This is a genomic window from Mesotoga infera, from assembly GCF_900157305.1.
GTDB classification, from domain to species: Bacteria; Thermotogota; Thermotogae; order Petrotogales; family Kosmotogaceae; genus Mesotoga; species Mesotoga infera.
The window spans coordinates 2,302,709-2,418,051 of sequence record NZ_LS974202.1; the positions used below are offsets into that span (position 1 = coordinate 2,302,709).

Annotated in this window: 110 protein-coding genes and 6 tRNA genes (2 of these 116 running past the window's edge); 48 read left to right on the plus strand and 68 right to left on the minus strand. The window is 45.6% G+C overall.

All coding sequences use genetic code 11. The features are described 5' to 3' along the window. The 5 genes from MESINF_RS10455 to MESINF_RS10475 form a co-directional block, all read right to left on the minus strand. Positions 1-537 carry the 5' end (the start) of an ABC transporter substrate-binding protein gene (locus MESINF_RS10455; RefSeq protein ID WP_169699763.1) on the minus strand. 732 nt of this gene lie to the left of the window's left edge, so the window shows 537 of its 1,269 coding nt (coding positions 1-537); the start codon lies at positions 535-537; its stop codon lies off the left edge, out of view. Positions 538-675: 138 nt separating this feature from the next. Next, entirely contained in the window at positions 676-1,545 is an 870-nt protein-coding gene (locus MESINF_RS10460; protein ID WP_169699764.1) for a carbohydrate ABC transporter permease, read from the minus strand. Then, positions 1,542-2,618, minus strand: a complete 1,077-nt coding sequence (locus MESINF_RS10465) for a carbohydrate ABC transporter permease (protein ID WP_169699765.1) — start codon at positions 2,616-2,618, stop codon at positions 1,542-1,544. Before MESINF_RS10465 ends, MESINF_RS10460 begins: the two co-directional genes overlap by 4 nt. A gap of 27 nt (positions 2,619-2,645) precedes the next feature. Further along, the gene (locus MESINF_RS10470) at positions 2,646-3,635 is read right to left on the minus strand and encodes a LacI family DNA-binding transcriptional regulator (protein WP_169699766.1); all 990 of its coding nucleotides are present in this window, start codon (positions 3,633-3,635) and stop codon (positions 2,646-2,648) included. 307 nt (positions 3,636-3,942) lie between these two features. After that, the gene (locus MESINF_RS10475; RefSeq protein ID WP_169699767.1) at positions 3,943-4,803 is read right to left on the minus strand and encodes a DegV family protein; all 861 of its coding nucleotides are present in this window, start codon (positions 4,801-4,803) and stop codon (positions 3,943-3,945) included. Positions 4,804-5,165: 362 nt separating this feature from the next. Here MESINF_RS10475 and MESINF_RS10480 point away from each other — a divergent pair, with 362 nt between their 5' ends. The 3 genes from MESINF_RS10480 to MESINF_RS10490 are packed head-to-tail and all read left to right on the plus strand — an operon-like array spanning position 5,166 to position 9,499. Next, positions 5,166-8,264 (plus strand): efflux RND transporter permease subunit, encoded by a 3,099-nt coding sequence (locus MESINF_RS10480; protein ID WP_169699768.1) that lies wholly within the window; start codon positions 5,166-5,168, stop codon positions 8,262-8,264. A 10-nt stretch (positions 8,265-8,274) separates the two neighbouring features. Next, positions 8,275-8,664 carry a DUF3783 domain-containing protein gene (locus MESINF_RS10485; RefSeq protein WP_197712665.1) on the plus strand — a complete coding sequence of 130 codons (390 nt, stop codon included), beginning with the start codon at positions 8,275-8,277 and terminating at the stop codon, positions 8,662-8,664. Beyond that, positions 8,657-9,499 (plus strand): GNAT family N-acetyltransferase, encoded by an 843-nt coding sequence (locus tag MESINF_RS10490; protein WP_169699769.1) that lies wholly within the window; start codon positions 8,657-8,659, stop codon positions 9,497-9,499. Before MESINF_RS10485 ends, MESINF_RS10490 begins: the two co-directional genes overlap by 8 nt. Before the next feature lie 9 nt (positions 9,500-9,508). Here MESINF_RS10490 and MESINF_RS10495 read toward each other — a convergent pair whose 3' ends face one another. The 11 genes from MESINF_RS10495 to rpmB all read right to left on the minus strand — a co-directional run bounded on the left by MESINF_RS10495 (position 9,509) and on the right by rpmB (position 21,423). Further along, a complete protein-coding gene (locus MESINF_RS10495) occupies positions 9,509-10,498 on the minus strand; it encodes a cyclic nucleotide-binding domain-containing protein (protein WP_169699770.1) in 990 nt (329 codons plus the stop codon). Positions 10,499-10,607: 109 nt separating this feature from the next. Then, the gene (locus MESINF_RS10500; protein WP_169699771.1) at positions 10,608-11,837 is read right to left on the minus strand and encodes an acetate kinase; all 1,230 of its coding nucleotides are present in this window, start codon (positions 11,835-11,837) and stop codon (positions 10,608-10,610) included. A 14-nt stretch (positions 11,838-11,851) separates the two neighbouring features. Then, positions 11,852-12,796 carry a class II fructose-1,6-bisphosphate aldolase gene (fba, locus tag MESINF_RS10505; RefSeq protein WP_169699772.1) on the minus strand — a complete coding sequence of 315 codons (945 nt, stop codon included), beginning with the start codon at positions 12,794-12,796 and terminating at the stop codon, positions 11,852-11,854. A gap of 79 nt (positions 12,797-12,875) precedes the next feature. Then, positions 12,876-13,778, minus strand: a complete 903-nt coding sequence (gene dprA, locus MESINF_RS10510) for a DNA-processing protein DprA (RefSeq protein WP_231936730.1) — start codon at positions 13,776-13,778, stop codon at positions 12,876-12,878. Positions 13,779-13,910: 132 nt separating this feature from the next. Beyond that, a complete protein-coding gene (hslU, locus tag MESINF_RS10515; RefSeq protein ID WP_169699774.1) occupies positions 13,911-15,299 on the minus strand; it encodes an ATP-dependent protease ATPase subunit HslU in 1,389 nt (462 codons plus the stop codon). Beyond that, on the minus strand, positions 15,296-15,841 hold the full coding sequence (hslV, locus tag MESINF_RS10520; protein WP_408631277.1) for an ATP-dependent protease subunit HslV: 546 nt from the start codon (positions 15,839-15,841) through the stop codon (positions 15,296-15,298). Before hslV ends, hslU begins: the two co-directional genes overlap by 4 nt. A gap of 8 nt (positions 15,842-15,849) precedes the next feature. Beyond that, complete coding sequence (locus MESINF_RS10525; protein ID WP_169699776.1) at positions 15,850-16,764, minus strand: D-alanine--D-alanine ligase family protein; 915 nt, start codon at positions 16,762-16,764, stop codon at positions 15,850-15,852. A gap of 6 nt (positions 16,765-16,770) precedes the next feature. Further along, positions 16,771-18,987 carry a type I DNA topoisomerase gene (gene topA / locus MESINF_RS10530; protein WP_169699777.1) on the minus strand — a complete coding sequence of 739 codons (2,217 nt, stop codon included), beginning with the start codon at positions 18,985-18,987 and terminating at the stop codon, positions 16,771-16,773. A 22-nt stretch (positions 18,988-19,009) separates the two neighbouring features. Further along, entirely contained in the window at positions 19,010-20,062 is a 1,053-nt protein-coding gene (locus MESINF_RS10535; RefSeq protein ID WP_169699778.1) for a 3'-5' exoribonuclease YhaM family protein, read from the minus strand. Beyond that, positions 20,059-21,183: an alanine racemase gene (gene alr, locus MESINF_RS10540; protein ID WP_169699779.1), complete on the minus strand. Its 1,125-nt coding sequence runs from the start codon at positions 21,181-21,183 to the stop codon at positions 20,059-20,061. The genes MESINF_RS10535 and alr overlap by 4 nt, the downstream gene beginning before the upstream one ends. A gap of 48 nt (positions 21,184-21,231) precedes the next feature. Continuing rightward, positions 21,232-21,423 (minus strand): 50S ribosomal protein L28, encoded by a 192-nt coding sequence (rpmB, locus tag MESINF_RS10545; protein WP_169699780.1) that lies wholly within the window; start codon positions 21,421-21,423, stop codon positions 21,232-21,234. A gap of 88 nt (positions 21,424-21,511) precedes the next feature. Between rpmB and MESINF_RS10550 the strand changes: the two genes are divergently transcribed. The 9 genes from MESINF_RS10550 (at position 21,512) to MESINF_RS10590 (ending at position 29,980) form a co-directional block, all read left to right on the plus strand. Beyond that, the gene (locus MESINF_RS10550; RefSeq protein WP_169699781.1) at positions 21,512-21,916 is read left to right on the plus strand and encodes a VanZ family protein; all 405 of its coding nucleotides are present in this window, start codon (positions 21,512-21,514) and stop codon (positions 21,914-21,916) included. Positions 21,917-22,009: 93 nt separating this feature from the next. Further along, complete coding sequence (locus tag MESINF_RS10555) at positions 22,010-22,966, plus strand: hypothetical protein (protein WP_169699782.1); 957 nt, start codon at positions 22,010-22,012, stop codon at positions 22,964-22,966. A gap of 61 nt (positions 22,967-23,027) precedes the next feature. Next, positions 23,028-25,532, plus strand: coding sequence for a type I pullulanase (gene pulA / locus MESINF_RS10560; RefSeq protein WP_408631278.1), 2,505 nt, complete (start codon positions 23,028-23,030; stop codon positions 25,530-25,532). A 15-nt stretch (positions 25,533-25,547) separates the two neighbouring features. After that, positions 25,548-26,036: a MogA/MoaB family molybdenum cofactor biosynthesis protein gene (locus MESINF_RS10565; protein ID WP_169699784.1), complete on the plus strand. Its 489-nt coding sequence runs from the start codon at positions 25,548-25,550 to the stop codon at positions 26,034-26,036. Positions 26,037-26,155: 119 nt separating this feature from the next. Continuing rightward, a complete protein-coding gene (locus tag MESINF_RS10570; RefSeq protein WP_169699785.1) occupies positions 26,156-26,770 on the plus strand; it encodes a deoxynucleoside kinase in 615 nt (204 codons plus the stop codon). After that, positions 26,767-27,411 carry a deoxynucleoside kinase gene (locus MESINF_RS10575; protein WP_169699786.1) on the plus strand — a complete coding sequence of 215 codons (645 nt, stop codon included), beginning with the start codon at positions 26,767-26,769 and terminating at the stop codon, positions 27,409-27,411. The genes MESINF_RS10570 and MESINF_RS10575 overlap by 4 nt, the downstream gene beginning before the upstream one ends. Positions 27,412-27,475: 64 nt before the next feature. Next, on the plus strand, positions 27,476-28,825 hold the full coding sequence (locus MESINF_RS10580) for a transglutaminase-like domain-containing protein (protein WP_169699787.1): 1,350 nt from the start codon (positions 27,476-27,478) through the stop codon (positions 28,823-28,825). Positions 28,826-28,850: 25 nt separating this feature from the next. Then, positions 28,851-29,210: a chorismate mutase gene (gene aroH / locus MESINF_RS10585; protein WP_169699788.1), complete on the plus strand. Its 360-nt coding sequence runs from the start codon at positions 28,851-28,853 to the stop codon at positions 29,208-29,210. Next, entirely contained in the window at positions 29,207-29,980 is a 774-nt protein-coding gene (locus MESINF_RS10590; RefSeq protein WP_169699789.1) for a prephenate dehydrogenase, read from the plus strand. Before aroH ends, MESINF_RS10590 begins: the two co-directional genes overlap by 4 nt. Before the next feature lie 104 nt (positions 29,981-30,084). Here MESINF_RS10590 and MESINF_RS10595 read toward each other — a convergent pair whose 3' ends face one another. Beyond that, positions 30,085-30,945, minus strand: coding sequence for a formate/nitrite transporter family protein (locus MESINF_RS10595; RefSeq protein WP_169699790.1), 861 nt, complete (start codon positions 30,943-30,945; stop codon positions 30,085-30,087). 289 nt (positions 30,946-31,234) lie between these two features. Then, complete coding sequence (locus MESINF_RS10600) at positions 31,235-31,603, minus strand: helix-turn-helix domain-containing protein (RefSeq protein WP_169699791.1); 369 nt, start codon at positions 31,601-31,603, stop codon at positions 31,235-31,237. 205 nt (positions 31,604-31,808) lie between these two features. Between MESINF_RS10600 and MESINF_RS10605 the strand changes: the two genes are divergently transcribed. Together MESINF_RS10605 and MESINF_RS10610 are read left to right on the plus strand one after the other, a co-directional pair. Next, positions 31,809-32,594 (plus strand): hypothetical protein, encoded by a 786-nt coding sequence (locus MESINF_RS10605; RefSeq protein WP_231936731.1) that lies wholly within the window; start codon positions 31,809-31,811, stop codon positions 32,592-32,594. 44 nt (positions 32,595-32,638) lie between these two features. Then, positions 32,639-33,445 (plus strand): alpha/beta fold hydrolase, encoded by an 807-nt coding sequence (locus MESINF_RS10610; protein WP_231936919.1) that lies wholly within the window; start codon positions 32,639-32,641, stop codon positions 33,443-33,445. 18 nt (positions 33,446-33,463) lie between these two features. On the opposite strand, the gene MESINF_RS10615 is transcribed toward MESINF_RS10610, so the two are convergent. Continuing rightward, positions 33,464-34,159: a YjjG family noncanonical pyrimidine nucleotidase gene (locus MESINF_RS10615; protein ID WP_231936732.1), complete on the minus strand. Its 696-nt coding sequence runs from the start codon at positions 34,157-34,159 to the stop codon at positions 33,464-33,466. After that, positions 34,152-35,345, minus strand: coding sequence for a trans-sulfuration enzyme family protein (locus tag MESINF_RS10620; RefSeq protein ID WP_169699793.1), 1,194 nt, complete (start codon positions 35,343-35,345; stop codon positions 34,152-34,154). Before MESINF_RS10620 ends, MESINF_RS10615 begins: the two co-directional genes overlap by 8 nt. 619 nt (positions 35,346-35,964) lie before the next feature. Here MESINF_RS10620 and MESINF_RS10625 point away from each other — a divergent pair. The 4 genes from MESINF_RS10625 to MESINF_RS10640 all read left to right on the plus strand — a co-directional run bounded on the left by MESINF_RS10625 (position 35,965) and on the right by MESINF_RS10640 (position 42,415). Continuing rightward, positions 35,965-37,470: a S8 family peptidase gene (locus MESINF_RS10625; protein ID WP_169699794.1), complete on the plus strand. Its 1,506-nt coding sequence runs from the start codon at positions 35,965-35,967 to the stop codon at positions 37,468-37,470. An 879-nt stretch (positions 37,471-38,349) separates the two neighbouring features. Next, positions 38,350-39,597 (plus strand): polysaccharide pyruvyl transferase family protein, encoded by a 1,248-nt coding sequence (locus MESINF_RS10630; protein ID WP_169699795.1) that lies wholly within the window; start codon positions 38,350-38,352, stop codon positions 39,595-39,597. Further along, positions 39,594-40,793 carry a lipopolysaccharide biosynthesis protein gene (locus MESINF_RS10635; protein WP_169699796.1) on the plus strand — a complete coding sequence of 400 codons (1,200 nt, stop codon included), beginning with the start codon at positions 39,594-39,596 and terminating at the stop codon, positions 40,791-40,793. Before MESINF_RS10630 ends, MESINF_RS10635 begins: the two co-directional genes overlap by 4 nt. A gap of 194 nt (positions 40,794-40,987) precedes the next feature. After that, positions 40,988-42,415, plus strand: coding sequence for a Coenzyme F420 hydrogenase/dehydrogenase, beta subunit C-terminal domain (locus MESINF_RS10640; protein ID WP_169699797.1), 1,428 nt, complete (start codon positions 40,988-40,990; stop codon positions 42,413-42,415). Positions 42,416-42,455: 40 nt separating this feature from the next. Here the strand turns inward: MESINF_RS10640 and MESINF_RS10645 are convergent, their stop codons facing one another. The 13 genes from MESINF_RS10645 to MESINF_RS10705 form a co-directional block, all read right to left on the minus strand. After that, entirely contained in the window at positions 42,456-43,508 is a 1,053-nt protein-coding gene (locus MESINF_RS10645; RefSeq protein ID WP_169699798.1) for a glycosyltransferase family 2 protein, read from the minus strand. After that, the gene (locus tag MESINF_RS10650) at positions 43,501-44,721 is read right to left on the minus strand and encodes a glycosyltransferase (protein ID WP_169699799.1); all 1,221 of its coding nucleotides are present in this window, start codon (positions 44,719-44,721) and stop codon (positions 43,501-43,503) included. The genes MESINF_RS10645 and MESINF_RS10650 overlap by 8 nt, the downstream gene beginning before the upstream one ends. 45 nt (positions 44,722-44,766) lie before the next feature. Further along, on the minus strand, positions 44,767-45,918 hold the full coding sequence (locus MESINF_RS10655) for an ATP-grasp domain-containing protein (protein ID WP_169699800.1): 1,152 nt from the start codon (positions 45,916-45,918) through the stop codon (positions 44,767-44,769). A gap of 64 nt (positions 45,919-45,982) precedes the next feature. Continuing rightward, a complete protein-coding gene (locus MESINF_RS10660) occupies positions 45,983-47,062 on the minus strand; it encodes a glycosyltransferase (RefSeq protein ID WP_169699801.1) in 1,080 nt (359 codons plus the stop codon). 37 nt (positions 47,063-47,099) lie between these two features. Continuing rightward, positions 47,100-48,200: a glycosyltransferase family 4 protein gene (locus MESINF_RS10665; RefSeq protein WP_169699802.1), complete on the minus strand. Its 1,101-nt coding sequence runs from the start codon at positions 48,198-48,200 to the stop codon at positions 47,100-47,102. Beyond that, on the minus strand, positions 48,197-49,213 hold the full coding sequence (locus MESINF_RS10670; RefSeq protein WP_169699803.1) for a glycosyltransferase family 2 protein: 1,017 nt from the start codon (positions 49,211-49,213) through the stop codon (positions 48,197-48,199). Before MESINF_RS10670 ends, MESINF_RS10665 begins: the two co-directional genes overlap by 4 nt. Before the next feature lie 70 nt (positions 49,214-49,283). Further along, on the minus strand, positions 49,284-50,423 hold the full coding sequence (locus MESINF_RS10675; protein WP_169699804.1) for a Gfo/Idh/MocA family protein: 1,140 nt from the start codon (positions 50,421-50,423) through the stop codon (positions 49,284-49,286). Positions 50,424-50,499: 76 nt separating this feature from the next. Next, the gene (locus MESINF_RS10680) at positions 50,500-50,862 is read right to left on the minus strand and encodes a four helix bundle protein (protein WP_169699805.1); all 363 of its coding nucleotides are present in this window, start codon (positions 50,860-50,862) and stop codon (positions 50,500-50,502) included. Positions 50,863-50,961: 99 nt separating this feature from the next. After that, the gene (locus MESINF_RS10685) at positions 50,962-52,266 is read right to left on the minus strand and encodes a nucleotide sugar dehydrogenase (protein ID WP_169699806.1); all 1,305 of its coding nucleotides are present in this window, start codon (positions 52,264-52,266) and stop codon (positions 50,962-50,964) included. Between the two features lie 147 nt (positions 52,267-52,413). Continuing rightward, positions 52,414-53,145, minus strand: a complete 732-nt coding sequence (locus tag MESINF_RS10690; RefSeq protein WP_169699807.1) for an N-acetyltransferase — start codon at positions 53,143-53,145, stop codon at positions 52,414-52,416. A 367-nt stretch (positions 53,146-53,512) separates the two neighbouring features. Then, positions 53,513-54,736, minus strand: a complete 1,224-nt coding sequence (locus tag MESINF_RS10695) for a DegT/DnrJ/EryC1/StrS family aminotransferase (protein WP_169699808.1) — start codon at positions 54,734-54,736, stop codon at positions 53,513-53,515. 135 nt (positions 54,737-54,871) lie between these two features. Next, the gene (locus tag MESINF_RS10700; RefSeq protein WP_169699809.1) at positions 54,872-55,519 is read right to left on the minus strand and encodes a winged helix-turn-helix transcriptional regulator; all 648 of its coding nucleotides are present in this window, start codon (positions 55,517-55,519) and stop codon (positions 54,872-54,874) included. Positions 55,520-55,731: 212 nt separating this feature from the next. Further along, positions 55,732-56,895 carry an amidohydrolase gene (locus MESINF_RS10705; protein WP_169699810.1) on the minus strand — a complete coding sequence of 388 codons (1,164 nt, stop codon included), beginning with the start codon at positions 56,893-56,895 and terminating at the stop codon, positions 55,732-55,734. 96 nt (positions 56,896-56,991) lie between these two features. Between MESINF_RS10705 and MESINF_RS10710 the strand changes: the two genes are divergently transcribed. From MESINF_RS10710 to MESINF_RS10785, 16 genes are all read left to right on the plus strand, one after another. Then, positions 56,992-57,420 carry a C-GCAxxG-C-C family protein gene (locus MESINF_RS10710; protein ID WP_169699811.1) on the plus strand — a complete coding sequence of 143 codons (429 nt, stop codon included), beginning with the start codon at positions 56,992-56,994 and terminating at the stop codon, positions 57,418-57,420. Positions 57,421-57,714: 294 nt separating this feature from the next. Next, positions 57,715-58,794, plus strand: a complete 1,080-nt coding sequence (gene ychF / locus MESINF_RS10715) for a redox-regulated ATPase YchF (protein ID WP_169699812.1) — start codon at positions 57,715-57,717, stop codon at positions 58,792-58,794. Then, entirely contained in the window at positions 58,775-59,572 is a 798-nt protein-coding gene (locus MESINF_RS10720) for a TatD family hydrolase (RefSeq protein WP_169699813.1), read from the plus strand. The genes ychF and MESINF_RS10720 overlap by 20 nt, the downstream gene beginning before the upstream one ends. Before the next feature lie 52 nt (positions 59,573-59,624). Continuing rightward, positions 59,625-59,936, plus strand: a complete 312-nt coding sequence (locus MESINF_RS10725; RefSeq protein ID WP_169701031.1) for a carboxymuconolactone decarboxylase family protein — start codon at positions 59,625-59,627, stop codon at positions 59,934-59,936. Continuing rightward, positions 59,936-62,626 carry a DNA polymerase I gene (gene polA / locus MESINF_RS10730; protein ID WP_169699814.1) on the plus strand — a complete coding sequence of 897 codons (2,691 nt, stop codon included), beginning with the start codon at positions 59,936-59,938 and terminating at the stop codon, positions 62,624-62,626. The genes MESINF_RS10725 and polA overlap by 1 nt, the downstream gene beginning before the upstream one ends. Positions 62,627-62,657: 31 nt before the next feature. Beyond that, positions 62,658-62,936, plus strand: coding sequence for an AtpZ/AtpI family protein (locus MESINF_RS10735; RefSeq protein WP_169699815.1), 279 nt, complete (start codon positions 62,658-62,660; stop codon positions 62,934-62,936). Then, the gene (locus tag MESINF_RS10740) at positions 62,872-63,222 is read left to right on the plus strand and encodes a hypothetical protein (RefSeq protein WP_169699816.1); all 351 of its coding nucleotides are present in this window, start codon (positions 62,872-62,874) and stop codon (positions 63,220-63,222) included. Before MESINF_RS10735 ends, MESINF_RS10740 begins: the two co-directional genes overlap by 65 nt. Beyond that, positions 63,212-64,051, plus strand: coding sequence for a F0F1 ATP synthase subunit A (gene atpB, locus MESINF_RS10745; protein WP_169699817.1), 840 nt, complete (start codon positions 63,212-63,214; stop codon positions 64,049-64,051). Before MESINF_RS10740 ends, atpB begins: the two co-directional genes overlap by 11 nt. A gap of 41 nt (positions 64,052-64,092) precedes the next feature. Then, on the plus strand, positions 64,093-64,317 hold the full coding sequence (locus tag MESINF_RS10750; protein WP_408631279.1) for a F0F1 ATP synthase subunit C: 225 nt from the start codon (positions 64,093-64,095) through the stop codon (positions 64,315-64,317). Between the two features lie 31 nt (positions 64,318-64,348). Then, complete coding sequence (gene atpF, locus MESINF_RS10755) at positions 64,349-64,834, plus strand: F0F1 ATP synthase subunit B (protein ID WP_169699819.1); 486 nt, start codon at positions 64,349-64,351, stop codon at positions 64,832-64,834. Continuing rightward, positions 64,831-65,382, plus strand: a complete 552-nt coding sequence (gene atpH, locus MESINF_RS10760; RefSeq protein WP_169699820.1) for an ATP synthase F1 subunit delta — start codon at positions 64,831-64,833, stop codon at positions 65,380-65,382. Before atpF ends, atpH begins: the two co-directional genes overlap by 4 nt. Next, entirely contained in the window at positions 65,382-66,890 is a 1,509-nt protein-coding gene (gene atpA / locus MESINF_RS10765) for a F0F1 ATP synthase subunit alpha (RefSeq protein ID WP_169699821.1), read from the plus strand. The genes atpH and atpA overlap by 1 nt, the downstream gene beginning before the upstream one ends. Positions 66,891-66,902: 12 nt before the next feature. Continuing rightward, a complete protein-coding gene (atpG, locus tag MESINF_RS10770; protein ID WP_169699822.1) occupies positions 66,903-67,736 on the plus strand; it encodes an ATP synthase F1 subunit gamma in 834 nt (277 codons plus the stop codon). A gap of 15 nt (positions 67,737-67,751) precedes the next feature. Beyond that, positions 67,752-69,173, plus strand: coding sequence for a F0F1 ATP synthase subunit beta (gene atpD, locus MESINF_RS10775; RefSeq protein WP_169699823.1), 1,422 nt, complete (start codon positions 67,752-67,754; stop codon positions 69,171-69,173). A 1-nt stretch (position 69,174) separates the two neighbouring features. Beyond that, the gene (atpC, locus tag MESINF_RS10780) at positions 69,175-69,579 is read left to right on the plus strand and encodes an ATP synthase F1 subunit epsilon (RefSeq protein ID WP_169699824.1); all 405 of its coding nucleotides are present in this window, start codon (positions 69,175-69,177) and stop codon (positions 69,577-69,579) included. Positions 69,580-69,750: 171 nt separating this feature from the next. Next, a complete protein-coding gene (locus tag MESINF_RS10785; RefSeq protein ID WP_169699825.1) occupies positions 69,751-70,629 on the plus strand; it encodes a GGDEF domain-containing protein in 879 nt (292 codons plus the stop codon). A 4-nt stretch (positions 70,630-70,633) separates the two neighbouring features. Here MESINF_RS10785 and MESINF_RS10790 read toward each other — a convergent pair whose 3' ends face one another. The 3 genes from MESINF_RS10790 to MESINF_RS13570 all read right to left on the minus strand — a co-directional run bounded on the left by MESINF_RS10790 (position 70,634) and on the right by MESINF_RS13570 (position 75,313). Continuing rightward, positions 70,634-72,772: a fibronectin type III domain-containing protein gene (locus MESINF_RS10790; protein WP_169699826.1), complete on the minus strand. Its 2,139-nt coding sequence runs from the start codon at positions 72,770-72,772 to the stop codon at positions 70,634-70,636. Between the two features lie 4 nt (positions 72,773-72,776). After that, complete coding sequence (locus MESINF_RS10795) at positions 72,777-75,029, minus strand: WD40 repeat domain-containing protein (RefSeq protein WP_169699827.1); 2,253 nt, start codon at positions 75,027-75,029, stop codon at positions 72,777-72,779. Between the two features lie 68 nt (positions 75,030-75,097). Next, positions 75,098-75,313 (minus strand): VOC family protein, encoded by a 216-nt coding sequence (locus MESINF_RS13570; RefSeq protein ID WP_197712667.1) that lies wholly within the window; start codon positions 75,311-75,313, stop codon positions 75,098-75,100. Between the two features lie 706 nt (positions 75,314-76,019). Here MESINF_RS13570 and MESINF_RS10805 point away from each other — a divergent pair. The 7 genes from MESINF_RS10805 to MESINF_RS10835 all read left to right on the plus strand — a co-directional run bounded on the left by MESINF_RS10805 (position 76,020) and on the right by MESINF_RS10835 (position 82,472). Continuing rightward, a complete protein-coding gene (locus MESINF_RS10805) occupies positions 76,020-77,669 on the plus strand; it encodes an ABC transporter substrate-binding protein (protein ID WP_169699829.1) in 1,650 nt (549 codons plus the stop codon). A gap of 110 nt (positions 77,670-77,779) precedes the next feature. After that, a complete protein-coding gene (locus MESINF_RS10810) occupies positions 77,780-78,760 on the plus strand; it encodes an ABC transporter permease (protein WP_169699830.1) in 981 nt (326 codons plus the stop codon). After that, positions 78,760-79,737 carry an ABC transporter permease gene (locus tag MESINF_RS10815; protein WP_169699831.1) on the plus strand — a complete coding sequence of 326 codons (978 nt, stop codon included), beginning with the start codon at positions 78,760-78,762 and terminating at the stop codon, positions 79,735-79,737. The genes MESINF_RS10810 and MESINF_RS10815 overlap by 1 nt, the downstream gene beginning before the upstream one ends. A 5-nt stretch (positions 79,738-79,742) precedes the next feature. Then, a complete protein-coding gene (locus MESINF_RS10820) occupies positions 79,743-80,729 on the plus strand; it encodes an ABC transporter ATP-binding protein (protein WP_169699832.1) in 987 nt (328 codons plus the stop codon). Beyond that, the gene (locus MESINF_RS10825) at positions 80,726-81,697 is read left to right on the plus strand and encodes an oligopeptide/dipeptide ABC transporter ATP-binding protein (RefSeq protein WP_169699833.1); all 972 of its coding nucleotides are present in this window, start codon (positions 80,726-80,728) and stop codon (positions 81,695-81,697) included. Before MESINF_RS10820 ends, MESINF_RS10825 begins: the two co-directional genes overlap by 4 nt. 57 nt (positions 81,698-81,754) lie before the next feature. Continuing rightward, entirely contained in the window at positions 81,755-81,919 is a 165-nt protein-coding gene (locus tag MESINF_RS10830) for a hypothetical protein (RefSeq protein ID WP_169699834.1), read from the plus strand. Between the two features lie 202 nt (positions 81,920-82,121). Beyond that, the gene (locus MESINF_RS10835; protein ID WP_169699835.1) at positions 82,122-82,472 is read left to right on the plus strand and encodes a hypothetical protein; all 351 of its coding nucleotides are present in this window, start codon (positions 82,122-82,124) and stop codon (positions 82,470-82,472) included. A 75-nt stretch (positions 82,473-82,547) separates the two neighbouring features. Here MESINF_RS10835 and MESINF_RS10840 read toward each other — a convergent pair whose 3' ends face one another. The 24 genes from MESINF_RS10840 to rplU form a co-directional block, all read right to left on the minus strand. After that, the gene (locus MESINF_RS10840; protein ID WP_169699836.1) at positions 82,548-83,336 is read right to left on the minus strand and encodes an IS3 family transposase; all 789 of its coding nucleotides are present in this window, start codon (positions 83,334-83,336) and stop codon (positions 82,548-82,550) included. 11 nt (positions 83,337-83,347) lie between these two features. Next, positions 83,348-83,614 (minus strand): transposase, encoded by a 267-nt coding sequence (locus MESINF_RS10845; protein WP_169697945.1) that lies wholly within the window; start codon positions 83,612-83,614, stop codon positions 83,348-83,350. A 699-nt stretch (positions 83,615-84,313) separates the two neighbouring features. Further along, positions 84,314-86,521 (minus strand): D-ornithine 4,5-aminomutase subunit OraE, encoded by a 2,208-nt coding sequence (oraE, locus tag MESINF_RS10850; protein ID WP_169699837.1) that lies wholly within the window; start codon positions 86,519-86,521, stop codon positions 84,314-84,316. After that, positions 86,505-86,891 (minus strand): ornithine aminomutase subunit alpha, encoded by a 387-nt coding sequence (locus MESINF_RS10855; protein ID WP_169699838.1) that lies wholly within the window; start codon positions 86,889-86,891, stop codon positions 86,505-86,507. The genes oraE and MESINF_RS10855 overlap by 17 nt, the downstream gene beginning before the upstream one ends. After that, entirely contained in the window at positions 86,891-88,300 is a 1,410-nt protein-coding gene (ortB, locus tag MESINF_RS10860; RefSeq protein ID WP_169699839.1) for a 2-amino-4-oxopentanoate thiolase subunit OrtB, read from the minus strand. Before ortB ends, MESINF_RS10855 begins: the two co-directional genes overlap by 1 nt. Next, entirely contained in the window at positions 88,278-88,598 is a 321-nt protein-coding gene (gene ortA, locus MESINF_RS10865) for a 2-amino-4-oxopentanoate thiolase subunit OrtA (protein WP_169699840.1), read from the minus strand. Before ortA ends, ortB begins: the two co-directional genes overlap by 23 nt. 2 nt (positions 88,599-88,600) lie before the next feature. Further along, complete coding sequence (gene ord / locus MESINF_RS10870; protein WP_169699841.1) at positions 88,601-89,626, minus strand: 2,4-diaminopentanoate dehydrogenase; 1,026 nt, start codon at positions 89,624-89,626, stop codon at positions 88,601-88,603. Positions 89,627-89,791: 165 nt separating this feature from the next. After that, positions 89,792-91,456, minus strand: a complete 1,665-nt coding sequence (locus MESINF_RS10875) for a GspE/PulE family protein (RefSeq protein WP_169701034.1) — start codon at positions 91,454-91,456, stop codon at positions 89,792-89,794. A 30-nt stretch (positions 91,457-91,486) separates the two neighbouring features. After that, the gene (gene ftsZ, locus MESINF_RS10880; protein ID WP_197712668.1) at positions 91,487-92,539 is read right to left on the minus strand and encodes a cell division protein FtsZ; all 1,053 of its coding nucleotides are present in this window, start codon (positions 92,537-92,539) and stop codon (positions 91,487-91,489) included. After that, on the minus strand, positions 92,526-93,818 hold the full coding sequence (gene ftsA, locus MESINF_RS10885; RefSeq protein ID WP_169699842.1) for a cell division protein FtsA: 1,293 nt from the start codon (positions 93,816-93,818) through the stop codon (positions 92,526-92,528). The genes ftsZ and ftsA overlap by 14 nt, the downstream gene beginning before the upstream one ends. A gap of 6 nt (positions 93,819-93,824) precedes the next feature. After that, positions 93,825-94,433: a DUF4894 domain-containing protein gene (locus tag MESINF_RS10890; protein WP_231936735.1), complete on the minus strand. Its 609-nt coding sequence runs from the start codon at positions 94,431-94,433 to the stop codon at positions 93,825-93,827. A 26-nt stretch (positions 94,434-94,459) separates the two neighbouring features. Continuing rightward, positions 94,460-96,355 carry a DNA topoisomerase (ATP-hydrolyzing) subunit B gene (gyrB, locus tag MESINF_RS10895; RefSeq protein WP_169699844.1) on the minus strand — a complete coding sequence of 632 codons (1,896 nt, stop codon included), beginning with the start codon at positions 96,353-96,355 and terminating at the stop codon, positions 94,460-94,462. Between the two features lie 16 nt (positions 96,356-96,371). After that, positions 96,372-96,665, minus strand: a complete 294-nt coding sequence (locus MESINF_RS10900; protein ID WP_169699845.1) for a DUF721 domain-containing protein — start codon at positions 96,663-96,665, stop codon at positions 96,372-96,374. Next, positions 96,628-97,512, minus strand: a complete 885-nt coding sequence (locus MESINF_RS10905; RefSeq protein ID WP_169699846.1) for an aminotransferase class IV — start codon at positions 97,510-97,512, stop codon at positions 96,628-96,630. Before MESINF_RS10905 ends, MESINF_RS10900 begins: the two co-directional genes overlap by 38 nt. Then, positions 97,478-98,764, minus strand: coding sequence for a tRNA (N(6)-L-threonylcarbamoyladenosine(37)-C(2))-methylthiotransferase MtaB (mtaB, locus tag MESINF_RS10910; protein WP_169699847.1), 1,287 nt, complete (start codon positions 98,762-98,764; stop codon positions 97,478-97,480). Before mtaB ends, MESINF_RS10905 begins: the two co-directional genes overlap by 35 nt. Continuing rightward, positions 98,761-99,213 (minus strand): CBS domain-containing protein, encoded by a 453-nt coding sequence (locus MESINF_RS10915; protein WP_169699848.1) that lies wholly within the window; start codon positions 99,211-99,213, stop codon positions 98,761-98,763. The genes mtaB and MESINF_RS10915 overlap by 4 nt, the downstream gene beginning before the upstream one ends. A 6-nt stretch (positions 99,214-99,219) precedes the next feature. Then, complete coding sequence (locus MESINF_RS10920; RefSeq protein ID WP_169699849.1) at positions 99,220-100,179, minus strand: 1-phosphofructokinase family hexose kinase; 960 nt, start codon at positions 100,177-100,179, stop codon at positions 99,220-99,222. Between the two features lie 24 nt (positions 100,180-100,203). Then, positions 100,204-100,920: an ATP-binding cassette domain-containing protein gene (locus tag MESINF_RS10925; protein WP_169699850.1), complete on the minus strand. Its 717-nt coding sequence runs from the start codon at positions 100,918-100,920 to the stop codon at positions 100,204-100,206. A gap of 253 nt (positions 100,921-101,173) precedes the next feature. After that, entirely contained in the window at positions 101,174-102,460 is a 1,287-nt protein-coding gene (rpoD, locus tag MESINF_RS10930; protein ID WP_169699851.1) for an RNA polymerase sigma factor RpoD, read from the minus strand. A 1-nt stretch (position 102,461) separates the two neighbouring features. After that, on the minus strand, positions 102,462-104,174 hold the full coding sequence (dnaG, locus tag MESINF_RS10935; protein ID WP_169699852.1) for a DNA primase: 1,713 nt from the start codon (positions 104,172-104,174) through the stop codon (positions 102,462-102,464). Between the two features lie 67 nt (positions 104,175-104,241). Continuing rightward, complete coding sequence (gene rpsI / locus MESINF_RS10940; protein ID WP_169699853.1) at positions 104,242-104,646, minus strand: 30S ribosomal protein S9; 405 nt, start codon at positions 104,644-104,646, stop codon at positions 104,242-104,244. 12 nt (positions 104,647-104,658) lie between these two features. Then, a complete protein-coding gene (gene rplM / locus MESINF_RS10945; RefSeq protein ID WP_231936736.1) occupies positions 104,659-105,183 on the minus strand; it encodes a 50S ribosomal protein L13 in 525 nt (174 codons plus the stop codon). A gap of 28 nt (positions 105,184-105,211) precedes the next feature. After that, entirely contained in the window at positions 105,212-105,457 is a 246-nt protein-coding gene (rpmA, locus tag MESINF_RS10950; RefSeq protein WP_169699854.1) for a 50S ribosomal protein L27, read from the minus strand. Position 105,458: 1 nt separating this feature from the next. Beyond that, positions 105,459-105,782, minus strand: coding sequence for a 50S ribosomal protein L21 (gene rplU, locus MESINF_RS10955; RefSeq protein ID WP_169699855.1), 324 nt, complete (start codon positions 105,780-105,782; stop codon positions 105,459-105,461). Positions 105,783-106,030: 248 nt separating this feature from the next. On the opposite strand from rplU, the gene MESINF_RS10960 reads away from it, so the two are divergent. Both MESINF_RS10960 and MESINF_RS10965 read left to right on the plus strand, forming a co-directional pair. Further along, a tRNA-Ser gene (locus MESINF_RS10960) sits at positions 106,031-106,119 on the plus strand. Between the two features lie 269 nt (positions 106,120-106,388). Next, entirely contained in the window at positions 106,389-108,389 is a 2,001-nt protein-coding gene (locus MESINF_RS10965) for an alpha-amylase family glycosyl hydrolase (RefSeq protein WP_231936737.1), read from the plus strand. Positions 108,390-108,427: 38 nt separating this feature from the next. Here MESINF_RS10965 and MESINF_RS10970 read toward each other — a convergent pair whose 3' ends face one another. The 6 genes from MESINF_RS10970 to MESINF_RS10995 all read right to left on the minus strand — a co-directional run bounded on the left by MESINF_RS10970 (position 108,428) and on the right by MESINF_RS10995 (position 109,169). After that, positions 108,428-108,691, minus strand: a complete 264-nt coding sequence (locus tag MESINF_RS10970; protein WP_169699857.1) for a stage V sporulation protein S — start codon at positions 108,689-108,691, stop codon at positions 108,428-108,430. A 47-nt stretch (positions 108,692-108,738) separates the two neighbouring features. After that, positions 108,739-108,814: transfer RNA gene (locus MESINF_RS10975), tRNA-Arg, on the minus strand. Between the two features lie 22 nt (positions 108,815-108,836). Continuing rightward, a tRNA-His gene (locus MESINF_RS10980) sits at positions 108,837-108,912 on the minus strand. 19 nt (positions 108,913-108,931) lie between these two features. Then, positions 108,932-109,007, minus strand: a tRNA-Arg gene (locus tag MESINF_RS10985). Beyond that, a tRNA-Gly gene (locus MESINF_RS10990) sits at positions 109,008-109,083 on the minus strand. Positions 109,084-109,093: 10 nt separating this feature from the next. Next, positions 109,094-109,169 (minus strand) — tRNA-Pro (locus MESINF_RS10995). Between the two features lie 227 nt (positions 109,170-109,396). Here MESINF_RS10995 and MESINF_RS11000 point away from each other — a divergent pair. Continuing rightward, positions 109,397-110,356 (plus strand): ABC transporter ATP-binding protein, encoded by a 960-nt coding sequence (locus tag MESINF_RS11000; RefSeq protein ID WP_169699858.1) that lies wholly within the window; start codon positions 109,397-109,399, stop codon positions 110,354-110,356. A 28-nt stretch (positions 110,357-110,384) separates the two neighbouring features. Further along, positions 110,385-110,597 carry a transcriptional coactivator p15/PC4 family protein gene (locus MESINF_RS11005; protein ID WP_169699859.1) on the plus strand — a complete coding sequence of 71 codons (213 nt, stop codon included), beginning with the start codon at positions 110,385-110,387 and terminating at the stop codon, positions 110,595-110,597. A gap of 165 nt (positions 110,598-110,762) precedes the next feature. On the opposite strand, the gene MESINF_RS11010 is transcribed toward MESINF_RS11005, so the two are convergent. Beyond that, positions 110,763-111,956, minus strand: coding sequence for an MFS transporter (locus tag MESINF_RS11010; RefSeq protein ID WP_169699860.1), 1,194 nt, complete (start codon positions 111,954-111,956; stop codon positions 110,763-110,765). 67 nt (positions 111,957-112,023) lie between these two features. Beyond that, the gene (locus MESINF_RS11015; RefSeq protein WP_169699861.1) at positions 112,024-112,620 is read right to left on the minus strand and encodes a GGDEF domain-containing protein; all 597 of its coding nucleotides are present in this window, start codon (positions 112,618-112,620) and stop codon (positions 112,024-112,026) included. A gap of 138 nt (positions 112,621-112,758) precedes the next feature. On the opposite strand from MESINF_RS11015, the gene MESINF_RS11020 reads away from it, so the two are divergent. The 3 genes from MESINF_RS11020 to MESINF_RS11030 all read left to right on the plus strand — a co-directional run. Further along, positions 112,759-113,670 (plus strand): glycerophosphodiester phosphodiesterase family protein, encoded by a 912-nt coding sequence (locus MESINF_RS11020; protein WP_408631258.1) that lies wholly within the window; start codon positions 112,759-112,761, stop codon positions 113,668-113,670. A 204-nt stretch (positions 113,671-113,874) separates the two neighbouring features. Next, on the plus strand, positions 113,875-114,798 hold the full coding sequence (locus tag MESINF_RS11025; protein WP_169699862.1) for a helix-turn-helix domain-containing protein: 924 nt from the start codon (positions 113,875-113,877) through the stop codon (positions 114,796-114,798). Between the two features lie 177 nt (positions 114,799-114,975). Then, positions 114,976-115,343, plus strand: partial view of a 3'-5' exoribonuclease YhaM family protein gene (locus MESINF_RS11030; RefSeq protein WP_169699863.1) — the beginning only. The gene runs 646 nt beyond the window's last position; only the first 368 of its 1,014 coding nucleotides appear in the window; the start codon lies at positions 114,976-114,978; its stop codon lies off the right edge, out of view.

A 115,343-nucleotide genomic window follows, 5' to 3' on the forward strand; every position in this document is an offset into this window, starting at 1 on the left:
GCCCCAGAAGTCGGGGTTGGTTTTTCTTTCGCCTTCCTGTATGATCTTTGCTGCATTCTCAAGTTCATCCCAGGTGGTGGGTGGTTTAAGTCCGTACTTCTCAAGCAGGTCGGTTCTGTAATAGAGTAATCCAGCATCGGTGAACCAGGGAATGGCAACGAGCCTGCCATCGACTGTGTTATTCTCAACTATTGCCGGGAAGTGCATCGAGACTACTTTATCAGCGTTGTATTCGTAGAGGTCTATGAAATGCTGCGCCAGATCGCCGGGCCATATTACGTCGATCTGATAGACATCGATCTCAGGGCTCTTTGCTTCTAAAAACTGCAGGTAAAGCCCGAGCCTGTCTTGGACCATATCAGGAGTGTCAAGAACCTTAACCGTGATATCGGGATGGATCTTCATATAAGCTTCGGCCGCTCGTTTTGTGAGTTCAAGTTCCTGTCCGACAGCTCCGGCCGCCACGGTTAGAACGATCTGCGAAAACGCCACCAATGCTACAAGTACTAACATTAGAGTAAGCAGTAACTTTCTCATAGAAATACCTCCTTGAAATTGATTTTAAAAAGATCCTTTCTGATTTTCGTACCATGTTTCACTTTCGTTCTCGAATCTTCCGGGATCACCCCCCTGTTTCCCATCAGACCATGTGCGATTCGAAAACAAGAATTGTTGTTAACCTTTCACCGCCCCTGCCGTGAGACCCTGAACTATCCTTCTCTGGAATATGAAGACTAGAACTACTATTGGAACGGTGACCACTACGGCACCGGCCATGATTTCTCCAAAGGGAACCTGTCTAGAAACGCTTCCGGTGAAAAGCGAGATAGCCACCGGGATAGTTCTCGCTCCGGGTGCTATCGTTGTAAAGGTTAGTGCGAAGATGTACTCGTTCCAGGCTGCTATGAAGGCCAGCAAACCTGATGTTACCATCGCCGGGGCAGTGAGTGGCAATAAAATCATACGAAATGTCTGGAAGGGAGTAGCTCCATCTACCCGTGCCGATTGCATTATTTCCGAAGGTAACTCTTTGAAAAAGGCCGTCAATACCCATGTTGTGAAGGGTAGTGTGAAGATCATGTATGAGAGTATTAAGCTGAGACGGGTGCTGAGATTCAACGTTGTGATAACGGCGTAAAGTCCCGACAGGACTGTTATCTGAGGAAACATTGTCAGGGAAAGTATCAAGTACAGGGTAGCCTTTTTCCCTTTGAACCTCAGCTTGCCCATGGCATAAGCCGCGAAAGAGCCCACACAGAGCGCCAGTATTGTTGTCAGTCCGGCCACGATTGTGCTATTCCAGAGCGCCCGGACGAAAGTTCCATCTTTGAAGATGGCCACATAATTCTGAAGTGTAGGCGAGAACCTTCCCTGACTATCTACCGGAAGGAAGGTTGCAGGTGTCATCTGTAGTTGTGCCTCGGATTTCAATGAAGAGTTGACTGCCCAGTAGAAGGGAAAGAGCATATAGAAAAATATAAAAATCACAAGTATCCAGAAACCAATTTTTCCCAGTAACCAGAGGGTTCTCTTATTTCCAGTCATTCTTTATCAACTCCCATCAACCGCATATATATGACCGCGAAGATGGCTATGAAAATGAAGATGATCACCCCAATAGCCGAGGCCAGTCCCATATTCCTGTTTCCGATGAGCTGATAGTAATTGTAGGTGGCCATCGAATACATCCTGTTTCCCATTAAGACCTGAAAAACATCGAAAACTCTCAAAGCGTCGAGCGTTCTGAATATCAGCGCAACGGCTAGAGTCGGTTTGAGAAGTGGTAGTGTGATAGAAAAGAACTGTCTGAACTTATTGGCACCGTCGACTCTTCCGGCTTCATAGAGTTCCCTGGGTATCAACTGGAGTCCGGCCAGAAGTAAAAGAGCCATAAAGGGTGTCGTCTTCCAGACATCAACAGCTATCAACGTTGGCATTTGAAGTGCAGGCGAGCTTAGGAAAGAGAGGCTTCCGTCTCCCAGTCCAAGCCTGTTCAGGACCATGTTGAATAGTCCAGCTCTTGTTGGCTGTAACATCCACTCCCATATTCTCGCCGAGACTACGGTGATAACGGCCCATGGAACCAGCATGGTCGCCCTCATGATCCCTCTGCCTTTGAAGTTGCTGTTCACAACAAGTGCCACACCAAGACCAAGAATTGTTTCTAGAAATACGGAAATTACTGTGAATACCAGCGTGTTCCAGATTGCTTTCATGAATTCCGGATCTCTTGCACCTACTACGTAGCGTTTGCCGAAAAAGGAGAACTGGAACCATTCCCTGTATCTGACGGGTGTTCTTGGAAGTATCCTGACGGCCCTTTCGTAAACTATTTTGCCCGAAGTATCGACCTGGGGTTGCCCTGTTTCTGGATCGATCACCGGGGGCAACTCTTGAATCGTTAAACCTAAAAGGCTTTTGTAGTTTTCTATACCTATGAAGTCAGGCGCTTTATCAGTTCCGGAGGCGAAAACCCTGTTTGTGAAACTCGTGTAAAAGACCTCGAATAATGGGTAAAAGGCTACGGCTGCCAAAATTATCAATGCCGGTATTAGAAGTTTGTAGGCGGTTCTCTGTTCTTTCTGCGCAAGAGTAAGCTTACTTTCTTTCCTGGCCATAAATCCTCCTCAAATTCGCTTACCGGTTCAGGCCGTCTTTCTGCGCACCACAAATGGTAGAAACTTGACCGGTTGAATATAGCCAACCGGTTCTTCGATTCTGTTTATGATGAGCTCGGCCGCTTTTCTTCCCATCTCCTCCATCGGTTGCTGTATAGTTGTAAGTCCGGCTCTCTCAGTCCAACTCTGGTTATCGTAACCGACCAGGAAGAAGTCCTTCCCTGGAATCTTCTTGACTGCCGAAGCCGTTTGGAGAACTTCGAGCGCGAAGTTGTCGGCAAGTGCAAATATGCCTGGTTTTTCGTAATTGAGAAGAATGTCGGCTATCTTTTCGTGAGCCGTATCGAAGAAGAAAGAAGTATATACAGCATGGTCCTTTCCAAATCTGTAGCCGGAAGTTTCGAGCGTTTTCGAAAAACCAAGTAACCTCTTTTCGAAGTTCTCCGTTGCCAGTATGTTGTTGCTCTCCTCAAAAGTAACGGTAAAGAACTCCTTTGCACCGTTGTCTAGTAGTAATTGGGCGGCGTATTTTCCTCCGAGAAAATTGTCCAGATAGACGCAGTCGTAATCCTCCGACTGCGATTCGAGAAGCACGATATTTTTTCCAAAATCGATCTTGCGCTTCAGAAGAAACTCCATGTTCATTGTACAGAAAACCGCCCCATCTGAATCTCTGAGAAGAGTGGTGTCGTTGTGCAGTCTTTCTAATCTCCGGCCGGAGAAGAGAGGGTATATCACCATTTCATAATTCATTGAGTCGAGTGCATCATCGAATGCTTTCATCACACGCCAGTGAAACTCGGTTCTCACTTCAGGCATGAAAAAGAGCACCCTCCTGGTTCGCCCGCCTGCCAGTCGTCGGGCAACTGAGCTGGGTCGATAACCAAGCTTGGCGATAGCCTTTGTCACTTTTTCTTTCGTCGAAGGCTTAACAGAACCGCCATTCAAGACTCTGGAAACGGTACCGATTCCAACACCTGAAAGTCTCGCAACATCTCTAATAGTTGGCTTTCTCAAAAATATCTCTCCGTATTGTACAGTAATATTGGAAACGATTCCATTATAACAATTGAATTACATCAAATCTAAATCCTTATAACTAGCATTAAAGTCAATTATTGGCAATTAGAAGCAACGTAGATATAATAAAGATATTTTTCTTTTGATTCGACGGAATATCTTGCGATTGTCTAGCATAGCTATCTTTTTTGAAAACTTAGATGGAACCGCCCGAATAAATATACAATAAGAGGTGGGATGATAGAGATCCCGAGAAGTGAGGTATTTTTTTGGAAAAACGAGTTTCCAGCAGTAAAATTATCTTCTATCCAACCAGTGCGCCAATACCGATAATTCCGCTTCCTCCGTGTACAAGAATTCCGGCCGACAGTTCACCCGCAAAAAGCACCTTCGATAGACCGCTTATCTGTTCTTTTACCCAGGAAACCAGGGTCATAGTTTCGTCGTCGTCGCCGGAATGGTATAACGCGATGCAAAATATCTTTTTGCCATTGACCGCCGATTTTAGTTTTTCAACCATTTTCTCAACGGCTTTTCTCATTCCTCTGGTCCTCCCTACCTGGGAAAAAACTCCACTTCGATCGATGGTGACAATGGGCTTAACGTTGAGTATTTGTCCCAGAGCCGCTTCTAGTTTCCCGATTCTTCCGCTTTCTTTTAAGTATTTCAGGGTGGGAAGTACAAAGAAAACGATGTTATCTTTTCCGGCACGCTTTCTGAGATCGGAGGCAATCACTTTCAGAGAATCGCCCCGCTCTTTCATCATAAAGGCCCGATAGACAAGCATTGCAGCCCCGCCAGAGAGTGAGAGTGAATCGATACACTCGATGTGAACGTTAGGATTCTCGCTCATGAATTGTGCGGCCATAGTGACAAATAGATTGTGTGTACCACTCAAAGAACCCGAGAGATTTATAACAAGGAGTTCGTTGTAGCCACGTTCAACCATCGATCGGTACGATTCCAATACATCTGTAGGATTTGGCAGAGAAGTTTGAGCAAAATTCTTTTCCAAATGTTGCAGTATTGTCTTCTTTTCGATTTCCTGACCCTCACGATAAGATTTACCATCCAAAATTACCATGACCGGTACCACAAAAACATCGTCCCGTCTGGCCAACTCTTCTGGAAGATCCACTACTGAGTCACAGATAAAACCTATCAAGACGGATCAACCCCTCCTGGATTCGACAAATTGGTGAACCAAAGAATCACTACTTTAGGAACACATGATTCAATAAAATCCTTGCTTAAAAAGATTATACCCCGTCTCCTGGCCGATAGATGAACGATTTTCACAGTTTTAGATTTGAAGTATGAAGGGATCTATAAGCGGGAACTTCAATTTTGGATTCTAGATGGTACAGATAGTAAAATATACTGTTGATAAGAAAATATGATGCTTAAGACTTTTTTGAAGTATAATATTCGGTCTTTTTGTGCCCTACCTTTATTTATTGGACGGGTTTCGAATATTGACCGGATTTGACCTGATCTATGTTTAGAGAATAATTAAGGGTGAATTCAATGTGGAGAAGATTACTTGGTGAACTATCCAGAAGACCTGTCGCAATTTTTCTATTGATGGGGACACTGATATTCCTGGGACTTTTTTCGTGGCAGAAACTGCCGGTTGATCTTCTACCTAATCTTAACGTTCCATATGCTCTGATCGTGACTCCATACATAGGAGCAACCCCGGAGGAGGTTGAAAGAGATATAACCGATCCTTTAGAGAGCGCCGTTTCCTTTACCAGTGGCGTGAAGAGTATCTCGTCGCAATCACGTGATGGGTACTCGATACTTACGGTCGAGTTCGAAGGAGATACAGATATGGCATTCGCGATATCGAGATTGAGAGATTCCATAGATACGTTTTCATTCGAACTGGCAAGCGATGTAGATCCTATAATAGTCGAATTCAACCCTTCGCTATTACCGGTGTATATACTGGGAATATCTTCCAGAGAGGCAAATGATCTCATAGCTCAGACCAACAAACTCATGGGAGCACTTTCGAGGATAGACGGAGTTGCCAACGTGATGCTTGCCGGTATCCCCGAACAGCAGGTTGTCGTTACTCTAGATAGGGAGAGAATGGAGGAGCTGGAAATACCTCTGGAAATAGTAAAAACCGTTCTAGAAGAAGGTGTACGCTATCCCATGGGTTTTCTGGAAAAAGATGGCCTAGTATATACCTTATCGGTCCGATGCGAATTCACATCGCTTGAAGAACTTTCGAACACTGTTGTGGGGTTCAGAGGCATGGGAAGTTCGATATCGGCACTGACACTGGAGACGGGCAGGACTTTCCAGTTGAGTGGAATCCCTATTCCAGTTAGGCTGAACCAGATAGCAACTGTGGAGTTATTAGATCAAGAGATCAGGGGTGCGATCTCAGTTAACGGTCTAAATGCAGCAGTAATTACAGTTCAGAAGCAATCTGGAGCCAACACTGTGAATGTCGCCGCCGAAATTTCGAAGTTACTGAAAGAGTGGGAGAAGTCGGAGATACAATCGGAAGTGATCACGATCAGTGATACGAGCCAATTCACTAACATGGCTATCAAGGGACTCTTCAAGAATCTGCTTATTGGAGCGTTCGTGGCCACCCTGGTGATCTTTGCCTTCTTGAGGAACTTTGTTGCGACTCTAGCCATAGCGGTTTCGATGCCCCTCTCTCTCTTGACTGCAATATTGATACTCTATTTTTCCGGCTTTGGGCTCGACTTAATGACCTTGGGAGGCCTCACCATGGCCGTAGGAATGATAGTTGATAACAGTATAGTCGTGCTCGAGGCCATATACAGATACCTCGAAGCCAGAAAGAAACCTTACGAGGCGGCAGGTCAAGGCTCCGAAGTTGTTGGCGCTATCTTCGCCTCGACACTGACAACTGTGGCCGTCTTCGTGCCTTTCGCTTTCATAAGTGGTCTGGCCGCCCAGATCTTCAGATACTTTGCGTTTGCGCTGGCCTTTTCTCTGGGTGCTTCGCTTTTCATAGCTATAATCATGATCCCTGCTTTCACTGGATTTATACGGGTAAGGCGGCCCAGGGAAAGTAACTATGTAAGATACAAAGCTTTTTTGAAAAAGCTACTCGAGCGGAGATTACTAACCATACTGGTATTTGTCGTGATATTTGCCCTCAGTCTCTTCGCCTTTTTTTTAAAGAGCACCGAGTTTATACCAAGCTTTGACAACGGAATCGTTACCATTGATCTCACTTTACCAAAAAACACCGATTACCGTACTACAGTAAAGGCAGCAAAAGAGATAGAAGACGCCATAATGGAGAATTCAGAGGAAATCGCTCTTAAGACAGTCTATACAATGGCCGGTGTTACCGGGGATATAATTACTCTTCTCACAGGTTATTCGGAGAACATGGCCACAATCCAGGTTTATCTAAATGATCTTGGTGAGAGGAGAATTTCCACAGACGATGCTTTGAGAAGTCTCGCCAAAATTACTGATGGAATTGTCGAAAAATATGGCGGAGAGATCAGTATCGGCACGAGCGGGTTGGAACTGGAAGCTGTTTTCGGCAGGGATATAGAAATAGCAGTTTTCGACGGCGATCTCGATAGTATGAGGGCCAAAGTCGAGAGCCTTGCTGCTGAACTGGCGGGTGTAGTAGGAATCGAGAACATACAGACTAGTTTCGACAACAGACAGGATGTGATCGAGTTAACGATAGATAGAAGTAAGGCTACATTGGCCGGTCTTTACCACTTACAGGTTCTGGGAGCCATTCAACCCTATACAGTGGGTATAGACCTCGGAATGATCAGTCTGAATGGCAAGAGCTTGCCAGTTAAACTTCAACAGACAAAGGGAGAGGGATACGAGTGGATCAAATCCCTCCCTATCGATTCTTTGCTTGGAAATAAAACCTATATCGGTATAGTTTCCAACATGGAGATAAGGGAAAGCCCCTCTACAATAGAACATCTAGACAACCAGAGGGTTGGCTATGTGAAAGCCGATGTACTGGGTAGACCACTCGGACAGGTAGTAGAAGAGGTGAGAGAAATCATAGAGGGTCGGGATGGCCTGACCAATTGTCAGCTGAAAGGTCAAGGAGACCTAATCCAACAGATAATAGAGCAATTCGGTTTTGCCTTGTTGGCGGGAATAATCTTCATGTATCTTATAATCGGTGCCCAGTTCGAGTCGCTGGTTTATCCGCTTGTCATCTTCTGTACCCTTCCGATGGCCCTTGTCGGTGTGGTCGTTGTATCTTATCTTTTCAATCTCACCATAAATATAAGCAGCCTAGTTGGAGTACTCACGCTAGCAGGCGTAATAGTTAACAATGGAATAGTAATGATAACTCAGATAAATCAGTTGAGGGAGAGCGGAATGGAAAAGAGAGAAGCTATCTTAGAAGGTGCAGGCAGACGTGCCAGGCCAATACTTATGACATCGCTGACAACTGTTGTCGCATTACTCCCTACGGCCTTAATAAAGGCAGAAGGCTCGGAATTGGAGAGTCCCCTCGCTCTTGTAATTGCCGGAGGGTTGCTTGTGGGAACTATCTTTACTCTTTTACTGACTCCAGTTCTTTACGATTTGATAGATAATCTCTCTGTGAGATTCAAAAAGAAAAACTCTATACAATGAGGTGTTTGTAGTGAATCGAGAATCGAGTATCTTGGTTTGGTGTGACCAGGTAGCATTGGATATTTTGAGAGAGGGGATTCCAGGAATCGAAATAATTGATTGTCGCGGATTTGAACAATACTCAGTTGAGTCCATTCTAAAAGGTGAAGAAATTGAGAAAGAACTATCTTTCGGAAGAGAAAGCACGGACGGAAACGAAGTGTATTGCTTTGTCATCTTTGATGGTCTTAAAAACGAGCTCATAGGTCGTACTGTGAGTTTCATCAAAAAAGCTGTCTGGAGACGATGGATCTTTGCCACCACTACGGAGAACAATCTATCATGGAAGCTGAGGGATCTTCAGAAGGAATTGATAGAGGAACATAATTACTTCGAAACGAGAGGCGATAAAAGTGATTGAAAGTGTTTTTAGAAAACTTGATGAACTCTCAAAGGTCGATGTGGTAAATCTCCTCAACGTTATTTTCGAAGATTATGCGCTGCGAATGCAGTGGAACCTTGAGAGCTTCGATCGCGATGTCCACGAGAACAGTATCTCCATGTCCGATTCTTTCGTCATGGAAATGAAGGGTGAACCAGTCGGGATAGTTCTGCTCAGTTTTAGAGACAAGCGGGCCAGAATCGATCTCATGGGCGTTATACCCTCGTTCAGAAGAAGCGGCATCGGTTTTCAGATGGTAGATGAGTCGGTGAAGATCTGTAAATGGAAGGGCAGCGATAGTGTGGTGCTGGAGGTTCTCAAAAAGGATTCGAGAGCCATGGGCTTTTACAGGAAGTTCGGTTTTCGTGAGAGGAGGGACCTGATAACTTTCTTTCTCAGAAAATGCGGCAAAAACGGTTATACTCTTAAGAAAACCACGCCCGATGTAGTAATGGAAAAGGCTCTCTGTACTATGGGCAAATACGGAAGACAGCCTGAATGGCAGCGTGAGCCATCGAATTTTTCTCGCTTGGATTTATACAACTTCGACAGAATAGTTGATGAGAGCGAAAGAGAAATCGGATACTGTGTCTGGGGTCAGAAAGAGGATGTTATGTATATAGTTGACTGCGGTCCGTCGGAACGTGCCGATTTCCATGAAGTGCTTCAGGCTATCTGTGGCATAGCAAAAGGTAACGAACATCTTCTATTGTTCCCAACAGTTCCTGAAGAAGACGCGCTTTTCAAAGCCGCCGAAGAATTCGAACCGGAAATACTACTTGTTCAGACTGAGATGATTTATAAGCTTCATTAAAAACGGGGCTCAAAAGCCCCGTATCGCTCTAAAATAGCCGAGCAGATATTCGAGTAATCTGAACCCCTCCTGGGGAAATTTGTCAATTAGGATGTCTAAGAACTCTTCATCACTGAGAACCGCGAACCTTGAATTATCGCTGGCAACTACCGTGGTGTCCCAACTTCCTCCGGTGAATGCGTGGATCTCTCCAACAGAATTGGGAGCGTCAATTGTGAAGAGTAGCGATGTCCTGCTTCGGTTTGTTTTTAGGAATTTTAGGCTACCTTCCAGAAGGAAGACCACGTTATTAGACTTGTTGCCTTCTTCAAATATGACTGTATCGCCTCTCGCCCTGGAGGATCTGTCCAATAGGAGATCGGTAAAATGATTGAAGAAATCCTTACTATAACCCGGCCCTTTAGTTATAAGTCTGTAGGCGGTCTCGAAAAGTTCTAGATAACACACCATTTTTCGTGCAAGATTAGATAATTCGCTGCTGGATCCGCCCATAATCTGAACGATGGCCTTGAGTGAGATTTCGACTTTCCGATTGCAGATACAGCTCACCGCATAAAAAATCGTCGCCGGCAAGGTTAGTGGTGAATTCTCGTAATGAGAAAGGTAGAATTTGAGAACCTCTTCGGCCTCCGCAAATTCACCCCTCTCTATGAGCTTTACTCCTTTACGATAAAGCGACTTTTCGCCGAAGAGAAGCGGAGGAAACTCGTCGAGCCATCTTTGTTTAGCCTCTATGAGCCCTTTCATGAAATCTTCGAAATCCATATCACTACAACTTTCACACGAAAATATTTCTTGGCGAACACTGTCGAAGACTCTTTTCAATCTTTCAGGTTTGGCTACCAGATATTCACCCAGTTCTTCCTTGTTTCCGACTAATACTGATGAATAACCTATTGTGAAGAGGTCTCCACTGTGGCTACAACCTGATATAGTTATAGGATCGGCGAGTTCACCGGCCATGTATATCCTGTCGTTTACTCCTTCACTTCTAAGCAAAAGGCCGCCAGAAGAGACTATATAAAATTGATCAGGCTCTCGGCCGCTTTCGACGAGTCTGAGATCTCCCTCGAAAATCCTCTCTCTAATTTCCCTTCAGCACCTTTCCTCAGTCTTCCCAGAGCTTCAGCTCTTTCAGACCTTTTTTCACTATCTCGCTAGTGTCTCTTGCTATGACCAGTTCTTCGTTGGTAGGTACCACCAGTACCTTGACCTTAGATTGAGGCGTGGAGATAATGATTTCACATCCTTTGCAGTTATTCTTCTCTCTGTCGAGTTCTATACCTAAGTAGTTGAGATATTTATTCACCACATTTTCTCTAAGGAAGGGGCTGTTTTCTCCGACTCCGGCGGTGAAGGCTATAGCATCGACGCCGTTCATCGCAGCGGCGTATGCACCTATGTATTTTGCCAATCTGTACTCATAGATATTGTGTGCACGCATACAAAGGGGATCTTTTTTTGCCGCTCTCTCTTCGATATCCCTCATATCTACGAACTGATGATCAGTAAGACCGAACATGCCGCTCTCTTTGTTTAGAAGATTGTTAACCTCTCCGGCCGTAAAGCCCTCCTGTTCTTGCAAAAAAGGAACGATGGCCGGATCGACATCGCCCGAGCGCGTCCCCATAACAAGACCCTCAAGAGGTGTAAAACCCATAGATGTATCAACCGATCTTCCATACTTAACGGCTGCGACCGATGCGCCATTACCTATGTGAGCTGTGATTATCTTCAATTCTTTTATTGGTTTTCCGAGTATATTCGCCACCCGGTTGGCAACATACCTGTGGCTGGTTCCATGGAAGCCGTATCTGCGAATTTTGTATTTTCTATAAAGCGAGTAGGGAATAGCGTACAAGTAAGCTGTTTCCGTCATCGACTGGTGGAAGGCCGTATCGAAGACACCTACATGCGGAACCGAAGGTAGAATCTTCTTGGCGGCTATTATTCCTTCGATGTTAGCCGGATTGTGGAGAGGAGCCAGAAAGTTATTGGCCTCTACCTCTCGTATAACTTCATCGTCGAGAAGAACCGAAGAAGCAAACCTTTCTCCTCCATGAACGACTCTGTGGCCTACGGCCTCGATTTCGTTGATATTTTTAACAACGCCTGTCTTTTCATCCTGAAGAGCATCGATAATCAACGCCAACCCTTCGGTATGATCGGCGATATCTTTAGTGAATTCAAACTTCTCTTCGCCTCTTTTATGTGTGAGCTTCGAGCCGGAAATTCCTATTCTCTCTAGTAAACCCTTTGCAAGAACACTCTCACTGTCGGCATCAAGCAACTGGTACTTGATAGAAGAAGAACCGCAGTTGATAACAAGAATCTTCATCCAGACACCTCCATCTATGCTTTGTTTGAACAACCAAGAAGTCTAAGTCTTTCTCTGATTATGTTCTTAACTAGCTCCTTTGGTGTCTTGAAGTATTTTCTCGGATCGAACTCTCCAGGATTGTTGGCCAGGTACTCCCTCAAGGAGGCTATGAAGGCCATTCTGAGATCGGTATCTGTATTGACTTTGTTTATACCGTACTTGACCGACTCAGTAAGGATGTCCGAAGGCACGCCTTTGGCTCCCCTGAAATCGGCTCCGTACTTTTCAGCGAGCTTCTTGACCTCTTCAGGAACACTAGAGGCACCATGAAGAACCAGCGGAAGCCCGGTGAGTTCTTTGACTTTTTTAAGTCTATTGAAATCCAGTTTCGCTTCTCCCTTAAACTTGAAGGCTCCATGGCTAGTACCTATCGCAGGGGCGAGGAAATCCACTCCAGTTTCCTCAACGAACTGTTTTGCCTCGTTCGGGTCAACTAGAGCCGCTTCGTGCGATTGGACCATCACATTGTCCTCTATTCCCACTAGTCTTCCGAGTTCAGCTTCTACGGATACTCCTACACTGTGAGCTATCTCGACCATTTTTTTCGTTTCTTCTATATTTTTCTCGAACGGATATTCAGAAGCATCTATCATTATCGAAGAGTAACCAGCCTTGATGGCTGCCATAAGTATTTTGAAGCTCTTACCGTGGTCTACGTGTAGAGAAACCGGGATATCTGTATTGTCTGCGAAGGCCCTCACCATTGAAACGAAAAGGCTTGCTCCACGCTGTACATCGCCATCGCCTGCGTACTTAATTGCCCCTTCGGACGTCTCTATTATTACCGGGGAGTTCTCTTCTACTCCAGCCTCTATGATGGCCTGAAGGAATTCAAGATTGTTGATGTTCAACGCCGGTACGGCGTAGTAACCTTTGTTCGCCTTGTCAAGAATATCCTTTGTGTTAACGTATGGCATTAACTCTCCCTCCAATCCTTTTGTTTAAGTGCTTTTCGAAACGATTATACCACCACATCAACCGACCATTCAGAGGTTTTTAGCTTCTGTTCCAGCGCCCGTTTTCTTCGTAAACAAGCCCTTCAAGCTGTAGTTGAGTTAGCTCAACCATCAGCTCGTTGCTCGACTTGCCGCTTGCCAGAAGGATCTCTCCGAAAGTCATCGGACCGTTCCCCAGACATTCGTAAACGGGCGAGTCGATCTTTCGCTTTTCGCTTTCTCTTCGTCCTTCTCTCGTGAGCCAGGGAAACTCCTCGAGTATATCTTCGTATTCAGTGATCAACTTCGCTCCGTTCTTGAGAAGCCAGTTGGTACCCTTCGAATTCTCTCTGTAGATATCTCCCGGCAACGCGAAGACATCTCTCCCGTTTTCCAGGGCTAGGCGGGCAGTTATCAGCGAGCCACTCCTCAATCCGGCCTGGACTACGAAAACGGCCTTTGAAAGACCGGCGATAATTCTGTTCCGTCTGGGGAAATTCTGTTTAAGCGGGGGAGTTCCTGGCAGGAACTCCGATACGATACAGCCACAGGCGCGCACCTTATCTATCAAAGTTCTATTAGATGCTGGATAGACGATATCTATCCCGGTACCCTGTACTCCTATCGTAACACCGCCAGCTTCCAGGGCACCTTCGTGTGCCTGGGCATCTATTCCAACAGCCAGACCGCTTACGATGGCTACTCCAGAATCAGAGAGCGATCTGGAAAAGTCTCTGGCGACTCTCAAACCATAGCCATCGGCTTTTCTTGAGCCCACAACCGCCAATGTTGATTCGTTTTTAAGCATTTCTTTGTCTCCATGGTAGAAGATAACCGGTGGTGGGTCATACAGATTTCTAAGGCTTTCTGGGTACTCTTCGTCTTTATAGATAAGAAAAGCCTTATGAGAAGAAAGAACCTTCACAATCTCCGCAAAGGTTCTCCTTATACGTTTCAAAGCCAACGGGTTTAGCGGCGCCTCCGAAATCATTAGCGAAGTCGATGAATAACCCTCCTCGCACAAAATTCGCATCTGCTCTACTGAAAGATCTCCCGAAAGGGCGATGGCCGCGTACTCTATCCTGTCCATTTTCGATCAGAGTATAAATGCGCTGAGGTCTTCATCGGCCGCTATACTGCCGATTTTGGAATCTACATAATTCCTGTCGATGACTATATCGACCGCAATCTCGGGTGCCTGGAAGGAAACCTCTTCGAGGACCTTCTCGACGACCGTGTATAGCCTTCTCGCACCTATGTTTTCTATCCTCTCGTTAAGGTTGTGCGAAACTCTAGCCAGCTCTTTCAAGCCGTCCTCGCTGAAAGTGATCTTCACACCTTCGGTATCGAGCAGTGCTGCGTACTGTCTGGTTATAGCGTTCTTGGGTTCGGTGAGTATCCTCAAAAAATCCTCCTCGGTCAGAGGACTCAATTCTACCCTTATGGGAAACCTTCCCTGAAACTCGGGTATTAGATCCGAGGGTTTAGCCATGTGGAAGGCACCGGCAGCAATGAAGAGAATGTAATCCGTCCTGACCTGACCGTATTTGGTCGTAACGGTCGTTCCTTCGATTATCGGAAGAAGATCTCTCTGTACACCCTCTCTGGACACATCTGGACCATGGCTGCCGCTTCTGAAAGAGATCTTATCTATCTCATCTATGAAGACTATACCGCGATTTTGAACTCTCTCAATCGCTTCGGACACAACTTTATCCATGTCCAGCAGCTTTTCCGATTCAACCGGGAGCAAGGCTCTTCTAGCGTCGCCTATCCTCATTTTCTTCCTCTTCACTTTCTTTGGAACCATGCCCCCCAGGACGCCTGACATATCTATACCCATATCCTCCATTCCGGGTATCATTATCATTGGCTGGCTGTGGTCCTCCAATTCGATCTCAATATCTAAGTCTTCCAGATCGCCGGAACGAAGGCGCTCTCTGTACTCCTCTCTCCTGTTTCTTATTCTTTCGATCTCTTCCTGACTGGGTCTGCTCTGCTGCGTACCTTGGAAAAGCTCGAAGATGTTCTTCGGGCCGTTGGCTTTAGACTGACCTCCAAGCACCAGTGATTCCAGTATTCTCTCTTCTACCTGGAAGGAGGCTTTCCCTTCGACTTCCTGTATCTTCTCCTGCTTCACCATATTTATACCGACATCGACCAGTTCGCGTATTATCGATTCAACGTTTTTACCTACGTATCCAACCTCGGTGAATCTAGTGGCTTCGACCTTAACGAAGGGTGATCCCGTTAGCTCTGCCAGTCTTCTTGCTATTTCAGTCTTTCCAACACCGGTAGGCCCCATCATCAGTATGTTTTTGGGTATGACGTCTTTCTTCATCTCCTCGGGCAATCGCTGACGACGTATTCTGTTGCGCATGGCCACTGCCACAGCCCTCTTGGCCACTTGCTGTCCTATTATGTATTTATCCAGTTCTTCAACTATCCTTCTCGGTGTAAGGAGGTCGAGTTCCTCTCTTGTCACTTACCATCACCTCCGAGAGTTTCTACTGTGAAATTAGAGTTGGTGTATATGCATATCTCACTTGCGATAGTCATTGCCTGAACGGCTATCATCTCTGCATCGAGGTTAGTATTTCGCATAAGAGCGCGGGCGGCGGAGAGTGCGTAAGAGCCGCCCGAACCTATCGCCAGAATCTCTTCGTCGGGCTCGATGACTTCGCCGTTACCCGAAACCAGAAGAATCGTTTCGTTATCTGCAACAAGGAGAAGCGCCTGCAGGTTTCTAAGGATCTTGTTGGTCCGCCATTCTTTGGCTAGATTTACCGCCGCTCTCCTCAGGCTTGAGTTGCTCTCCTTGAACTTCTCTTCAAATTTCTCGAAGAGTGTCATAGCATCGGCGACAGAACCGGCAAAGCCTGCGAGAACTCTTCCATCTCCCAACTTACGAACCTTACGGGCTGTACCTTTCATGATGGTTTCACCCAGAGTGATCTGTCCATCACCTGCCATTACAGTTTTACCGTTCTTTCTAAGTACCAGTATAGTCGTTCCATGCATTTCAATCATCTCTATCACCTCCGGTTCCTACGGCCAGCCGCCTCAACGATCGCACCTATAGTCTTATCGAAAGAGAGGCCCATGGCCCTGGCCGACATCGGAAGATCGCTCAGATCGGTGAGCCCGGGTATAGTGTTCACCTCTAAAAAGTAGAACCTGTCCCCTTTCACGATTCCATCTATCCGGGCCATATCCCTACAGCCCAGAGAACGGTATATATTCAAGGCATCGCTTTTTATCTGTGATTCGATTGTGATATCCAGAGGAGCAGGAACTATAAAATCGGTCATCCCCGCCGTGTATTTGGCTTCATAGTCGTAGAATCTCTTCTTCGGCCTTATCTCAAGTATTGGAAGAACCACAGGTCCTGTCTCAAAGTCGATTATCGAGACCGTCACTTCCCGGCCTGCTATATACTCTTCAATGAGAATCGCGTCGTACTCCTCAATCAAGCGGGAAGCTTCCCCCATGAGTGCTTGCAAGTCGTCACAAATCATCACACCAATGCTTGAACCTTCGCGCGTTGGCTTAAGAACACAGGGAAAGATTTCCCAGCCTGCGATATCCTCTAGAGTGGTTATCTTTTTCCACTCGGGAAGATACACTATTCCCTGCATCAATCTATAGGTCATCTCCTTGTCGAAACAGATGGCACTTGCTTCGGAGTCTGAACCGGTGTAAGTAAATCCGGCCAGTTCCAGCAGACCCTGTACCGTTCCGTCCTCTCCGAACTTTCCGTGGAGTGCCAGAAAGAAAAGATCAGCGTCAATATTCAGCAGTTTTTCGATGTTCGATCTTTTAAGGTCTAAAGGAACGACTTCGCTGCCTCTCTTTTCGAGAGAAGCGATTACGTTATAACCGCTCTTTATCGAAATCTCTCGTTCGTGAGAAAGACCCCCGTAAACCACAGCTATCCTTTCTCTCTCCATGTTCGACTACTCCTCTATAGGGTACTCCTTTTTACACTTTTCACAGTAATAAACCTTCTTTCCGCCACGTTTAACTTTTATGAAGAGCGTAGAGTCGCATGCTACACACTTCATGTTGGTCGGCTCGCTCCAGTAAAGTTCTCCGCACGAAGAGCACTTGAAGTAATTCTTTCCTTTTTTGCTACGCAGTTTCCCGATCGTCCCTCCACATTTAGGACATGGAGCCGGAATCTCCATATTCCTGGTGTATTTGCATTTGGGATAAGCCGAGCAGGCGATGAATTCGCCAAACCTACCCTTCCTAAGCAGGAGCGGAGAACCGCACTGGGGACATTTCTCATCTATCTCCCTTTCTTTTTTTTGCTCTTGCAGAATATCTTTCAGGATAACCTTACCATCTATGACACCTGAAAAGATCGTCATATCGATCGACTCATTCTTGTCGCATTCCGGACATTTCAGATAACCGCCGTATCTTCCGAACACCACTTTGAAATGGCTACCGCATTCACATTCTCTATCTGTTGGGAACTCGATCTTAAACTCTCCATTCTTTATCTTTCTGTCTATCTGGTCTAGATCGGTCTTGAATTCGTCATAGAAGCTCTCTATTACTTCTTTCCACTTTTTCGACCCGCCTTCAACCTCGTCCAGTTCATTTTCCATATTCGCAGTGAAATTTGTATCGACCACATCGGGAAAGTGATCGGTGAGAAATTCATTGACTATGGCTCCCAGAAGCGTCGGCCGTAACTCCTTTGACTGACGGAGTACATACTTTCTGTCGAGTAGAGTCGAAATGATCGTGGCGTAAGTTGAAGGCCTGCCGATCCCTCTTTTCTCCAGTTCCTTGACCAGTGAAGCCTCGGTGAATCTTGAGGGAGGCTTGGTAGTTTCCTTTTCCCAGATGAAGTCATCAGGCTTGATCTCCTGTCCTTGACCGTACTCATGATTGAGTTCATCCTTGCTGGATCTGGTTAAAACCCTTTCAAAACCGTCGAAGACTCTTTTTTCGCCAACGAGGGTAAATGCGAAACGATCACTTTTATCAATTACGGTCACTTCAGTCACTTCATACTCAGCGCCGGCCATCTGCGAAGCCAGAAATCTATTCCATATCAAGGCATAAAGTTTGAGAAAATCTCCCGAAATCAGTTTCTTTGCAGCCTCCATGTCGATCTCAGGATAAGTCGGTCTAATCGCTTCGTGGGCATCTTGTATCTTTTTTCCGCCCTTAGATGCTTTTATAGGCCCGATGTATCTTTCACCAAAATTGTTCTTGATTATCTCGACGGCCTTCTCTCTCGCCTGTGAAGAAATCCTGGTCGAGTCGGTTCTCATGTAAGTTATGAAGGCTATCTGCCCCTTCTCCGTTTCAATCCCTTCGTACAGCTGCTGGGCAACCTTCATCGTCCGGCTGGCGCTCCAGCCGAGTTCGCTTATGGCACTCTGCTGAAGGGTAGAAGTTATAAATGGCATGGGGGAAGCCCTCTTTGAAAGTCTTTTCTTAACTTCTTTTACGAAGAATAGAGAGGCTTTAAGTCCTTTCAAGACTGTGTCCAGTTCCTCTTGCGTAGTGATCGACCTGTTTCCGAATTTTTTACCTTGAAGTTCGGTTAGTGTGAACCTATCATTGCCCACAAGCATGAAGATCTTAAAGAAATCGTGGGGCACGAAGACCATGATCTTCTTCTCAAGTTCTACCATGAACTTCAAAGCTACCGATTGCACTCTTCCCGCGCTCAATCCTTTGGTCATCGTTCTCCACAGAAGAGGGCTGAGTTTGTACCCGACTATTCTATCGAGAATGCGGCGGGCAACCTGTGCTTCGACTTTGGACATGTCTATCGTCCTGGGCTTTTCAACTGCCTCTTTTATGGCAGATTCTGTTATTTCGTTGAAGACGATCCTGTTTGTATCCTTGCTTGACAGTCCCAGAAGCTGTGCAATGTGCCAGGCTATCGCCTCACCTTCGCGGTCCAGGTCCGACGCGAGAAGAACTTTCTTGCCCTTCGCCTTCATAGTGAGTTCTGCGACGATCTTTTCCTTCCCCTTGAGAATTTCGTAAGTCGGCTCGAAGGTCTCTGTGTCTATACCGAGAGTGGATTCAGGAAGATCTCTTATGTGACCCTTCGAAGCCGTAACTTCGTAGCCTTTCCCCAGATACCTCTCGATGGTTTTCGCTTTTGCCGGGGATTCTACGATAACTAATTTGTCTGGCAAGATATCACTCCATTTCAGAATTTCAATCGCTGGATTTCCTATTTCTCATGAAGACCCTTCTATTTAGGAAGCGGTCGTAATTACTCCAAGAAGCCGAAGCTCCGTTGAATTCGCGATCCTCTATCTCCCTGAACTGCGCAACTTTTGAATCGAGATCGTCGGCCATGTGAAGTACTATCGCTTCTGTGGTCTTGGGAACAACTGGTGAACCCCACTCCATTTCCCCGTGGTGCGAAAGCAACAAATGCTTGATCTCGGTTTGAAGATACCTTGGGAAGCCCGTTAACTTGGAAATAACCTTATTGATTATCTCGATACCCATGGCGATATGTCCTACCAGTTCACCCTCGTTGGTTCTATCTATTCCCGTCTGCGTAATCGCGTATTCATAAACCTTGCCTATGTCGTGCAACAACGCACCCGCGATGAGGAGTTCACCGTTCAGTGAATCGCTGTACTTGCGCGCGAAAAACTGGCAGAGCTCAACGACAGACATAGTATGTTCAAGAAGCCCCCCTTTATATGCGTGGTGAACCTTTGCCGCCGCAGGAGAAACTATGAACTTCTCTACGAACTTCCTGTCATTTTGGAAAATCTCGAGCAGCAGTGTCTTTATGTTCTCGTTGACGATTCCATTTATTGTTCCAAGTAGCTCGTCGTACATTTTAGAAATATCTTTGGATGTTATAGCCAAAAACCTCTCGGGGTCGTACTGTCCAGCTTCGAGTATCTGTATACCGTCGGGATCGATGTTGAGTTGGATTCTGTCTTCATAAAGTACCAACTTGCCCGACACCCTTACTGCCGTACCCTGATCGAGTCTAGCGTCGTTCGCTTCAGCGTTGAACCAGTCTATAGCCCTTATAGCACCGGTTTTGTCGGATAGAGTGAGAAGCAGGAATTTTTTCCCGTCGCGGGCTTCCTGAATTCTCTTGGAGTACACTTTGAAAACTGACAAGAGAGTACTGCCCGGTCTCAGATCCGAGACGAAAGGGTAGCCGTCCTTGTTGGCTTTGTCGTGTTCGGGGTTTATCTGATTGAGTATGTCGTTTCCGATAATATCGCGGAGTTTCATATATTTTCTCCTTTCATGTAGAGTCTGGGCACTCTGGACGAAATAGCACAGGTTACCTCATAATTAATGGTACCATTCCACTCAGCCATTTCCTCTGCCGATATACTCTCATTTCCCTGACTTCCAATTAATACAACCTCGTCTCCCACTTTTGGCGAGTGGTCCAGATGCGTGACATCTACCACAAACTGGTCCATGCAAACTCTACCAAGTACAGGACATCTCCTTCCAGAGATAATTACAAACCCTCTGTTGGAAAGATGCCTGTTGTAGCCGTCGGCGTAGCCGACAGGAATGGTGGCGACCGTCATTTCACGATCTGCGACAAAAGTCTGGCCGTAGCCAACACCGTAGCCTGGATAGATCTTCTTCACAAAAGAAATACATGTCTTCCACTGAAGCACTGGCCTAAGGTTTTCGTCGCGCTGTGAAGAAGGCTGGAGACCGTAACTGGCGATACCGGCTCTGACGTAATCGAAATAGCTGTTGTCGATGTACATGATACCGGCACTGTTGGAAATATGTTTTAAAAGAGTCTTTTTCGTTATCCTCTCGGCTTGATTGAGAAACGACAGAAAAGCCTTCAGCTGTTCGGCAACGAAGCCACTTCCCTTCTCGTCGGCTGTGGCGAAATGCGTATAGGCTCCTTCGACATTCAGTCCTATGTCAATGGACGCTTTCAACAGATTCAACGACTCTCTCCACTCAAGACCGAGCCTTCTCATCCCGGTATCGACGACGATGTGAAAGGCTGAATTCATGGCAGTTCCAGATTTCATGGATGCTTCGATAGCTTTCAGTTGCTCGTGAGATACGATAGTAAGTGTAAGATTATTCTCAAAAGCCGCTTCAAAAGAGCTGGGTTCAACGTAATTTAACACAAGTATAGGAATCTTTATTCCAGCCTCCCTAAGCCTGAGACCTTCCTCAAGAAAGGCAACGGCTAGATATTCAACTCCTTCCTCCTGGGCGACTCTAGCCAGTTGTACAGCACCATGGCCGTAACCATCGGCCTTTACCACCGCCATGACCTTTGCCGGACAAGCTTTCGAGGTCAGATATCGTAAGTTGTATCTATAAGCTTCCAAATCTATTGCGGCGAAGGTTTTCCTGCTATTCATAACGCCTTCCCATATTCTAAAAGAAAAGCGCGCATAGCGCGCTCTGCATTAGACTGCTCTCTGTATCTTTCCTGCCTTAAGACACTTGCTGCAAATCTTCACTCTTTTTACTTCACCATTAACCATAGCCCTTACATTGTGTACATTGGGCTTCCACCATCTCTTGCCCTTCTTGTTCGAGTGGGAAACCATGTTTCCTGTAGTGGGGCTTTTCCCACAGATCTCGCAAACCTTGGACATGTATTGTCCTCCTCTCCAATTACATTACACTTCATTATATTAAAGATGTATCAGCTTTTCAACTCATCGTTGTGAGGTATATAATTCCATGATGAGGAAATTGATAGTACCATTTACGACTACACTGTATCTGATAGTAATAATATACTTTTATCTCGCGCCTGCAAGATCGAGCCTCATGGTTAGCAACGATAAATTAATGCACTTTTCGGGTTTCTTCGCCGGGGGCCTATGGTTATCGTTGATCCATTTTCTCAGAACACACAGAATGAATCTTCTGGTAGCTTCCTTCTTTCTTGTAACCGGTCCAATTGTTCTTGAAATGCTCCAGAAGTTCTCTCCAGGTCGATCGGTGGATCTGCTGGACATTTTGGCCAATTATCTAGGTTGGCTTGTACCGGTGGCTCTTTATGTTTTTATGAAACTGATACGTTCGCAGGTTTTCAAGTCTTACAAGGACCATGGAACAGACGATGGGGAGAGCTCAAAGTAGCTAAAAGCAGTTTGTTTTTTTCTCCCAGTAGAGTATCACGGATGTTATACTTTCCTCAGTTGAGCCGAAACCTTGTGGGGGGTGTATTCTTTTTTGAGAAGTATAATTTTCAATCCTCTTGGTTTGGTCCTGGTAATTCTTCTCTTGCTGCCGGATTTGATTCTCGGTAACTCGGGTGTAGTTTCTTCCCTTTTAGGAGAGCTGGAGTACGTTGCGCCAGATGCCACTCCGAACGGCCGAGAAGTTCTAATTGTCGGTTCTAATAACGGTTCCTCATTATTGATACTCGATGGAGACTCTCCCTATACCATTACACTGCTGGGTGTCGATTTCCCGAAGTTGAACCCTTATGACGGGATAAACCTCTCCATAATCAGAATTATGCGCAATATCGTTGGTCTTAAGGCTATTGTCGAAAGTAGTAAGAAATTCAACCTCGACGGGCCGGCTTACCTGTGGATTAAGGATGGAGAGAAAACCGTGCTTCTTCAGTCGCTGATCCTGTCCAACGGTCTAGGAAACTTCAACGGACAGGGTTATATTAATTTTTACGAAGCCCAGCAGCATGCCAAAGACAAGGGATTGGGAATCTGGGAAGAGAACAGAGAAACCCTCATCAGAACAACAGCATCCAGTGTGCCGGATAAGCAAACTATAACCACATCGGAACATATGTCAAGCTGGGTGGAGTTGATCGACGTGCGCATCTTCGACAACGGTTTATTCGGGCTAATAACACTGGTAACAAGAGAAGCTGGCAGTCTGGCTGGAACGGTAGTATCGATAGTCTCAAACACAGATATTATGAAAGATGAAGATTCCTTTACAATAAGCGACCAGAGAGAACTCAAAGTGGGCGAGAACTATGTGGTGCTGGTGACAATAGACAGAGCACAGATCCCTTCCTTCAACTACAACACAATATGGGTTACCTATCTCGACCCGAACGGCGGTTTCCTGAGTTTGAAAAACCTCAACGGAGCCAGACTTCTATACGAATATGAATACAGCAGAAAGATAAATGGCTATGTTGTAACCCCACTTAATTGAGGGAGGCATTATAATGAGAAGAGTGTTGTTCATTTTGGCGATTCTTCTTGGTACTACAATAATGGCTTTTACAGGAGAAAGCATGGGAAAAACGGCAGCCGATTACGGTGCAGAAACAGTGCTCATAATACATTACCACAGATACAGCGGCAACTACGATGGATGGAATCTATGGGTCTGGCCAAATATGCCTACCAGCATGGACGGCAAATCCTATATTTTCGACAGGAGCGACGAATTTGGAGTCGTCTCGACTGTCAAGTTTTCCAATAAACATACCAGGCTCGGCTACATAGTCAGATTGAATGACTGGCAGGCCAAAGATGTAAATGCAGATAGATTTGTGGATATTCCCGAATCAGGAGTGGCCGAAATCTGGTTAATAGAAGGTGAGTATGACCATGTAACCGATCCAGCTTCCATAGACCTCAGGCCAAGAATAAAGGCAGCTTTCCTCGACAGCCTGAACGAGATATACGTTTCTCTGTCGGCTCCAGTCGATACTAAGGTGGCCGAAGCGAAGGTGCTGATCAAAAACGAACAACGGCCGGTAAAATCAATCGAGAAGGCAGATCCAACAGATATCTCATTTACAAATTACGTGAAGGTAACATTGGCCGGGACCATAGAACCGGAAGAAATCAGCGATCCAATAGAATTGGTGATTGAAGGCTTTCTACCAGATGAAGTGATTGTGAGAAGTGCGCTGGACGATCCTTCTTTCTACTACGAAGGACAGCTCGGAGCTATATATGAAAGAGATTTCACGACTTTCAGAGTCTGGTCACCGGTCTCATCTTCGGCCACCTTGTTGTTGTATGATGATTATGACTCTCAAAAATGCAAACAGATATCTATGGCAAAAACTTCGCAGGGCGTCTGGGAAGCTACAGTTGAAGGTGATCTTCACCTCAAGTCATACAGATACTCGCTCTTTTCTTACGGTAAGTTTCGTGAAACTGTGGATATATATTCGAAAGCCGTAACGCGTAACAGCTTGAGGTCAGTTGTGATCGATCCGGCAAGAACGGTTTTCGATGAATGGGAGATGGATGTCAGACCGTCGATGGAAAAGTTTGAGGATGCCATAATCTATGAGATTCATATAAGCGATATAACGGCCGATACAAAGACAAACGTAGTCAATCGGGGCAAATATCTCGGTCTTACAGAAAGGGATAGAACCGGTCCCGAAGGGGTGAAGGCAGGCCTGGATCATTTGATCGAGCTAGGTGTAACTCATGTTCATATCCTCCCCTTTAACGATATTCATTACATTGACGAGGGCATCGATGGACAGTACGGCTGGGGGTATGACCCATATCTATACATGGTTCCTGAAGGTCACTACAGTACGGACCCCTCCAATCCACTCAGCAGGATAATAGAGGCCAAAATGATGATAAAGGCTCTTCATGACAGTGGTATTCGCGTTATCCTCGATACTGTTTATAACCATACCGCTTCAACCGGTGAAGGTTCGCCTTTCGATCAGACCGTTCCTTATTATTATTACAGGACCGACAGGACGGGGGCTTATACTAATGGTAGCGGTGTTGGAAATGAAATAGCTACAGAGAGGCCTATGATGAGGAAGCACATTATAGACTCTCTCAAGATGTGGGTAAACGATTACCACATCGACGGTTTCAGATTCGACTTGCTGGGCCTTTTCGATAGGGAAACCGTGCTAGCCATAGATAGAGAGCTTCATGAACTGGAGCCCACTCTACTGCTTTATGGTGAACCCTGGGGTGGCTGGGGAGCCAACGTGACCTTTTCCAAGGGCGATCAAAAGGGAACACAGGTCGCCGTCTTCAATGACAACCTGAGAGATGCGATCCGCGGAAGCGTTTTCGATCCAAAGGTAAAGGGTTTTTCGCTCGGAAGCAGAGCCAAGGAGCGTAGAATCATGCGTGGTATAAGCGGCAGCATAGAGTATAGCTACGATATACGTGACTTCACCGATGATCCGGCAGAAACAATTAACTATGTTTCTGCACACGATAATCAGACTCTATGGGATAAAAATAGTGCAGCGATGCCTGATGCATCACAAGAACTGCTACTTAACGCACAGAAACTCTCGAATGCGATTGTTTTGCTCTCGCAGGGTATTCCCTTCCTCCACGGCGGAGTTGATTTTGCCAGGACCAAGAACGGCAACGACAACAGCTATAACGCAGGTGTTGAACTCAACAAGATGGACTATTCAAGGAAGGCGCAATTTATAGACCTCTTCAACTACTACAAAGGAATGATTGAACTTCGGAAGTCTCATCCGGCCTTTAGAATGGCCACTGCTCAGGAGATAAAAGAGAACCTTGTCTTTCTAGACACGCCGAGGAATATCGTTGCTTTTATTCTTAACGGTGAAGCGACTGGCGATACATGGAAGGAGATACTGGTCATATTCAATGGAAACATTGAAGATGCAAAGATAACACTTCCCAATGGTTCTTGGAACCTGGCTATGGATGAAGCGAGAGTATCGAAAGAGTCACTGGGAGAAATAAAGGGTGAAGTCATTCTTAGGGCCGCTTCGGCTTATGTGCTTTACAAATGATATCTGGAGGTAGAGATGTACAGGTGTAAGATCATAAGGATCCTCGAATCAGGTTTTTTTGACGAAACATCCAAATCGATAGAAATCTGTGAAAGGATGCTCAAAGAACACGGTTACCATTTTGCCGGTTATTTCGATGTCCAACCAGTAATGAGCGATCTAAAAGAATGTATTTATGCCGCTTCCAGGTCAAACGACATGGTAATTATACTCGGAGGGACCGGCCTTTATAAAGAGGATATTGGTCCCGAGGCCGTTCTCTCTCTGGTAGATAAGAGGGCGACCGGCATTGAGACGGCTATGATGCGACACGCGATAGTGGCCGATTCTTCGCTCTGCCTCTATAGAGTTGCGGCTGGAACTATCAGGGAATCTTTGATACTCTGTATTCCCGGTTACCACGAATCGGTCTCCAACTACCTAGATCCGGTCATAGACGTTTTAAAGCCGCTATTTGATGGCTGGAAAGAAAGGGCCGAAGCTTCAGGAGAGGAGAACGCCTGAACTTGATTTAATGGGTTACAACATCTGAATCCGGTCTGAGTCTTCAATACAACTATGAAAGGAGAAGCGCCATTTGCTTCCCGGAGACTTTCCGGAAGTGTTGTGCGTGTAATCATAATATGTTTTCAATCATTAGCGGGAAGTACATCGCCGTTGAAGGTGTAATCGGTGTTGGAAAGACGACTCTTGTCAGAAACCTCTCTTTGAAATACTCGATACCGACTGTCCTGGAGGTAGTAGAGGAGAATCCTTTCTTGCCTAGCTTCTACGAAGACATGGACAGATGGGCCTTCCAGACACAGCTCTTTTTTCTTGTCAGTAGATTTGATCAACAATCCGCAGTGAAAAAGACGGCTGCCCAGGGGCAGGGAGTAGTTTCGGACTATACTTTTTATAAGGATCACCTCTTCGCTTCGCTTACTTTAAAAGGCGATCAGCTAGAGTTGTACGAAAAGATCTTCAAAGTTTTACAGGATCAGGTACCGACTCCGGATCTGGTGGTCTATCTCTATGCAGATGTCAACGTTCTAATGAACCGTATAGCTCTAAGGGACAGACCCTTCGAGAGGAGTATGGACCGGAACTATATCTCTATGCTCAGCGAGGCCTATGAGAAACACATGTGTTCTGAAAGAAACTTTCCGGTGTTGAGGATAGATACCTCCTCTATGGATTTCGTGAGGAATCAGAAAGACTTATATGAAATTTTCGAAAGAATCGAGGCGAGCTTATGATACTGGGAATTTGCGGAAACATCGGTGCTGGAAAGTCTTCGCTAACGGCTCTTCTAGAAGAGAGACTCGGTTTCAGGGGAGTGTACGAAGCGGTGGATGAAAACCCTTTTCTGAAAGACTTCTATTCCGATATGGGTCGCTGGGCCTTCCATTCCCAGCTATTCTTTCTTATAAAACGTTTCGACTTTCTCAAGAGGGTTAATACAGAAGGAGCTGTTGTCCTTCAGGATAGAACCATATACGAAGATGTGGAGATATTTGCAAGAAACCTTCACTTGATGGGCTATATAGACAACCGAGACTGGAAACTGTACCTGGATACTTTCAAGACGCTCTCAGACCACCTCAGCACTCCTACAGGACTAGTTTACATCAAGTGCTCAACTTCTGTGCTTATGAAGAGGATCAAGAAACGCGGCAGAGGCTTCGAAAGTGATATAAAAGAAGAGTACATAGAAAGGCTTAACAGACTGTACGACGAATGGATTAAAGGTGCCGAATTCTGCAGAAAACTGATTATAGACGGCGATAAATACGACTTTATGGAGAGCGATCAGGACAGGGAAGATGTTCTTCATCTAATTTCCAGATTCAACGCCGAGCTGGTGGCCGGCGTCCAGTCGAGACTCTTCTCTAGATAGAGAGAGGAGCTCGCTGCAATTTAATTGGTTGTAAACTTAAATTTCGTATGATCGGGAGGTTCACATGGAGTTTCTATCTGTTCCTTTGCCAGAGAAGATAGTGTCGTATGAGAGTGAAGGCGCTTTTGAAAAGGCAACACGCGAGATAGACTTTCAACTCTCCTTAAGCCTTCCTTCAATGCTCCGCGAAAGACTGCTCTGGGAAAGAGAGAGGTTGAGACGGATACGTGATAATTACATTTTCACCGTTGATAGAGCTTTCGAGATACTTGATTCGGAACTGTCAGACTTCACTCGCGGGGAGTTCGATGAATTGAAGAAAGGTGGCTATCTCGATTTCATGGTTATCGACGGCGAGGAGTTCTACGAAAAGAGGTTCGATAAAAATATGCTCTTTGCCAGAAATGAGTATGAAAAACGCTTGAAAGAGAAAGACACCGATCGTGACAAAAAAAAGGAACTGCTGCAGACTCAGATAGACCGTCTGATATCCGAGAGAGTACCGGCCACCTTCAGAATAAGAGCCCGTTCTTCCATCAATGCCAGGGTTCCGGTAGGAGACAAGGGCGAATACCTAAAATGTTGGCTGCCAATTGCACGGCCTGGCGATCAGGTCGCAAATGTAAAGATACTCGGTACCAGCCAGAAAAAGTACTTTCTAGCACCTTCCGATGCTCCGCAGAGAACTATATACATGGAAGCGCCTGTGGGGGAAGTCAATTTCTCGGTTGAGTTCGAGTACGAAATCTCGGAAATCTCGACCTCTATCGACCCCTTTTCGATCCGACCGGTTGATAGTGCCCGTTTCCATAACTATCTCTGTGAGCAAGCCCCACACATACTTTTCACACCCTTTCTCAAGAATCTGGCAAGCGAGATCGCAGGCAACGAGAGGAACCCTTACTACATCGCAAAAAGCTTTTACGACTGGATATGTGACAACATCAGATACTCCTTTATGAGCGAATACGCTCTCTATGGTAACTTGTCGGAATTCGCCGCCAGCAACATGAGAGGCGACTGTGGGCTGAAAGCCCTCCTCTTTATGACGCTGTGCAGGATCAAGGGGATACCTTCCAGGTGGCAATCGGGCTGGTATGCAACCCCGGTCGGAGCCAGTCCTCATGACTGGGCTTTCTTCTGGATCGAGCCTTATGGGTGGGTTCCAGTGGATGGCTCTTTCGGAGGCGCCCGAAAGGATATACCGGCTTACAGGGAGTTCTACTTCGGAAATCTGGACGCTTACAGAATGGTTGCCAACTCGGCCTTCATGGCTCCTCTAACACCGCCAAAGAGATTTTACAGGTTTGATCCATACGATAACCAAACCGGTGAGATAGAAACCAACTTGAGGCCGATCCGGAGCGGTGAAAAAGAGCACGCACTAGAGATACTGGACTTCGAAAGAATATAAACTTCATCGCGGGGATAAGAGGGATATGAAAGCAATAAGAGGAGCTACTTCAGTTGAGAAGAACGAACGCGAAGAGATCGCTGCAAGGACGATCGAATTGATCGAAAAGATTCTCACCAATAACGATATTTGGGAAATACACTCGGTGATCTTCACCGTAACCCGAGACATCACCGCCTTCAACCCGGCCACGGCCTTTAGGGAGAGATTTGATTATAACAATGTTGCACTGTTGTGTATCAATGAGGCGGACTTTCAGGGATCACCGAATGGAATTATAAGGGTTCTCATCCATTGTGAATCGACCTCGAAGAACTTCGTATACCTTCACAGGGCACGTAATCTCAGGCCCGATCTTGTTTTTAATGGTGAGGACAACCCATGAAGATTCTTATAATCGGTGGCGGATCGATCGGTGGGTCGATAGCTCTCAGACTTTGCGAAAAGGGTTACCGGGTCTCTGTCTTCGATACTTGCGAAAGTGTACTTTTAACGCTCTTTTACAGTGGAATTGAAACTGGCCCGCTTGATCTTCTAATATCAGGCAATGAAATAACCGTGATCGCGACTCCCATGAGTGCGGAACTGGAACTGCTCGAAAGTATGGAATTTAATGGTCCTGTAATGGATGTGGCAAGTGTCATGAGGCCCTTCCATGAAGTGGCTTCAAGAAGGAAAATGCGCTTCATAAACGGCCATCCGATGGCTGGCAATGAACGTTCTGGATCGGCTGGCTGGGATAGAAGAATGTTCGAAGGTCGCCTATTTTTCCTCTCTCCGTGCGAAACGGCCAGAAATGCAGACGTCAGCGCCGCCTTGAAGATAGTGAACGATCTGGGAGCCAAACCTGAGTTCATAGAACCAGCCGAACACGATGAGATACTTTCACGTATAAGCCAGGGAATTTTCTATCTGTCACGAGCCGCAATGAAACTGGGGAAGAATCATGAGAAATATGCCGGTCCGGGTTTTGCTTCTACAACAAGGCTTGGCAGGCAAAACATAGAAATGGCACTGGATATGGCCCGATTCAATGGAGATAATATCGCCGAAGCCCTTGAAAGAACCGAAGAGTACCTTCACAAAGTCAAAGAGGCAATAAGATCTAAAGATACGGTGAGGCTCGCCGAACTTATGGACCTTGAAGAGATATAGAAAAATACGCATATTGCAGACGGCACTACAGATAGTACCATGAAGCAGCCCAATTTGAGATTGTGACTGATTTATGTTTAAACATTCTGTAGTTCTCTAAAGAACTAGGTGATGCTTTTATCACCCTTTGCTTTCCCTTCTCGCAGATATACGAACCAGTAGATCGTAGCGACGAACAGCGCGCCACCTACGATGTTGCCGAGAGTCACAGGAATAAGGTTTTTTGTGAAGAGAGTTCCCCAATTCAAATTTGCGATCTGATCGCTCTTGACGCCCAGCGAGATGGCTGCCTGAACGAACCCTTCATTGGCTTTGGCGAGAATCCCTGCGGGGATATAATACATGTTTGCCACGCTGTGCTCAAAACCAGATGCTATGAACAACCAGATCGGAAAGAAAATGGCCAAAATCTTTCCGGCGATATCTCTGGCTGTGGAAGCCATCCACACAGCAATACAAACCAGCCAGTTACATAATATACCCATGTAGAAGGCATTTTCAAAGTTAAGCCCTGTCTTATAGACGGCAGTCTTGATAGTGAATCCACCCAGTAAATTCCCAGAAAAACCCAGCTGACCGGAATGCAGTATAAAATATACGACTAGAAGAGACCCTACAAAGTTTCCCGTATATACGAAAAACCAGTTCTTCAACATAGCCAGCCATCTTGACTTATTCTTCAAACACGAAATAACGATCAGACTGTTTCCCGTGAACAATTCGGCACCGGCAATAATCACCATCATCAAACCCGTGGTGAATATCACTCCAGCGAGGGCCTTTGCCAATCCGACAGAGCCTATTGTATGAATTGCAACATTGGATCCCTCCGCAGCAAAGGCAATGAATGCACCGCCCAAAATACCAAGTACAAATTCCTTTAAGGCCGTATAACTGGTTTTTTTGCACCCAGTTTCAATGAAACTCGCAGCGTTTTCTGAAGGACTCAGAAAAGACTTTTCCATATACACTCCCCCTGCGATTTATACGATAGGAATTTTCCAGCAAAACAGGTGACTTTGCAGATCGAAATTCATTTAGCAAACCTGACCAAATGTTACCACATTCTACGAAGAAAGGGTAGTCACAAATAGCTCAATTTGAATCTCCAAGGAGAAGAGTCAGGTCGTTCAAAAGAATAAATCCTTTATGAGTGAGGAAGATTATCCTTTGCCATATAATCTATTTACCCTTTCGCGGTTGCATATTTCTTGTTTCCCATATATCTACACTAAGTCAAGAAAGCCCAATCTCTTAAACTTCTTTCAATTGCGGATCATTTTCTTCTTTAATCAGTGTGCCTATGCGGTTGCCTTCCGCGTCAAGGATTGCATATCTGCCATCGGGAAGTACCTTGAATTGAGCTGCCCTTCTTTCAATTTCGGTTAGTTTTCCGGATTGTTTTTTTCTGTTTGTGTAAGATTCTTCCGTTTCCTCACCACCTTTAGCATTCCAGTCCAGCTTTTTCTGGATTGTCCATTCGTCGACGAAGTACCTTTTCCCTAGCTTAATGGCCTTCAAAGTCCCGTCGTTTATCCATTTCCGAATAGTCCAGGACGTACAATCCAAGATTTCTGCCACTTCCTTTGTGTCGTAGTATTTGTTACCCTTGATTTCTATCATTATTTCCCCTCCTCTTTAACATATTACCATGTTTTCTAATATATATCAATCTTATCTAATCCAAACATATTTATGATATTCTTCTTATTATCGGGCGAACAAGTTGAGTTCTCAGAGTGGTGATGCCTAAAAGCCTGTTTCGTCCTAAGGACAATCGCGATATATAATACAGCTAGCGATCTCCAGATACAGTGGAGGTGATCCGGTGAGGCAGATCAGGTCTATAATGGGAGTTTTAAGCGTCTATTTGCGCAGCTTTGTGGATACAATGTCCGATAGGAGCCTAATGAACAGATCGTTGTTTTCCAGCAATCTAAATGTTTACAGAGCGCTGAAATGGTTCAACATCGTCTTTTCATTTCTCCTATTCATACCGGTTTTTGCATCACTGGCGAGTTTCAACCTTCCGCACCTGCTAGGCTATTTGATCATGGCCTTTTTAGGTTATGCGACGTGGATCTTTCAAGGAATAACCGGCGTCCCAATCTTCGAAGAGATAAGGTTTCTGGTACTGTTACACCTAAATCTCCACAGTGTGTTCGGTATGTGGCTGGAATTCTACAACAGATTTGTTATATACGACGATATACTACACATTCACGGTGGTTTCCTGGGTGCAGTTGCTATCTTTCCCTTCGTTCTGGGATCATCTCTAGCCTGGTCGAATTTGCCCAAACGTGCCGTCAAGTGGAAGGTTTGGTTCTCAGCTCTTTCGATCGTGAATATGTTCGGCGTTTTCTGGGAGATCTTCGAATTCGTTTCGGACAAGATATTCGGAAGCTATCCGGGCTACAGGATGGCCCAAGAAAACAGTCTAAACGATACCATGCTTGATTTGATCTACAACAACGTTGGCGCATCGATAGGTATTCTGGTCTTCTGGTGGTATTTAAGGAAATCTAGAGACTTGAACGCCTTCATGGAGAAGATGGGTCGCAAGCTTGGAGAGTTCCTGGTTACAGGTAGAAAGAGAGCGAAGACGGGGAACTGAAAGCGAATTCCTGGTACGATTTGGAGGTGTTCTTTGTGGCATATATGACGGTAAACGGAGTGAATATCTACTACGAATTGGCAGGGAAAAAAGACGCAAAAGAGACAGTTGCATTTTTCAATGGCGTTATGGCATCAACTAACAGCTGGACATCGCAGAGAAAGTTGTTCGAAAAATTCGGCTTCAAGATTCTGCTCCACGACTTCAAAGGACAACTCCTTTCAGAGAAACCGGCCGGACCTTACTCCTTCTCCCAGCATGCATTAGAAGCCAAACTTCTGATGAAAGAGCTTGGGATTGAAAGGGTTCACATAATCGGCACCTCTTACGGCGGTGAGGTGGCTTTGAAATTCGCGATTGATTATCCCGAAATGGTTAATTCCATCTCGGTAATAGATTCAGTCAGCGAAATAGATGAAGTTTTAAAACTCTTTGTGAGAGGCTGGAGAGAAGCCGCAGGTCAAAGGGATGCAAAAAAGTTTTTCTGGAGTATGGTACCGACTATCTATCACAGTTCTTTCATAAGTGAAAACAAGAAAATGCTAGAGGAAAGAGCCCGTGTTCTAGAAAAAGTTCCAGAAGATTACTACGAAGGACAAATAGCTCTCTACGATACTTTCGTGAGCGATGTTCACATGACTGATGATCTACGCAAGATAAAAGCTCCAGCTCTGGTCGTTTGCGGGGAGGACGATATTCTCAAACCGCGTAAATTTTCAAAGATAATAGCCGACGCAATAACACGTTCCGAGTTCGCCGTTATTCCCGATTGCGGGCATGTCACCATTTTTGAAAAACCAGAAGTTCTAAACAGTCTTCTGCTTGGCTTTGTTATAAAAAATTCGAATTGATTTCATAGTTCTCGTATTTCAAGCTTCCAAGCCTTCAAGAACCGCCTTAAGTTCAATGAAATCTCTGGCTATCATGAAAGGGCCCTTACCGGGTTCAGCTTCGGGATTGATCCATATGAAGTCGATTCCTGCCTTCTGAGCGCCCGAAAAATCTGACTCCAGACTGTCTCCTATGTACACTGCTTCATCCTTTTGGACACCCGCTTTTTCCAGCGCAACCGCAAAGATCCGGGGGTCTGGTTTAGCGTAACCGGCCTCCTCCGAGGATAGTGAAAACTCGAAGAACCTATGCAGACTGGCAATGCGGAACTTATTGAGCTGCACACGATAAACACCGTTTGTTATTATCGCCATGCGCCTACCGGCATTTTTAAACTGGTGTAGAAACTCTTCGGCGCCTGGAAGGAAGTAAGCTCTATTGGAGAGTCCCATTAGGTACTCCTCGTTCAGATCATTTGCATCGAAGTTAATATCAATAAGTCTGCAGAACTCTTCGAATCTCTCCACAACAACCCTTTCCTTTGAGACAGCTCCTTTTTCCAGCATTGACCACCACTTCCTGTTTATCTGCCGGTAGCTTTCGACCTGAGAGGAACTCAGAGTTACTCCCCTGGATTTGAAAACCTCAATCAGGGCTTCGCTCTCGCTCCTTTCGAAATCGAGTATCGTGTGGTCTAGATCGAAGAAGTACATACGGTAGCGCGAGTCACTCATATACACTATCCAGCGATTCCCCGATATCCTGAATCAAATCTTCGGGATGTTCAAGGCCGGCCGAAATCCTCACCGTCCTTCCTGAGAATCCAAACCTGTGGAGCTTTTCTTCTGGATAATCCCTGTGCGTCATCATTGCCGGTACTTCTACCAGACTCTCAGCGTCTCCCAATGACACGGCCAGTTTTATAAGGCTAAGATGCTTCACGAACTCTTCGGCCATCGAGCGATCGCCTTTCAACTCGAAGCTCACGATTCCTCCGAAACCTTTCATCTGTTGTTTCGCAAGTTCGTGTCCTGGGTGTTCTTCGAGTTCGGGATAAAGGACTTTTTCAACTCCTCTATGATTTTTTAGAAATCTGGCGATCTTCGAAGCGTTCGAACAGTGACGTTCCATCCTAAGACCTAGAGTTTTCATACCCCTAATGAGGAGCCACGCGTTGAAGGGACTCATAACCCCTCCCAACTCACACATATAACTGAACTTTAGCCTCTGAACGTAATCGAAATCCCTCGATGTTGCAACACCTCCTACCACATCGCCATGGCCGGAGATATACTTAGTGACACTGTGGAGAACTACATCTGCGCCAAGTTCAAGCGGTCTTTGAAGAACGGGTGTAGCAAAAGTGTTGTCCACCACCACTTTTATTCCACGCTCGTGAGCCATTCTGGAAATGCCTGCGATATCTATTATCTCCAGGGATGGATTGGTAGGTGTTTCGAGGTACAAAATCCTAGTATCCGGAAGTATCGATTCCTCTACTCGATTCAGATCTGTCATATCTATGAAGTCGGTACGGACACCGTAATTCTCCAAGAGATTATTGAGAAAGCCGAAGGTAGATCCATAGAGGTTCCGGTGTGCCAGAACGTGATCGCCCGATTTCGTGAGTGACATCACCACAGAACTTATGGCAGCCATCCCGGAGGAGAAAGCCACACCATCCACTCCACCCTCTAAAGTGGAGAGTCTCTGTTCGAAGAGATTAACCGTGGGATTACCACCGCGCGTGTAAACGTATGCCCTTCTTTTAAAGGAAAAAGTGTCCTCGGCCTGCTGGAGATCCCTGAAAGTGAACGTAGAGGTCATATAAATGGGTGAGTTCAACGCCTGGTTTTGATCTTCCTGTTCGGCGGCGTGGATAGACAGCGTATCGAAACGATACTTTCTTTCTTCGTGCAAAGGAATCACCTCGCTTATTTTGCCCATTATAGAACATCAACGGAATTATTGCTGGTTGCATGGGTTTCGACGTTGTCTAGTTAATGTTAATATAGTTCTATAAAGCTCTTCAGATATATTCGAATTAACAAATAACCTGGAATTATAAGGCGATAAGAAATTCTAAAAATCGTGTTCGGAGCATGAATTAAAAAGCAAGTATCTCAACATGATCTTGAGCATATCAAGAGACAGGCAAAAAAACCATCCCGCGATGTTCTTATTCATGACCGGTTCTTATAAGCTCTTGCTTGATTCTTCTTCACATTTTCTATTGTTGTTTTCTTATTTTACTTTGAAATCTATAGCTTTAAGACTAAGAAGTACCACTGGCTGCTACCTCTACAATAATTCCATACTCTCTAACTCATCCCTCATATTTGACAATCCTTTGTTGCTGACATGCTTATGGCAAGGATCTTGGGATTTACGATCAGACCCTAGCCGATCATCGAAGATCATAAACCTGTTCTTCGAGTGATAGTAGCTAGATAATTCATACGATCGACTCGCAATTTTCATTACGAATTAGTTCTTGTAAGTTGTATACTTTCCAAGATACAATGGTGGGGGTGAGCATATGAAGAGAAAGATTACCTTAGCTATCAGTTTGATTGTCTTAGTCATGGTTTTAATGGTTTCCGGGTGCGTAAAGAACATAGATGTGCCGGGTTCGACTCCGGTTGATTGGTCATTGCAGGCTGTGGATGGTCAAGCGAGAGTGATCATAGGGTTCTCCGGTTTGCCCGACAAGGCTCTTATCAAGGCGTTCGGCGGTGAGATTTATGCTGAATTCGGCTTTATAAAGGCTTTATCTGCGAAGATACCCGTTGAGGCGATTGATGGGCTACTCAGAAATCCTCATATTTTGTATATTGAACCAAACATAGAACTTTATGCTCTTGAAGAGCAGTATCTGTGGGGAATGGACAGGGTCTTTGGAGACGAGTCCTTCGTGTTCTCAACATGGGACATATCGACTGGGGAAGGGGTTAAGGTAGCTATTCTGGACACGGGAATCGATGAAAGTCATCCAGACCTGGCGGGTAGAGTAGCTGGTGGGGAGGACTTCACCGGGATCGGTCCGTATTCCGATGACAATGGACACGGAACGCATGTATCGGGTACTGTTGCAGCGATTTACTCCAACAATATCGGAGTATACGGTGTCGCGCCCTCAGCATCTCTTTATGCAGTCAAGGTTCTAAGTTCTTCCGGAAGCGGGACTCTAGACTGGATTATCGCTGGAATTCAATGGGCAATAGATAACGATATTGACATCATCAACATGAGCCTGGGAACATCAAGCAATATGCAATCTCTTGAGGACGCCTGCAATGCTGCGTACGAGGCGGGTATATTGATCGTGGCTGCGGCAGGGAACAGCGGTAACAAACCTGGAAATAGAAATACCGTTGAGTATCCTGGAGGATATGCCTCTGTTATTGCTGTTGCGGCTTCTGATTCAAACGATGCACGAGCTACTTTCTCCAGCACCGGTCCGGATGTGGAACTGATCGCCCCCGGTGTGAGCATTCTGAGCACTGTTCCCGGCGGTGGTTATGCCTATTACAGCGGAACCTCAATGGCCTCGCCTCATGTCGCTGGAGTGGCAGCTCTTGTTCTTTCTGCAAACTCTACACTTACCAATGTTCAGGTAAGATCAATACTTCAGGGAACCGCTGAAAATCTCGGTTTGAAAATGGAGCATCAGGGATACGGACTGGTCAGAGCTGATCTAGCAGTTCAAGCGGCCTCTGGGAGTACTCCACCCGATCCGGATCCAGATCCCGAACCCGGTAAAATAACAGTCTCGAGTATAAGCTATTCATTGAGCAGAAATGCAAAGCATATTTATATTTCAGTCCAACTGGAGCCGGTTGTTGCTTCGGCTAGTGTGGCGATAGAGGTTTATAACGGTAGTTCCCCGTATTTCACCGGAACAGTAACTACAGATACTATCGGAGTTGCTAAGTTCACAGTTGTAAATGCACCCTCGGGGACTTATTCAACTGTGGTCACGGGTGTCACAGCAAGTGGTTATGAATGGGATGGTAAGTATCCAGAAAATAGTTTTGAGAAATAGAGAATGAAGCAATTCGAATTATAACAATGTACTTTTAAGGTGAAAACAAGTCCAATGAAAACTATGCTGAATGATCGATATTCAGATTAATAACAGATCGCACAGAAAGCCTCGCAATAAGAAGTGGCCGGATGGGGCGTGTAAAGTCCACAATAAGAGCTTTTCTGCTTTCTAGAAAGCGAGGTCCCCCTCAGGAGACAATTCAACTTACGTGAAAATTAACGTATTTCCACCAAATAGTCTCTGCTAAAGCGATTCTCCAAAACATAAAGCTGTTCATGTGGTAACGTTCGTGCGTCTTTTGATTTGCTAATCCAGCAGTGAAGTTAATTCCTGCATAAGTCAAACTTCATAGCTCACACTCACCGCAAATACTTGCTTTGTTTCTTAAAGCATAATACATAATAATGGAGAAGTCCAACTCAATCTTGTTATAAAACTATGGGTGATTCCAAACGAACTGGGAAGGCTTCAAGAAATAGCCTAAGGCTCTAGCATGTCTTCCACAGAAACCGGTTTCTTGAAGAATACCTTGAGTTGCTTCGGCAGAAAGGTTTAGACAGAATTCGGAGCGATTGAAAATGGTCTTGTAAAGAATTATGTCTTCAATTTCTCTTCTGATTTCTGCGGATTTTCAAGATTAAGAGAGACAAGAAATATCGATAGAGTATACTGATAATGAGTTAGCCGCGAGGTTTAATTGAACATTTCTGATATATGGATAGAGAATTCGAAGGCTGGACGTGTCTTACGGGATTTGCGTTCTTGCTGATCTTCGAAAGTAACTTATGCACGCACTGTTCTAAAGGAGTCGTTAATCCAGTTATTTTGATAGTAAAATTTGCTTTTTCAAACTTACCTGGATAGGAGGCGTAAATCTTGAAAATACTGCTGAACCATATTCCAAATACTTTGAATTATGGGTCTTCTATGATGGCGGAAAACCTTGTTTATTATCTTTCGAAAGAGCTTGGAGAAAACACAGCCTTTGTTTGTGATTCAAAGTCAGATGAGGATTTGCAGAGAATCAAAGAATCTACGAATATCAAAGAACTAAGTGTTGATAGACTCGCCGGGACCGAAATACCAGGAAGATCGGCACTTTCAAAGCTAGTTAACTACAGACGCTTTCTTGTTGAGAAGGTAAGAAAATATGAAAACATGGGAATTGTAGGAATGATTGTACTGGGTGGAGATGATCTATCAGAGTATTATGCGGGATCAAGAATTGCTTTGGAGCTTGTTAGGCTTAGGGTCTTTTCGAAGTACATGAGAGTATTCCTTGCAGGACAAACAGTTGGGCCATTTTCTTCTTGGCGTGTACCTTTGGCAAGACGGATGTTACGTGATTGCATAGTGTACACTCGTGATACTTTGACCAAGCACTATTTACTCAAAGATTTGAGACTTAAGAAAGTGTACGAATCTCGAGATCTCGCGTGGCTTGATTTGCCTATGCAGAATGACAAGAATATTGAAGATTCGATCTTAGCTAAATATGATCTTCGTCCGAATGAATACATCGTTCTTGTACCTTCAGGCTTTGCCGGCCAATTTACGAAAAACTGGGCTCGATACAACTTGCGATGGCTAGACATTGTAAATGGTCTAGGCACACTGGAATCATTGGCCAAGAAGAAAATCATTTTACTCGGTCATGTTGTTCAGTCAGATATCAACGATGATAGGAATGTTATTAGGCATATCGTCAATCAAAGTGAAGTTTCATCTAGACAAAGAATTATCCCGATATTTGACGAGATGCTTCCGGTTGAGGCAAGAATGATTCTTGGAAATGGATACTTTACTATTACTGGCAGAATGCACGCTGCAGTTTCCACTTCTCAGATGGGAAAGCCAGCGATTTCACTTTCATATAGTGTGAAGTACAAGGGAGTACTTGGTGAGGGTCTTGGTATGAAGGATCTCATCATTGAAGCTAGAGGAGACGATCTTTGGGAGTCAGGAAAGATTGTCATTCTAGTGATGGACAAGGTCGAGTATGTTCTAAGCAACTACGATTCTCTCGTTTCAAGGATAAGACCTGCAGTTGAGGAGAACAAGAAGCTTACTATGACGCAGATTGAGGACATAGCCAACAAACTCAAGGAAAAGTCTTATAGATGAGTTCCAGTCCTTACAGATCTCTTGGAAAGAACACATCAATATTCGCTATCGGAACATTTGGATCGAAGGTAATCTCTTTCTTCATGCTGCCTATTTTCACTCGTGTCCTGACGCAGGCTGACTACGGAAAGATAGATATAATAACGACCTCGATATCTCTACTACTCCCTTTATTGATCCTGAATATTGTTGAAGCTGTATTTCGTTTTACTCTCGACAAAGGAAGTCTAGAAGAGAAGCAAGCAATCTTCACCTCGGCACTAACTGTAGGAACCGTCGGATTCTTATTCCTTCTTTTCTTCATACCGATTTGCATCCCTTTTGGTCTATCGGGGCAACTTCTCGCGGCCTTCCCGGCTTTATTCTTGGTTGACATAATTCATGGAATAACCAAGGTCCTTATTCGTGCTGAACAAAGGTTAAGACTATATGCAGTGAGCGATATTATTAATATTGCCGTATTCGTAGTAATGGGTATTCTTTTGGTAGCATTCTTCAGGATGGGAGTCATCGGTTATTTGATCTCTCAAATGATAGGAGTAACAGTTTCTACAGCAGCTCTTTTCCTCTTCGGATCTGTCGGGAAGTACATTTTACCCTCAGCCTTAACGGTCGTACAGATCAAGGTAATGATCAAATATTCCCTCCCCTTAGTTCCGAATGCACTTGCATGGTGGATAATTACCGCTTCAGACAGGTATATGTTGGCCTTCTTCTTGGGTTTCTCTTCTACTGGGATCTACTCAGTTGCCCACAAGTTTCCCATGCTGCCAGTACTAAGGTGCATTTTATCAGGCATGGAAAATATCCTCGATAGATCGTTCAATAGCCCTGAGAGAAAGCAATTCTATTCGAACATCTTCAGAGTACTTTGTGTTCTAATGTTTCTAGGAACAATTGCCTTCGCAATAATACTAAGGCTTTTTATAATCATAATGACAGGAGAAGGTTTTCAGGAAGCCTGGAGGTTTGTTCCTTTTCTGATATTAGGCACTGTATTTCACTCGTTCTCACAGTTTCTTTGGTGTAGGTTATCTTACCGCAAAGAAGACTGGTGGGGCCTTCAGAACATCTGGTATTGGTGCAGCAGCAAATATTACTGTGAATCTTCTCTTGATTCCGTTAATCGGAATTCAAGCAGCCTCGATTTCTACTGCAATCGCATTTTTCTTAATGTGGATTGCCAGGCTGATTGAGACAAGAAAATACTTTTCAGTATTTATTGATTGGGTAAAAGTGTCTATTGAGATTTCCTTGGTTCTAGTTTCTCTTATACTGGTCAATTTTGGCCCAATAGGAACTCTGATTCAGATTGTTTGCCTGATCGTATTCATCACACTTGAAAGTAGATTAATAGGAGCCGTGTTGAAGAAAGTGCGGATTTCATTTTGTGGAAGACGGAAGAATAAGAAGGATTAGAGGTGATAGAATGAACATGCACTCCTACAGAGATCTGAAAGAAAAGGTAATTGATAACGGTTATTGCATCGGCTGCGGGGCTTGTTTATCGGCAGACGGTGTCAATGGTACGAATGAGCTTGACTCTTATGGTATGTTTAAGCCATCCTTCAATGACTTGGATGCTCCAATAAGCGATGTTTGTCCTTTCTTCACTTCACGAAATGAATCGGAATTGGGGGAAATGCTTTTCAGTGGTTTTGAGGGCATAAAACAGAATGAATTCCTTGGATATTACATTGAAACATATGCTGGCTATGTTCGAAAGGATGACTTTAGAAAGCGTGGTAGTTCTGGTGGATTCGTTACATGGATTCTTTCACGATTGCTCGAAGAGCGTCTAATCGATGCTGTTATTCATGTAAAGCCCTCAGGCAAGAAAGGAATTCTCTTTGAATATGGTATTTCAAGCGATCTTGAAGAACTGAGAAAAGGGGCGAAATCGAAATACTATCCAGTTGAATTCTCAGAAGTTCTTGCCGAAGTGAGAAAGACTCGAAAGAAATATGCTTTTGTAGGAGTTCCTTGCTTTGTGAAAGCGATGCGTCTTCTATGTATAAATGACAAGGAATTTGCGGATAGAGTATCTTCTTTTGTGGGTTTGGTTTGTGGTCATTTGAAATCATCGCGCTTCTCGGAAATGCTTGCCTGGCAAAAGGGCGTCAAACCTGAAGATCTTCGTGGCATTGATTTCAGGTGGAAATACCCATCAGGGCCCGCCAGTGAATACGGGATTAAGATTTCAGGAGAGAAGAATGGAGAGATGGTTACTATAACGGAAAAAGCCAATAGCTTCTATGGATATAATTGGGGCTATGGTTTCTTCAAGTACAAAGCATGTGACTACTGCGATGATGTGGTGAGTGAGACTGCCGACGTTTCAGTTGGTGATGCATGGCTGCCTGAATATTTGAATGATTCAGGCGGAACGAATGTTGTCATAGTACGTAACCCAGTCATTAAGAAGATTGTCGATCTAGGCATCAAGGAAAGTACTTTGAAGCTCGATGTTCTTGACCCGGAAGAGATTGTTAAATCTCAGGAGGGCGGCTTCAGACACCGTAAAGATTTACTTGTCTACAGAATTGCACTTCTGAAAAACCATGGAATTTGGTTTCCTCAAAAGAGAGTAGAACCTTCTCTAGATAACTTGGATATAAGATACAGAAAAATCACTTTTCTGAGAACACAGTTGGCAGAAAAGTCGCATCTGGCATTCAAAGAAGCGCTTAGGACGGATGATTTTGAAGTCTTCCAGGAGCAGATGCAGTCCTTAGTAGAAAAGTATGACTCTTTATACAAGAGATCTTTTGCCTCGAAAGCATTATCCAAGATCAAGCGGTTCTTTAGAAGCGAGTAGCAAGTTCTAGTTGAAGAAGAGTATTCTCGCGCGAAGTACTTCAAGTTCCTAGTGATGGCCATTTCACACACGCTGGTTTGCCCTTTTTGAGCTTCATTACGAGCAAAAACAGGTCAAAAGATATTAGAAGCAATCTGCATCTCAGCCACTCTTTGAATGAATTGGCCGCTCCACTCCCAAACCAAAAGTTTCTTAGTGAGCTTCTTATCGAAGAATTTCTTGAAATCTTTCGTAATGCTTTTTTATCATACCCATTGAACGCAAGATACTCAACTGTTGACGTAATTCGTGTAGGAATCACGTAATTCCTGACAATCCTGACCAACCGCCCATCAGGCAATTCTCTTTCCAAATATTTTGCAAGTCTGAAGTAAGTCGCAACATCTTCGAACCGTCTCAAATTTGCCACGTGAGATAGTGAACCTTCAACAATGATGTATCTAAACATCACATCACTTATTGAAGAAATTCTACGAGCCTTCGAGAACGCTTTGACAATGAACTCTCTGTCTTCCCCATGATTACATCCTGGAGTAAAACACAGATTACACTCAGTCAAGAACTCCTTCCTCAGTATTATTGAACCGATGCCTAAAGGAAGTCTTGAGAACAGCACTTCCGCTATCAGATGAAGATTATTGGAGAAGTTGTCATCGCGATTGTCTTCAGGGAAACAGTTGAAAACAGCTTGCGGAGTCTCTCTACCATTGAGCACGATTTCTTGGCCACAAACAACTATGTCAGAATCGTTTGTTTGAGCTTCATTAAGCATCTTTTCAACGAATTCCTCACGGATTTCATCATCGCTGTCAAGGAAATGAATAAACCTTCCTTTAGACAGGCGGATGCCAGAATTTCTGGCATTGCTTACTCCACCATTTTCCTGGCGATATACTCGCCATGGAAAATCCGCGCTTCTAAGCAACTCTCTTGCACGTGCCGCAGTTTCATCAGTTGAACCGTCATCTACAAGGAGCAGTTCAATGTTTCTGGATGTCTGTTTCAGAACAGAATTTATAGAGCGTGCCAGATGCTTTTCTGCGTTATACGCAGGAATAACTATGCTGAGTTCCGGAAAGGAGTTACTAATCATCAGGATCATACTCTTTCAAAATCTGTTTATAGGTATCGACTTCATTAATGACTGTGCTTTGCCAGCTCCATTTCTTCTTGAATTCATTGGTCGAGCAACTATAGCATAAATTACTAAGAAGATTGATTGTAGCTCTTGCCAGTTCACGTTCTACATCTTCAGACTGCTGCACAATGATTCCCTCATCTTCTACTGCTTCCGGTATCCCTCCCACATTGGTTCCTACTACTCTAGCTCCACAAGCTCTTGCTTCCAGAATTACCGTTCCAAGGCCCTCCTGCCTACTGGGCACAACAAGGACATCTATTGCATTCATGACTATTGGCATGAGTTCATATTCTACTCTGCCAGCAAAATGCACGTTCTTCGTCGGCATTTTTTCCCTCAGAAGTTTCATTAAAGGACCATCACCTACAATGATGAAGAAGACGTCTGATCTGAGGTCAATCAGCTCCCGCGCGATTGCCGGAAGTCTGTGGGCCCCTTTCACTTCAATCAGGTTACCAACAAAACCAACGATCTTTTTATCAAGTGGCAGGCCTATCTTCTTTCTTGCCTCTTCTCTATCTATAGGTTTGAATACGTTGGTATCTACCCCATTTGGAATGACAATCCCATTGGACTTGTCGTAACCCAGTTTCTCACATGCATCTTTCATCAAAGCCTTGCTCACAAAGATTACCTTTGCTGCCTTTTCAAGAACCTCTCTGACAGCAGTCTTATTGTTGTTTGAAATGGAATGAATCTCGCCACCATGAGCAGTAACTAAGTAAGGTAAATCATGCTTCTTGGACAGTAGCATAGCGGCATATCCTTCAGGAAAGACTCTGTGGGCATGAAAAAGACCGAATTCTTTCATATTCTTTCGTCTCTCAATAGTTTGAGCCATTCTTTCGGCATATTTGACCCACGAATCAGTTTTCTGTCTTAACAACCCTATACGATCCTTCAATCTAAGGGAGATGCTTATGACCGGAAACTGCTTATCTTCAACCTGGACGATGTCTATTGGCGCTGATGGAGTGATGCCTTTGAGTCTCTTCAATAATCTTATCAATAGGTTATCGAATGTGGAAACCGGAGCAAAATCAAACTCTACACCAAAACGAAGCAGTACTCTTAATCTTTCGATTACGAACACACCGCTCGACGAATTCTTAGGCTTGGGAAACATCTCTGAAAAAATAAGTACCTTTCTCCCTATGCCCTTCATAAACACCACCGTATTCTTAGTTATCCAATAAGACGATCAGCTTTTTTATATGGTAAAACGTTTCGCTAATCTTCCTGTGGACAATCCTGGAACAAGAAATATACTCTTCCACTCATCCAGTGTATAAAGATAATTTTGCTCAAGGAAAACTTTCAGAGCTAATTCCTGAGGCCAATATGACTCTCTTCTGAATTCAAGAGTTCCGTCGTTGAGAAGAAAGTACGAACCGGGTATATTATTGACCTTCAACTGAATGGGAGTTTTTACTCCGATGAAGGGTGAGATCTCGATTATCCAGTATTTTCCATTAGTATCTTTCATCATATCGATACCCAGCATGGCTTTTCCAATCGATCGATAAGTTTTTATAGCCACTTCTATAGCTTCTACTGGAAGATCTTCCTTTATTACTATTCCGCTACCGGAAGCTCTGAAATCTTTGCCTTTCGACTTTCTGAAATAACCGGTGATTACGTTCCCGGCAATATTCACCCTTGTGTCCAGCCTGTCTCCATCGATGAATTTCTGAAAGTAGACATAGTTTTTCTGGCGAAAATATGCATTGCTGGTTTTTTTCCCATAGAATGAGAAAACTCGTTTGGAAAAACTGGAGAGTCTTTTTGAATCTCTTAAGAGAGAAACTTCTCTTGAGCTTGCACCATGAAAACGCTTTGAAACGAGAGGATAGCTCAGGTTGTCTTTCATTGATTCAATTTCCCGGTAGTCGTTCGAAATGAATGTATCGGCTACAGGAAGGCCATTAAGTTTCAACAAGTATGTAGAAGTAACTTTATCATCACACAACAGGAGCGTTTCATAGTCAGGGAAACACTGCTTCCCTAACTTCTGTTCCAGTATGTAGATCTTTCTCTTTACCTCATCCAGTTCAGCCGGACCACTGTTAGGTGACCAGATTATCAAGTCGTAATTCTTTGCCACTTCCAGCCAATCAGAGCGGTGGTATTCATATATCTCAAATGGAAAATTGTTCTTATTTAGAAATCTCCTGTATTTAGTCCAGTGAGGATTTTCGTTTATATCACGCGTTAATCCGACAAGTGGTTTCTTTTTGTCTTGAGGCCAGTCCACTATTACATCGCCAGGGTTGTAAAGCTCAACATCATCTTCTTTTGGATTTCTTATATCGGGATTGCCCAGTATTCTTATCGAAGTGAACCTATTCAGTCTTTTAAGCAACTCGCACCTCTTTGTACCTGTTAATTTTATAGCTTAAGACGAATTCTATAACTTTCCTCGCTACTCAGCTATTCATAATAGTAGCTATGAAATCTACGAAATAATCCTCCTTTGAGTTATCCCACACAAATTTATCATAATATCTTCCGAGATTTTTCAGATAGCTATCATATGAGCCTGAAGCGTTTAGAATAAGAGATAGATCCTTATAGGGTTCTTTGGAAAGATCAAGAATCAAGCCGGTATTGGTTTCTTCAATTATCTTTTTCATAGATACAAATCTATTGTCAATAATAACAGGAGTTCCAGCTGCCAGAGAGTCGTAGAACTTGTTTGGCAATGAATAGATATCGTTTGGATACTGTGGATCGGATCTACTTTGAAAGGCCAATAGAGTGTATTTTACCTTCGATATTCTGTCCATCATGAGTTCGTAGTCCATGAATGGCAACTCCTCATCGACAATATCACAGTTTGTTCCAATTGAAATCAGTTTGAAGTTTTTCTTGAGTTCTTTGAGTAAGTTGCCATTTATCGTAATCTTTCGACTGGTCCCGCCAACAATGGCGATTTCCGCGTTTTTTACATTACGTCCGATCTGCATACCGGTTACTGCATAATTTGGAATAATCAAGAAGGGCTTAGTGATCCCCGTCTTCTCAAACATCATTTTCATAGCTTCATCTGATACTCCAATTACACCATCAACTAATGATAGTTGTGCTTTCAGTATTTGCCATAGAACTGGATTTAAAAAAGAGTATTTCTCAGGGAGGAATTGCACTGGCATTATTTCATGAAGATCATAAAGCAGTTTCTTTCCCCTTTTTTTTACTTCACGAAAGAGCTTAATAGGCTGAGAAGCTGGAAATGAGTGAAAATATGCCAGATCGTAATCAAGATCTTGTACCAGCCTCAGTATTTCCTGGTCTAGTCGGACTCGCTTGATAAGTCTGTGTCTTCCGGGCATTTCATCTCTGCTAAGCGGAAAACACTGAATGTCTCCTTTGGACTGAGCAATGGATAAATCATTGCTACCAGAGAACTGATAATATACCTTGCCCAATTTGGAGAAAATCTCGATTGTTCTCATCACTCTCTTGTCTTTCCAAGAGTGATCGTAGCCAACTACAAGTGTCTTCAAAATCCTTCACCTTTCCCGATTTCTTGCAGGCTACCCGTCACAGTGACCTATACAGTGTTAATAAACGATTTTCTATAGACTTCCATGAATACTTACTGGAAATCTCGATTGCATTTTCCCTCATATTGTTTCTGAGCTTTTTGTCTTTGATGAGGATCTCCATCTTTTCGGCTATATCAGAAGGTGAGTCGGGATCCACGAAAAGAGCACAAGGTTTTTCATCGAGTATTTCACGCCATTTTCTAAAGTCTGACGCAATTATCGGTAATCCAAGGCCCAGATACTCATACATCTTTAAAGGCGATGACATCTCTTTGCTCCGTCCTCTGTGCATTACCATCAGCCCAACATCGCTTTCTGAAACGATTTCCAGTGCATCGTTGTGAGCTAGAGTTCCACGATAGGCCAGTCCGTCTGTCTGGCTTTCTTTTTCAGTTATGTAGTTTCTCAGAGATTTGTCATGAATCGGTCCAAGCAAATCAAATCTTATGTGATATTTTTTTCGAAGCATAACGAAAGCCTCGATCATTTCGACAATAGATCTATCTATGTCAATAGAACCTGAATACACGAATTTGACATCTTCTCCATCCTTCTTCTTGTTTCGTATAGATTCAAGAAGCTGTGTGTCAGGAAAGTTGGGTAATATAGCGAATTTCTCTTTTCCAGAGAATCTTTCAAGCTGCTCAGGAACTACGACAACTATACCATCCATCAAATAAACAGCTCTTCGTTCGTAAGAATCAACCAGCCTAGCAACTACTTTTCTTAAATATCGCGGAACCCAGTTTTTCGAGAGAATCACCGACGGATATTCCTCATGAATGTCATATACCACTTTCTTTCCGCGTCGCTTTAGCTTTTTCCCTAGGCCTATCAATTCAGGATCGTGAAAGTGGTATATGTCCGCATTAACTTCTAGTGCTTGTTCAAGGGCTTCTCTTGAACCCTTGACTAACCTTATGATCCGTCCATGATATCTGGTTATCGGCCTGTATTCGACCTTATCTTTCCCGAACTTTCCTTTCTGTGCAATGTAGACAACATTGTAGCCAGCTTTAACCAGAGTCTCTAGTTCTTTGGATATTCTAATGTCATCTGGAGGATGTACGGTTGTTATTACGCATACTTTCATCATTTCTTCTCTCCAGACAGAAGTGAGAACAAACCAAGCAGAGAACCAACTCCATACGAAATATGTAGCACGAGATAGCTGACTATTGCAGCAAAGAGTAAATTCAGCTTCTTAGCTTCCAATGCATGAGAAAAAGAGAAGATAATCACTGTAACAAAATAAGTGACTAACAAGGATATATAGACAAATAGAAAATAAGTGACCACAAGAGAAATCAAAAAACCGAGTAGCAAGAAGAGAACGAACATTAGCGGAACCAGATGCCTTTTAGAGTAAGGCACTTCGGCATACTTCTTTGCGGCAATAACCCAGAAACCATTCTCAAAGTTGTTTTTCGACAGGTCCCTGCATGTTGATCTCGCATAGTAGGTTAGTTCTATATCGGGAAACAAAATGATTTTCCCTCCGGCACGTTTTAGCCTTAAGTTGAATTCAATATCCTGATTTCTGACTAGCTTTTCATTGAAATAGCCAATTCTGTCAAAAACTTCTCTCTTATAGCATCCAAAGGGAACAGTATCTACTTCTATAGGCTTGGTGACGCCTGTTCGAAACTTGGCTCCCCCTACACCCAGTGGGCTAGAAAGAACCTTCGAAATCGCAATCCCGACGGTCGAACTGATTCTTGGTTCAGTTTTCATAATCCCACCGACATTGTCTGCGCCTGTCTCCAGTGCATGCCGTATGCATTTTGAGATGTAATCTGATCGCATCTCGCTGTGAGCTCCACTGAAAAAGATGTATTCACCTTTCGAAGCCTTTACACCGAGGTTCATTGCTACAGGTGTGATTTTTTTTTCGTTATTTACAAGCAGAACTCTTATGTCTCTTTCAGAGAGCTCTCTAACGATCTTTCTGGTTCCATCCTCGCTCATCCCATCTACTACAATAACCTCTATGAGTTCTTTGGGGTAGTCGCAAGTCAGGAATGACTCGATGCATTTCTCTATAAACTTCTCTTCGTTTCTCGCAGGTATAATTACCGAGACTTTCGGCAATTCCAAATTACTCACCACATTTCAGCATCCTGGAGAAAAGGCTGCATTCTTTGAACTCGAAAGATCACACAGAATAAAAAACCTGTTCCTAGAACTTCACAAGAATGCCTTCTTTGGCTGACTTATATATTCCCAGGATGATCTCTACGGACTTCTTTCCTTCTTCTCCGTTGACGAAAGGTTCGCGATCTTCGATTATCGCCCTGGCGAAGTCTTCAAAGGCTGCGATATGACCAGAGCCATAAACCGTTTCCGGATCTGGAAGATTCATGAATGGGTGTGAGTCCTCCCCTTCGAACCTCCATGTCTGGATTTTATTTACTGCCAGGCCTCCCAGAACGACGGTTCCTTTCTCACCGAAAACGGAGAGAGTCTCTTCGAGATTCCTCGGATATACGTTAGCCGTCCCTTCGATTATACCAATCGAACCGTTCTTGAATCTAACAATCGCGGCTCCGAAGTCCTCGGTTTCTATATAAGGGTGATTGTAGTTTTCTGTCATTGCAAATACTTCCTGCACTTTTCCTCCAAGCATCCATTGAAGTAGATCGATATTGTGAGCACACTGGTTCATGATCGTACCGCCGTCCATCGCCCATGTTCCTCGCCAGCTAGCCTGTTTATAATACTCTTCGTTTCTGTTCCATAGAATTCGTGCAGTTGCTGTAAAGACTCTTCCAAATTTACCGGAATCGATCGCCTTTCTCAGTTCCTGAACGGGAGGATTGAACCTGTTCTGAACGCAGACAGCAAGTTTCAAGCTATTCTTTCTTGAAAGGGCTATCATCTCATCCATGTGATCTGTGGACAGAGCCATCGGTTTTTCGACGAGGACGTGTTTGCCAGAAGAGAGAAAGTCGATCGTGTTCCTGTAATGGTTCCCGCTCTCGGTGGCGATTGTGACGAAATCGATCTGAGACGAGAAGAGCTCTCTATAGTCGGAGATTACGCGTGGACGCTGGAGATTAGGCTCGGGCGCCTGAGAGGAAGAGAAGCTGTTCTGGTCATTCTCGGTCTCGTTTTTCTCTCTTATTCTCTCTTTTTCTCCGCTAGCAAGCGATATCTCTCTTCTCCTCATGTATTCTTCTGCAGCTCTCTCTGCCTTTTCATGTACGAGGTCGCAGACTGCAACGAGATCGATCAAATCACTGTTGGCGGCAAAAGCCTCTATATGTTTCTTCGTTCCTATTCTTCCGCAACCTATAAGTGCGGCTGTCAGTTTTTTCATGTGGTCACTCCTATCGTTGTGAGGTCTAGGGTATAGGGTTTGGGGTCTAGGGTATGGTACGACCTTATACCTGAGGTCATCGGACTCTATCTTTCTTGATAGCTCTTATTAATGCTCTAAGCATCTTGTTTATTGTTGTGCATTTCTCTGTTATCAACAAACTCTGTTCGCTGCTTATATAGTCCAGTCTTCTTGCCAGTTCAGTTTGGGTTATCAGTTCTAGAAGAGACCCGAGGGCGATATATAGGAAGTTTATGTACTCTCTTGAGTGCTGTCTGCCATTTCCTTCTGCAATATTTGACGGAATGGAAATCGATGCTCTTCTCATTTGATCTATAAGCCCAAACATCTCTGATTTGGGAAGTGCCTTCGTGACTTTATACACGTCTTCAACCAAATCCATGCTGAGATTCCACACATCCAGATCGCGAAAATCCATTGAAGTCACCTCTCGAACACTGAATATCGTGTGTTAGTTGGAACAAAGATCAGTGCATCCATACCCCAGACCCCACACTCTATACCCAGCGCTTCCCCTTCAAAGTACTTCAACATTTTCGCCTGCGATGCCCATTTTGCTGAGGACGTTCTTGGCGTCGAAGATGTATTTCGCGTTCTCGACTATCATTTTGTAGTCTATGTTTTTCTTGTGAGCGGTCGTGATTATTACTGCATCGGCCTGCTTTATGAGGTCTTCCGTGAGAGGGGCTGTTTTCATTTTCTCTCCTTCCCACATAAACTCTCGAACGTATGGATCGACGACCGAAACATGCGCCAGGTTCTTTTCCAGGTGTTCGAGCACTTTGAGCGCGGGCGACTCTCTCATATCTTCGATCTCTTCTTTGTAGGCTATTCCCAGCATGACTACTTTCGCTCCGTTCATGCATTTGCCCTGCTCGTTCAATGCTTTCATGACTCGGGTTACTACGTATTCTGGCATCGAGTCGTTTATCTCTCCCGAGAGTTCTATCAGTCTTGTATGGTAGTCGTACTTTCTCGCTATGTATGTGAGATAGAAGGGATCGATAGGTATGCAGTGGCCGCCGACCCCCGGGCCGGGAAAGAAGGGCATGAAGCCGAACGGTTTGGTCGAGGCCGCGTTTATGACTTCCCAGATGTTTATGCCCATTTTGTCGGCAACGACTGCCATTTCGTTTATCAGGGCTATGTTGACTATCCTGAAGGTGTTCTCCAGTATCTTGGTCATCTCGGCCTCTTTCGGAGACGAGACGACGAAGACTTCGGCCTCGAGAACGGATTCATACAGGAGCTTTGCGACTTCAGTCGATTCCGGGCCAACTCCTCCGACGACTTTCGGTGTGTTTTTAGTCTTGAATCTCAAGTTTCCCGGATCGACTCTCTCGGGGCTGAATGCGAGATAGAAGTCTTTGCCACATACCAATCCCGTCTCCTCCAGTATCGGTTTCATAACGTCTTCCGTCGTTCCGGGATAAGTCGTCGATTCGAGTACGACAAGCATGTCTTTGTGGAGTCTCTTTGCGACATCTTTTGTCGAGTTGATTACATAAGTCAAATCCGGTTGCTTGTATATGTCCAGCGGCGTGGGAACACAGATGGCCACCACATCGCAATCGGATAGTTCATCGAAATCAGCTGTCGCCCTTAGATGACCGTCTGAAACGATCTTTTCCAGATCCGCGTTCACCACATCACCGATGTAGTTATGGCCTTCATTTACCATTTTCACTTTACTTTCCTGGATATCGAAACCTATCACTTTGAATCCGGCCTTGGCCTTCTCAACAGCTAGGGGCAGACCAACGTAGCCTAACCCAATGACTCCTATTATTGCCGACTTGTCTTGAATTCTCTCTTTGAGCATGGAAACCTCCCGTATTTGAGACGAGATAACGAAGGATCTTGGAGATGGACGAGATTACAGAATCAAATTGAGAAAGTGGGATCTAGAGAAGGATTCATCAGAACGTCCCTTGTTGTACTCTCTCTTCCTCTCGATGTTCTTCTCTCGTTATTCTCGATTGTCAAAGTATTCCTGTTCTTCAATCAATTGCTCTTGTGGCACTTCTCTTATGTATCTTGCCGGGACTCCGGCGTAAATCTTTCTTGGAGCCAGGTCCCTTGTCACAACGCTCCCTGCTGCTACTAGCGCATCCTCACCAATAGTGATTCCGGGGAGAATCGTTGCATTCGCTCCAATTCTTGCCCCTCTTTTCAATGTTGGACCTTTGAAATGCTTTTTTCTTTCTTCTGTTCTTCCTAGAAAGTTGTCGTTTGTGAATGTAACCTCAGGGGCGATAAAGCAGTAGTCTTCTATAGTTGAAAAGGCGGTTATGTATGCTCCGGTTTCAATCTTCACTCTCTTTCCGACTGAGGTTCCATTTTCGACAGTGGCTCCCTTTCCCACTATTGTCTTTTCTCCGATTTTCGTTTTCTCTCGAATAGTCGCGAGATCACCGACAAAGCACTTTTCTCCGAGTGATGCTCCCTTGTAGATGACACAAGAGGCGCCGATTGTAGTTCCATTGCCGACTGCTAAAGGCTGGAGCACTTCAGTGCTCGTGGTGGCGCTTGTGCTGGCTGCATATGGTTCCTTCCCAAGCACAGTGTTGTCACCTATTGTTACGTAGTCTCCAATGACTACTCCTTTGTGAATCACCACGTTGTGACCTATTACACAATTCTCGCCAATCTCTGCGCCATCTTCGATTACTGTGTTTCTTCCTTTCTGGATGTCAGGCATGGGAATACCTCCAGATGAGGTTGTTAGTTGTGGGTTGTTGGTTGTAGGTTATAAGACACGAGAAAGAGGTTGTCGAGAAGCTCGCAAAGGGAGCGATACGTATCTGCGATACGAGAGATTTGAGAGAACCAAAGAGACTATGTAGTATTTCGCTCGCACCTTCTAGAAATGAATGCAAGAGCAAGAATCTCCAAAAAATGGCAAGTGCAGACATTCCAAGCTTCTTTACACAAATACCCAGTGCCTTCTCGTTCCCCAACAAGCCACAACACCTCGGTCATATTTTCAGAGTATTTTTGTTGTCAGTCTTTTTTCTAAAGATCATTTCTCCTGCGCGAAGCGCACTCTCGTCAATGATCTTTCTCTCTTATCTCTCGTTCTTCACAAATTCACCGATCTTCTCGACTACGTACTCAATCTCTTCGTCCGTCATCTCAGGGAATATTGGCAAAGCAAGAGTCTCTTCACAGGCTTTTTCCGTTTCCGGAAGGCTGCCTGTGGGAACTCCTAAATACTCAAAGCACTTCTGCTGGTGAAGGCCCATTGGATAGTAGATAGATGTGCCGATACCTCTACTGGCCAGATGATCTCTCAGTCTGTCTCTCTCTTCTCTGCTGAAGCCTTCAAATCTCACCACGTACTGATGGAAGACGTGAGGATAGTAACAGTCGTGGATATGGGGTATCGGGTATAGGGTTTGGCCGGGTTTCTTTACATCTTTCTCTTCAGAAACCAGACCCGAGACCCCAGACCCCAAACCCGCTCTTTCGAAGTGCTCCGCGTACTTCTCGGCTATTTCTCTTCTTCTTTTCTGGTATTCTTCAAGGTGCCTGAGCTTTATGTTCAGCACTATCGCCTGGAGTTCGTCGAGCCTTGAATTGATCCCTATCATATCGTGAATGTACTTGACGGGAGAACCATGGACTCTGTAGCTTCTGCAGAAGGCGGCTATTTCATCGTTATCCGTTGCGATCATTCCCCCGTCGCCGTATCCTCCGAGGTTCTTTGTCGGGAAGAATGAGAAGGTCGAAATATCTCCTATCGAGCCGGTCATTTTGACAGTTCCGTCGCTGTATTTCCAGTTTGCTCCTATCGATTGGGCGCAGTCTTCGATTATCTTTATCCCGTATTTCACTTTGATCTCTTCGAGTCTCTCGAGGTCGATGGCCTGACCGAAGAGATGAACGGGAATGAAGGCCTTTATCCTTTCTCTTTCCGGGTGGGTTCTGAGTATCTCTTCTACTTTGTCGAGGTCGATGTTGTAAGTTACCGGGTCGATATCTGCAAAGAGCGGCGTCGCTCCGTTTCTCGTTATGCAGCTGACTGTCGCGAAGAAGGTATAGGGAGTTGTGATCACATAGTCTCCCGGGCCTATTCCCAGAGCAGCCACTGCTATGAGAAGAGCGTCCGATCCGTTGGCGACACCGATAGCGTGTTTCACCTCTACAAGCTCGGCAATGTTCTTCTCGAGTTCTCTGACTGCCTCTCCAAGGATTACTCTTCCACTAGATAGAGCCTCGTCTATCTTCTGGAGAACCTCTTCTCTTAACTCATCGTATTGCCTTGTCAGATCGAATAATGGAATCTTCATAAGACCTCCGGTTTTCCAAGGGTCTGGGGTTTGGGGTATAGGGTATAGAAATCAGGATTAACGATTGTTAAAGATTTTCTGTAACTGTTTGATTATGTTTTGCCAGACCCTTAACCCTATGAACCACACCCTGCTCTAATCTACTTGCTCGAGTTCCACTTTTCCCGTTCGCGATATTGTGAATACCATGACGTTTTTCATTCCGTTTTCTCTTGCGTTTTTGACTATGTTTTCTGCGTGCCTGAACGAAGCGACGATTACTGCCGTATCTTCATTGCACGTGACTTCTTCAGGAGAGAAGACGTGTAGATCGTGAAAAGTGCCGTTTTGTTTTGCTATCGAGTCGTCGATGAAGCCTATTATCTTCATTCCCTCGGTTCTCAATACATCTGCCAGGATACCACCGATTATGCCCGCTCCGTAAAGATAGAAACTCTGGTGCTCGCTCTCCTTTAGAGTGTCAAGGACCTCGCCGAATATCTCTCTAGATTCGGTGTACAGTTTTGCCGCCTCTTTAAGATAGAGAATCGTTAAATACTGGAGCCTGAACTTTCCGGCCTCAGTGAGTACGTATCTCATGTTTCTCCTGTTATCACCCTCTTTGCTTATGAGGCAGGAGTCTTCGAAGTCTTTTATGTATTTGTTCACCATACTGGGAACGATTCCTGCAATTCGGGCAAGCCTTTCTTGAGAGACTGAAGAGCTCTCGGTGAGAGCCTTGAGAATGCTCATCTCCCTGAAGTTCGGTGACGGATTGAAAAACGAATACTCGGAAAGATCCATAAGGCCCCCTAGTTTCATTCATTCACTGAGAGAATTATATCAGAGATTCAATTTAGCAGTCAAGCAAAAGAAGGTACATAATGGATAAAGCAAATTGTGAGAGATAATCAAATTTCAAAGACATACCGCTGACATGAGTCAGCGGTTTTGTTCTGCCTTTGAAACATAATTTCCCATTTGGTTTGGAAGTTCAATGCGGTCTATAAACGGATCTATTTGCTATTGTATACCTCTTCTCCTTCAATAAAGACCATTTCAACTCTTGAAGAGAACTGGAAAGGATGTCCCGACCATACCGCTATGTCGGCATCTTTTCCTACCTCGAGTGAGCCAACTCTGTCGTCGATTTCGAGTATCTTTGCAGGATTTATTGTCACCATTTTCAACAGATCTTCCTCTTTTGAACCGTATCTGAGGGCAACACCGAGTTGTATGTTCGTACTCTCGAGCGGGATCACAGGGTGATCGCACATAAAGGCCGCCAGAACGCCTTTTTCATTCATTATTCTCGGTGAATCGTACGTCATGTCCTTCAGTTCCAGTTTCGTTCTGAAGCCGAAGATGGGTCCAATAACCACAGGTACGTTGTTTTCTTTTAAGTAATCGACAATTTTATAACCTTCGGTTGCGTGTTCAATCACAAGCTTGAAATCGAATTCTTTTGAAAGCCTTACAGCCGTGAGAATGTCGTCCAACCTATGGGCGTGAATCCTGGCGGGGATCTCCTTGCGTAACACTTTTTCACCGATTTCGAGCTTTGGATCTATGTCCGTGAAAGGCTTTCCCTCTTTAGTAACTAAAGCCTTTTTTTCCATGTAACCTTGCACTTTCTGGAAGTATCCCCGTATAACCGCAGCCGTTCCAAGACGCGTTCCTGGAGTCTTTTTGAAGCCTTCGCCATAGACTCTCTTCGGATTTTCACCGGTGGCCATTTTTAAACCTGCTGGCGCTCTGACGACCATGTCATCGACTATCATCGTATTCTTAAACTTGAATATCGCTCCCTGGCCACCTATAGGGTTGGCACTTCCTGGAACGACCATGACTGTTGTAACCCCTCCCGAGAGAGCTCTCTTTATCGCTGCATCCTGTGGACTGAAGGCATCAACCACAGAGACATCCGGTGTCAGAGGGTCGGTCATCTCGTTTCCGTCTTGGTAGTACCCTCCTACGCCTTCTTCGAATAGTCCTATATGTGAGTGAGCGTCTATGAATCCTGGTAAGATATACTTACCGGATACATCTATAACTTCGGCACCTTCACATTTGAGGTCTACTCCGATTGACTCGATCTTTCCCTTGCTAACAAGTATGTCTCCCGTGAATGGTTTCGAGGTGATAGGATAGATTGATCCGTTTTTCAAAAGTATCGACATGGTTACCCCCTTTGGAAATCTATTGTTGAATGTATTTTATCAAAAATGGTTCTTATTACAAACTATAAGAATGATTTCGGAAGAGCTGGAGAAAAAATGCTAGAAGACAGTGCGGCGAATTATTACAGTGCGTTAGATGTCGACAGGAACTGCTCCGAGGCTTTGATCTATGGTGCGAACGACGAGTTCTTACTTGATCTTCCATTAGAAGCTTTGAGGATGATGGGGCCTTTTGGTGGGGGAATGAGTATCGAAAGTATTTGTGGCGCAATAACGGGTGCTCTGGCGGTGATAGGTATTCTTTATAATAGAGACGATCCAACAGACAGAGACAGAATGAAGAAAATCGCGGAACGATTCTTGAGAGAGTTCAGAAGTAGGTATGGCTGTCTGGACTGTGCGTGTTTGAAGGATAAATACAGAGACGAATGGAAAAAATGTGAGCCAGTAGTCAGGATGTCGGCGAGACTTCTTGAGGAGATAATAAAAGCAGAAGAAAGCAGAAGACCATTTGGAAAGGAATAGATTCTCTTCGACATGTAAGTTCGGATCGTTAATGATCAAAACTTTAATCGCACTATGAAAGTCTTATACAAATGAATGAATTTACTCACGGCCCAGATTCAATACCATGGATAATTCTGATAATATAGATGTGAAAAGTAAAACTATTACGATGGAAGAAATGATATCCCACTTTGGTGGAGTTTATGGAACAAAGGTTTTTGAAGAAAGCATAGATATTTCACGAAAAGTTTAATTCCGAATATTGCGCGGCTATCCCGACAACTTCTGGTTCACACATAAGGAGGCGATGAGGTGGAAATAGGGATTTTCGGTCTGCCGCTGAGCGGCAAGAGTACTCTTTTTTCACTATTGACTGGGGTTGAACCGCACGCAACTCACAAAAACGAAGCCAATACGGCAGTTGCAAAGGTCTACGATAAAAGGGTAGAGGAGCTTTCTAAGATTTTCAATCCAAAGAAAACCATCTATGCCACCGTCACTTTTGTAGATATCCCAGGTTATGACCTCTCTTCTGGTCAGAAAGAAAAGAGCAGGATACTCCAGTTCATTCAGAATTCCGATGCCATAGTAGCAGTAGTGAGAGCCTTCAAAGAAGCTTCCGTTCCCTGGCCAACCGGTGCGAGCAGTCCTTTAAAGCAACTGGAAACAATAGAGACTGAGCTACTGGTTCGCGATATGGAAGTAGTGGAGAACCGTATCTCGAGGCTGGACGAAGCGAGAAAGAAAAGAAAGCTGTCAAAAGAAGAAGAACGCGAACTGGAACTTCTTAGAGAGATAGAAAAAGGTTTTGAAGAGAACAGGTTCGTTTCAGTTATGGGCTTTTCCGAAGAGGATCTTAAGCTTCTGGGCTCGCTTGCCCTTTTCACCGCAAAGCCGATCATAGTTGCGGTGAACGTGGATGAAGATCAGTTCACATCGAAAGAGTATCCGGAAAAGGCAGCGATCACAGCCCGTGTAGCGGAAAGTAGATTCGCCTATTTAGAAATCTCTGGAAAAATCGAAGTCGAGCTCAACGAGTTACCGGAAGAGGACAGAGGTATGTTCATGGAGGAGCTGGGTATCTCTGAAAGCGGCATACAACGTTTATCGAGAGTTGCATATGAACATCTGGGGTTGATCTCATTTTTGACCGTCGGTGAAGACGAAGTCAGAGCATGGACGATAAAAAAAGATACTCCGGCAAAAGCGGCAGCAGGGAAGATTCATACAGATCTTGAGAAGAATTTCATCAAGGCCGAAGTGATACCTTATGAAGAGTTCATGACTGTGAAAAGTATGCACGAAGCCAAGAACAAAGGAATGATAAAACTCGTGGGAAAGGAAGAGATCGTTAGGGACGGTGATATCTTCCATGTCAGGGCAAACGCCTGATAATATACGTCTTGAACTGGTGGATACCCACGCACATATTTCCTTTCCACAGTTCGATCACGACAGGGATATAATCAAAGCCCAATTAGAGAGTGGCGAACTGTCTATGCTGATAGAAGTCGGAACGACTGTTGAGGATTCTCTAAGGGCAGTTGAGGTTTTCAAGGATTTCAAGAAAGTCTTATTATCGGTTGGGGTCCATCCCCACGAGAGCGATGGTCTCGATGACAGGGGTTTGGAAACTTTGAAATCGCTGTTGAAAGACAGAAAAGTCGTTGCAGTAGGCGAAATCGGTCTGGATTTTTTCAGAGATCTCTCCCCCAGAGAAGTGCAAAAGCGCGTTTTCGTTAAGCAACTTGAGATTGCTTCATCTTTTTCGCTTCCTGTAGTGGTACATGTGAGAGATGCATATGAAGAAGTTTACGAAATACTCCGTCAATTCATGGGACTCAGAGGAGTGATACATGCCTTTTCGGGAGGTCCGGCAATAGCAAGTAGATTTCTGGAGCTGGGTTATTACCTTGGAATAGGTGGGCCAGTTACGTACAGAAAGAACGACGGGTTAAGAGAAGTTGTAAGATTGACGCCTATGGAAAAGCTTCTAAGCGAGACGGACTGTCCATATCTTCCACCGGTTCCATTCAGGGGAAAGAGAAATGAACCACTTTATGTAAAATACGTTGTCGAAGAGATAGCCCGCCAGAAAGAGATGGATATCTATATCTGTTCGAAACGACTTATGGATAACGCGATAGAGCTATTTACTCCTAACCTCTGAAGGAGGTGTAGTCTTGGGAGGATTTGAAGAATTCAAAAGTTTTCGAGAAAAGATGAACGGAAGGATACTGGAAACTGGAAGTATCAACACTAGGAGGTTCTTCTCCCTTGATGGTGCAGTCTATAAAGATGGCGCTCTCAATACTAGAACTAAGGAACTGATGGGTTTGGTTGCCTCAACGGTGCTGAGATGCGATGACTGCATTTCCTACCATATAATTCAGTGTAAATCGCTCGGAATAACTCGACAGGAAATTATGGAGGCCCTTGACGTCGCTCTCATCGTTGGTGGATCGATAGTGATACCCCACCTTCGGCGAGCCGTAGCACTGATCGACGAACTAGAAGAGAGAGGAGCCGGGTGATGGCTGGTAGATTGTTTCTCTTCGACGGAACCGCCATCTTCTACAGAGGATACTACGGTATTGACGTTTCCCTAACCAACTCAAAAGGCGAGCCGACCAACGCTCTCTTTGGTCTGGCCAGGATGCTTTCTAAATTTACCCGTGAACGTATGGAAGAAGGCGATTACGCACTGTTTGCTTTCGACAGAAAGGAATTGACCCACAGGCACAAAATGTTCGAAGCCTACAAAGCGACTAGAGAAGCGATGCCGGAGGCTCTTTTAGCCCAGCTGAAAGATGTTCCCGAGCTAGTTGAGGCTTTCGGAGTGAAGTATTTATCTATCGCCGGGCTCGAGGCAGACGATATAATCGCCACGGCTACAAAGGAATTCAGAGACAGTGTCGAGAAGATCTTCATTATTTCAGGTGACAAAGATATTCTGCAACTTGTCGATGATAAAGTCCATGTCCTGCGTTTCGTTACAGGTCTTACAGATCTAGAACTATACGATAGGCAGGCAGTGATCGATAAATTCGAGCTGGAACCGGAGAGACTTCATTCTCTTCTAACTCTTGCCGGCGACCAATCCGATAACATTCCCGGTATTCCAGGAATCGGTGTAAAAACAGCACAGAAATTACTTAAGGAGTATGGGGACATAGAAGGGATCTACGAAAACATAAGACAGCTTTCACAGAGTCTAAAGCAGAAGTTGATCGACGGTAAGAGATCGATGGAACTTTCCAGAGAACTAGTTAAACTTATAACTGATGAAAATCTAGATCTTACCCTTGATGAACTGGAATATCATGGATATAGGAAAGAAAATCTAAGAGAAATACTGCTAAGACTTGAGTTCTCTTCCATGATAGATGAGTACAGTCTGACCTGCGAAGCTGAAGCCAAGTTGTCCGATATAGATGGATATACTTTGATTACTAGTGATGAAGAGTTGCGAAATCTCCTGGAAAAGGTCAGGAGCAATCCCGTTGTCTCACTGGACCTCGAGACTTCTTCTCTCGATCCACTCAGCGCCAGAATAGTCGGTGTTTCGATATCTCTCGAGGAGAAAAGCGGATACTACATACCTGTCGGTCATGAAACGCAGAGGTGGCAGGCCGATTGTAGATGGTTGCTTTCACAACTGCGGGAGATACTCGAGAATCCCGGTACCAGGATCATTGGGCAGAATCTGAAATTCGATTATTCTATCCTTAACCTGAACGATATCCATCCTGTGATACCGGAATTTGATACCATGATTGCAGCTTATCTACTCTCTCCTGATTCGAGACGCTTCAACCTGGATGAACTCGCACTGAAGTTTCTCGGCTACAAGACAGTTACCTTCGAAGATCTAATGAAACGCAATCAATTGGGTGATGACTTCACAAAGGTACCTCTTGAAGAGGCCGCCAGATATTCGGTCGAAGATGCAGATATAGCGTTGCAGCTCTCTACCGTCCTCAGGAAAAAGATATATGAGCAGAAGCTAGAGAAGGTCTTCAAGGAGATAGAACTGTCTTTGATCCCTGTTCTATCGGATTTAGAGCTGAAAGGTGTTTACTTCGATATCCAATCACTTGAAAGGCTCTCGAGCGATTACGGCAAAAAAATAGATTTCATACTGGGTGAGCTCTTCGAATTAACTGGCGAGCAATTCAACCCTAACTCACCGGCGCAGGTAGGAAGGGTTCTCTTCGACAAACTAGGTCTGGCCCCTTCCAGGAAGACCAGAGGGGGGTCTTTCTCAACGAGTGCCGATGCCCTTGAAGAACTCTCTGGAGAGCATCCGGCAGTTCAGAAACTCCTCGACTATCGCAAATACCAGAAGCTTAAATCTACTTATCTGGATGCCTTACCTACGCTGGTAAATCCCATAACAGGAAGGATTCATACGAGCTATCATCAGACAGGAACAGGCACCGGCCGCCTTTCAAGCAGCAATCCAAACTTGCAGAATTTACCGATAAAGGATGAAGAAGGAAAAGAGATACGCAAGTGTGTTGTACCCCAGAAAGATGGGTGGAAGATAGTTAGCGCCGATTACTCTCAGATCGAACTGCGTATCCTTGCCCATTTGAGTGGTGATAGGGAGTTGCTGGAAGCCTTCAGAACGGGTAGGGACGTTCACAGTCTCACGGCGTCGAGATTGTACGGCATACCTGAGGAAGAGGTCGACGAGGATCAGAGACGGGTTGGTAAGATGATCAATTTCTCGATTATTTACGGAGTCTCTCCTTATGGATTGGCCAACAGGCTTAAAATAAAACTTTCACAGGCCGAAGAGATGATCTCGAATTACTTCAAAGCCTATCCAGAAGTGCGAACCTTCATTTCCAGCACAATAACAGGTGCGAAGGAGACAGGAGTCGTCAGGACCATGTTCGGGCGAAAGCGCGATATTCCCCAGTTCAAGACCAGGAATAGAAACATAATACAAGAAGGGGAGAGAATAGCCATAAACACTCCAATCCAGGGAACGGCGGCCGATATAATGAAGCTAGCGATGATAAAGGTTCACGATCTCCTCAAAAGTGAAAGAATGAAAAGCTACGCAATACTTCAAGTCCACGACGAACTGGTCTTTGAAGCACCTGAGGAGGAGCTTTCAAGATTGAAGGAGATAGTCGAAGAGGGTATGTCGAGAGTGGTGATGCTCGATATTCCACTTGATATAGAGATATCTACAGGAGATTACTGGTGTTGATACCGGGCGGAAGATTCCGGAACATGTTGAGATGAGCAGAAAAAAAACAAATTGGGGGGCTATATCCTCTCTCTACCAATTTGCGATTATAATAATAACGAACATACTTGTTTCGGGAGGAATAGGATACCTTCTGTACAGGTTTGCCTGTATGGCGAAGATCTGGATCTCTTTTTTTCTGCTTTTTGGAGCTTTTTCCGGTATTTACAACGGGATAAAATATCTACTGAAAGAGGCAGAGCGTTATGATAGAAACAAGAACCTTGACGATAAAGATAGCGGTAATAATGGCGCTTCTGACGCTGGTTGAGAGTGCGTTTCTTTCCTTTTTGCCTTTAGGAGGAGCCGAGTATGGTGTTTTTTATGGAACGACATTCTCGTTGCTCGCTTTTTTACTCATAGTGAGTGATGCCGGTCTTCTGATGATGGAAGGCAGGCGTTTCATCTGGGGATTCGCCTTGAGGTACGTTATCTTCGGTATATGCCTTGCCAGTTCGGCGATGTATTCGACCGGTTTCTTTTTTGGAAGTTTCGTTGGACTCATGAATCTGAAGATATCTGCCATGATTTTCGGGAGGTGGCTCTGTGAAAATTAGTCTTACCAAGACTGATAAGATCTTTCTCGGAACGGTATTCGCAGGTTATATATCTGTAATGATTTATATGCTGGTTACCGGTTATAAGTTCCAGCTTGAGGGTGTTGGCCAACGCTGGATCTACCAGCTTCCCTTCGGCGAAGGACCGATGAGCAGAATCAACCCTTTGACGGTGATAATGACCTGGGTCATTATGGCACTGATCATTTTTATTTCTACCAGGGTAAAGGTTTTTAAGATAATCCCGGGAAGGAAGCAGAGCCTTTTGGAAGTCGTAATGGAGTACGTATACGACCTTGTAGAGGATTCTGTAAGCAAGAAGGAATTTGTCAGACCCATATTCAATATAGCAGCCTCCATATTTCTGTTCGTGCTTTTATCGAATATCGTTGGCAGCTTTCCGGGAATAAATGCAATACCAACTGATGGAGGTGGATTCAAGATCACAATTCTTTCCGATACGTGGTACGCACCTACCTCTGATCTGAACATGAACCTGATGCTGGCGGGTTTTGTATTTGTGATGAGCCATGCTTTTTCGATAAAGGCTAAGGGTTTCAAGAGCTGGGCTAAGAGCTTCTTTGAACCGGCCTGGCCTATGTTCCCCATGAATGTGATAGGAGAGATCGCAAAGCCAGTTTCGCACTCTTTGAGGCTCTTCGGGAACATAATGGGCGGTGGAATTCTCATACTTATAATTGGCTATCTTGCCAAGTACTTCATAGTTCCCGCGGCTCTGTGGGGGATTTTTGGACTGTTCTTCGGGGCGATACAGGCTTTGATCTTTACGATACTTACAATAGCTTACATCAGCTCGTTGATAGATTGATTACAGAGGAGGTATTGACTGTGGAAATTGGAGAAGGACTCATGATGCTTGGAAAGTACATAGGAGCGGGACTGGCCATGGGAATCGGTGCCATAGGTCCTGGAATCGGAGAAGGTAGGATCGGAGCCAGCGCCATGGAAGCTATGGCCAGGCAGCCGGAGATGATAGGTACGCTCACTACCAGGATGATTCTGGCCGACGCTATCGCAGAAACCACCGGCATCTATTCGCTGGTTATAGCCTTCATGATCCTGCTGGTCGTGTAAGCACTACCCCAAAAAGGGGAGGGGTGATAACTTGATCGAGATCAATTTGACTGCGGTTCTATCGATTCTGAACTTTTTGCTGTTGTATTTTGTGTTGAAAAAGGTCCTGTTCGACAAGTTTTTCGACATAATCAAGCAACGAAAAGAAAAGATCAAGGGAGAGATAGCGCAAGCCGAAAAGCTGAGGAAAGAAGCAAACGCTCTCAAAGAGGAATACACTCGAAAGATGGATGAAGCCAGAACTGCCTCCGACGAAATGCTATCCAGGGCCGAAAGGCAGTCTGAAGAGATCGTGCGCCAGGCTCGTGAAAAGGCCCAACAGGAAATACAGAGAATGTATCAGGCTGCCGAAATTCAAATCAACCAGGAACGAGAAAAGGCAATGGAAGATGTAAAGGGAGCCGTAGTGGCTTCGGCCGTGACTATGGTTGGACGTTTCCTACAAAAGGAAATGGATGAAACCGCAAGAAAACAGTACGCCAGAAGAATCCTTGAAAGTCTCGGTGATCAAGAGTGAAAAGAAGCCTTTCTCTGGCTGCAAAATATGCGCGGGCTCTTATAGAGAGTATCTCCCACGAGAAGTTGGAAGGAGTCCGGAGAGATTTGAAGACTCTTTCTACCGTTATCTCTTCGGAGGAACTGGGGAAGTTCATCTTCGACCCTACTGTAGCGGGTGAAAGAAAGGAAGCCATGTTGTTGAGCTTTCTCTCCAATCCAGTTGATGAGACAACGCTTCTTGTGAAACTTCTGGTCAATGTGAAGAAGATCTGGCTTTTTCCCGATATCCTGCTCTCATTCGAAGAAATGATACTGGAACGATCGAACCGGGTGCTGGTGGAAGTGATTTCGGCTATACCGCTGAGCGATGAAGAGAAGATAGAAATAATAGAAAAGGTTCGAAAAATGACCGGTTATGAAGGTTTACTGGAATCAAGAGTGGATGAATCACTAATAGCCGGTTACGTAATAAAGTTCCACGATGAAGTGATAGATGCCAGTCTGTCTGGACGTCTTAAGAGAGTCGGCATGGAATTGGGTAACACTGGCTCTCAGGAGGTGATTTAGTGAGGATCAGCCCATCTGAAATTACCAAGGTCATACAGGATCAACTTCAGAAGACTGATATAGAGTTTGATTATTTCGAGGCCGGTAAAGTCATTCAGATAGGTGACGGCATTGCAAGGGCGTACGGTCTGAAAGGCGTTATGGCAAACGAGCTTGTGAAATTCGAGAACGGTGTTTTCGGTCTAGCCCTTAACCTCGAAGAAGATAATGTGGGTGTCGTAATACTTGGTTCTTACAAAGATATAAAAGAGGGAGACCTCATAAGAAGAACCGGCCGAATCATGGAGGTTCCAACCGGAAACGCACTGCTTGGACGGGTAGTAAACCCCCTTGGCATACCGCTGGACGGTAAGGGTCCAATAGAGAGTGACAGTTACAGGCCTATCGAAGTCAAGGCTACAGGTGTAGTCATGAGGAAACCTGTCGATACGCCTCTTCAGACCGGTATAAAGGCGATAGACGCTACGATACCAATAGGTAGAGGTCAGAGAGAACTGATAATTGGCGACAGGCAGACTGGGAAGACGGCGATAGCGATCGATACGATTATCAACCAGAAAGATCAAAACGTGAAATGTATATATGTGGCTATCGGTCAGAAAACGGCGGCGTTGGCCAAGATACTTGACAGACTTAACCAATTCGGTGCAATGGAGTACACAACCATCGTTTTTGCTTCTGCTTCCGATACCGCCGCACTTTCTTATCTTGCTCCGTATGCCGGTGCGGCCATGGGCGAGAGTTTCATGTTTCAGGGACAGGATGCGCTGGTGATTTACGACGATCTTTCAAAGCACGCCTCGGCCTATAGAGAACTATCACTCCTTCTGCGCAGACCACCCGGTCGTGAAGCCTACCCCGGAGATGTTTTCTACCTGCACTCAAGATTGCTGGAGAGAGCGGCCAGGTTGAACGAGAGCTTTGGAGGAGGTTCGATGACGGCTCTTCCAATAATCGAAACACAGGCCAACGATGTTTCGGCTTATATACCGACCAATGTTATCTCGATCACTGATGGGCAAATTTATCTCGATCCAAACCTATTCTACGCCGGTAACCGCCCAGCCGTGAACGTGGGGCTTTCGGTTTCGAGAGTCGGTGGAGCGGCCCAAATAAAGGCCATGAAAAAGATAGCCGGAAGCCTGAGAATCGAGCTGGCACAGTACAGGGAATTGCTCTCTTTTGCGCAATTCGCTACCGAACTCGACAAGGCTACGCGTGACCAGCTAATCCGGGGAGAGAAACTCACCGAACTTTTGAAACAAAACCAGTATGTACCGATGCCAGTTCAGGAGCAAGTTGCAATCCTGTACGCCGGTGTAAAAGGATATTTGGACGATATCGATACGGAAAGAATAAGCCAGTTCGAATCCTCATTATTGAAAAATCTGAGGAGTGAATACGCGGATGTTCTCGATTCAATAAAAGTAAAGAAAGTTATCGAAGACGAGATAGAAAAGAGGCTTATTGAGGCTATTAAGACAACCAAAAAGCTTTTCGTTCGATGAGGATGATCTGAAATGAGTAAGGGAAAACTGAGGGCAATAAAGAAGCGTATTGAATCCACCAACTCCACGATGCAGATAACAAGGGCAATGGAGATGGTAGCACGGGCCAAAATAAACAAAGTCCAGAAGGGACTCAAGTTCGTAAGACAGTACGAGCAGTCGATGGAACGTGTCCTGAAGCGGGCGTATTTCGGTCTTGAGAACCGGCCCCAACCCAGCGGTGAAGGCGACTTGCTGCTGGTAGTAACGGCCGATATGGGATTGGCTGGGGCCTTCAACGCTGAAATACTCAAGCTTGCGGAACTGGAATTGAAGAAGCAGAACGTGAAACGACTTGTCACCGTTGGGTTGAAAGCCGAAAGTTATTTCAAAAGGCATGGTGTCGAACTCTCGGCTTTCAGTCATTTCTATGACATTCCAGATCTTGATGAAGCCGCGATTATCGTAGATGATATCATGGACACCATGGAGGCTAATAACCTAGGCGGTTTAAGCATGGTTTACAGCAACTTCAAAACGCCTCTTGCACAGATACCAAAAGTAGTGAAGATACTGCCCCTGAAACCCTTCGAAAGAACTGAGAATGATCTCTACGATTTCGAACCTCACATAGAACTTCTGTACTCCGATGTTCTGTATTCATGGATAGTGTCGATCGTGCTTCGAGGTCTTTTCGAAACCAAGGTAGGCGAGCTGTATGCCAGACAGAACGCCATGAAGAATGCCACGGAGAATGCCAGTAATATGATCGAAAGACTCACGCTCGTGAGAAACAAACTTCGCCAGTCGAACATAACCCAGGAAATCATAGAGGTTGTGAATGGTGCCGAAGCTCTTAACGGGTAATCTGGAGGTGTAAGTGTGCCCGATAAAAAAACAACTAACGCGGGTAAAATAGTCGCCATAACGGGTCCGGTAGTGGATGTCTCATTTGAAGGTGCTGCTCTTCCCGATATACTGAACGCTCTGGAAGTGGAAAACAAATTCCTTAAAAAAAAGATAGTACTCGAAGTGTCGCAACTTATAGGTGACAACAGTGTAAGGGCGATTGCCATGGACAGCACTGACGGTCTTGTGAGAGGACAGGAAGTCATAGATACAGGCAAACAGATTACTGTGCCCGTGGGCGAAGAGATATTGGGAAGAATGTTTAACCTTCTGGGAGAACCGATAGACGAACTTGGCGATATGGAGTACAAAGACAGATGGCAAATACACAGAGAGGCTCCGCCAGTTACTGAACAGCAGACGGAGATCGAAATACTGGAGACCGGTATTAAGGTTATAGACCTATTGGCACCTTTCAGCAAGGGCGGAAAAATAGGCTTTTCAGGCGGCGCCGGAGTGGGGAAGACCGTTCTTGTCATGGAACTTATCCGAAACTTCGCCATAGAGCAGAAAGGACTCTCCGTATTTGCCGGGGTTGGAGAACGGACGAGAGAAGGGAACGATCTCTGGCTGGACATGAAAGAGGCTGGCGTCATCGAAAATACCGCTTTGGTTTTTGGACAAATGAACGAACCTCCGGGAGCGCGTTTCAGGATAGGACTCTCCGCCATAACCATGGCCGAGTATTTCAGGGACGTTCAGAAGAAGGATGTTCTGGTTTTCATAGACAACATATTCAGGTTCGTTCAAGCCGGTTCGGAAGTTTCGGCTTTGCTGGGGAGAATGCCATCGGCGGTTGGTTACCAGCCAACACTGGCCACAGAAATGGGAAAGCTTCAGGAAAGGATAACTTCGACTAGAAGTGGTTCGATTACCTCCGTTCAGGCGATATACGTTCCGGCCGACGACTTCACAGATCCGGCGCCGGCAACTACATTCAGCCATCTAGATGCTACCGTCAACCTTTCAAGGTCGATCGCGGAGCAGGGTCTCTACCCGGCCGTAGATCCACTTGATTCAACATCTAAAAACCTAGATCCGGTCGTAGTTGGAAGCGAGCATTATGAAGTTGCAAGAAAGGTTCAGGAAGTTCTCCAGAGATACAAAGACCTTCAGGACATCATTGCGATACTTGGAATGGAAGAACTCTCGGAGGAGGACCAGCTAACTGTACAGAGAGCCAGGAAGATACAGCGTTTCCTCACACAGCCTTTCTTCGTTGCCGAGAAGTTCAGCAATATTCAGGGTAAATATGTTCCGATAGCCGAGACCGTGAGAGGTTTCAAGGAGATTCTTGATGGTAAGCATGATGATTTACCGGAACAGGCTTTCATGATGGTCGGAACCATAGAGGAAGCCGTGGAAAAGGCGAAAATGCTTACAGTGGGAGAATGATATGTTGTTTAAGACAAAAATAGTGACGCCTTACGGCATTGTTTGGGAGGGAGAGGCCGAATACATATCTTTCAAGTCTGTAGAGGGTGAAATCGGTTTCCTACCAGAAAGGGCACCGGCGGTAATGAAGCTTGTCGTCGATGTGGTAGAGATAAGAGCTGCAGGCGTAGTTCATACCTTCGCGGTTCACGGTGGATACATACTTCAAGAGAGAGACATGACGACTATCATTACTGACGCGGCGGAAAGGCCGGAAGAGATCAATGTAGAGCGCGCTAGGCAACGATTAAAAAGGGCTGAAGAGCTTCTAGAGATAAGCGACTCCAGAAGAGAAAGAGCCAGGAATCAGGCTAAATTGCAGAGACATATGCTCCGTATAAAGTTAGGCTCTGAGAGATGGCAATAACTAGAAATATAGACTGATTTTATTATCACCGGGGATATGTTGGAAGTATCTCCGGTTTTTTTATATTTATAGACCTTCTGGCATTGATTTGCATAAACAATTTTCAAACTCAAAAATTAACCGGAAGAAGGGACAGATATGCTGAAACAGGATCACACCGGGGATGGGATTTTGGATCAGGCGATAAAACTCAAAAGTGTACTTGAAAGTTTTCCTGATCCATCGGCCATTATCTCTTCAACGGGAAGAATCCTGCGTGGTAACTCTCATTGGGAGAGACTGGCTTCCTCTCTCACTATGGAATCAGCTGCCTTTATGGAGTGTGGTAAAGAACTCAGGGGATTGGTGAAAAGGTTTACAGAAGATAAAAATATTGAAGAATTTAACGATCTTCTCTCGGGGAGAAAAAACTCTCTCAGTCTTGAACTTAACCTCTCGGAGATTTCTGAGGGGAAAGGCCTTTCATTGTTCGTTTCGCGCATCACTCTTGAAGACATGCCTATATTTCTCGCTATCATTAAAGACGGTACCGAAATAAATAACCTCCGCAGCTTACTCAAGGAAATCATATACCACGATAACCTAACGGGACTTGGAAACGAAAGTTATTTCAATCTCTATCTATCACGCAAAATCCTTCGTGCGATGGATGATGGCAGTTCTCTCTTCGTTCTATATATAGAGATTAGCAATATAAAAGAGATAATGGCTATGTTCGGAAAACGTATCTCTAATTCCCTTGTGGTTAGGACTTTTAGAAGATTGAAAGAGAACCTAGGAGGTAAAGAGTTTTTCAGAGTTCAGCATGATGCCTTCGCAGTAGTTTTGGAGTCGATTGACAGGGGGGTTCTATATCTTGAGCTGAGTTCTCTTATAGTCAAACTAGAGAAGAAAATAATCTGCGAAAACCTAGAACTATTCCCCGATATTCTGGTTGGCGTTTGCGAATTCCCCGTCGATGGAAAAAGTGTTGATGATATTATGAGTAATTGTCTTGGCGCACTTTTTAGGGCAAAAAGAGAGAATCTTAAGTGGAGCTTCTATAGTTGAGCTTTTATTTGAAGCGAAGGGTTATGATATCGAAATCTCCCCTATTGGTTGGTATATCACCATCTTCTGATGCTGTGTAGCCGGTTACTGCGAAACCATCGGTACACAGAGTGATCGATGTGGCGACATCTCCGAGAGTCCCTCCATAGCAATCACTCCAGAGCATTTCTCCAGTACGACTAACCTGGAAGATCCACATATCGCTATAGGTAAGGCCCAACTTATCAAGCTTTCCCTCATGGAAACTCCCCAGTATAGTTTCGTTTGATTCGGTGAAACCCACCGTGATGGCTCCGCCTGAGCCAGTAATGACCATATCGGTTAGATGATCGTTCGAACGGCCTCCATAAATTTCCTTCCAGATTAATTCCCCATCACCGTCGAGTTTTATTATGAAGCCGTCGTAGTCTCTACTTTTCCTTTTGAAATCTCCATTCTGCGAATTAGTTGAACCGCATATATAGATCTCGCCGGCTGGACAGATTTCAACTGTGGCCGGTGAGTCCTCTCCGGTTCCTCCAAAGACTTTCGTCCATAGAACTCTACCACTGCCGTCAATTCTTAGAACTAATACCGAAGAACTCTCAATCTTGATCCCGTTTACTTTCAAGACTCCCGCAACATTACCGCTAGAATCACCGTCTATGGAAGTGGTTTCGGCTACCACAACTATATCCCCGTTTTCGGCTATAGCCATATCTATCGCCCGCTCATAGGAACTACCTCCGTATCTCTTCTCCCAGACAGGTTTACCGTTGAGATCTAGCTTGATAAGCACAACATCGCCACAAGATATTTTCTCTGAACCGGCCGCCGTTCCAAGTATTAAAAAGCCATCATCTAGCTTTGCCAGGGAGACTTTAGAGCTGACGGTTCGCCCGAGCTCGGTCTTCCATTTCACATTGGTGAATCTGTCGAGACGGACCAGCAACAGGTTCGATGGTAATTCGCTTTTGAAACCATTCTCTGTCGAACTTCTGCCGGCCAGAAGGAAGCCTCCATCCTCAGTCGCAATGATTGCTGATATTTCGGTCCAGCCAAATTCCAGTAACTTCTGCCAGGCGAAGTAGCCATTACTATCCAGCTTGACTACCCAACCGCTTCTGAATACATCTTCCTCCGACTTTCCATTGGATATTTCGGGAGATTCCGTCCAACCGGTAATAGCGAATGTGCCATCTGCTAGTGCTTCGAGCGAATTAGCCGAATCACTGCCACTCCCTCCCAGAAGACGCTTCCAGACGATGGAGGGAATCTCTTTCGTAGAAAAACTCCAAAGCGGTCCTTGAACTTCTCCACCCCTTCCGTCTCTTGCGTCGATTCTCCAGGAGTATTCGCGTCCCGCCTCTATAGAGGAGATTTTAAACTCGTTTTTATCAATGTTTTTCGCGAGAAGTTCCAATCTCCCTTTCTCTCCAAAAAAGACATCGTAAAAGAGGTCGTCACCATCTGGATCTTCCGCGTTCCACAGGAGCGTGACTTCTCTAAAAAAATCGACTGTTCCATCGGCCGGGAAGGGATTTCCCGGTTTCCCAGGCAAGTTGTTTACGTCCATTACTATTACGGAAAATGTTGTACACTGCCACTCCCCCTGTCCATCCATCGCTTTTATCGTGACACGATGTGCGGTAGGTGCCTCTTTAGATCCGGGAAGATAAGAATACACCCCTTTATCTATACTGCCAACTCCGCTAACCAGTTCGTAAGTCACATCACTGGAGTCGGTTGAAGTGAAATCTGGAAGGTTTATGATCAGAGTTTCACCTTCGTAAACTTTCCGGTTGCCGATTTCTATCGAGGGAGCCTTTGGATCATTTACGATCTCTATGTTTATTGTGATGACTGCCTCGCTTTTTCCCGCCTCCACCTCTATCTGGACCATATCTTCGCAATCTTCCGGTCCCCGGGGAGAAACTGTGTAGATACTTCCCTCTATCTTTCCGCTGCCTTTGATGATTTTAAAATTGACAGGTCCATTTGGGCCGGAGATAAAATCTGACAGATTTACTCTCAGCTCTTCTCCTATCTTCACACTCAGTGAAGGCGTATCTAGAACCTTAATCTCGGTGTTTTTTTTAAGAGCAAAGGTTATTACTACTACCGATGTGATAGCTACCAGGCCTATGAGAAAAAACCTCCGCATGGTCTCACATCAGCCTTACTTTTCGCTTCTTCTTTCTTATGAAAGAAGATCTAAATATAAGCAAAAGAAGGATAGCTATCGCTGCAACCGCAACCAACACAAGCAGCCAGTTAGTTTTTTTCTCGTCCATGGCCGGAGCTGCCAGTCTTATGGTTTTTTCAGAAGTGTTGCCTTCAAGATCTCTGGCAACGACTCTGTACTCGCCGTAATCTCCCACAATAACGAACATCTCTTTTTCTTTGAGATCCACCGGATATCTCTTCTCGGAGACTTCTACTTCAAGCACCTTTATATCGTCACTCACCTTGAAGTTCAGCATCTTTTCCTTATTGGCATCAGCGTATTGTACATCTTCGGCCTCTATAATCGGACTCTCGGTGATGATTTTCGTCTCGGTCAGTACATCTTTTTCGACCCAGCCATATTCTTTAACGAAGAAAGAATTTTCCCCCTCGGCCGTAACGGTTACTTCCTGACCGCGTCTGAGATTTCCTTGATCCCTTTCAACCCAGAAGGTTTTTGCGTTTGCATACAACGAAAAGGTGGCCCAGGCTTCGTTGCCCTCGTTATCTATAGCTGCCACACGGTATTCGCCAGTTCCAGCGACCTTGATTCTAATATTCTCGTGCGGAGAGTTCACAGATACCTCATCGCGTTTTTCGTCGGGTCCGATAACGATTACCGTTTTGACCTCATTGTTGTCGGTCACGACGAAATTAAGATGCTTTTCGTGGCCTATCATAACCTGTTGAGACGTTTGGCCTGTTATCTGGGGAGGTTCTATATCAGGTGCGATATCGGAAAAAAACTCACGCGAAAGCCATTCGCCGTTTACCAGAAGATCCATATCTTTGCGGTCGCTCACGACCACTTGATCGCCCCGCCTGTACGGTCCAACATTGTCTATCACATACATCTTGGTCTCTTCAAACTGAACTTCTAGTATTTTTTCATCGAAATTTCCTATTGAATCGAAAGCTTTGATGGTTAATGCACCGGCCGAGGTTGTTCTGAAGGTCACTTTGCCTGACTCTCCGATGGGGATTTCCTCATCGTTCACGGTGACTCTCACAACGGGCTGTGAAACAACGAAGGTCAAATCGGTATTATCAATAGTAATGGATTGTGGAGATTGAACGTATATTCTCGGGAGTTTATCTAGCTGGAGCAATAGACTTGACAACTCTGTTCCCTGCTGATTGGGCTGCTTCCCAGAAGAAGTTTTGACACGCGATGCGCCTTTACTCGAAGCAACCCAGTTACCATCGCCGTTGTAGGAAAAGTATTCCCCGTCTCCGAAGCCTATCAAGGTACCGAGAGCCACTCCTTTATCAACGTCCCATATCTTTACAGTACCGTCGCTCGAGCCAGAGTAAATTATGCTGGAATCACCCGATAGAACAATCGAAGAAACATCCCAAGTATGTCCCGTTATCATTTTTACCAGAGAGCCAAGCGGTAGAGAAAGTATCTTCACTGTTCTATCACGTGAGGAGGTGAATATCAAGTCCCCTCTTATGATTATCGCCGTTACCTCCGCGTTGTGAGCCTTTACTATTCTCAGTGCTGACCAGGTTTTTACATCGTAGAATTTCAACGGGCCATCTTTAGATCCAACTACCAGAATACTCCTTTTCTCATCCATATTGACAGACGAAAGAGCCCCAATTTCAGCCTTAATAACCTTCACCTGTTGACCTGTAGAAGTATCCCATATTCTCAATGTACCATCATCAGACACCGAGTATAGACGGTTTTGTTCTGGCCAGTGGACTATTGAATTTACCGGTCCCGAGTGGCCTCTCAACGATCTTATGAAAGCTAGTTCAGACAGAGACCAGACTTTTACTGTTCCATCGGAACCGGCCGAATAAAGTGTCTTACCGTCTTCCGTGACCAGTAAATAATTCACTGAACTCGTATGACTGCTAAGTGATTTTAAAGGTTTGCCAGTTTCCATCTCCCAAACTATTATCATGCCATCATCGTATCCAGCAATGCCAAGTCTTCCATCAGGTGATACTGCTAACGAAGTAACCCAGGAGCTGTGGAGTGAGAGGTTCATAGATAGCTTTCCATCAAGTAAGTTCCAGACCTTTACCGTGTTATCTATATAGCCGGCTAAAAGGCTTTTTCCATCAGTTGATAGTGCGATGCAGTTTATGCTGAAAGCCGTCTCGTCGGGAAAGTACTCCACGGAAAAAACGGCAGTCAAGCTAAGAAAAACGATAAAAAGAACAAGTAATAATTTTCTCAAATCCATCACCTTGGAAGGAATATTCATTCAATTCTATCATTTGATGATTTCGTGCACTATATAACCTGTTAATCAAGAAACTTCTGGATCTCAACTCTATAGCCTTCGGGATCTTTGAGAAAAAAGTGATAGATTCCAAATTTCTCGTTTATCGAAGGTCTATCCGGTGCCATTCCTAACTTAATAGCTTTTTCGTGAAAATCATCCACGAATTCCGTTAGAAAAGTCATTATTGGCGAGAGCGTGCCTGCCTCGACTGGAAGGTGTTCACAAAAACCTATCATACCTCCGGACGGCACTGAGTAAATTCTACAATTTCTCTGATCCCTAAATAGCTCCAAACCTAAAAAGCCTTGATAAAACTCGTTAATCTTTTCTAGGGAATGACAACCAAGGAAAAATATCACCCCATTAATTTTCATTAAACCACACTCCTTTCTATACAGTAAAGGTCCGATCTAAGATCGGACCTTTTCCGGTTGATAGTTCACACTTAATACGGAGTTGCTATGAGGAGAAGTCGCACTTAAAAAGGGTGTTGACATGCATTTTCGGTCTCTTTCAGCTCCCCAATATTTAAGACAGCGAGAAAGGAATCAAAGTTCAGGATGCTGTGTACCGATTATATTTTCTTTAAATTGCATATATGTTTAATTATGCGAAATAATTCCAGGAAACGTTCACCGTCCTTTTGAAATTACCTATGTAATAGCAGAGTTCAGAGATCACGGATAAGAGAAATGAAGGTTCGAAATACCAGATCGCCTTTAGTGACGTAATAAGCTGGCATGATAGGAGTACTTCAGGTAAGCTGTGTGTATCTGTGAAAGTTTGTATAAATGTATTTTCATATAAAACCCGCCTAATGGGAGTTCTTACTGTCATAATTAGCTGTAGCTGGTTATAGAAAGCTATAATTGTCTTTGGAATTGTATTGACTATTATCTATAATTTTATTTGTACAACTACCTGTAAAGGGGGAGAAGATTTATGAAAAAGGCTTTTGTAATTCTTTTCATCGTTTCGCTGTTGTTATCTGTAACAGTATTTGCGACAGATGTCAAAAGAGGAGGTACTCTCAGAATTACCTCTATGAAGCAGGGAATTCTAATCGAGAATTTCAATCCCTTCTCGCCAAATACCAATGAGATAGCGATTGGAGGTTTCTATGAAACCCTTATCTACTTCAATCCTATGACGGGAAGGATCATGAACTGGCTTGCAGAAAGCTATCAGTGGTCAGAAGACCTGCTTGAACTGACTTTCAATCTGAGAGAAAACGTCTTTTGGAACGATGGAACACCTTTCACTGAGAAAGATGTTCTCTTCACAGTTGGATTGGGAAAAGAAAACAGGGCGCTCGATGTCGCAAGCCTCTGGTCAACGGGTATCACGGGCGTTCGCTCGGATAAGCCGATGACTGTTACATTTACCTTCTCTGATGTCAACACGACTATTATCCAGAGGTTTTCCAGTGTCTTCATAGTTCCAGAACATATCTGGTCGAAAGTCGAAGATCCCCTTACTTGGATAGGAGAGGGAATTCCCGTAGGCACAGGACCATTCATACTGAAGGAAGGTTCCTTCAGTGAGCAGTCGTTCATTGTGGTTAGAAATCCAAATTACTGGCAGATCGGCGAAGATGGCAAACCTCTTCCTTACATAGACGAAGTCCTCACGCTTACCACCACCAACGAACAAGTGCCTCTCAGACTCGCCAGAGGCGAATTTGATTGGGCCGGTTATTTCGTAGCCAACATCGATGAAGTCTTCGTCAAGGCTGATCCCGAACATTTCAAGTATTGGCTGCCCGAAGGAAACCTGGTCTTCTTGAACCTCAACAACCTTAAGTGGCCTTTCGATAACTATAACTTGAGGGCAGCAGTGGCTGCAGCAATTGATCCGGTGGAGATAACCAGAATAATGGCTAGCGGAGCAGTGCCGGCTTCTTTAGCAGGGGTGAAGGCGAGTTATCTCAGGCTTGCAAAAAAGGGTCTAGATGAATACGGCATCGAATACGATCCTGATTATGCAAGGTATCTTATAGAGAAAGAAGGATATAAACTTGGCAGAAACGGCATCTATGAGAAGAATGGCAAAGCCCTTTCTCTAAATCTTTATGTTCCAACGGGATGGACCGACTGGATCATGGGAGCAGAAGAAGTGTCAAGACAGCTGAAAGAGATCGGAATTGAGGCTATCGTTACTCTGGCTGCCTGGCCATCTCCTTACAAAGACATGATATTCAATGGTAATTACGAAATGCTCTTTGGAATATCCGTCACCGGCACAAGTCCTTATTATCAGTTTGACAACTGGGTACATTCCAAACACTGGGCCCCGATCGGTGAAAATGCCGGTAACTATTACGGGATGCGTTACAAAAACGATAGAATCGACGAACTCCTCGACAGCTATAAAAAGTTGACCGATCCTCAGGCTCAGGATGAGATAATGGAAGAGGTTATAAGTATCTTTCTAAGAGATCTTCCTTCCGTACCTATGTTCTTCAACCCGGTATGGTTCGAATACAGTACCCGAAACTTCATAGGCTGGCCTAGCGCCGAAAATCCTTATGCAGAGCCGAGACCGACCGGTATGGACAAGATGCCTATCATGCTTTCTATCCATCTGAGATAACTCTTCTAAAGTAAACTTGCGGGCGTTCTCGCCCGCAAGTTTCATTCTTAAGTGCGAGAGGAGGTAAGGAGGTCCGCTTTCCAAAATGAAAAAGGGCTTTCTGGATAAACGTGGCTTACTTCGCTAGAAAGATCGGATTGTTGTTTTTTGCTTTGCTTGTGGCAGTCACGCTCAATTTTTTTATTCCCAGGATGATGCCGGGCGATCCCGCACAGGATCTGATGGACAAAATGCAGGGTATTCCATTGGAATCTCTTGAAGCTATAAGGGTCGCCTTTGGTGTTGACTCTTCCGACCCTATGATACTTCAATATGGGAAGTATCTTTTAAATCTTCTGAAGGGTGATCTTGGAATCTCTATTTCCAGGTTTCCGACACCGGTCTGGAGAGTTTTGCAGATAGCCATTCCCTGGACAGTTGGACTAATGGGCACCGCAACGATAATAAGTTTCTTTCTGGGTACTGTGATTGGAATAGGCGTAGCCTGGAAACGAAACACGAGGCTTGCCTCCTTCACTGTCGGGCTTTTCATTTTCGTGCGTTCCTTTCCCTACTTTTGGCTAGGATTACTGCTAATTTACTTTCTGGCTTTCAAGCTGCCGATATTCCCGCTGGGTAGCGCCTATACTCCGCAGCTTCAGAGAGGAACAATGGAATTCTTTTTGTCGGTTTTTAGGCACGCCATACTTCCGGCTCTGACCATAGTGATCTCATCTATGGGAGCCTGGATACTGACGATGAGGAACAATATGATTAATGTACTTGCCGAGGAGTACATTACTGTTGCTCAAGCCAAGGGACTTCCTCTTCGAAGGATCAAAACTTTGTACGCAGCAAAGAATGCAATACTTCCATCTATTACAGGCTTTGCCATGTCCCTGGGGTTTGTTGTCGGTGGGGGTTTGCTAACGGAAATGGTTTTTTCTTATCCGGGAGTAGGACTGATGCTTTATCAAGCCGTTCAAAGTAAGGATTATCCGCTTATGCAGGCGATCTTTCTCTTTATTTCGGTAGCTGTCCTACTGGCTAACTTCATCGCAGATATCGCGATCCTGATTCTCGATCCCCGTGTCCGGGATGGTGGTAAGTGATGTTGAAGGATACTTTTTCTCTCTTCATAGAGAATAGAAAGGCATTATTGGGGCTAATTATACTTATCTTTTTCTCCGGAGTGGCGATCTTCGCACCGATCATTGCACCTTACGATCCAAAGACGAACAAGGTCGATGTAATGAAGATAGTGAACGAAGAAATCGGCAGAACTACAACTATTGAAAGAGAACAGATCGACGAATTGACAGAAAGAAGGGTCTATACTCAGTCGATCACAACAACATATGAAAAAGTCACAACCAGGCTACCACTGAACGCCAAGCCTTCCAATCAACATTTGCTGGGAACCACGAAAGCAGGTCAGGATCTCTTTTCTCAGATGGTTTACGGAACAAGAATCACGCTTACGGTCGGACTGGTGACGGGGCTTTTTACAACGTTTCTTGCATTGTCGCTGGCACTTGCGGCAGGCTACTTCGGGGGTATAGTGGACGATGTTATATCTCTTTTCACGAACGTTTTTCTGGTTATTCCGAGCCTTCCCCTTATGATAGTTATCGCCGCTTATATAACCGTAAAGGGTGTGATTCCGATCGTTCTAATTCTGGGTTTAACCAGCTGGCCCTGGCCTACGAGGATACTTCGCTCGCAGGTAGTGAGCCTCAAGAACAGAGACTTCGTGAAAGTGGCTAGAAACTTAGGTGAAAGGCCTCTTTATATTGTCTTCAAGGAGATACTTCCGAATATGATCTCCCTGGTAATGGCCTCTTTTTTTTCGTCGACTATGGCTGCCATCATGGGAGAGGCTACGCTCGAGTTCCTTGGACTTGGCAACGTATCGGTGGTAAGCTGGGGTACAATCCTGTACTGGGCTCAGAACAGTGGAGCGCTTTTGTCGGGTGCATGGTGGTGGTTCCTTCCTCCGGGCATTTGTATAGCCCTGATCGGTACGTCTTTCGCCCTAATGAATTTTGCCATTGACGAAATCTCCAATCCAAAACTTAGAAAGAGATGATTTCAATGGATAAATACGATGTGACGCCGATACTGCAATGCAAAAAGCTTGTGGCCGGTTACAAGATGAAAAGCGGTTTCGTTCACGCTGTGGACGATGTCTCTTTTGATCTCGAAAAAGGCGGTTTTCTAGGAATAGCTGGTGAATCGGGGTGCGGCAAATCCACATTAGCCTTTGCCATTATGAGGCTTCTCAAAGATAACGCCAAAATAGAAAGTGGTGAAATAATCTTCAAGGGAAGGGATCTTGCTAGACTTAAAGACAATGAGATGAAAAAGATTCGCTGGGTCGATATATCGATGGTCTTTCAGTCGGCAATGAATGCCCTAAATCCCGTTCTTTCCATCGGAGAACAACTTACCGATGCGGTACATGCACACAGTGAAGTGACACAGAGCGAGGCGCATGATAAGGCAATCGAAGTGCTCAAACTGGTCGATATCTCTCAAGACAGATTCAATTCATATCCTCACCAGTTGTCGGGGGGAATGAAACAGAGAGTCATGATAGCGATGGCCCTTATTCTTAATCCCACACTCGTCATAATGGACGAACCGACGACGGCACTGGATGTTGTTGTGCAACGTACGATAATTGAAAAGATACAGGAGCTCAGGAATGCGCTGGGCTTTTCGGTGATATTTATCACTCATGACCTCTCTCTTTTAGTAGAGATCAGCGATACTTTGGCCATTATGTATGCAGGAAAGATAGTAGAGTACGGTTCCGCCCAGGCTCTTTTCAATCATCCTTTGCACCCATATACAATTGGGCTTATGAACTCTTTCCCCTCTCTCACCGGTAAGATAAGCAGAATGGGAGGTATTGAGGGAAAGCCACCGAATCTGCTCGATCCGCCTGAAGGCTGCAGATTCAGCCCGCGCTGTCCTCAAGCTATGAGCATCTGTAGAAAGTCTTATCCATCGCTGGAAAATAAAGGTGAAAATCATAGCGTTGCCTGTTTTCTTCACGAAGGAGTTGATAAGCCATGAATAACGACATACTGCTTCTTGAAAGAGTTTCGAAACATTTTCCGGTAAACTCCCTCAGAAGAGGCGGTAAGTATGTACATGCCATGGATGAGATCTCTTTCTCTCTAAAAAGGGGAGAAGTTCTAGCGATAGTTGGAGAATCGGGGAGTGGAAAGACCACCACGGCAAATGTTATAGCCAGAATTTACAAACAAACTTCCGGCAGCGTAACCTTCGAAGGCAGAGAAATAAGCAAAAATATGTCGCGCGAAGATGAATTGAGATACCACAAAAAAGTCCAGATGATTTTTCAGGATCCCTTTGGAGCTCTCAACCCAACACGAACTGTCGAAGGAATATTGGAGCGACCTTTCCTGATTCACAAAATCGCCAGCAAGAGAAAAGACGTAAAAGACAGGATAGATGAGATACTCACCCAGGTTGGTCTTGAACCTCCTGAACAGTTCACCAGAAAGTTTCCCCATGAACTATCTGGAGGACAAAGGCAAAGGGTAAATATTGCAAGGGCCTTCGCTGTCGAGCCTGAACTGATTCTGGCCGACGAACCTACTTCGATGCTCGATGTTTCGAACAGAATGAGTATTATGAATATGATGCTTTACCTTAAAGAAAGTCACGGTGTATCCTTCATATACATAACCCACGATCTTGCCGGTGCCCGCTATATGAGCGACAGAATAATAGTCATGTACGCGGGCATGATCATGGAGATTGGCACGGCCGAAAAGATTATTAACGACTCTTTTCATCCATACACAAAACTGTTAAAAACGGCTGCCCCCTCTCCAGAGATTGGGTTGAAGCGGAAGAAGCTAATTACGAGTGGAGATATTCCGTCGCTGATCGATCCTCCAGATGGTTGTCGTTTTCATCCCAGATGTCCTTTCGCAAGCGATATTTGTTCTCTGGAGATGCCGGTAATGAAGAAGATCGACGAAGATCATTATGCGAGATGTTTTCTCAGATAAATCTTCGGTTAAACCCTTGGGTTCAGGGGATCCCATATAAGTCTTAAAGAAAAGATTATGGGGATTGCCAAAGTATTCGCCGCGATGAGCCATTACAAAACCCACAGTGTAGAACACGGCGCAGGAATGACCCTGAAAGAAATAAGCGACAATTCCAGCAGATTCGACAGTGATTTGGTAGATGCCTATTTCCATTGCTTCAAAAGAGACTCCAAAATTTGATCGTTCTTCCACGCAGCGGTATAAACTATGAGAGGAATCAATTGCTGTTCAATTCTTCGACCTGTGCTTAATTCTGTTAGTATGAATTATATGTGGTTCATATATTCCGGATATTTCTATACGACACTATTCAAAGGTGTGGAATGGCCAGCCAAATGTATATAATTATACTTTACGAGAATGGAGGAGGATGAGAAGAGCTATGAGAAACAGATCTCCGGATCTTAACTACAAATCTTTTGTAAGAAACAGACTGACGATGTTCGAGTACAGGAGAAAGCCATTGCTAGATCAGCTTGAGAGAATTAAAAGCGATATGGAGAAACTCAAGCCTCAAGATGATGGTGAAAAACTCCAAAGACCCAGCTGGGCTAAGTCGGTGAACTCTGAGAAGGTTCCTTCTTTAAGCAAAATAAGTTCATTCGATGAAAGGAGATACAACGATCTTCATAAAAGAATGATAGAAGTGGAAGAAAAACTGGAGACACTGGACATCGAAGAGGAAGATATTGAATTGGAAGCGATTGCGGACGTGATATGCCCCCAAAAGTGAGACAAGTATAAAGAGAAAGAGTTGCATAAAGAGTGTCTCAATAGTGATGATTCACAGTGAATCATCACTCGCGAATCAGTAACTGAGAATATGGAATCTGATCGGTGTTTCATAAGCGATGCTCGAATGTGGTCTTTGACAATTATACTCTTTGATCCAGCCATAGATAGCCTGCTTAATCTCTTTCAAGGGCATTAGGTTGAGATCGAGCATTCTGAGGCATTCATCCTCGAATCTGGCGTTGAATGACTCGCTGAAGCCATTCTGTTGTGGCTTGCCCTTCTCTATGAATTCATGCCTTATCCTGGCATTGGAGAGGAACCTGTTAAGTCTCCACTCTTTGAACTCGGAGCCATTGTCAGTTCTGAAGATTCTTGGTCTTGAATAGAGGGCTATTGACTTTTCAATGACCAGCAACACTCTGGATGCGGGGATGGAGAAATCTACCAGTGTTCCAACGACGAGCCTTGAGAAATCGTCGATCACAATAAGGATTCTGAGCTTTCTACCTCTCAGGTACAACTCAAGGAAGTCAGCGGACCATACATGAGCCGGATACTCTGGAGTGGCGAGATGTATAGGTTTGCTGCACTTGAGCTTTCTCGAGGCTTTGACTGGTTTCTGCAGAGAGAGCTGCGAGCAGATCCTGTAGACCTTCTTGTGATTGACCTTAATGCCTTCTCTCTTGAGGAGAACGTGAATCCTTCTGTAACCATACTCCGGGTGTTTGTAAGCGATCGCCGCCATTGTGGATGATAATGGATCTATCTTTGAAGGGGCCAGCAACCTGTAGAGCTTGGCCTTGGATATTGAGAAGCCTTCACAGATGACCCTGGCTGGCAAACCGAACTCCTTCAAGAACATCACCGCATCTCTCAAGACTCGTTTTTTTTAATGAACTCCCTGAGAGCCTGGTTTTCCAGCTCCTTCTCAACTACAAGCTTTCTTAGGGATTCGTTCTCCTCCTTGAGGACAGCCATTTCTTTTGCCTGATTTGAAGATAGACCGCTGTAGTTGTCTTGCCAGCGATAGTATGTGCTTGTGCATATGTTGTACTTTCTGCAAACGGCAGTCACTGAGGTCATCTTTGCTTCCGAGAGGATCTGGATTATCTTCTCGATTGAGTACTTTTTCCCTTTCATTTTGGTTCGCCTCCCTTAGTAAGTCTATCATTTACTTTGTCTCGTTTTAGGGGAGCAGACCAGACGAAGTCAGGCGCTTCGATACACTACAAAGGGAATATCTCGAATCACTGGAGAAGGCTAGGAAAGAATTCGAAGTCGAATGGGATCTGACCAGCATAGAACTCAAGTATTCGGAAAAAAACTATATTCATCAATTGATGTCGAAACTCGAATCTCTACGCAGCAGACAGAATGAAATCAACAACCGAAAGATACAACGTGAGCTAAAAAAGAAACAGGAAACGACAGGCGCAACCATGGGGACCAGAACTGTAAATATCGGAGAGGATCAGACAGCTTCTGATGCAGGACGGGCTGCACAAAAACCGGCAGGCAAAGAAAACCCCAGGCAGCCGGAGACAGGAGAATCACAAAAAATAATTAGAAGAAGAGGAGGCGGGCAAATCAAGGATGACCAATGATACCCGCATGACGGAAAGGGAGTAAGACTGTCATCCAATAGTGCTACTTGCTATCTCGTCCTTCTCGTCCGTTTCCTCCTCTCTAAGTAACCGCAACAGAGACTAGGGGTAACGGGTCAGAGGTTAGAAAGTCAAGATCTTCACGCTCTTCACACCTCTACCCTCTGACCCCCAGTCTTATCAGGAACCTGGACACACATCATCGAAACTAAGAACCGCTCTTCCTACGTTCTTTTTAACTTACACCTGTATCCGCTTTCCTCATCTCTCTCTTTTTTTTAACCAGGAAAGATGCAACATGTATTCCCTTGGTTCCTCTGCCAAAGCCTGCATCCATGCCGCATTCTACGGCCAGTTCATTGGTTATTTGCGTACCTCCCGAGACGAGTATGAGTTTGTCCCTAACACCCTTCTCGATCGAGAGCTCCGAAATCTTCTTCATATTATCAATGTGAACATCGTTGTGGGTGATTATAGTGGAGACTAGTATGGCGTCGGCTCCAGTCTCAATGGCCGCATCGATAAACTTCTCAGGATTCACACTCGTACCGAGATATGTGTATTTAAAACCATATTTCTCTATGCCGCCATGTTTGATATCGAGTATCTCCCTTATGCCAACCGAGTGCTCATCGTTTCCGACGGTACCGGCTACCACTTTCATGGGAACCTCTTTCAGGTAGCCGTTTATCTCTTCTGGCTCCAACAGGTCGGGCTTTTTTGGCAATTCCAGGCTTTCTCTTTCAATTTTGAAAGGCACTCTGGCTTTCAGTTCTAGGTACGTTCCTTCGACCGGGTGAAGAACGGTCTTGCTTATTACAGTAGCCTCCTGCAGACCCATTCTTCTTGCAATTTCCAGAGCCGCGGCCTCTGCATGATCCAGATCGTCTGGTATTGTGAGATCTAACTGTACCCAACCGTCACTCCACCATTCCACTTCCGGTCCTATCAGCCCGGCCTTTCTATCCTCAAGCTGCGTAGTGATTCTCAGATTCACATTGTCACTTTCGTCTAGCTCATCTATATACTTGATCTTACTCCTATCTTCTAGAGTACACATACCTATCGGTTCATCGGGTCTATTCAAGCCCTCTGGTATGTTATTATACCCAAAGTGTTCGCAGACGGGCGCGTAATAATCATCCTCTCTTGCCACGACGGTACCGGCTCCGATGCCGCCTTCTTTCATCCTGGCTATCCCGTCTCCATTTCGTTCGGGGTACTGTCCGTTGTCAACGAAGAAGCCTTGCTCTACGGCTTCGAAGTAGCCTCCCGATTCTATTATCTCCTCCATCATAAGGATGGCTCGCATCTTCATTTCTCTTATCTGAGGTCTTACAGCCTCTTCATTTACCTTTACGAGGTCCTTTATACCATCCAGGGCCAGAAGAGTATGTTTCGCTGTTTCTATACCCCTTATTGAGTTTATGTGCCAGGGCACGTTTCTGCCTTCATCGGGGGTTATCGTGGATTGTATATCGGCTTTGGTCAGACGAGATATCAGTGTATCCAGAACATGGATACGTGTCGCGTCCAGAAGGTCCGATTCAATGTAACGGGTGTTCATCTGGGCTCTGAAACGATATTCTTTAAAGAGTTCTCTCAACGTCAGTGCATAAATGAAGTTCAGTCTGAATTCCGGGGCCGGAGCCGTAACTGGCGGCACCGTTGAGAGGGCGATCAGATCCTTTTTCATTCCGACTCTGATCGAGAAGGCGCAATTTATGGCATGCTGGACTAGAAGTTCCGGCATGACTTTCCAGGCACTCTTTGAAGAGGCATTCGCGTTGTGCGCTCCATCGATTTGGAGCATATCGACACTGGCCATGATCTTCTTCGCTACGGCCGCGTCCACAAAAGATCTTATGGGGTTGATTCCCCTGTAGAGAACATTGTACTGGGGGTCCTGGTGGGCACCGTTGACTCCCTCTTCGGCGAAGAGAACGGCTATCTCTGGACCGGCCACACCGCTGACGTAAGAGTGGAAGTTTATCGGACGGCCCACTTCGTCTTCGATAATATCGAGTGCCTTTCGGGTCGCCCGAAGCTGTTTTCTGGTGATCGGGATGCCTCCGATTCCCTCGGGCGTTCCCTCGATCAAACCATCTATGTGGCTCTGACCGAGCGTTCTTATAACCATTATGTGATCAGCCCCATGCCAGGCAGCCATCCTCATTCTTCGAATGTCGTCCTCGAAGCGTCCTGAAGCGATTTCCGAGGTGATCACCGGATCGGGCTGGGGATCGATATTTTCGAAATAATGTGCCGCAGGGAGTCCTATACCGTTTTTCAGAGGTTCGCTGATTTGATTGTAGGTGAAGCCATCGACTCGTGTGCCAGCAGGAAGTTGCTTTCGCCATGCCCAGCCTTTTCTTCGCGGAGAGTATTTTTCAAGGTCCTTCAGGATCTCTTCGACTCTCAATTTTTCATTCGGCAACAGCATTTTCCTTCCTCCTCTTGAAAATCTCGATAAGCTCTTCCCAGCCCCGGCCTTGGGCAAGTTCTTTCGCGGATTCTTCTACGCTTTTACCAGTGTATTGAGAGTATCTCAATACCAAGTGACCAGCTCCTTTTCCTAGCAGACCCAGTTCCAAGGCTTTTGAAACGATCGCCCCGGCTTGAAAGCTGTCCATCCCCATTCTCAGGAGTACCGAACGTTCGATCGAAGGGCTTGTGTGCGTTCTTGCGAGTTCGACGAGAGGATCGACTATCTTTCCGGCCAGTTCCCAGAACAGTCTGTCGAGCTGCTCGTCGTTTAGACGCTGTAAATGTTCACTTCTCCGGTCGAAATCATCAGGTCGCTGTATTGCCATTACCGACTTACCTCCTTTATGAGCCGAGCCGTCTCATCAGTTGTGAGTCTGAGTTCCTGTGCAAGATAATCCAGGTCTCTTTCCGAGGGGAGTATCTGACGTTTGATCAGCTCTCTTATATAGGACTCTCTCAGTCTATCCAGTCCAAGTTCTGTGTACATTATCTGTGAGGGATTTTCCGGAATTGCGATCACTTTGCCCGGTACATCGTCAGTTAAGGGATCGCCCCTGATTACTTTCACACCGTTTTTCCTCGCAAAGGTCAACTGGGCCGATGGAGCCTTTCCCGCGCCGGTGTACTCCGTTTCCTGAACCACTATGGTTGAGTCTTTCGGCAGTTCTTTGGCCAGCGCTATCGCAGCGGTCAAACTGGTGTTCCCGGCCGGCCCCCTCTGGAGACCTTCTAGACGTGCCAGCATTTCTGTGACGTAGAAGACTTCTCCCTGCTTGACCAACAGATAACGGTCCATATATCTGAGAGGTCTTGCGGCATTTCTGGGTACATCGCTCCTGTCAGGGAAGACGGCGAAAGGTATTCCGAACCCGGTGTGTCCTGTAGTGAAGGATTTCCTGTTGAAATCTCTGTCGCTGGCCATGTGAAGACCTGATAGATCTACGCTCACACCTATCACGCCGGTTTTATCGGCCCCAGCCTTGATCAAGCCCCTGGCAGTTCCGGTGAGATTTCCTCCGCCGGCGTGTGTCGCGAGAACGAAGTCGGGATCTTTGCCGATCACTCTTCTGGACTGCTGGGCTATTTCGAAGCCGAGCGACTCGATTCCGGCTATCGCAAAGGGTGTGTAAAGCGAGGCATTGAAATACCCTGTCTCTTCAAGCAGGATCAAAAAGTAATAGAAGAGTTCGGGACCTACAGTGAGCTGAGCAACCTCGGCGCCATAGGCCTCGCAGGCCCTGGCCTTCTCCAGTATCTCGGGTTGACCGGTACCGGTGCTGTCGTAACACTCTTGAATGACTATGCATTTGAGACCCCTCTTCATTGCCTGCGAAGCGACAGCCGCCCCGTAGTTGCCGCTGGTCGCCGCGATTACACCTCTGTAACCGAGCTCCTTAGCCCTGGCGACGCTTATAGAAGCCCTCCTGTCTTTGAAACTTCCAGAGGGGTTGGCAGCCTCGTCCTTGAGAAAGATCCTGGCACCCTTACCCGGTTCGCTGATTTCCCTCACTAATCTTGTAATGTTCTTGAGCTCGACCAGAGGGGTATTTCCAACGCCTGTTTCACGCTGTATAGCAGTTATTTCTTCCATATGGTAAACAGTGTCGCTCATCAAACCTTCGTAGTCGAATCCGATACCTTCTAGCTCATATTTGTCGTATTCGATACCTATCGAAGCCCGCATGATTTCAGTCTTTCTTGACATCACCGATTCATAACTCATACTCATTTTCATCACCACCGGCCAGCCAGGCGGTCAATTCGTCACCGGCCTGAGAAAGTTCGGGGATATAATCGCCAAAATCGTGTACATGTCGCGGTTCTATTATCTCGAGAGTTCCTTCCAGCGTTCTTCCGGCAGCCGTTCGAATCCTGACGACCTGACCGATGGAAGCCACCTCATCCTGTAAAAAACCCCTGACTCTCAATTCCAGTGGAACGTTTGCGGTATCGGAAGGAGCTGATGGAGCACGCTCTCCAGCTTTCAATAAAATGCTGTGAATCTGCACCCACTGTCCTCTTCTAGCCGTCATTTCTAGATCTCCTTAATGTCGTCCATCAAGCATTTTGGAACGGGCAATTCACTCATGTTAAGTAATCCAGGTGCTGCGTTTATTACTTCCGGTATCATATTGGTCGCCAGCGCTATGGTACCCTTTCCGCCGGGTATCTCCGGTTTTATCGAAAGATGTATATCGGGCTCACCGTAGATATCTATATAGTCGCCGGTTTCGATACCCTCTATCGCAGGCAGTATCTGTTGCGGATGTATAAGCTCTATCTTCAATTCGTCACCGCAGAAACCTCTGCCTGTATGCCTGCAACCCGCTACCATACCAGGCTTTACGTGGGCAACAGCAGTTTTGCGTTCTGTAATTGAGATTATCGGTTCTCTGGTTTCCTCGATTCTGTCGATTCTCCAGCCGACGGCGTTGCCTATCATAGCTATCGATTGCTGAAAGCCTATGTGTCCCACTATCTCTCCCTTTTCTAGACCTCGTTTGAACTCCTCTGGAGTGGTTCCCACGCCTTGGGTCTCCATGACGGTCTTGCCAAAAGGCGAGAGGTCATTTATCCTGCTGGCTTTTATTCTATCGATTTTGAGACAGGCCCCGGTCATGGCTATTATCAGAAAATCTAGAACGAAACCAGGATTAATTCCCGTTCCAAGTATGGAGATTCCGTATTTACAAGCGAGGTTTTCCAGAATTTTAGACTCTTCGGGATTTGACTCGTAAGGATAAGCCATTTCCTCCGCAATGGTAAGTACGTTTACGTTATTCTTCGCCGCTAGTTCTATTTTCGGCATAACTTCGTTAACGAAGGAGTTCGTTGCAATTATAACTATGTCGGGCCTCGTCTCCAGAATCGCCTTTTCCGGTTCGGAGTAAACTCTGCGACCACTTCTTTCCAGACCTAGAACTTCACCGAGATCCCTGTCGATCTTCGATGGATCTCTCTCGATGGCACCTACCAACTGGAGCTCTTTCTTTCTTAGAACGTTTTTCGCGATGCCACTTCCCATGGCACCAAGACCCCATACAAGCACTCTGTATGCCATAAATAACCTCCCTGTTCGATTTTCTTGTATTCCTCCATTTAAAATCCTACCATCGAAATCAGGGCCAGGCTATTTGGGCAATTATCGGCTAACGGCGATAAAAGCCGAATATTCGAATCTTATTCGATTATGTTTGAGTATGCGTGAGTATAGAGTGTAACCGAATCAGATTTCTATGGCGACTCTCTTTATCTCCTCGATCGAAGTCACTCCGTCTATAACTTTCTGGACTCCATCGGTGTAGAGCGTTCTCATACCACCGGAAATTGCAACCGCGGAGATCTCTCTTTCCGACGCGTTTTCGGCAATGAGCTGTCTCAACTTGTTATCCACAATGAGAACCTCGTGGATACCGGTTCTTCCACGGTAACCCATTCCGCGGCATTCTGGGCAGCCGTTTCCCGGAATGTATTCGACGAAATCATCTCTGTTGGGATATATTTGACTCGCTACTCTCTTAACTTCCTCCCTCATCGGAATCTTTATTTTACAGTTGTTACAAAGCTTTCTCACCAGCCTCTGACCGACAACGCCGATAAGCGAGGTGCCAAGTAGGAAGGGATCGACTCCTATATTAACGAGTCTAGCCACGGCTCCCGAAGCGCTGTTTGTGTGTATCGTCGAGAAGACGAGATGACCGGTGAGCGAGGCTTCGATTGCCAGCTGGGCCGTTTCTCTGTCACGGATCTCTCCTACCATTATGATGTCCGGATCTTGCCTGAGGAATGATCTTAAATACCGGGCGAAAGTCAGACCTATCTCCGAGTTGACCTGGCATTGAGCGATACCCTCGATCGTGTACTCGACGGGGTCTTCGGCAGTTAGTACGTTGACCTTGTCGGAAGTGACCTGGTTCAAGACCGCCACAAGCGTGGTTGATTTACCGCTTCCAGTCGGTCCCGAGACCAGTATTATGCCATAAGGAGAGTATATGATGCTTTCAAAACGTTCTCTGTTGTAATCGGAGAGCCCGAGGTCTTCGAGTCTTTTCTTTGCGTTTGAAACCCTTAAAATCCTTAAAACTACCTTCTCTCCGAAGATGGTAGGCATGGTGGAGACTCTAAGGTCAAATTGTTCGCCACCGCGTCTTATGTAAAACTTTCCATCCTGAGGGAATCTTCTATCGGAGATATCCATATTGCACATGACTTTGATTCTAGATACTACTGAATTATGGGCTTTTCTCGGATAACTCAACACTTTCCTAAGAACACCGTCTATCCTGAGCCGGGCTACAGCCATCTTTTCGTAAGGTTCTAGATGAACGTCACTGGCATCGCTCCTTATACCGTTGTCTAGAAGGGAGTTTATGAATTTCGCGACCGGTGTGTCTTCGCTATCCTGGACTTTTTCTTCATCTATTCCGATCTCGGAGTCCTCTATGTTGAAAGTATGCTCTATGATCTCGCTGGAAGCTGATTCTTCGTAAGAAGACTTGTAGAGGGCGTCGAAGATAGGTGGAGGAACGAGCAACGTATTCACACGACTTCCGGTCAAAAACGAAAGTTCCCTGTCTATCTGCGGAACTTTCAGAACATCGGTCGTGACGACCCTTATCGTGTTTGTTTCCGGCAGGTATTCTATGGGAATAACTTTGAGTCTATCGGCAACAGGCTTGGGAATCATCCGGAGAATCTCCGGAGAGAGCAAGTTGGGAACCTCTTCAAGGACCTTGAGACCGTACTGCCTCGAAAGGGCACCGTAGATATCCTCCCAGGAGATCACTCCCATTCCTACCAGAGTCTCTCCGAGGGGTTTCCCGACTTTTTTTTGGATAGCGACGGCCTGCTTAAGATCGTCTTCACTCAGGAGACCGTGTTCGACGAGCATCTCCCCGAGCCTTTTATAGACCTTCAATGACTATTCCTCCTCGTTGATATCCAGTCCAAATCTGTAAATAGCCGGGATGTCGGAAGCGTCTCCCATGAGCTCTCCTTCGTCCAGTTCCAGGCCTGCGGCTATTAGAGTTATGTTCAATTCATCGTTGCTCATTTCGGGATCGACGATCAAACCCAGTTTGACATCGGCGTCTTCACTGCAGTTCTGCCTGACTATCGCCGCGGCTATGTTCATCTCTCTGAGCGTGATATTCTTGGCCGAGACGTTCAGGATGATACCTGTGGCGTTGTCGATCGGCTTTTCGAGGAGTCTGCTTTCCAAGGCTCTTCTGGCAGCCTCTTCGGCCCTTCTCTCTCCCGAACCGACACCGATACCGAGCATCGCGGTTCCTGCGTTTCTGAGAACCGATTCTACATCGGCGAAATCGAGATTAATGTAACCTCTTTTAGTTATCAACTCGGAGATACCTTTGATTCCATGGTGAAGCGTCTCGTCGGCCTTGGCAAAGGCATCAACGATCGAAGTGTTCGGAGGGAGCTCCTGGAGAAGTTTGTTGTTGGATATTCTGATCAGGGTGTCCACCGAGTTCTTCAGCTTTCTCAAACCCTCATGTCCGGTCCTCAGTCTGGTGTTACCTTCGAAGAAGAAAGGCGTTGTGACGACAGCAACCGTTAATATTCCCATTTCTCTGGCGATCGACGCCACGATCGGCGCTGCTCCGGTACCTGTACCGCCGCCCATTCCTGCTGTTATAAAAAGCAGATCCGTGTCTTCGAGGAAAGTTCCTATCTCATCGACACTCTCCTCGGCGGCTCGCTCTCCAACATTTGGATTTCCACCGGCCCCCAGACCCCTTGTGAGTTCGGTGCCTAGCTGGATCTTCAGTTCGGCTTTGTTGCTTTCTAGAACCTGGATATCGGTGTTGGCTGCTATAAAAGTGACTCCATGTATTCCTTCAGAAATCATTCTGTTAACGGCGTTTCCGCCGGCACCTCCTACCCCTATTACCTTTATGGAAGGAAGCCGGATTTCTGTCTTGCTTTTCTTACCCGTGTCAAGCTCAAAGCTCATCATCGACACCTCCAAAGAAGAGGGATTTTATGAATGATCCAAAACCTTTTTTAGGTCTTTCGACTGCACTTTCCAAGATCTCTCCCTGTACTTCTTCGGGGGATACGAGATTGCCAAGACAGGAGCTGAATATCGGATCGTTGGAGACATCGTGGCTGTTCTCTATACGTCGATTGAAACTGGTTTCGTAGGTTCCGATCCTTACAGGCATTTTCAGAGATTCAACCCCAACATCGGTTAGCCCTCTCAATTTCGAACCGCCACCGGTGAAGACCACTCCACCAGGAATCCTCTCTTCAGAGTACTCGGGATTATTTATCACAAAAAGCTGAATTTCCTTTCTGATCTTATTCAACAGTTCTTTCACTCTTGCATATATGACTGTCGAGAGTCTCCTGACAGAGACGTTCTTTCTCGTTCTTTCATCGAGTCCGAAGTATTCTACTACATCTTCGGGATCGGGTGGATACATACTGCAGTGGCCGTAATTCACGAGCAGTCTTTCGGCCTCGTCGACCGAAGTTCCAAGCACTCTAGCCACGTCTAGAACTATATGTCTTATCCCGAGGGGTATTCGAGATATATAGACCGGGAGATTTTCCTTGTATATCACTATCTCGGAAAAACTGTGCCCAAGAACCACACAGACGACACCGTGTTGCTTTTCGGTATCTGTTAAAACCGCTTCTGAAGCCGATATCAGTGCTGGAGATATCAGGAAGTCCCCGCGGCCGAAAAGTTCTTCAAATAGTCTGCGGAAGATCTCGACGGATTTCCCTTCACTTGATACGAAGACCATTTCCACATCGAGTTTTCGAGCGTACATCTCTACAGGATTGAAAACCACTTTGTCGGCATCAAGTATGTATTTTCTGATATAACTCCTGTGTATGTTGGTGTTACCGGTCTTCATTTTCTCGGTCTTGAGACGACTAATGAGGTTCTGTATAGTCTTCTCAGTAACCATAACCTGCTTCTCTTCGGAAAGAATCTCCTCAATATTTTCGGAAAAAACCGAATAGTCGCCGTCAGTGAAACTAATTCTGAAGTCTGCTTCGACATCCTTCTTTCCCATTTGTCCAGTAAGTTCTTCAATAAGCTTTTGTATCGATTGCTTTAGGGCAACAGCATCCTTCACTTCGCCCTTGTCGAGTCCCACGGTCTTAACGCTCCCATAGGCCTCCAAAACCATTTGTCCCGTCTGTTCCCTACTGACCACCACGCCTTTCAGTGTGTTGGTGCCAACATCGAGAGAAACTGTATAGTCTTTCCCCCTGGCCATCTAGTGTCACCTCGCTCTCAACAGTTTACCATCGCTCAAAAAGATGTATTCGCTTCTGTCTGAGGCGTTTTCAAGCTGAAGAAGCAATTCTTTGCTCGCGCTAAGTTTCTCCCAGTCAAGTACTTTGATCGTTATTCCCCGTCTGAGAAACAACGTGTTGTTCCTGTAATCAAAGTAAGCTACCAATCTGGAGATCCTTCTTTCAGCGAGGATACCCTCAACCGCCCCGGTAAAATCATCTATATTGTTATCGATAGCTTTATAGACGCCTTCCACCAAAACAAAGTTTAATCCGCCAACCACGGGAAAACTGGTGATTTCGTCCATCGAAGCGTGATCTACAATGACGAAATCCTCCGAAACCCAGTAATAGGAATCATCATAAAACACGATGTACTTCCCGGGTTTCAAAAAGACTCTATTCCCCGAAACATCAACAGTTGCCGGTGGGTAAATTATATCAGTTTTCCACCTTCTTCTGAATGCCAGCGGAAATTCTATAACGGTTTCCTCGGGATTGACTATCTTTGTAAACTGGGCTAGAGGAACCGTAAAAAAAGACTCAACGATAAAATTGATTATTGCAACGAACCATATGGCAATTATAGCTACCATACAGATCGCCGCTCTCAAAGAAAGACTCATACGTCAAGATTGGAAATGCTCAAAGCGTGTCGCTCAATGAACGACCTTCTCTCCTCCACCTCGCTACCCATAAGAATTGTGAAAACTCTATCGGCTTCTTCCGCATCTTCCATCGTTATCTGGACTAGTTTTCTATCGGTTGGGTTCATTGTTGTCTCCCAGAGTTGCTCGGGATTCATCTCACCAAGTCCTTTGAATCTAGAGTAGTTCAGCTTTTTATCGGGATATTTCTCGACAAAGGCATTCAATTCCTCGTCACTGTAGAAGTAATGCTTTTGTCGGTTCATCTCTATTTTATAAAGCGGTGCTTGAGCGACGAAGACTTTCCCAGCGATTATGAGCGGTTTCATATATCTGTAGAAGAGTGTGAGAAGCAGCGTAGTTATATGGGCACCATCAACATCGGCATCGGTCATTATTATGATCTTACCGTATCTAAGGCCTGTGATTTCGAAGTCCTCGCCAATACCGGTACCAAGAGCCACGACTATATTGCTTATCGTCTCGCTCTTGAGCATTTTGTCGAAGCTGGCCTTTTCAACGTTCAAAATCTTACCCCTGAGCGGCAAAATCGCCTGTGTATCCCTTGAACGAGCCATTTTTGCCGAGCCTCCGGCCGAATCGCCCTCTACTATGAAGATTTCCGTCTCTTCGATGTTCTCGGATATACAGTCGGCCAATTTTCCAGGTAATGTCGTGTTCTCGAGTACGTTCTTTCTCCTGACCATCTCCCTGGCCTTCTTGGCCGCAAGTCTAGCCCGGGCAGCCTCTAACGCTTTGGTCAGTATGAGCTTGAGGTCCTTCTGGTTGTAATCGAAGAACTCTTCCATCTTTTCTTTGACGACTTTTATCACGGCCTCGTACGCTTCTTCATTTCCGAGCTTGGCTTTCGTTTGACCTTCGAACTGTGGCTCTTTAACGAAGACGCTCAGTATCGCAGTCAGGCCTTCTCTCACATCTTCACCCTGAAGGTTCTGGTCCTTCTCCTTGAGTATGTTGTGCTTTCTGCCAAGATCGTTCATCGTCTTCGTCAGGACCGTCTTGAAACCGGTGAGATGAGTGCCGCCCTCCACGGTTTTTATGTTGTTGACAAACGTTAACGTTTCCTCTTCGTAAGCGGTCGTGTACTGCATCGCGAGCTGGATTTTAACATCGTTGAAGGAGCCCTCGAGGTAGATCGGGTCTTTGTGGATCGGCTTCTTGCTCTTATTGAGGGCTCTGATGAATTCGACGATCCCGCCTTCGAAATGATAGCTCCTGCTTTCATCTATCCTTCTGTCCTCGAAATTCAATCTCAGGCCTCCATTGAGATAGGCCAGCTCCTTGAAGCGCGATTCGAGAATATCGAAATCGAAATCCGTAACTGCGAAGATCAGCGGGTCGGGTTTGAACGTGGTCACAGTACCGTGCAAATCCGTCTCACCGACTATCTCCACCGGTGTAACTGCCTTTCCCCGTTCGTACTTCTGTCTATAGATCTTTCCGTCTGTCATGACCCTCACTTCCATCCACTCGGAAAGAGCGTTCACGACAGAAGCACCGACACCATGAAGACCTCCACTGATCTTGTACGAATCTTTCGAGAACTTTCCTCCGGCATGTAGGGTGGTCATGACGACCTCCAGCGCGCTGGTGCCTGTGTCGGGATGAGTATCGACTGGAATACCTCTCCCATTGTCACTGACCATGACCGATCCATCTTCTAGTATCGTGATATCGATCCGGTCGCAAAAGCCACCCATCGCCTCGTCTATGCTGTTATCGACAATTTCATACACCAGATGATGAAGACCGGATTTTCCAGTAGACCCTATGTACATTCCCGGTCTCTTTCTAACAGGGTCAAGACCTTTAAGTATCTTAATATTCTGAGCGTTGTATAGTTCAGACATTCAGCACCTCCAATTTCTATCCTACTCTGAATCTGATTCTCTTCACAGCTTCGCTTCCAACAGCTTCATTTATTTTCTCGATAAAGGCTCTCTCTCGCAACTTCAACTCGTGTAACCACATACCGTCAGTGACGGACACGGTAAGCAACCCGTCTGAATAATCGGCGATTGACGAGTGTCTGGCTATTGATTCGCCGACTATTACAGCCCAGTCCCTGTTCAGGTCCAGTACTCTGAGCTTCCTGAAGAGTCCGGATCTGCGGGCCAGTTCTTCAAATATCTGCCCTATAGTCTGATGGTTCCACTTCATCTAGGCCACTCCAATTGCTGTCCTCAGTCATTATATAATCCTCGAAGTTGTCCAGTAACAATCGGGTCATTCCGTCGGTGAAGTCTTCTATCAAAATTTTCTCTTCGAGTTTCCGGATCGGTACGATCCCGACACTCGTGTGGGTAAGAAAGAGCTCGTCGGCTGAGAACATCTCCCAGGCAGCGACTGGCCTCTCCACAACGTTGATTTCGATGCTTCTGCACAGCCCTATAAGGTTATCCCGGGTTATTCCGGGTAGCACTCCGGAACCGATATCGGGGGTTATCACCCGGCCGTCTTTTACAAGAAAGACGTTGCTGAAAGAACCTTCGCAAACATTACCCTTTTCATTCAATATGATCATATCGTAATTATCACCCAGATTCTTCCTGGTTCTGATGTTCCAGCTAGCTCCCGGTATCTTCAACCTCGGATCGACGATAGCTCCCGAGGGTTTTGTGTAAGGGGAGATAGCAATCTTAACTCCCAGCTCATATATATCCTTGGAGACCGATGGTAGTAGAGCGTAAATGACTGCAGGCAACACATTTTCTCCATTGCCAAAAAGAACTATCCTGATCCTTAAATCGCCGCTTGGGGAGGGTCGGTTTTTATCTATCCCCTCCAGTATTATTGAGTTCAACTCCTTGCACGTGAAGGGGACTTCCATTGACATAAGCGCTGCCGATCTTTTCAATCTGTCGAAATGCTTTCTGAAGGCGAACGGAAGTCCGTTGTACGTTCTTACCACTTCGTAAACCGATTCACCGTTCAGAACTCCCGTTATCAGCGCGCTGATGAGGGAGTCGTCTTCATCGTACCACCGACCTGCAATATAGTTCTGCATCGGAACCCTCCTTATGCGTTTCCAGACTGACTACGGTCGAATCGACGAAACCGTCGTATCGACCGGCTATACGATGGGGAATATAATACTCATCGTAACCGACACTCTCTTTTCGATGGACCCTTTCAACGAGAACCGTGTTGGTCATGCCTATATGTCCGGAGAGGTACGCTCTCCTAGATTCTTTGGCTGCGCTGGCGACCTGAAGCGCTCTCTTCTTTTTCAGGGACGACTCCACCTGGCTTTTCATAGAGGCTGCTTCAGTATCCGGCCTGCTGGAATATCTGAAAACATGTACTTTCAGAAAACCGACCGTCGCTAATGTCTGAAGCGTCGCTTCAAAATCAGAATCATCTTCTCCCGGGAAACCGACTATAACATCGGTGGTGAGGGAGAACCTCGAATCCATAGATCTCACTTTATCCACCGCTTTCAAATAGTCTTTCATTTCGTACTTCCTTTTCATCAGACGAAGCACCCTGTCCGAGCCGCTCTGAAGAGAGAGGTGAAGATGCCTGGCAATATGTTTTGTATCGAATATTACGTTCAGAAGATCGTTGTCTATCCTGTCGGGATCGAGCGAACCCAGTCTGATTCTCCATTCGCCGGGCACGGTGTCGAGTTCCCTCAAAAGCCTTGCAAGATTGCTGCCCGTTTCAAAACCGTAGTAACCTATATTTATACCGGTCAAGACTATCTCGCGATAGCCGTTTTCTATGAGCCCTACGAACTCGCTTTTGATGATATCTATTGGCTTACTTATTATCTTGCTACCCCTGGCCAGGCGTATTCTGCAATAAGTACAGTTATTCAAGCAACCATCTTCGATTCCTAGAAAGGCTCTCGTTCGTCCCTCAGGGCTGGAGGTGACCGTTAGAAAATCGTCCCTGGTCACTTCAACACTTTCGCTACCGTCTTTCAAAAGCTCCGAGACATACCTCTCTATTTCACCTTTGGCCCGCACTCCTAGAACGGCGTGGGCTCCGATTTTCTTCAGCTCTTCACCGGCAAGCTCCGAGTAACATCCGACTACAACGATTTTGGAGTCGGGGTTAAGGGCCAAGAGACGTCTGAAAAGTTGCCTCAACTTTCTTTCGGCTTCTGAAGTGACTGTACAGGAGTTCAGCACGAAAAGATCCGACTTCTCTTCCGAGAAACGAACATCGTAACGCTGTAGTCTTTCGGCCATGGCTTGAGATTCATACTGGTTCATTTTACAGCCGAAAGTGAAAATCGATACGGTTTTCTTCATCTATCGATCTTGCCCTGAGCCGCAGCGTGAATCAAGAAGATTCTGTTGACTATCCCTATCAGTCTTCTCTCTTCGTCTATCACAGGCAAAATCTTCAAATTGTTCTTTATGAGTAAATCGGCCGCATAGATGACGGTATCGTCCAGCTTGACGCACGTCACCCTCTTGACCATGTGCAACGACACTTTGTCGCTCTTTATTTTTTCCAATCTCTGCACAAACTGGTGAGTATCGGGAATGAACGAGGCCGATTGGAGGAGACTGAAGTAACTTGGCAAAGCGCTTCTTATAACGTCGCTCTCGCTCAAGAAGCCGACGACTTTGAACTCGTCATCGACCACCGGCAGACCCGATTTGTTCTGTCTCAAGCAACTTACGATGAAATCTTCGATAGTTTCGTCTTCAAATATCGCGGAGACATCCCTGATCATCGCTTCTCTTACTTTCACCCTTTATCACTCCAGCCTGCGAATCTCGAAGGATTCGAGGTTTTCCTCGATATCTTTCGGTGTTATGAGCTCCTTGCTTATAAAACCGGCCTCCGCTATAGCGGCGGCCATGCCCTTTCGGGCTGCTTGAAAGAAGTCTCGCTCGTCGTTCATTATAGAGTAGACCATTCCGGCCATGAAAGCGTCCCCCGTGCCGAGAAGGTGAGATTTCTCTATATGGCTTTTTGCCCTGAAAAGCCATACGCCTTCTCTGGTCGCTATTACGTCGCCCTCTATAGCATAGGAGAGAACCGAAAGCCTGGAACCCCTGGAGATCATATATTTGGCCGCATCTATGTAGTCCCTAAGCTCGACCAGGGTTTGGCCAAAAAGTATCTTCCTGCTTCTGAGGTCGGGCCTTGAAACAGTAACCAGACCGGCATCCACGGCGTTCTCGAAGGTCGGGCCTATAGCTTCGACGAAGGAGAACTTGCCGGCCTCTATCGTTTTCCTGCATATAAGCGAATAGAAATCGTTTTCTATACCTCTGGGGATGCTCCCGGAAACTACAACATGATGTACCCTTGATAGGGCCACGTCGAATCTTCTGAGAAACATCCTCAAATCGTCGGGTTTTATCAGAGGACCGGAGGAGTTGATCTCGGTTATTGTATCCATTATCGGATCGACAATAGCTATATTTTCTCTGGTCTCTTCTTCAACATAAATAAAATTCGTGGTTATCAAGTCGCTCATGGTTCTCAATTTCTCTTCTACGACCTTGCCTATATAACCGCCCAGAAAACCCATCGCTACGTTTCTCACACCTATCCCCGAGAGAATAATCGAAACGTTTATTCCCTTTCCGCCCGGGTCCATCTTTGAATAAAAGGGGTTTTTGACCCGGTGAAAGTCGTTAATCGTGAAATTCTCAACAACTATCTCCCTGTCAAGGGCAGGGTTCAGAGTGACGGTTAGGACGTCCACAATTCACCTCCGATAAATTTATAATCAGCGGTTCTGAAGAACGAAAACCTCTGGACTTCCTACATAAGAGATTTTACCACTTTCCAGCACTATCAACAAATCGGAAATGTCTAGAAGCCTGAGAGAAAACCTGGAAGAGATGATCAAAGTGCGGTTTTTCTGCGTGTCGAGGAGTATATTTTTCACCTCAGTGCATGCCGAATCGTCCAGGTGGTCCAAAACGTTGTCCAGCATTATTACTTCCGGTCGTCTGAAAAGAGTCGAAAAGATCAGAAGTGAGAGCCTTTTGGAAAGAGAGATGGAGCTCAGATAAGACCTGTTCTTGTTAGCCAGTATATCCAGCAGGTTGAGATCTTCAAGTAGATCGAGCTCCTCCTCCGAAAAGTCTTCGAACTTAAACCACTTTCCCTTTAAAAATCTGAAAAACTCTAAAAGGGTGAAGTTGCTGAGAGCCTCAAGAAAAGAAGTATCCACGTAAGCCACTTTTTGCCTGACTCTTTTCCGATCGAGTTCTGATACATCTTCTCCAAAAAGGCGGATATAACCTGAGAAGGAGACATTGTCGAAGAGCTCTTCGTTGAGATGGATGAAACTTCTCATCAACGCAGACTTCCCGCTACCTCTGACCCCTTGCACTAGCGCTATACTTCCGCTTGGAATGTCGAGAGTTATGTTTTCGAGTACGTTTTCGCCGGATACGGAAAGTGTGAAGCCCTTCAAAGAAAGAGCAGTCTCACTCACGAGACTGCCCTTCTTCCGATGTTCTATTATTCAACCTATCAATAATCTCCTTGCTGGCGCTCGTATCACCGTTTTTCGCCATTCTTAAGAGGTCAATCTGAGAAAGAATACGGGGACTGGTTGTGACTGGTCTAGCGATCTTTTTTTCAGCCAAGTTCTCACGCCCCTTTTTACCGGTAAATAATTATAAACACATCCTCTTTTCCCGTTTATGATACTTAAATTAAGGTGCTGTAATTTGTGGGATGTAAATTCACTCCCGTTTGGAGCTATTAAGCATACCGAGAAGTGCTTTAAGTTGCTTGCTTCGAGAGGGATGACGCAACTTTCTTAGGGCCTTCACCTCTATCTGTCGAATCCTCTCGCGTGTAACATTGAAGAACTGGCCCACCTCTTCCAAGGTCTTCGTCTTACCGTCAAGCAGACCGTACCGCATCTTCAAAACCATGGCCTCCCTCGGGGAGAGCGTATCGAGTATTTGGTCGATCTGTTCTCTGAGCAGCATTTTCATCGCAGCCTCTTCGGGTTGCTCTAAAGAATCATCGTGTATGAAGTCGCCCATGGTAGATTCCTCGTCGCCACTAATAGGAGATTCCAAAGATACTGTCTCCTTTGAAGCCGCCAGAATCTCTTCAATCTTTTCCGGGGTCTTTCCAGTGATCCTTCCCAGTTCCTCCACGGTAGGATATTCGCCATAATCCTGCAGATGCTCTCTGATCACTTTGTTCAACTTGTTGATGGTCTCGACCATGTGCACGGGCACCCTTATTGTTCTTGCCTGGTCGGCGATCGCTCTGGTTATTGCCTGCCTGATCCACCAGGTGGCATAAGTGCTGAATTTGTACCCCTTCTTCCAATCGAACTTTTCTACGGCCTTTATGAGACCAATGTTGCCCTCCTGGATGAGATCTAGAAAAGTCAGGCCACGACCTATATATCTTTTAGCGATTGATACGACGAGCCTCAGGTTGGCCGTTATTAGCTCTTCTTTTGCCTTAGGATCGCCCTTCTGAGCCCTCCTGGCCAGTTCTCTCTCCCTGCTGGGGGTTAGCAGTGAAATCTTTCCTATCTCCTTTAGGTACATCTTGATCGGATCCTTCAACGATATATTGTCGTACATCTCAGGCGAGGTCTCGAGAATCGATACGAGCTCTTCACTGCTCTCGTTGTCTATTTCATCGTCTTCCTCTACAGGTTCCTTTTCGACGATGCTGATCTTGTTCTTTTCGAACTCCTCGTAGATTGATTCCACGAGTGTAGAGTCGAATCCTTCATAGTCTGGAGGGAAAGCACTGTCAATATCTTCGTAAGTGATGTATCCTTTCTTCTTGCCCTGCTTAAGAAGCTTCTTTATCCTTTTTTCAATTTCCTCTTTTGTAACAGGTGCTTCTCTCTCTTCGTTTTCCCCGCTTTCTTCGTTACTGCCATCTTCTTTTACCGTTTCCTCTTCGTCGTCATCTATCACTTTTTCCGCCAGAGATTGGATCTTTTCCTCCAGATCTTCGACCTCCGACTTGGTTTTCTTTTTATTATTTTCCATTTCAGTCGCCACCCCTCTTTCTTTTAACGAGCAGTCTGCGTAGCTCTATCCTCCTGATCAACAAGGCTGCTTTCGCTTCCTCGTCTTCCAGTGTAGATAATCGCCGATCTATTTCGGCGATCTGTTCTTCGACTAATCTTTTATTTGTGTATTCTCCGGTGCTGTCTAAAATCTTGAGAGCTGTACTCTCATCTATGCAACTGGATGCCAGCTCAATCAGCTCTCTTCCGAGTTCCACGTCAACCAGATCGAGAAGTTCCTCGAGCTCCAGCCCCTTCTTCATGCCTCTCAAAAGCTCCCTGAATTCCTTCCTCTGCTCAAGGAGCTCCAGTTGCCTTGCGGCACGACTACGCAGGATCGGGTATTGGAGGTAGACGCGTAGAATATCTTTGTTCCTGAGATTTATAGGCGTCTTTTGGTCAAGTTGATCCAGCTCCCTGGATTCCTTTCTGGTGAACCTTACCAGTTCGTCTTCGGAAAAACCGGTCTTCTCCGAAAGTGCCCTTAAGGTCATCTCTCTGGCAGAAAAATTACCACTCGAACCAAAAGCCTCGATGTAAGGCTTGAGATATTCGATCAGATGTTTTTTCGCCTGTGAAAGTGAAAGATCTAGCTTCCTCGAGTAAAACTCTACTCTGAAAATCGACCCAGGAATCGACATCGAAAGGGCATCACTGATCCCCTGAGAACCCTTCAGGGCGAAGAGCTCGGCAGGATCCTTCGCCCCCTTAACCATTGCCACAGCCGTCGAGAAATCCATTTTTTCAGCGATGTCTATCGAGCGTAAAGATGCAGATTGGCCGGCCGAATCGGAATCGAGAAAGAAAAGAAGGTTCTTCGTGTAATTCCCTAAAATGCGTAGATGCCCTTCGGTCAGTGCGGTGCCGAGAAGGCCGACTACGTTGACTACTCCGGCCTGGTAAAGAGCCATGACGTCGAAATAGCCTTCCACTATCACCGCATAATCGAGCTCCTTGATCACACCCCTGGCCCTGGAAAGATTGAACAACAAGCGGTTCTTCTGAAAATATCTGGTTTCCGGAGAGTTTATGTATTTCGATCCCTGGCCGCCAGAAGTGAGCCTTCCTCCGAAACCGACTATACGTCCAGATTCGTTGCTGATCGGCACTATTAGCCTTCCTTCGAATCTATCCTTCAGCGATCCTCCTCTACGGTACGCGATTCCCATATCGATCATAGTCTTTTCATCTACTGAGAGTTTCGACGCCAAAAAGGTACCAAAGGTTCCATTGTTGGGCGAATAACCCAGCTGGAACTCCCTGATCGTGCTCTCGGAGATCTTGCGTTCGTTGACCAGATACTCCAGGATACTCGAATTACGGCTTTCGAAGAGCTCACACGAATATAGCCCGGAGAGTCTTGTCAACACAGAGGTATAGCGGTCATATTCAGACTCGCCGTTATCGATTTTGATCTGTACTCCGGCAAGGTCCGCAAGCCTCCTGATCGCTTCCGAGAATGATATACTCTCTATCTTCTGATAGAAAGAGATCAGATCACCCTTCTCGCCGCAACCGAAGCAGTGATAGAAGCCTCTCTGGGGGTGGACGTAAAATGAAGGATCGTTATCGTTGTGAAATGGGCACAATCCCCTGTAAGAGCTTCCGGCCTTCTGCAGGTTCACGTACCGACCAATGAAATCGACGATATTTATGGCTTTTTTGATCTCGTCGAGTTCTTCTTTAGTGAACACTGAATCACCACCGGCAAAAAATGGGCCCATACTCTCTCAGGTACGGGCCCAGCTTATGTAAGAGTAATTAACGTTTGGAGAATTGAGGAGCTCTTCTTGCTTTCTTCAAACCATACTTTTTTCTTTCGACTTCTCTGGAATCCCTTGATAGAAGCCCGTTCTGTCTTAGAAGACCCTTCAGATCTGGGCTGAACTTGACCAAGGCTCTCGCTATACCCAGACTTATTGCGCCGGCTTGACCGGCCAAACCGCCTCCGTCAACCCTGATAAGCATATCGAATCTGCCGATGGTGTTGGTCATAACGACTGGCTTTAAAGCGTGGCGCACCCAGGCGTCGTTACTGAGGTATCCTTTGAGATCCCCGTATTCCTTGCCGTTTATCAGATACTTTCCACTGCCCGGTCTTAAATGAACTCTGGCCACGGCAGTCTTTCTTCTTCCAGTTCCGTAATAATCCACAAAATCAGCCATACGTCAACCCCCTCATTTCACCAGTACTACAAGCTCGGGCTTCTGCGCTTGATGGTCGTGTTCGGGACCCGCATAGACCTTCAGCTTCTTCAACATCTTGTCTCCAAGAGCCTTCTTGGGAAGCATCCTCTTCACGGCCAGTCTTATGACTCTGTCGGGAGCCTTCTCCATCATCTGCCTGGCCGTTCTCTCCTTGATACCACCCGGATAACCGGAGTGTCTGTAATAAATTTTTTGATCCAGCTTCTTGCCGGTCAGTTTAACCTTGTCGGCATTTACTACGATGACAAAGTCACCGGTATCGATGTGGGGGGTGTAGAGAGGTTTGTTCTTTCCCATAAGGACCATGGCTACCTGCCCTGCGAGTCTTCCTAGAGGGACATCGGTGGCATCGATTAGGTACCATTTTCTCTCTATCTTGTTTCCATTATGATCAACGAGGTAACCGAGAGTCTTCTCGATCTCGCCTTTTCTCTTCGTTTGCACCTTTGAGTGGGTAACTGCCCATCTGCACAAAGGTGTTTTCTGTATTTTCATAAGACACAATCCTCCTTAACAGAACAGCTCACTCGCTGTAGACACTGGCGTACTTACGGTTGTTTCTGAGCTCGAAATGAACCTTTCCATCGACTAGAGCGAAGAGAGTGTGATCTCTTCCAAGTCCTACATTGTTTCCGGCATGGATCTTAGTACCCCTCTGTCTGACTATTATCGTTCCAGCTTTTACGAGAGAAGCCTCGCCTCTCTTAATACCGAGGTACTTCGGGTTACTGTCTCTACCGTTGGATCTTCCCGCGCTCTTTCGGGCCATATCACTTCACCCCCAGTTCGATCTTCTCGATCGTAACCTCTGTGAACCACTGCCTGTGGCCGTTGACTCTGTCGAAGTTCTTACGCGGCCCGAATTTCACAACCAGTACTTTTTTGCCTCTACCGTGTGAAACAACTTTGCCTACAACCTTTGCGCCGTCCACGTAAGGCTTGCCAACTTTCGTTCCTTCCCCGTCGCGGACAAGTAAAACCTTGTCGAAGACGATCTCGTCTCCATTACCTAGACCATTCTGCCTTTCGGTGAAGAGAGTCATACCTTCCTGGACTCTGTACTGTCTTCCCGAGGCCTCAATGATGGCATACACCTAAGAGCCACCTCCTCATGCACTAAAGATGTGCTGAAACAAGGTACCCACAGGGATTTTTGACCCGTTTCATGCACAGAAAAACTGCTCGCGATCAAAATTTTATCATAACTAGTCACTCAAGCAAACTCCACCGGTAACTTTTTCTTTACGAAACCAACAGGATCCTCTCTCCTAAAAAAGGGGCGATCACCTTTAGGGAGCGTGTTGACACTCTTACAGACCGTGATATAATCAAATACGACAACGGAGGCGTATCCTAATTGGCTAAGGAGCCGGTCTCGAAAATCGGTGGGGTTGACGCCCCTTGTGGGTTCGAGTCCCACCGCCTCCGCCAGTGGCTCAATCGTTGAAAGATGGTTGAGTCTTTTTTTATTGAAATGGTCTTTCAATTTTGGGAGAGTTCGCACCGGGAAGTTGGTCAGGCCCGGAAGGTGGTAAAATCGTTGAGAGAAAGTGAAACACTCCGAAAGAGAATATGTTGGCTTTGACTGATGGATCTTAACTGAAACGGCACAGATCTTACAGTTTCTGGCCCGGGCGGTTGGAAGTATCTTGACAATGAACGGAGGGCGTTTTTCGCCCTCGTTTTTTGGAGGTGATAAAGTGTACCTTGAGAGAGTGGCGGCTCATCTTAAGGAGAAACGAGGGAAGATAGACTACTCTGTACCCCGTGAATGGCTACCCGCAAATTACACCGGCACGGTGAAGCTAAAAGATCGCTATATATTCGTCGATCCCTCGGAGTTCGGTCATAGCATAGTGGATGGGATTTTGAAAAAGAAGCGATCAGACGTTGACTATTCAAAGTCTCTCGGAAGAATCCGGGGAGAAAGCGACAACTCCTGGCTGAAATCAGCGATAGTGTACGGTGCCTTCGTCAGATCGACGACGGCGTACCCGCATTTCGACCCGGAATTGTTCTCCGATCTCCAGTCGCCAGAATACTCTGAATCGGGGACCTTTTACAAAATGATCCTCATGCTTCCCTACCTTTCTGGGATGGGTTTCGACACGCTATACTTCCTACCTGTTACACGTTACAGCGACGCTTTCAAGAAGGGGACGCTGGGGTCGCCTTATTCGGTTAAGGACTTCTTCAACATTGACGAAAGGTACCACGATAGACTTCTTGGTAACATGAGGGTTGATGAAGAGTTCAAGGCTTTCGTTGAGGCTGCACACATTATGGGAATGAGGATAATTCTCGACTTCATTCCACGGACATCGGCCCGCGATTCCGACCTTATATTCGATCATCCTGACTGGTTCTACTGGATAGACGCAACCGGCCTGAAAGAATATGGCCCTCCAAAAATAGAAGGGCTTGGCTTTGCGCAGGCAAGCGTTGAAAATCTCGAAAAGATCTACAATTCGTCACAGGTAAAGAAGCACCTTTCGCTTTTCAGACCTTCTCCGGAAAGGATCGCTCCTGAAAGATGGATCAACTTTGTGAAGGCCAACAGAGGCAAAAAAGAATTTCTCGAAGACCTGGTGGCGGAATTCGGCGTGATAACTCCTCCGGGCTTTTCCGACTGGATAAACGACAACCAGCCGACTTGGGACGATATAACCTTCCTGAGACTCTACAGGGATCATCCCGTTCAGTCGAAGAAGTATGTCTCAGGCAACCAGCCGCCATACGTACTATTCGACGTGATTAAGTCCTCCTTCTTCCCTGGCGCTGAACCGGCCGAGGATCTCTGGGAAAGTATAGAGTCAATCATGCCCTTCTACAACGAGAATTTCGGCGTCGATGGAGCAAGGTTGGACATGGGACACGCCCTGCCGCGTGAGCTGGAGTTGAGAATCATAGAAAAGGCGAAGTCGACCGATCCCTCTTTTGCGATAATCGCCGAAGAGCTTGTTATGGGAAACGACAGGAAGGCCGCCGATTCCGGTTACGATTGCATACTCGGAAACACCTGGTGGATGGAACCTCGTGTGGCAGAAGGAAGGCTGAAGGAACTGGTCTATAAGGTTCTTCCGGGTTTGAGGATAAAAACGCTAGCGAGTGTCGAAACGCCGGACACTCCTAGAGCCGTTGCTCGCGAAAACGGCAAGGCTTTCTCTCGGTTTGCGACAGTGCTCAACTTCTTTCTACCCAATACGATTACTTATATCAACTCCGGGCAGGAAATTTTCGAGATACAGCCCATGAATCTCGGATTGGACAACAACGAGGAAGGTCGCTACGTTTTGAAACCTAACGATCCTTTCTATGGGAAACTGGCCTTCTTCGACCATTATGTGCTTCACTGGAATTCTGACGCCGATATGATCGACCTTATCACTTCATTATCGGTTCTGCGAAGAGAAAATCAGTCCCTTTTGGAAAGTGAATACCTGAAGCTCATGTGGGAAGAGGATCACCTGTCTATCGGTCTCTTCTACTGGAACGGAACAAAAGGCTTACTTATAGCGGGAAACGGCGATTTTTCTAATATGAAGGATTTATATGTCGATCTTGGCTACCATACCTGGAGGGGAGAACATAGAATCCACTGGAAGTTGAAAGACTCCTGTACCTCTTCGCATTGGAACGTTGGAGGCAATTTTCATCTGTCGCTAGGTCCCGGTGAAATCGTCGTAGCAACCGTAGAATAATGATCAGGCCCCTCACGGGGCCTGATCTTTTTATCGCCTCATTTCTTAGGTTCAACGAAAAATCTTACGGCCGTTCTCACTTCACCGTCGATTTCCACATCTGAAAAAGTAGGAATACACACTAGGTCGATTCCGCTTGGTGCCACATATCCCCTGGCTATTGCTATGGCCTTTATAGCCTGGTTCACCGCACCAGCACCTATTGCCTGAATCTCTGCGACGCCCTTCTCTCTCAAAACACCAGCCAGGGCACCAGCGACTGCGTTTGGCTTTGAGTTCGTTGCGACTTTTAGAATCTCCATGATTGCTACCTCCTTTTTGCCACTTTCAAGCTATTGGGAGGATGGTATGGTGCGCCCGGCAGGATTTGAACCCGCAACCATCGGAGCCGAAATCCGATGCTCTATCCGTTGAGCCACGGGCGCATTCCGAAGGAATAAAGAAAAGTGGGGTGGCTGGCGGGGTTCGAACCCGCGGCCGCCTGATCCACAGTCAGGCGCTCTTCCAGCTGAGCTACAACCACCATGAATAATCAGAGGATATGGCGCGCCCGGCAGGACTCGAACCTGCAACCCTCGGATTAGAAGTCCAATGCTCTATCCATTGAGCCACGGGCGCTGGAGCGGCCGACGGGAGTCGAACCCGCAACATTCGCCTTGGAAGGGCGATACTCTACCAATTGAGCTACAGCCGCATATACAGCTTGGTCGGGAAGACAGGATTTGAACCTGCGACCTCCTGTGCCCAAGACAGGCGCGCTTCCATCTGCGCTACTCCCCGTTCACGAATCCAAATATATCAGATTTTGGTCTTATCGTCAATAGTACAGAATCGTGATGTCACTTCGTATTTTACGGAGAGCAGCCTATTAACCATCACTCCCAATAGGCATGTCAAAGATCTAGGCTGATATTTAGACGTTTATTGTATAAAGCGGTTCATGGCCATCACCATGCGTGGGGACGATTGATGACGTTGTAGTAAAATAAGTATCGAGGTGGTTTATTTTGGAGGCAATATACGCCAGCGAACTTGTAAAGAAATTTGGAGAGCTACGGGCACTGGACGGCCTCTCGATAGAGATAGAAAAGGGGGACCTTTTCTATCTTCTCGGCCCGAACGGAGCGGGTAAATCGACTTTCATAAGGATCGTATCGGGATTGATGAAACCCACTTCAGGCCTTGTAAGAGTCGCAGGTATGGATTTGACAGCTTCACTTTCAAAGGTGCGTCAAAAGGTCTCTCTTGTAAGCGAAAAGGCGATACTCTACGACAACCTCTCACCCGTGGAGAATCTGCTCTTCTTCGCATCTATGAGCGGAATAGGGAGGAAGGCGGCTCTGAGAAAAATCTTTGAGCTTCTGGAAAGGGTTGATATGCTCGACTGGAAAGACAAACCGGTGAGAGTCTTCTCAACAGGTATGCGCCAGAGGATCAATTTTGTGAGGGCTCTGATAAACGAACCTGAGATAATTTTTATGGATGAGCCGACTCTCGGCCTCGATCCCCGTACTACAATCACCATAAGGGGGATGGTTGGGGAAATCAACCGCTCGGGAACGACCGTCGTTCTTACCACCCATATGATGAGAGAGGCCGAGGGGATGGCCAAGCACATAGGCATAATGCACAAGGGAAGGTTGCTCGCCTCGGGTGATCTCGAAAGTCTGAGAAGGATTATCGGGGGCGATTTAGTGCGTTTCAAGCTCTCCGGAGAGAGTGTCGGCGATCTCACCGATATCGAAGGCTATATAAGTGACAGAAAGCTCGACGGGTACCGATTGCTGGAGGTAAAACCTTCGACCAGTATAGAAAAGGTCGTCTTTTCTCTGTCTAGCAGGGGTGCCAGGCTGTTCGATATCGAGCATGTGAGACCGACTCTGGAAGAGGTCTTCATCGAGCTGACCGGTGAGGAAGGATTTTCAGACAGACCGAAGAACCAACGATCCGCCGCAACGAATACCTAGACTAACTCGTAGAAAGGATGTGCAAAACATGACCGATATCAAGCGAAACGATACTGAGATAATAAGGGTTTCCAAGAGAGAGTTCAAAGGCCACGAATTTCTGGATCTTAGGATCTACTACGAGGGCGACGACGGGCAGTACAAACCCACCAAGAAGGGCATAACGCTCAATCCAAAACTCGTCGGTGAACTCATAGAGGCCCTGAACAAAGAGAAGGATTCCGAACCGGAAAGAGAGTGAAAGAACCTTCGAACCGTAGGAGGATTTGAATATACGATCTTCGTAATATATAACGAAAAAAACGTGTAACCTGTAGTTTGAAACCTACCGGCGTAAAATCCGGAGTCCGTGTCTAAGTTCCGCCCGGACTCGGGATTATTCTCAAGTTCGCCGGAAACTTTTCCATTATGCACCCCCGATGACGGCTCCCTTCCTTTTGTGTACTCTTCTAAGCTGCAAGAGGGAAAGGTTGACAACGGCCGCTATCACACCCATGGCAAAGTAAACCGGAACCGTTCCGATCCCATCAAGACAGGCGCCTATCAGGGGTGAGAAGATCGAGAAGGAAAGGTTGGCGCTCAAACTCACTATAGAAAGCTTAGTAGCCCTGAAACTGTCTTCCACTTGGTTGTTAACGTAGAATCTCATCACCGGTGTGTACATGCCTCTTACCAGCTGCCCGGGCAGGAGAAGGACTATGGAAAAGAAACCACGGAAGAGGAGAGGTAGAAGGTATGCTCCGGAGATCATGAATCCCATTGTCATAAGAACTTTCCTGGGTCTCACACTTCCCATGGTTTTGACCATGTACCTCGAAGAGAAAGCGCTCACAAGATTGAAAATGGCGAAGACAACCCCATAAAAGGCTATATCGAGATTTATCAGTTTGAAATAAGGCTCATAAAGCCAGAAAGTTGCCCTGAGCATCACACCCATCAAAGCCGCGAAGTACATCGCCCAACGTACTCTTGGCTTTTGAAAAGCCGTACCGAAAACCCTTGCAACGTGAACAAGGTAGGACTGTTTGGGTTTCATTCTTTCCGGCGGCTCGACGAACATGAGCGAAAAGATTCCCGATAAGAATAGCATCGCCACAGAGATCCAAAAAGGTATATATGGGGAGAGAGAATAGAGAAAACCGCTCGCGACGGAGCCTGCAGCCTGACCTGCGAATATCTGTGACATTGATACAGCCTCTATATTGCTGTACTCGCCCTTTCTGCCGATTCTTGACAGGCTCTCGTAAAGTATTGCAGAATCGGCTCCCGAGCTGAAAGTGAGTCCGAGACCGAACAGGACTTCAGCAATCGCGAAGGCTGCAAAACCCTTCATAAATATGTACATGGACAGTCCGATCCCCATTATCAAAGAGGAGATAACTAATGAAAACTTTCTCGAGACCCTGTCAGCGATAGAACCTGTTGGTACTTCGAAAAGCACGACGGAAACGGCCGAGATTGATTGTAAAAGCATGATCTCCGAATAGGAGAGTCCTTTGAAGATCATGTAAGGAACGAGTACCGGTCCTATTATTAGCATATTCTGTGAAAACCGAAAACGTTTGTAAACGCGAACGTTGCGTTCCATTTTCTCTCTCATGATAAGAATCTCCCGTATAAAAAAGGTGGCCTTCCGGCCACCAGTTATCGTTTACTGATAATACTCTCTAAAGCCGGTACTTCCTTAACAAATCGTCGAGAGCCTCCCTCAAGAGCGAAGACTCGGTTCGACCGAGAAGAGCGGTCAACTTCGTCAGTCCATCAAGTTGGGATTTGAGGTAGTAGTTCGACTTGAGTACCATCTTCGACTCCCTTTCAAGAGGGGCGAAGATGACCTGTCCCCTCCCTCCAATCTTAGCTTTCCTCATACCCTCAGATAGAAGGTTGAGAAGCTTCTCGACGGTTGAGGCGTTCCTGGGAAATTCTCCAACCGAGCCACTCACGGTGAATCTGACAATCTTACCCCTGCATTCGAAAGAGAGATTGGCGATAGTTTGCTTCAGATCCTGCATCTCCATAAACAGAGTTTCAAGAGTATACTCGCTGCTATAAATGAAGAATTCGTCTCCAAACCTCACATACGAAAGTTTATCGGGGAGGTTTTCTCTTAAAGTCCTATCGAGTATCTCAAAGACCCTATCACCGCAATCCCTGCCGAATTCACTGTTGATCTCCGCAAACTTGTCGATATCAATATCTGCGATTGCAAATGGTCCTTCTTTCGCGAGCTGTTCAAGTCTGCTCTTCCATTCATCGAAACTCATATATACCTCCATATATATATATTTATAAACAGATATTACACACAATATATTTCATTATCTTTTAGCCGATCTTAAATCTTCACGCCCAAGCCTGATAGAATAGTGAGAATGATATCTGAATTCATGGGAGTGATTCGATTGAAATTTCGGGGGAAGATACTGCTGATTTATCTTTTTTGTCTGGTAGGGACTTTCGTGGCTGGCTTCGATATCCAAGGCCACAGGGGCTGCCGGGGACTGATGCCGGAAAACTCTTTTCTGGCCTTTGAGTATGCTCTGGAACTGGGTGTTGATACGATAGAACTGGATACGGTCGTAACTGCCGATGGCGTGGTGGTGGTCTATCACGATTTTTTCCTAAGCCCCGAAAGGGTTCGCGAAAATGGACAATTCATAACTGAAAGAGTTCTAATCAAGGATCTGACACTTTCCCGTCTGAGAGAATACGATATCGGAAGCATAGCCGAACCCGAAAAATGGCCAGATCAACTCCAGGCAAATGGTCAAGTCATTCCCACTCTCGAAGAAGTCATTCGAATGGTGGAAGCTTATAACACGTTTTCGGAAAAGAAGGTTCGCCTGAACATTGAGATAAAAGCCTCCCCAATAGAACCGGAGTTGACGGTCGATCTGCGTCAGCATGTGGAGAGTGTAATGGATCTGGTCGAGCGGTATGGGATAGGCGAATTCGTTATTATTCAGTCCTTCTTCTGGAAAGCCTTAAAAATAGTCGATGAAATAGACGGAAATGTACTCACTGCGGCTCTAGTATCTTCGACCAACCTCGATAAGACTGCCTGGACCGATGGATTGAAACTGTGGCAATTCGGTTTTGACATTGGCAAAATGCTCGCAAGTATAGGAGTTGATATAGTAGCTCCCAGTTACACAATCATGGCAGATGGCTGGATACAAAGCGCACACGATGCAGGGCTTGATATAATTCCCTGGACGGTCAATGACACTTCCGAGATGGAGAGACTTATTGAGTTGGGCATCGATGGGATGATCACAGATTATCCCGACAGATTGATAAAGCTACTCAGGTGATCGGATATCGCCTAATAAAAAAACTTCGTCGTTATCCGCAAGATCGAGAAACCATTCAAAACATGAAGATATGAACGATACAAACACATAAACCGCAAATGAAAGGACTTATGAAATATGTATATACATAAAGCCGTTTAGAGTGCAACTCGGATCAAGAAATCGCCTTTCTTTTCCGGTATATTCTTCCCGGGAGGGATCGTTATGTATGAATGGCACGAGAACGTTCAGCAGATCATAGAGTTTATAGAGCGGAATCTGGATAATAGCCCATCGCTTTCTGAAGTAAGCGAGAGCCTTTTCTATTCGCCTTTCTATTGCACCAAGAAATTCCACGCTCTCACTGGAATGAGACTGAGGGATTATATCAGGCTTCGAAAGATCTGCAAGGCTGCACTGGAGTTACGGGACACCAAAAAATCGATAGCCGAGATAGCCCTCGATGGAGGCTTCTCCTCGCAAGCATCATTCAGTAGATCGTTCAAGAAAGCTTATTCGGTTTCTCCGAAGGAGTACAGATCCTCTCCAAGACCGATCCCCCTTCTGTTGAAAAGAATTGTCTATGATCCCTATGTTCTCGGTTTAAAAAGGAGGTGCAATTTGATCGAGAAAGAACTAGAAAAGATCAAAATGAAGGTCGAGGTGAAGTTCGAAAAACTGCCCGCACACAAGTTTATCGGGATCAGAAACATTGAAGCAAAGGGATATTTCCACTTCTGGGAGCTTCAGGAAAGCATTCCCGGTCAGGATTGCCAAACAGTTACAGGTCTGCTGGAGAGCATCCCGAGTCTTCGCGGCCAGGTCGGCGGCTGGTATTTTGAAGGTGGTAAGCATGGCTACTTGTATGGGATCGAAGTGCCGATCGATTACAAAGGAGAAGTTCCAGAAGGTATGGAGTGCTCTATTATTTCAGAGAGTGAATACATTGTCTTTTACTACCCACCATATGTATATGAGGAGAACAACGACGTAGTTATGTCAACAGTGAACGATCTTGCATGGAGCTGGAATCCAGCAGATTCCGGCTGCGAATGGAACGCTGAAAATCCGATCTACCAAAGAAGCGATCCAGAAAAATATGGCTACGCCGTTTGCCGTCCCGTGAGACCTCTGAAAAAGTGGAAATAGAAGTTGTAATGAAACCCCTGACTTCAGGGGTTTCTGATTCTTACACTTGATGATAGGTAATTCCCTCCATTTGCTGCTTTCTGAAAAAGGATTCATGAACATAGATAATATCGTTCGGAGTCTATGATTAGTAAAGACTTAACCGAAATCAAGAGTGGCCGAAAGGAGAGAATTAAGATGATAAGGGGAAAGCAAGACGATTATCCTACACTGTCGGAGATACTCCAATCATACAGCGCACTCCAGAACAAGGTTGAAAATTTTGTCAACATGAAGCCAGGCTTCTTTTTTGTGTTTTCGGCCGAAAAAATAGAGGGAAGTCGCGGGCCGTACTACATCTGCACCGTTGGAGACTCTAGGATTAGGATCGAGTCCAAGGCATGGATAGGAGACTCTGGAGTTATTGAACCGCGTGCTGGACATATAGCGCTTGCCGATTATATGCACGACGAGAAGTACGGACTCAGTATAAAGGTGAAGCGAAATTTCACGCCCGATGAAATGGAGGCTTATAGTGCGGGCTCTATCACCAAGCTCATACCGGT

What these genes read in the sequence shown, in the direction of transcription:
- MESINF_RS10460 (WP_169699764.1), bottom strand. Translation starts at nt 1,545, where the DNA reads ATGACTGGAAATAAGAGAACCCTCTGGTTACTGGGAAAAATTGGTTTC.
- MESINF_RS10465 (WP_169699765.1), bottom strand. Translation starts at nt 2,618, where the DNA reads ATGGCCAGGAAAGAAAGTAAGCTTACTCTTGCGCAGAAAGAACAGAGA.
- MESINF_RS10480 (WP_169699768.1), top strand. Translation starts at nt 5,166, where the DNA reads ATGTGGAGAAGATTACTTGGTGAACTATCCAGAAGACCTGTCGCAATT.
- MESINF_RS10500 (WP_169699771.1), bottom strand. Translation starts at nt 11,837, where the DNA reads ATGAAGATTCTTGTTATCAACTGCGGTTCTTCTTCTATCAAGTACCAG.
- fba (WP_169699772.1), bottom strand. Translation starts at nt 12,796, where the DNA reads ATGCCATACGTTAACACAAAGGATATTCTTGACAAGGCGAACAAAGGT.
- MESINF_RS10525 (WP_169699776.1), bottom strand. Translation starts at nt 16,764, where the DNA reads ATGGAGAGAGAAAGGATAGCTGTGGTTTACGGGGGTCTTTCTCACGAA.
- MESINF_RS10535 (WP_169699778.1), bottom strand. Translation starts at nt 20,062, where the DNA reads ATGAAACTCCGCGATATTATCGGAAACGACATACTCAATCAGATAAAC.
- alr (WP_169699779.1), bottom strand. Translation starts at nt 21,183, where the DNA reads ATGAATAGCAGGAAAACCTTCGCCGCAATAGATTTGGAAGCTTATAGA.
- rpmB (WP_169699780.1), bottom strand. Translation starts at nt 21,423, where the DNA reads ATGTCCAAGGTTTGCGAGATCTGTGGGAAAAGCCCCACTACAGGAAAC.
- MESINF_RS10550 (WP_169699781.1), top strand. Translation starts at nt 21,512, where the DNA reads ATGATGAGGAAATTGATAGTACCATTTACGACTACACTGTATCTGATA.
- pulA (WP_408631278.1), top strand. Translation starts at nt 23,028, where the DNA reads ATGGCTTTTACAGGAGAAAGCATGGGAAAAACGGCAGCCGATTACGGT.
- MESINF_RS10565 (WP_169699784.1), top strand. Translation starts at nt 25,548, where the DNA reads ATGTACAGGTGTAAGATCATAAGGATCCTCGAATCAGGTTTTTTTGAC.
- MESINF_RS10570 (WP_169699785.1), top strand. Translation starts at nt 26,156, where the DNA reads ATGTTTTCAATCATTAGCGGGAAGTACATCGCCGTTGAAGGTGTAATC.
- MESINF_RS10575 (WP_169699786.1), top strand. Translation starts at nt 26,767, where the DNA reads ATGATACTGGGAATTTGCGGAAACATCGGTGCTGGAAAGTCTTCGCTA.
- MESINF_RS10580 (WP_169699787.1), top strand. Translation starts at nt 27,476, where the DNA reads ATGGAGTTTCTATCTGTTCCTTTGCCAGAGAAGATAGTGTCGTATGAG.
- aroH (WP_169699788.1), top strand. Translation starts at nt 28,851, where the DNA reads ATGAAAGCAATAAGAGGAGCTACTTCAGTTGAGAAGAACGAACGCGAA.
- MESINF_RS10590 (WP_169699789.1), top strand. Translation starts at nt 29,207, where the DNA reads ATGAAGATTCTTATAATCGGTGGCGGATCGATCGGTGGGTCGATAGCT.
- MESINF_RS10595 (WP_169699790.1), bottom strand. Translation starts at nt 30,945, where the DNA reads ATGGAAAAGTCTTTTCTGAGTCCTTCAGAAAACGCTGCGAGTTTCATT.
- MESINF_RS10600 (WP_169699791.1), bottom strand. Translation starts at nt 31,603, where the DNA reads ATGATAGAAATCAAGGGTAACAAATACTACGACACAAAGGAAGTGGCA.
- MESINF_RS10610 (WP_231936919.1), top strand. Translation starts at nt 32,639, where the DNA reads ATGACGGTAAACGGAGTGAATATCTACTACGAATTGGCAGGGAAAAAA.
- MESINF_RS10615 (WP_231936732.1), bottom strand. Translation starts at nt 34,159, where the DNA reads ATGAGTGACTCGCGCTACCGTATGTACTTCTTCGATCTAGACCACACG.
- MESINF_RS10625 (WP_169699794.1), top strand. Translation starts at nt 35,965, where the DNA reads ATGAAGAGAAAGATTACCTTAGCTATCAGTTTGATTGTCTTAGTCATG.
- MESINF_RS10635 (WP_169699796.1), top strand. Translation starts at nt 39,594, where the DNA reads ATGAGTTCCAGTCCTTACAGATCTCTTGGAAAGAACACATCAATATTC.
- MESINF_RS10645 (WP_169699798.1), bottom strand. Translation starts at nt 43,508, where the DNA reads ATGATTAGTAACTCCTTTCCGGAACTCAGCATAGTTATTCCTGCGTAT.
- MESINF_RS10650 (WP_169699799.1), bottom strand. Translation starts at nt 44,721, where the DNA reads ATGAAGGGCATAGGGAGAAAGGTACTTATTTTTTCAGAGATGTTTCCC.
- MESINF_RS10665 (WP_169699802.1), bottom strand. Translation starts at nt 48,200, where the DNA reads ATGATGAAAGTATGCGTAATAACAACCGTACATCCTCCAGATGACATT.
- MESINF_RS10675 (WP_169699804.1), bottom strand. Translation starts at nt 50,423, where the DNA reads ATGAAAAAACTGACAGCCGCACTTATAGGTTGCGGAAGAATAGGAACG.
- MESINF_RS10680 (WP_169699805.1), bottom strand. Translation starts at nt 50,862, where the DNA reads ATGGATTTTCGCGATCTGGATGTGTGGAATCTCAGCATGGATTTGGTT.
- MESINF_RS10685 (WP_169699806.1), bottom strand. Translation starts at nt 52,266, where the DNA reads ATGCTCAAAGAGAGAATTCAAGACAAGTCGGCAATAATAGGAGTCATT.
- MESINF_RS10690 (WP_169699807.1), bottom strand. Translation starts at nt 53,145, where the DNA reads ATGCCTGACATCCAGAAAGGAAGAAACACAGTAATCGAAGATGGCGCA.
- MESINF_RS10695 (WP_169699808.1), bottom strand. Translation starts at nt 54,736, where the DNA reads ATGAAGATTCCATTATTCGATCTGACAAGGCAATACGATGAGTTAAGA.
- MESINF_RS10700 (WP_169699809.1), bottom strand. Translation starts at nt 55,519, where the DNA reads ATGGATCTTTCCGAGTATTCGTTTTTCAATCCGTCACCGAACTTCAGG.
- MESINF_RS10705 (WP_169699810.1), bottom strand. Translation starts at nt 56,895, where the DNA reads ATGTCGATACTTTTGAAAAACGGATCAATCTATCCTATCACCTCGAAA.
- MESINF_RS10710 (WP_169699811.1), top strand. Translation starts at nt 56,992, where the DNA reads ATGCTAGAAGACAGTGCGGCGAATTATTACAGTGCGTTAGATGTCGAC.
- MESINF_RS10720 (WP_169699813.1), top strand. Translation starts at nt 58,775, where the DNA reads ATGTCAGGGCAAACGCCTGATAATATACGTCTTGAACTGGTGGATACC.
- MESINF_RS10725 (WP_169701031.1), top strand. Translation starts at nt 59,625, where the DNA reads ATGAACGGAAGGATACTGGAAACTGGAAGTATCAACACTAGGAGGTTC.
- polA (WP_169699814.1), top strand. Translation starts at nt 59,936, where the DNA reads ATGGCTGGTAGATTGTTTCTCTTCGACGGAACCGCCATCTTCTACAGA.
- MESINF_RS10735 (WP_169699815.1), top strand. Translation starts at nt 62,658, where the DNA reads ATGAGCAGAAAAAAAACAAATTGGGGGGCTATATCCTCTCTCTACCAA.
- MESINF_RS10740 (WP_169699816.1), top strand. Translation starts at nt 62,872, where the DNA reads ATGATAGAAACAAGAACCTTGACGATAAAGATAGCGGTAATAATGGCG.
- MESINF_RS10750 (WP_408631279.1), top strand. Translation starts at nt 64,093, where the DNA reads ATGATGCTTGGAAAGTACATAGGAGCGGGACTGGCCATGGGAATCGGT.
- atpG (WP_169699822.1), top strand. Translation starts at nt 66,903, where the DNA reads ATGAGTAAGGGAAAACTGAGGGCAATAAAGAAGCGTATTGAATCCACC.
- atpC (WP_169699824.1), top strand. Translation starts at nt 69,175, where the DNA reads ATGTTGTTTAAGACAAAAATAGTGACGCCTTACGGCATTGTTTGGGAG.
- MESINF_RS10790 (WP_169699826.1), bottom strand. Translation starts at nt 72,772, where the DNA reads ATGCGGAGGTTTTTTCTCATAGGCCTGGTAGCTATCACATCGGTAGTA.
- MESINF_RS13570 (WP_197712667.1), bottom strand. Translation starts at nt 75,313, where the DNA reads ATGATAGGTTTTTGTGAACACCTTCCAGTCGAGGCAGGCACGCTCTCG.
- MESINF_RS10805 (WP_169699829.1), top strand. Translation starts at nt 76,020, where the DNA reads ATGAAAAAGGCTTTTGTAATTCTTTTCATCGTTTCGCTGTTGTTATCT.
- MESINF_RS10815 (WP_169699831.1), top strand. Translation starts at nt 78,760, where the DNA reads ATGTTGAAGGATACTTTTTCTCTCTTCATAGAGAATAGAAAGGCATTA.
- MESINF_RS10820 (WP_169699832.1), top strand. Translation starts at nt 79,743, where the DNA reads ATGGATAAATACGATGTGACGCCGATACTGCAATGCAAAAAGCTTGTG.
- MESINF_RS10825 (WP_169699833.1), top strand. Translation starts at nt 80,726, where the DNA reads ATGAATAACGACATACTGCTTCTTGAAAGAGTTTCGAAACATTTTCCG.
- MESINF_RS10830 (WP_169699834.1), top strand. Translation starts at nt 81,755, where the DNA reads ATGGGGATTGCCAAAGTATTCGCCGCGATGAGCCATTACAAAACCCAC.
- MESINF_RS10835 (WP_169699835.1), top strand. Translation starts at nt 82,122, where the DNA reads ATGAGAAACAGATCTCCGGATCTTAACTACAAATCTTTTGTAAGAAAC.
- MESINF_RS10840 (WP_169699836.1), bottom strand. Translation starts at nt 83,336, where the DNA reads ATGTTCTTGAAGGAGTTCGGTTTGCCAGCCAGGGTCATCTGTGAAGGC.
- MESINF_RS10845 (WP_169697945.1), bottom strand. Translation starts at nt 83,614, where the DNA reads ATGAAAGGGAAAAAGTACTCAATCGAGAAGATAATCCAGATCCTCTCG.
- oraE (WP_169699837.1), bottom strand. Translation starts at nt 86,521, where the DNA reads ATGCTGTTGCCGAATGAAAAATTGAGAGTCGAAGAGATCCTGAAGGAC.
- MESINF_RS10855 (WP_169699838.1), bottom strand. Translation starts at nt 86,891, where the DNA reads ATGGCAATACAGCGACCTGATGATTTCGACCGGAGAAGTGAACATTTA.
- ortB (WP_169699839.1), bottom strand. Translation starts at nt 88,300, where the DNA reads ATGAAAATGAGTATGAGTTATGAATCGGTGATGTCAAGAAAGACTGAA.
- ortA (WP_169699840.1), bottom strand. Translation starts at nt 88,598, where the DNA reads ATGACGGCTAGAAGAGGACAGTGGGTGCAGATTCACAGCATTTTATTG.
- ord (WP_169699841.1), bottom strand. Translation starts at nt 89,626, where the DNA reads ATGGCATACAGAGTGCTTGTATGGGGTCTTGGTGCCATGGGAAGTGGC.
- MESINF_RS10875 (WP_169701034.1), bottom strand. Translation starts at nt 91,456, where the DNA reads ATGCTCGTCGAACACGGTCTCCTGAGTGAAGACGATCTTAAGCAGGCC.
- ftsZ (WP_197712668.1), bottom strand. Translation starts at nt 92,539, where the DNA reads ATGATGAGCTTTGAGCTTGACACGGGTAAGAAAAGCAAGACAGAAATC.
- ftsA (WP_169699842.1), bottom strand. Translation starts at nt 93,818, where the DNA reads ATGGCCAGGGGGAAAGACTATACAGTTTCTCTCGATGTTGGCACCAAC.
- MESINF_RS10890 (WP_231936735.1), bottom strand. Translation starts at nt 94,433, where the DNA reads ATGGTAGCTATAATTGCCATATGGTTCGTTGCAATAATCAATTTTATC.
- gyrB (WP_169699844.1), bottom strand. Translation starts at nt 96,355, where the DNA reads ATGTCTGAACTATACAACGCTCAGAATATTAAGATACTTAAAGGTCTT.
- MESINF_RS10900 (WP_169699845.1), bottom strand. Translation starts at nt 96,665, where the DNA reads ATGAAGTGGAACCATCAGACTATAGGGCAGATATTTGAAGAACTGGCC.
- MESINF_RS10905 (WP_169699846.1), bottom strand. Translation starts at nt 97,512, where the DNA reads ATGCAGAACTATATTGCAGGTCGGTGGTACGATGAAGACGACTCCCTC.
- mtaB (WP_169699847.1), bottom strand. Translation starts at nt 98,764, where the DNA reads ATGAAGAAAACCGTATCGATTTTCACTTTCGGCTGTAAAATGAACCAG.
- rpoD (WP_169699851.1), bottom strand. Translation starts at nt 102,460, where the DNA reads ATGGAAAATAATAAAAAGAAAACCAAGTCGGAGGTCGAAGATCTGGAG.
- rpsI (WP_169699853.1), bottom strand. Translation starts at nt 104,646, where the DNA reads ATGGCTGATTTTGTGGATTATTACGGAACTGGAAGAAGAAAGACTGCC.
- rplM (WP_231936736.1), bottom strand. Translation starts at nt 105,183, where the DNA reads ATGAAAATACAGAAAACACCTTTGTGCAGATGGGCAGTTACCCACTCA.
- rpmA (WP_169699854.1), bottom strand. Translation starts at nt 105,457, where the DNA reads ATGGCCCGAAAGAGCGCGGGAAGATCCAACGGTAGAGACAGTAACCCG.
- MESINF_RS10970 (WP_169699857.1), bottom strand. Translation starts at nt 108,691, where the DNA reads ATGGAGATTCTAAAAGTCGCAACGAACTCAAAGCCAAACGCAGTCGCT.
- MESINF_RS11005 (WP_169699859.1), top strand. Translation starts at nt 110,385, where the DNA reads ATGACCGATATCAAGCGAAACGATACTGAGATAATAAGGGTTTCCAAG.
- MESINF_RS11010 (WP_169699860.1), bottom strand. Translation starts at nt 111,956, where the DNA reads ATGAGAGAGAAAATGGAACGCAACGTTCGCGTTTACAAACGTTTTCGG.
- MESINF_RS11015 (WP_169699861.1), bottom strand. Translation starts at nt 112,620, where the DNA reads ATGAGTTTCGATGAATGGAAGAGCAGACTTGAACAGCTCGCGAAAGAA.
- MESINF_RS11025 (WP_169699862.1), top strand. Translation starts at nt 113,875, where the DNA reads ATGTATGAATGGCACGAGAACGTTCAGCAGATCATAGAGTTTATAGAG.